Annotated in this window: 112 protein-coding genes and 1 other annotated feature (2 of these 113 running past the window's edge); of the genes, 17 read left to right on the top strand and 95 right to left on the bottom strand. The window is 38.5% G+C overall.

Features of this window, described 5'->3' with window-relative positions:
- The 14 genes from rpe to M2M59_RS04760 form a co-directional block, all read right to left on the bottom strand.
- On the bottom strand, positions 1-218 hold the beginning of the coding sequence (gene rpe, locus M2M59_RS04825) for a ribulose-phosphate 3-epimerase (protein ID WP_249775667.1). Its footprint begins 448 nt before the window's first position; 218 of the gene's 666 nt are visible here — the first part of the coding sequence; the start codon lies at positions 216-218; its stop codon lies off the left edge, out of view.
- Positions 219-220: 2 nt separating this feature from the next.
- A complete protein-coding gene (gene rsgA, locus M2M59_RS04820; RefSeq protein ID WP_066785311.1) occupies positions 221-1,102 on the bottom strand; it encodes a ribosome small subunit-dependent GTPase A in 882 nt (293 codons plus the stop codon).
- 39 nt (positions 1,103-1,141) lie between these two features.
- The gene (pknB, locus tag M2M59_RS04815) at positions 1,142-3,106 is read right to left on the bottom strand and encodes a Stk1 family PASTA domain-containing Ser/Thr kinase (protein WP_249775666.1); all 1,965 of its coding nucleotides are present in this window, start codon (positions 3,104-3,106) and stop codon (positions 1,142-1,144) included.
- Between the two features lie 2 nt (positions 3,107-3,108).
- Positions 3,109-3,858: a Stp1/IreP family PP2C-type Ser/Thr phosphatase gene (locus tag M2M59_RS04810; RefSeq protein ID WP_147194207.1), complete on the bottom strand. Its 750-nt coding sequence runs from the start codon at positions 3,856-3,858 to the stop codon at positions 3,109-3,111.
- Positions 3,859-3,872: 14 nt separating this feature from the next.
- A complete protein-coding gene (gene rlmN / locus M2M59_RS04805) occupies positions 3,873-4,970 on the bottom strand; it encodes a dual-specificity RNA methyltransferase RlmN (protein WP_066785305.1) in 1,098 nt (365 codons plus the stop codon).
- Complete coding sequence (rsmB, locus tag M2M59_RS04800; RefSeq protein ID WP_249775665.1) at positions 4,970-6,352, bottom strand: 16S rRNA (cytosine(967)-C(5))-methyltransferase RsmB; 1,383 nt, start codon at positions 6,350-6,352, stop codon at positions 4,970-4,972. Before rsmB ends, rlmN begins: the two co-directional genes overlap by 1 nt.
- Entirely contained in the window at positions 6,349-7,290 is a 942-nt protein-coding gene (gene fmt / locus M2M59_RS04795; protein ID WP_249775664.1) for a methionyl-tRNA formyltransferase, read from the bottom strand. Before fmt ends, rsmB begins: the two co-directional genes overlap by 4 nt.
- A complete protein-coding gene (def, locus tag M2M59_RS04790; protein ID WP_249775663.1) occupies positions 7,287-7,790 on the bottom strand; it encodes a peptide deformylase in 504 nt (167 codons plus the stop codon). Before def (M2M59_RS04790) ends, fmt begins: the two co-directional genes overlap by 4 nt.
- A gap of 22 nt (positions 7,791-7,812) precedes the next feature.
- On the bottom strand, positions 7,813-10,221 hold the full coding sequence (gene priA / locus M2M59_RS04785) for a primosomal protein N' (RefSeq protein ID WP_249775662.1): 2,409 nt from the start codon (positions 10,219-10,221) through the stop codon (positions 7,813-7,815).
- A gap of 88 nt (positions 10,222-10,309) precedes the next feature.
- Complete coding sequence (coaBC, locus tag M2M59_RS04780; RefSeq protein ID WP_249775661.1) at positions 10,310-11,515, bottom strand: bifunctional phosphopantothenoylcysteine decarboxylase/phosphopantothenate--cysteine ligase CoaBC; 1,206 nt, start codon at positions 11,513-11,515, stop codon at positions 10,310-10,312.
- A gap of 188 nt (positions 11,516-11,703) precedes the next feature.
- Complete coding sequence (gene rpoZ / locus M2M59_RS04775) at positions 11,704-11,928, bottom strand: DNA-directed RNA polymerase subunit omega (protein ID WP_066785285.1); 225 nt, start codon at positions 11,926-11,928, stop codon at positions 11,704-11,706.
- Positions 11,929-11,931: 3 nt separating this feature from the next.
- Entirely contained in the window at positions 11,932-12,549 is a 618-nt protein-coding gene (gmk, locus tag M2M59_RS04770) for a guanylate kinase (RefSeq protein ID WP_249775660.1), read from the bottom strand.
- A 48-nt stretch (positions 12,550-12,597) separates the two neighbouring features.
- Positions 12,598-13,473 (bottom strand): YicC/YloC family endoribonuclease, encoded by an 876-nt coding sequence (locus M2M59_RS04765; RefSeq protein ID WP_249775659.1) that lies wholly within the window; start codon positions 13,471-13,473, stop codon positions 12,598-12,600.
- 301 nt (positions 13,474-13,774) lie between these two features.
- The gene (locus M2M59_RS04760) at positions 13,775-14,557 is read right to left on the bottom strand and encodes a class I SAM-dependent methyltransferase (RefSeq protein WP_249775658.1); all 783 of its coding nucleotides are present in this window, start codon (positions 14,555-14,557) and stop codon (positions 13,775-13,777) included.
- 197 nt (positions 14,558-14,754) lie between these two features.
- Between M2M59_RS04760 and M2M59_RS04755 the strand changes: the two genes are divergently transcribed.
- Complete coding sequence (locus M2M59_RS04755; protein ID WP_249775657.1) at positions 14,755-16,449, top strand: Rqc2 family fibronectin-binding protein; 1,695 nt, start codon at positions 14,755-14,757, stop codon at positions 16,447-16,449.
- Between the two features lie 119 nt (positions 16,450-16,568).
- Here M2M59_RS04755 and M2M59_RS04750 read toward each other — a convergent pair whose 3' ends face one another.
- From M2M59_RS04750 to M2M59_RS04550, 41 genes are all read right to left on the bottom strand, one after another.
- Positions 16,569-17,150 (bottom strand): DUF6944 family repetitive protein, encoded by a 582-nt coding sequence (locus M2M59_RS04750; protein ID WP_249775656.1) that lies wholly within the window; start codon positions 17,148-17,150, stop codon positions 16,569-16,571.
- Positions 17,151-17,349: 199 nt separating this feature from the next.
- On the bottom strand, positions 17,350-17,979 hold the full coding sequence (gene pyrE / locus M2M59_RS04745) for an orotate phosphoribosyltransferase (protein ID WP_147195089.1): 630 nt from the start codon (positions 17,977-17,979) through the stop codon (positions 17,350-17,352).
- Positions 17,980-17,986: 7 nt separating this feature from the next.
- A complete protein-coding gene (pyrF, locus tag M2M59_RS04740) occupies positions 17,987-18,694 on the bottom strand; it encodes an orotidine-5'-phosphate decarboxylase (RefSeq protein WP_249775655.1) in 708 nt (235 codons plus the stop codon).
- Positions 18,695-19,606: a dihydroorotate dehydrogenase gene (locus M2M59_RS04735; protein ID WP_249775654.1), complete on the bottom strand. Its 912-nt coding sequence runs from the start codon at positions 19,604-19,606 to the stop codon at positions 18,695-18,697.
- A complete protein-coding gene (locus M2M59_RS04730) occupies positions 19,603-20,379 on the bottom strand; it encodes a dihydroorotate dehydrogenase electron transfer subunit (protein ID WP_249775653.1) in 777 nt (258 codons plus the stop codon). The genes M2M59_RS04735 and M2M59_RS04730 overlap by 4 nt, the downstream gene beginning before the upstream one ends.
- Positions 20,376-23,579 (bottom strand): carbamoyl-phosphate synthase large subunit, encoded by a 3,204-nt coding sequence (gene carB, locus M2M59_RS04725; RefSeq protein WP_249775652.1) that lies wholly within the window; start codon positions 23,577-23,579, stop codon positions 20,376-20,378. Before carB ends, M2M59_RS04730 begins: the two co-directional genes overlap by 4 nt.
- Positions 23,572-24,675 carry a glutamine-hydrolyzing carbamoyl-phosphate synthase small subunit gene (gene carA, locus M2M59_RS04720; protein WP_249775651.1) on the bottom strand — a complete coding sequence of 368 codons (1,104 nt, stop codon included), beginning with the start codon at positions 24,673-24,675 and terminating at the stop codon, positions 23,572-23,574. Before carA ends, carB begins: the two co-directional genes overlap by 8 nt.
- Positions 24,669-25,949: a dihydroorotase gene (locus tag M2M59_RS04715; RefSeq protein ID WP_249775650.1), complete on the bottom strand. Its 1,281-nt coding sequence runs from the start codon at positions 25,947-25,949 to the stop codon at positions 24,669-24,671. The genes carA and M2M59_RS04715 overlap by 7 nt, the downstream gene beginning before the upstream one ends.
- Complete coding sequence (locus tag M2M59_RS04710; protein WP_147194240.1) at positions 25,912-26,832, bottom strand: aspartate carbamoyltransferase catalytic subunit; 921 nt, start codon at positions 26,830-26,832, stop codon at positions 25,912-25,914. Before M2M59_RS04710 ends, M2M59_RS04715 begins: the two co-directional genes overlap by 38 nt.
- Before the next feature lie 163 nt (positions 26,833-26,995).
- Positions 26,996-28,336, bottom strand: coding sequence for a uracil-xanthine permease family protein (locus M2M59_RS04705; RefSeq protein ID WP_249775649.1), 1,341 nt, complete (start codon positions 28,334-28,336; stop codon positions 26,996-26,998).
- Positions 28,337-28,369: 33 nt separating this feature from the next.
- Positions 28,370-28,909 carry a bifunctional pyr operon transcriptional regulator/uracil phosphoribosyltransferase PyrR gene (gene pyrR, locus M2M59_RS04700; RefSeq protein WP_066785252.1) on the bottom strand — a complete coding sequence of 180 codons (540 nt, stop codon included), beginning with the start codon at positions 28,907-28,909 and terminating at the stop codon, positions 28,370-28,372.
- Between the two features lie 211 nt (positions 28,910-29,120).
- A complete protein-coding gene (locus M2M59_RS04695; RefSeq protein WP_147194244.1) occupies positions 29,121-30,032 on the bottom strand; it encodes an RluA family pseudouridine synthase in 912 nt (303 codons plus the stop codon).
- Positions 30,032-30,508, bottom strand: a complete 477-nt coding sequence (lspA, locus tag M2M59_RS04690; protein ID WP_066785246.1) for a signal peptidase II — start codon at positions 30,506-30,508, stop codon at positions 30,032-30,034. Before lspA ends, M2M59_RS04695 begins: the two co-directional genes overlap by 1 nt.
- A gap of 169 nt (positions 30,509-30,677) precedes the next feature.
- Positions 30,678-33,449, bottom strand: a complete 2,772-nt coding sequence (gene ileS, locus M2M59_RS04685; RefSeq protein ID WP_249775648.1) for an isoleucine--tRNA ligase — start codon at positions 33,447-33,449, stop codon at positions 30,678-30,680.
- Positions 33,450-33,508: 59 nt separating this feature from the next.
- Positions 33,509-33,726, bottom strand: a binding site (T-box leader).
- A 43-nt stretch (positions 33,727-33,769) separates the two neighbouring features.
- Positions 33,770-34,279, bottom strand: a complete 510-nt coding sequence (locus M2M59_RS04680) for a DivIVA domain-containing protein (RefSeq protein WP_066785239.1) — start codon at positions 34,277-34,279, stop codon at positions 33,770-33,772.
- Positions 34,280-34,368: 89 nt separating this feature from the next.
- Positions 34,369-35,157, bottom strand: a complete 789-nt coding sequence (locus M2M59_RS04675; protein ID WP_147194248.1) for a YlmH family RNA-binding protein — start codon at positions 35,155-35,157, stop codon at positions 34,369-34,371.
- A 95-nt stretch (positions 35,158-35,252) separates the two neighbouring features.
- Positions 35,253-35,516 (bottom strand): YggT family protein, encoded by a 264-nt coding sequence (locus M2M59_RS04670; RefSeq protein ID WP_066785234.1) that lies wholly within the window; start codon positions 35,514-35,516, stop codon positions 35,253-35,255.
- A gap of 16 nt (positions 35,517-35,532) precedes the next feature.
- The gene (locus M2M59_RS04665; protein WP_066785231.1) at positions 35,533-36,045 is read right to left on the bottom strand and encodes a cell division protein SepF; all 513 of its coding nucleotides are present in this window, start codon (positions 36,043-36,045) and stop codon (positions 35,533-35,535) included.
- Positions 36,029-36,733 carry a YggS family pyridoxal phosphate-dependent enzyme gene (locus tag M2M59_RS04660; protein ID WP_249775647.1) on the bottom strand — a complete coding sequence of 235 codons (705 nt, stop codon included), beginning with the start codon at positions 36,731-36,733 and terminating at the stop codon, positions 36,029-36,031. Before M2M59_RS04660 ends, M2M59_RS04665 begins: the two co-directional genes overlap by 17 nt.
- Positions 36,734-36,959: 226 nt before the next feature.
- A complete protein-coding gene (locus tag M2M59_RS04655) occupies positions 36,960-37,196 on the bottom strand; it encodes a PRC-barrel domain-containing protein (RefSeq protein WP_147194253.1) in 237 nt (78 codons plus the stop codon).
- Between the two features lie 298 nt (positions 37,197-37,494).
- Positions 37,495-38,277, bottom strand: coding sequence for an RNA polymerase sporulation sigma factor SigG (sigG, locus tag M2M59_RS04650; RefSeq protein ID WP_066785222.1), 783 nt, complete (start codon positions 38,275-38,277; stop codon positions 37,495-37,497).
- Between the two features lie 93 nt (positions 38,278-38,370).
- Positions 38,371-39,078, bottom strand: a complete 708-nt coding sequence (gene sigE / locus M2M59_RS04645; RefSeq protein ID WP_066785219.1) for an RNA polymerase sporulation sigma factor SigE — start codon at positions 39,076-39,078, stop codon at positions 38,371-38,373.
- 114 nt (positions 39,079-39,192) lie between these two features.
- Complete coding sequence (locus tag M2M59_RS04640; RefSeq protein WP_249775646.1) at positions 39,193-40,035, bottom strand: sigma-E processing peptidase SpoIIGA; 843 nt, start codon at positions 40,033-40,035, stop codon at positions 39,193-39,195.
- A gap of 170 nt (positions 40,036-40,205) precedes the next feature.
- The gene (gene ftsZ / locus M2M59_RS04635) at positions 40,206-41,387 is read right to left on the bottom strand and encodes a cell division protein FtsZ (protein ID WP_147194255.1); all 1,182 of its coding nucleotides are present in this window, start codon (positions 41,385-41,387) and stop codon (positions 40,206-40,208) included.
- Positions 41,388-41,438: 51 nt separating this feature from the next.
- The gene (gene ftsA / locus M2M59_RS04630) at positions 41,439-42,722 is read right to left on the bottom strand and encodes a cell division protein FtsA (protein ID WP_066785209.1); all 1,284 of its coding nucleotides are present in this window, start codon (positions 42,720-42,722) and stop codon (positions 41,439-41,441) included.
- Between the two features lie 387 nt (positions 42,723-43,109).
- Entirely contained in the window at positions 43,110-43,865 is a 756-nt protein-coding gene (locus M2M59_RS04625) for a cell division protein FtsQ/DivIB (RefSeq protein ID WP_249775645.1), read from the bottom strand.
- A gap of 22 nt (positions 43,866-43,887) precedes the next feature.
- A complete protein-coding gene (gene ftsW, locus M2M59_RS04620; RefSeq protein WP_066785205.1) occupies positions 43,888-44,973 on the bottom strand; it encodes a putative lipid II flippase FtsW in 1,086 nt (361 codons plus the stop codon).
- 11 nt (positions 44,974-44,984) lie between these two features.
- On the bottom strand, positions 44,985-46,349 hold the full coding sequence (murD, locus tag M2M59_RS04615) for a UDP-N-acetylmuramoyl-L-alanine--D-glutamate ligase (protein WP_147194259.1): 1,365 nt from the start codon (positions 46,347-46,349) through the stop codon (positions 44,985-44,987).
- On the bottom strand, positions 46,349-47,320 hold the full coding sequence (mraY, locus tag M2M59_RS04610) for a phospho-N-acetylmuramoyl-pentapeptide-transferase (protein ID WP_066785199.1): 972 nt from the start codon (positions 47,318-47,320) through the stop codon (positions 46,349-46,351). The genes murD and mraY overlap by 1 nt, the downstream gene beginning before the upstream one ends.
- A gap of 76 nt (positions 47,321-47,396) precedes the next feature.
- The gene (locus M2M59_RS04605) at positions 47,397-49,289 is read right to left on the bottom strand and encodes a stage V sporulation protein D (RefSeq protein ID WP_066791832.1); all 1,893 of its coding nucleotides are present in this window, start codon (positions 49,287-49,289) and stop codon (positions 47,397-47,399) included.
- A gap of 214 nt (positions 49,290-49,503) precedes the next feature.
- On the bottom strand, positions 49,504-51,627 hold the full coding sequence (locus tag M2M59_RS04600) for a penicillin-binding transpeptidase domain-containing protein (RefSeq protein WP_249775644.1): 2,124 nt from the start codon (positions 51,625-51,627) through the stop codon (positions 49,504-49,506).
- Between the two features lie 32 nt (positions 51,628-51,659).
- Complete coding sequence (ftsL, locus tag M2M59_RS04595; RefSeq protein WP_066785194.1) at positions 51,660-52,031, bottom strand: cell division protein FtsL; 372 nt, start codon at positions 52,029-52,031, stop codon at positions 51,660-51,662.
- A 13-nt stretch (positions 52,032-52,044) separates the two neighbouring features.
- The gene (gene rsmH, locus M2M59_RS04590; protein ID WP_249775643.1) at positions 52,045-52,983 is read right to left on the bottom strand and encodes a 16S rRNA (cytosine(1402)-N(4))-methyltransferase RsmH; all 939 of its coding nucleotides are present in this window, start codon (positions 52,981-52,983) and stop codon (positions 52,045-52,047) included.
- 21 nt (positions 52,984-53,004) lie between these two features.
- Positions 53,005-53,436: a division/cell wall cluster transcriptional repressor MraZ gene (gene mraZ / locus M2M59_RS04585; protein ID WP_066785184.1), complete on the bottom strand. Its 432-nt coding sequence runs from the start codon at positions 53,434-53,436 to the stop codon at positions 53,005-53,007.
- A 311-nt stretch (positions 53,437-53,747) separates the two neighbouring features.
- Entirely contained in the window at positions 53,748-55,364 is a 1,617-nt protein-coding gene (gene bshC / locus M2M59_RS04580) for a bacillithiol biosynthesis cysteine-adding enzyme BshC (RefSeq protein WP_147194267.1), read from the bottom strand.
- Positions 55,365-55,626: 262 nt separating this feature from the next.
- A complete protein-coding gene (locus tag M2M59_RS04575) occupies positions 55,627-56,010 on the bottom strand; it encodes a DUF3397 family protein (RefSeq protein WP_249775642.1) in 384 nt (127 codons plus the stop codon).
- 3 nt (positions 56,011-56,013) lie between these two features.
- A complete protein-coding gene (locus tag M2M59_RS04570; RefSeq protein WP_249775641.1) occupies positions 56,014-56,913 on the bottom strand; it encodes a ketopantoate reductase family protein in 900 nt (299 codons plus the stop codon).
- Positions 56,914-56,997: 84 nt separating this feature from the next.
- Positions 56,998-57,384: a transcriptional regulator gene (locus tag M2M59_RS04565; RefSeq protein ID WP_066785173.1), complete on the bottom strand. Its 387-nt coding sequence runs from the start codon at positions 57,382-57,384 to the stop codon at positions 56,998-57,000.
- Between the two features lie 53 nt (positions 57,385-57,437).
- On the bottom strand, positions 57,438-58,199 hold the full coding sequence (locus tag M2M59_RS04560) for an enoyl-CoA hydratase/isomerase family protein (RefSeq protein WP_249775640.1): 762 nt from the start codon (positions 58,197-58,199) through the stop codon (positions 57,438-57,440).
- Positions 58,200-58,377: 178 nt separating this feature from the next.
- Positions 58,378-58,551 (bottom strand): 50S ribosomal protein L32, encoded by a 174-nt coding sequence (rpmF, locus tag M2M59_RS04555; protein WP_066785166.1) that lies wholly within the window; start codon positions 58,549-58,551, stop codon positions 58,378-58,380.
- Between the two features lie 24 nt (positions 58,552-58,575).
- Positions 58,576-59,109 (bottom strand): YceD family protein, encoded by a 534-nt coding sequence (locus tag M2M59_RS04550; protein WP_249775639.1) that lies wholly within the window; start codon positions 59,107-59,109, stop codon positions 58,576-58,578.
- A 125-nt stretch (positions 59,110-59,234) separates the two neighbouring features.
- On the opposite strand from M2M59_RS04550, the gene M2M59_RS04545 reads away from it, so the two are divergent.
- Positions 59,235-60,434, top strand: a complete 1,200-nt coding sequence (locus M2M59_RS04545; RefSeq protein ID WP_249775638.1) for a nucleotidyltransferase — start codon at positions 59,235-59,237, stop codon at positions 60,432-60,434.
- Here the strand turns inward: M2M59_RS04545 and M2M59_RS04540 are convergent, their stop codons facing one another.
- Positions 60,435-61,484 carry a SepM family pheromone-processing serine protease gene (locus M2M59_RS04540; protein WP_244946637.1) on the bottom strand — a complete coding sequence of 350 codons (1,050 nt, stop codon included), beginning with the start codon at positions 61,482-61,484 and terminating at the stop codon, positions 60,435-60,437. It abuts the gene before it with no gap.
- A gap of 254 nt (positions 61,485-61,738) precedes the next feature.
- Here M2M59_RS04540 and M2M59_RS04535 point away from each other — a divergent pair, with 254 nt between their 5' ends.
- Positions 61,739-62,479, top strand: a complete 741-nt coding sequence (locus M2M59_RS04535) for a hypothetical protein (RefSeq protein ID WP_147194285.1) — start codon at positions 61,739-61,741, stop codon at positions 62,477-62,479.
- Between the two features lie 46 nt (positions 62,480-62,525).
- Here M2M59_RS04535 and coaD read toward each other — a convergent pair whose 3' ends face one another.
- Genes coaD through M2M59_RS04520 form a run of 3 tightly spaced genes read right to left on the bottom strand, consistent with a single transcriptional unit; the run spans position 62,526 to position 65,017 of the window.
- Positions 62,526-63,011 carry a pantetheine-phosphate adenylyltransferase gene (gene coaD, locus M2M59_RS04530; protein WP_184117509.1) on the bottom strand — a complete coding sequence of 162 codons (486 nt, stop codon included), beginning with the start codon at positions 63,009-63,011 and terminating at the stop codon, positions 62,526-62,528.
- Positions 63,004-63,579, bottom strand: a complete 576-nt coding sequence (gene rsmD / locus M2M59_RS04525; RefSeq protein ID WP_371923807.1) for a 16S rRNA (guanine(966)-N(2))-methyltransferase RsmD — start codon at positions 63,577-63,579, stop codon at positions 63,004-63,006. The genes coaD and rsmD overlap by 8 nt, the downstream gene beginning before the upstream one ends.
- A 25-nt stretch (positions 63,580-63,604) precedes the next feature.
- Positions 63,605-65,017: a hypothetical protein gene (locus M2M59_RS04520; RefSeq protein WP_249775636.1), complete on the bottom strand. Its 1,413-nt coding sequence runs from the start codon at positions 65,015-65,017 to the stop codon at positions 63,605-63,607.
- A gap of 51 nt (positions 65,018-65,068) precedes the next feature.
- Between M2M59_RS04520 and M2M59_RS04515 the strand changes: the two genes are divergently transcribed.
- Positions 65,069-65,458 (top strand): DUF7147 family protein, encoded by a 390-nt coding sequence (locus tag M2M59_RS04515; protein ID WP_066785143.1) that lies wholly within the window; start codon positions 65,069-65,071, stop codon positions 65,456-65,458.
- A 90-nt stretch (positions 65,459-65,548) separates the two neighbouring features.
- Here the strand turns inward: M2M59_RS04515 and M2M59_RS04510 are convergent, their stop codons facing one another.
- On the bottom strand, positions 65,549-65,821 hold the full coding sequence (locus M2M59_RS04510) for a YlbG family protein (protein ID WP_066785141.1): 273 nt from the start codon (positions 65,819-65,821) through the stop codon (positions 65,549-65,551).
- Positions 65,822-66,136: 315 nt separating this feature from the next.
- On the opposite strand from M2M59_RS04510, the gene M2M59_RS04505 reads away from it, so the two are divergent.
- On the top strand, positions 66,137-67,036 hold the full coding sequence (locus tag M2M59_RS04505) for a glycerophosphodiester phosphodiesterase family protein (RefSeq protein WP_066785138.1): 900 nt from the start codon (positions 66,137-66,139) through the stop codon (positions 67,034-67,036).
- Between the two features lie 55 nt (positions 67,037-67,091).
- On the opposite strand, the gene M2M59_RS04500 is transcribed toward M2M59_RS04505, so the two are convergent.
- A complete protein-coding gene (locus M2M59_RS04500; RefSeq protein ID WP_066785135.1) occupies positions 67,092-67,538 on the bottom strand; it encodes a YlbF/YmcA family competence regulator in 447 nt (148 codons plus the stop codon).
- A gap of 150 nt (positions 67,539-67,688) precedes the next feature.
- Positions 67,689-69,146 carry a UDP-N-acetylmuramoyl-L-alanyl-D-glutamate--2,6-diaminopimelate ligase gene (locus M2M59_RS04495; protein WP_249775635.1) on the bottom strand — a complete coding sequence of 486 codons (1,458 nt, stop codon included), beginning with the start codon at positions 69,144-69,146 and terminating at the stop codon, positions 67,689-67,691.
- Between the two features lie 122 nt (positions 69,147-69,268).
- Here M2M59_RS04495 and M2M59_RS04490 point away from each other — a divergent pair, with 122 nt between their 5' ends.
- A complete protein-coding gene (locus M2M59_RS04490) occupies positions 69,269-70,006 on the top strand; it encodes an amino acid kinase family protein (RefSeq protein WP_147194300.1) in 738 nt (245 codons plus the stop codon).
- An 18-nt stretch (positions 70,007-70,024) separates the two neighbouring features.
- Here M2M59_RS04490 and M2M59_RS04485 read toward each other — a convergent pair whose 3' ends face one another.
- The gene (locus M2M59_RS04485) at positions 70,025-71,080 is read right to left on the bottom strand and encodes a CAP domain-containing protein (RefSeq protein ID WP_249775634.1); all 1,056 of its coding nucleotides are present in this window, start codon (positions 71,078-71,080) and stop codon (positions 70,025-70,027) included.
- 142 nt (positions 71,081-71,222) lie between these two features.
- On the opposite strand from M2M59_RS04485, the gene M2M59_RS04480 reads away from it, so the two are divergent.
- Positions 71,223-71,576 carry a YugN family protein gene (locus tag M2M59_RS04480; protein ID WP_066785125.1) on the top strand — a complete coding sequence of 118 codons (354 nt, stop codon included), beginning with the start codon at positions 71,223-71,225 and terminating at the stop codon, positions 71,574-71,576.
- Positions 71,577-71,697: 121 nt separating this feature from the next.
- Positions 71,698-72,780, top strand: a complete 1,083-nt coding sequence (gene ytvI / locus M2M59_RS04475) for a sporulation integral membrane protein YtvI (protein ID WP_371923806.1) — start codon at positions 71,698-71,700, stop codon at positions 72,778-72,780.
- A 52-nt stretch (positions 72,781-72,832) separates the two neighbouring features.
- On the opposite strand, the gene M2M59_RS04470 is transcribed toward ytvI, so the two are convergent.
- The 6 genes from M2M59_RS04470 to coxB form a co-directional block, all read right to left on the bottom strand.
- Positions 72,833-73,297 (bottom strand): DUF420 domain-containing protein, encoded by a 465-nt coding sequence (locus tag M2M59_RS04470; protein ID WP_147194309.1) that lies wholly within the window; start codon positions 73,295-73,297, stop codon positions 72,833-72,835.
- A gap of 32 nt (positions 73,298-73,329) precedes the next feature.
- Complete coding sequence (gene ctaG, locus M2M59_RS04465) at positions 73,330-74,247, bottom strand: cytochrome c oxidase assembly factor CtaG (RefSeq protein WP_066785120.1); 918 nt, start codon at positions 74,245-74,247, stop codon at positions 73,330-73,332.
- 154 nt (positions 74,248-74,401) lie between these two features.
- Entirely contained in the window at positions 74,402-74,734 is a 333-nt protein-coding gene (locus M2M59_RS04460; protein ID WP_066785118.1) for a cytochrome C oxidase subunit IV family protein, read from the bottom strand.
- Positions 74,734-75,360: a cytochrome (ubi)quinol oxidase subunit III gene (locus tag M2M59_RS04455; RefSeq protein WP_066785116.1), complete on the bottom strand. Its 627-nt coding sequence runs from the start codon at positions 75,358-75,360 to the stop codon at positions 74,734-74,736. The genes M2M59_RS04460 and M2M59_RS04455 overlap by 1 nt, the downstream gene beginning before the upstream one ends.
- Positions 75,360-77,231 carry a cytochrome c oxidase subunit I gene (gene ctaD, locus M2M59_RS04450; protein ID WP_147194312.1) on the bottom strand — a complete coding sequence of 624 codons (1,872 nt, stop codon included), beginning with the start codon at positions 77,229-77,231 and terminating at the stop codon, positions 75,360-75,362. Before ctaD ends, M2M59_RS04455 begins: the two co-directional genes overlap by 1 nt.
- Positions 77,232-77,279: 48 nt before the next feature.
- Positions 77,280-78,365: a cytochrome c oxidase subunit II gene (gene coxB / locus M2M59_RS04445; RefSeq protein WP_147194315.1), complete on the bottom strand. Its 1,086-nt coding sequence runs from the start codon at positions 78,363-78,365 to the stop codon at positions 77,280-77,282.
- Positions 78,366-79,317: 952 nt separating this feature from the next.
- Here coxB and M2M59_RS04440 point away from each other — a divergent pair.
- A complete protein-coding gene (locus tag M2M59_RS04440; protein WP_147194319.1) occupies positions 79,318-80,235 on the top strand; it encodes a COX15/CtaA family protein in 918 nt (305 codons plus the stop codon).
- A gap of 133 nt (positions 80,236-80,368) precedes the next feature.
- Here the strand turns inward: M2M59_RS04440 and pyc are convergent, their stop codons facing one another.
- The 3 genes from pyc to M2M59_RS04425 all read right to left on the bottom strand — a co-directional run bounded on the left by pyc (position 80,369) and on the right by M2M59_RS04425 (position 85,541).
- The gene (gene pyc / locus M2M59_RS04435) at positions 80,369-83,803 is read right to left on the bottom strand and encodes a pyruvate carboxylase (RefSeq protein ID WP_249775632.1); all 3,435 of its coding nucleotides are present in this window, start codon (positions 83,801-83,803) and stop codon (positions 80,369-80,371) included.
- A 217-nt stretch (positions 83,804-84,020) separates the two neighbouring features.
- Positions 84,021-85,202 carry an FtsW/RodA/SpoVE family cell cycle protein gene (locus M2M59_RS04430; protein WP_147194325.1) on the bottom strand — a complete coding sequence of 394 codons (1,182 nt, stop codon included), beginning with the start codon at positions 85,200-85,202 and terminating at the stop codon, positions 84,021-84,023.
- 57 nt (positions 85,203-85,259) lie between these two features.
- Entirely contained in the window at positions 85,260-85,541 is a 282-nt protein-coding gene (locus M2M59_RS04425) for an Fpa/YlaN family protein (RefSeq protein WP_066785098.1), read from the bottom strand.
- A 175-nt stretch (positions 85,542-85,716) separates the two neighbouring features.
- Between M2M59_RS04425 and M2M59_RS04420 the strand changes: the two genes are divergently transcribed.
- Both M2M59_RS04420 and M2M59_RS04415 read left to right on the top strand, forming a co-directional pair.
- Positions 85,717-86,217 (top strand): peptidyl-prolyl cis-trans isomerase, encoded by a 501-nt coding sequence (locus M2M59_RS04420; protein WP_147194328.1) that lies wholly within the window; start codon positions 85,717-85,719, stop codon positions 86,215-86,217.
- Positions 86,218-86,228: 11 nt separating this feature from the next.
- Positions 86,229-86,432: a YlaI family protein gene (locus M2M59_RS04415; protein ID WP_066785092.1), complete on the top strand. Its 204-nt coding sequence runs from the start codon at positions 86,229-86,231 to the stop codon at positions 86,430-86,432.
- 123 nt (positions 86,433-86,555) lie between these two features.
- Here M2M59_RS04415 and M2M59_RS04410 read toward each other — a convergent pair whose 3' ends face one another.
- From M2M59_RS04410 to typA, 3 genes are all read right to left on the bottom strand, one after another.
- On the bottom strand, positions 86,556-86,927 hold the full coding sequence (locus M2M59_RS04410; protein ID WP_249775631.1) for a VOC family protein: 372 nt from the start codon (positions 86,925-86,927) through the stop codon (positions 86,556-86,558).
- Positions 86,928-87,076: 149 nt separating this feature from the next.
- Entirely contained in the window at positions 87,077-87,472 is a 396-nt protein-coding gene (locus M2M59_RS04405; protein WP_371859432.1) for a YlaH-like family protein, read from the bottom strand.
- 32 nt (positions 87,473-87,504) lie between these two features.
- Positions 87,505-89,346, bottom strand: coding sequence for a translational GTPase TypA (typA, locus tag M2M59_RS04400; RefSeq protein WP_147194336.1), 1,842 nt, complete (start codon positions 89,344-89,346; stop codon positions 87,505-87,507).
- A 167-nt stretch (positions 89,347-89,513) separates the two neighbouring features.
- Here typA and M2M59_RS04395 point away from each other — a divergent pair, with 167 nt between their 5' ends.
- Complete coding sequence (locus M2M59_RS04395) at positions 89,514-89,696, top strand: DUF5325 family protein (RefSeq protein ID WP_147194339.1); 183 nt, start codon at positions 89,514-89,516, stop codon at positions 89,694-89,696.
- A gap of 149 nt (positions 89,697-89,845) precedes the next feature.
- Here the strand turns inward: M2M59_RS04395 and M2M59_RS04390 are convergent, their stop codons facing one another.
- Positions 89,846-90,637, bottom strand: coding sequence for an inositol monophosphatase family protein (locus M2M59_RS04390; RefSeq protein WP_147194342.1), 792 nt, complete (start codon positions 90,635-90,637; stop codon positions 89,846-89,848).
- A 114-nt stretch (positions 90,638-90,751) separates the two neighbouring features.
- A complete protein-coding gene (locus M2M59_RS04385) occupies positions 90,752-90,949 on the bottom strand; it encodes a hypothetical protein (RefSeq protein WP_066785078.1) in 198 nt (65 codons plus the stop codon).
- Between the two features lie 141 nt (positions 90,950-91,090).
- On the opposite strand from M2M59_RS04385, the gene M2M59_RS04380 reads away from it, so the two are divergent.
- Positions 91,091-91,726 carry a YktB family protein gene (locus M2M59_RS04380; protein WP_249775630.1) on the top strand — a complete coding sequence of 212 codons (636 nt, stop codon included), beginning with the start codon at positions 91,091-91,093 and terminating at the stop codon, positions 91,724-91,726.
- Positions 91,727-91,810: 84 nt separating this feature from the next.
- Here M2M59_RS04380 and M2M59_RS04375 read toward each other — a convergent pair whose 3' ends face one another.
- Positions 91,811-92,095: a UPF0223 family protein gene (locus M2M59_RS04375; RefSeq protein ID WP_147194348.1), complete on the bottom strand. Its 285-nt coding sequence runs from the start codon at positions 92,093-92,095 to the stop codon at positions 91,811-91,813.
- 229 nt (positions 92,096-92,324) lie between these two features.
- The gene (locus M2M59_RS04370; RefSeq protein WP_249775629.1) at positions 92,325-95,480 is read right to left on the bottom strand and encodes an efflux RND transporter permease subunit; all 3,156 of its coding nucleotides are present in this window, start codon (positions 95,478-95,480) and stop codon (positions 92,325-92,327) included.
- A gap of 107 nt (positions 95,481-95,587) precedes the next feature.
- On the opposite strand from M2M59_RS04370, the gene M2M59_RS04365 reads away from it, so the two are divergent.
- The gene (locus M2M59_RS04365) at positions 95,588-96,445 is read left to right on the top strand and encodes a TetR/AcrR family transcriptional regulator (protein WP_147194354.1); all 858 of its coding nucleotides are present in this window, start codon (positions 95,588-95,590) and stop codon (positions 96,443-96,445) included.
- Positions 96,446-96,475: 30 nt separating this feature from the next.
- Here M2M59_RS04365 and qoxD read toward each other — a convergent pair whose 3' ends face one another.
- From qoxD to pdhA, 9 genes are all read right to left on the bottom strand, one after another.
- Positions 96,476-96,760: a cytochrome aa3 quinol oxidase subunit IV gene (qoxD, locus tag M2M59_RS04360; RefSeq protein WP_147194357.1), complete on the bottom strand. Its 285-nt coding sequence runs from the start codon at positions 96,758-96,760 to the stop codon at positions 96,476-96,478.
- A gap of 1 nt (position 96,761) precedes the next feature.
- Complete coding sequence (gene qoxC / locus M2M59_RS04355; RefSeq protein ID WP_066785060.1) at positions 96,762-97,361, bottom strand: cytochrome aa3 quinol oxidase subunit III; 600 nt, start codon at positions 97,359-97,361, stop codon at positions 96,762-96,764.
- Entirely contained in the window at positions 97,361-99,304 is a 1,944-nt protein-coding gene (gene qoxB, locus M2M59_RS04350) for a cytochrome aa3 quinol oxidase subunit I (protein ID WP_066785056.1), read from the bottom strand. Before qoxB ends, qoxC begins: the two co-directional genes overlap by 1 nt.
- A gap of 34 nt (positions 99,305-99,338) precedes the next feature.
- Positions 99,339-100,238: a cytochrome aa3 quinol oxidase subunit II gene (qoxA, locus tag M2M59_RS04345; RefSeq protein ID WP_147194359.1), complete on the bottom strand. Its 900-nt coding sequence runs from the start codon at positions 100,236-100,238 to the stop codon at positions 99,339-99,341.
- Between the two features lie 490 nt (positions 100,239-100,728).
- Entirely contained in the window at positions 100,729-101,511 is a 783-nt protein-coding gene (locus M2M59_RS04340; RefSeq protein ID WP_249775628.1) for an SDR family NAD(P)-dependent oxidoreductase, read from the bottom strand.
- A gap of 254 nt (positions 101,512-101,765) precedes the next feature.
- On the bottom strand, positions 101,766-103,181 hold the full coding sequence (gene lpdA, locus M2M59_RS04335) for a dihydrolipoyl dehydrogenase (protein ID WP_066785047.1): 1,416 nt from the start codon (positions 103,179-103,181) through the stop codon (positions 101,766-101,768).
- Between the two features lie 3 nt (positions 103,182-103,184).
- Positions 103,185-104,537, bottom strand: a complete 1,353-nt coding sequence (locus M2M59_RS04330) for a dihydrolipoamide acetyltransferase family protein (RefSeq protein WP_249775627.1) — start codon at positions 104,535-104,537, stop codon at positions 103,185-103,187.
- Positions 104,538-104,556: 19 nt separating this feature from the next.
- Positions 104,557-105,534: an alpha-ketoacid dehydrogenase subunit beta gene (locus tag M2M59_RS04325; RefSeq protein ID WP_066785040.1), complete on the bottom strand. Its 978-nt coding sequence runs from the start codon at positions 105,532-105,534 to the stop codon at positions 104,557-104,559.
- 3 nt (positions 105,535-105,537) lie between these two features.
- On the bottom strand, positions 105,538-106,650 hold the full coding sequence (pdhA, locus tag M2M59_RS04320; protein WP_147194368.1) for a pyruvate dehydrogenase (acetyl-transferring) E1 component subunit alpha: 1,113 nt from the start codon (positions 106,648-106,650) through the stop codon (positions 105,538-105,540).
- Positions 106,651-107,005: 355 nt separating this feature from the next.
- Here pdhA and def (M2M59_RS04315) point away from each other — a divergent pair, with 355 nt between their 5' ends.
- Entirely contained in the window at positions 107,006-107,560 is a 555-nt protein-coding gene (gene def, locus M2M59_RS04315) for a peptide deformylase (RefSeq protein ID WP_249775626.1), read from the top strand.
- Between the two features lie 42 nt (positions 107,561-107,602).
- On the opposite strand, the gene M2M59_RS04310 is transcribed toward def (M2M59_RS04315), so the two are convergent.
- Complete coding sequence (locus M2M59_RS04310; protein WP_249775625.1) at positions 107,603-108,376, bottom strand: Cof-type HAD-IIB family hydrolase; 774 nt, start codon at positions 108,374-108,376, stop codon at positions 107,603-107,605.
- Positions 108,377-108,645: 269 nt separating this feature from the next.
- Here M2M59_RS04310 and M2M59_RS04305 point away from each other — a divergent pair, with 269 nt between their 5' ends.
- Both M2M59_RS04305 and rnjA read left to right on the top strand, forming a co-directional pair.
- A complete protein-coding gene (locus M2M59_RS04305; RefSeq protein WP_066785028.1) occupies positions 108,646-108,855 on the top strand; it encodes a DNA-dependent RNA polymerase subunit epsilon in 210 nt (69 codons plus the stop codon).
- 3 nt (positions 108,856-108,858) lie between these two features.
- Positions 108,859-110,526, top strand: coding sequence for a ribonuclease J1 (rnjA, locus tag M2M59_RS04300; protein WP_147194377.1), 1,668 nt, complete (start codon positions 108,859-108,861; stop codon positions 110,524-110,526).
- 48 nt (positions 110,527-110,574) lie between these two features.
- Here rnjA and M2M59_RS04295 read toward each other — a convergent pair whose 3' ends face one another.
- The 6 genes from M2M59_RS04295 to aceA all read right to left on the bottom strand — a co-directional run.
- Positions 110,575-111,234: a potassium channel family protein gene (locus M2M59_RS04295; protein WP_066785017.1), complete on the bottom strand. Its 660-nt coding sequence runs from the start codon at positions 111,232-111,234 to the stop codon at positions 110,575-110,577.
- A 196-nt stretch (positions 111,235-111,430) separates the two neighbouring features.
- Positions 111,431-111,886 (bottom strand): TlpA disulfide reductase family protein, encoded by a 456-nt coding sequence (locus M2M59_RS04290; RefSeq protein WP_249775624.1) that lies wholly within the window; start codon positions 111,884-111,886, stop codon positions 111,431-111,433.
- Between the two features lie 78 nt (positions 111,887-111,964).
- On the bottom strand, positions 111,965-112,513 hold the full coding sequence (locus M2M59_RS04285; protein WP_066785011.1) for a peroxiredoxin: 549 nt from the start codon (positions 112,511-112,513) through the stop codon (positions 111,965-111,967).
- Between the two features lie 339 nt (positions 112,514-112,852).
- On the bottom strand, positions 112,853-112,975 hold the full coding sequence (locus M2M59_RS04280; RefSeq protein ID WP_249775623.1) for a YhfH family protein: 123 nt from the start codon (positions 112,973-112,975) through the stop codon (positions 112,853-112,855).
- A gap of 34 nt (positions 112,976-113,009) precedes the next feature.
- A complete protein-coding gene (gene aceB / locus M2M59_RS04275) occupies positions 113,010-114,611 on the bottom strand; it encodes a malate synthase A (protein ID WP_249775622.1) in 1,602 nt (533 codons plus the stop codon).
- Between the two features lie 192 nt (positions 114,612-114,803).
- A protein-coding gene (aceA, locus tag M2M59_RS04270; protein ID WP_147194383.1) for an isocitrate lyase crosses the window boundary here: on the bottom strand, positions 114,804-115,343 show its 3' portion. It continues 750 nt past the right edge of the window; 540 of the gene's 1,290 nt are visible here — the last part of the coding sequence; its start codon lies off the right edge, out of view — the gene reads right to left on this strand; it ends in the stop codon at positions 114,804-114,806.

Genomic DNA, 115,343 nt, shown 5'->3' with positions numbered 1-115,343 from the left:
TGATCAGGATTTTCAATCATTAAGTGAACATCTAATGGCAGATTTGTTACAGGGCGCAACGCGTCAACTACAATGGGACCCATCGTGATATTAGGAACAAAATGGCCATCCATAACATCGATATGAATTAATTTAGCTCCTGCTTCTTCTACGGCTTTTACTTCTTCAGCCAATTTTGAAAAATCAGCTGCTAAAATAGATGGTGCGATTTTAATCATTACTAGTACCTCGGCTTTCTGTCCATGATTTCTTGTAAAAATTGCAAATAGTGTTCATAGCGATAACTTTTAATACTGCCAGATTCATACGCCTCTTTCACAGCACATTTTGGCTCTTTTAAATGCAGGCACCCACGAAACTTGCATCGTTCTGATAGTTCATCCAATTCAGGAAAACAACGAGTTAATTCTTCCTTTTCAATCTCATCAAAATCAAAAGAGCTAAATCCCGGAGTATCTGCGATAAGGCCTCCCGCAATCTCAATTAATTCTACATGCCGCGTTGTATGTTTTCCTCGGCCAAGGGCTTCTGAAATGATGCCTGTCTTTAGACCAAGTGCTGGCATGATCGAATTAAGCAGGGTTGATTTTCCAACACCAGATTGTCCAGCTAAAACTGTGGTTTTTCCTTGCAGCAATGGAGCCATTTTACTTAGTAATTCTGGATCTTCTTTATAGGTTTCCAAGATGGTGTAACCTATATTTTTGTAATCCTGCTCATATGATGCTATGTTTTCTTTTTCTTCTATCGATAACAGATCCGTCTTAGTTAGACAGATGATAGGATGGATGTGGAACGATTCCAACACCACTAAAAAACGGTCGAGCAGAAGCGAATTAAATGCCGGTTCTGTCGTTGAGAAAACGAGAATAGCCTGATCTATATTCGCAATCGGCGGACGGACAAGTTCATTTTTCCGGGGATCAATTGCTGTAATTGTGCCATCATTGTTGCCCTCTACCTCATATTCAACGTGGTCACCCACAAGCGGCGTAATCCCTTTATTGCGGAAAACTCCTCGTCCGCGGCATTGAATTTGCTTCTCTCCATCCTTCACATAATAAAAACCACTTAATGCTTTTCGTATTTGGCCATTTGGCATACCATACCTCCTAATTCATCTCATTTATGCTATCCAATATTATGACAAATCATCATAAGAAACAGTTTCATCTATAATTACTTTATCATCTCGTATGATTCTGTATCGTGCTTGCTGGCCTTTTTCAACTTCAAATTGCAATCGTTTTTCCTGAGAGGAGAACAATTGAAATTCTTGGTAAACATCATTTATTTTATGCGTTTTATCTTGAATATAGATACGTACTTGTTGCGGCTCGCCTTCACTCTCTTTTTCATAAGGGATGTTCACTGTTTTTACGTATGTTTTTACAGGCTTTTCTTCAGGTCCCTTAGATAAAACTACTTCAATCGTACTACCGACAGCTAACGCTTCACCTGCTGATGGAGATTGTGAAATTACTTGACCCTTAGGAACATCATCTGAGTATTTTTCGCTGCCAATATGAATGTGGAATCCAGAGCTTTTAGCATAGGTATTAAGAGCCTCTTCATCATAGCCGACGAGATTTGAAACATGTTCTTGTTCCTGCCCTTTGCTGACAATCAGTTTAATGGACGTATCACCTGGCACCACTTTCTTGCCTTCATCAATCGATTGCTTGATAATGATACCTTCCGTTTCGTCTGAATAGTCCTCCTCAACCTCAACATCTTTAAAACCTTGTCTTTCCAGAAGGTCCTTCACTTGGTCAATGTCTTTTCCCGTATAGTTTGAGATCTCCACTTTTTTGGGCCCTTTACTAATGACAAGATCAATTTTCGTTTCTTTTGCTCTTTCATTGTCTGGACCTGGGGAGGTCATAATAATATGGTTTCGTTTCACATCGTCCGAATTTTGCTTTGTTTTTTCACCGATTTCAAAACCTGCATTTTTCAAATTGGTAATTGCCTCATCTGTCTGTTGTTTGGAAACGTCAGGAATTGGATATCTTTTTTCATTGAACAGATCTGGAAAGATAAACAATAATGACAGTAGAATAAGCACAAGTGCGATGAGCAATCCGCTGAGAATCAACCATTTTCTTTTCTTCTTTTTCTGCTTCTTTTTAATTGGTTGTGCTGGTTCTTCTATCGCCTTGTCTCTGATAGGCATTGCCATTGTTTTTTGCAAATCTTTTTCTTCAACAGGTTCTTTAATGATTGGGATAACTTTTGTCATATCATGATCAATTGGAGTCTGAAATTTCGCTTCATGGCTTCTTTCATCAGAAAGGACTGTTTCTAAATCTTCCGCCATCTCCCACACTGATTGGTAACGGTGCACAGGGTCTTTGGCAGTTGCTTTTAAAACCACGTTTTCTAAACTTTGAGGGATCCCCGGCACAATTGCCCGTACAGAAGGTGTTTCGGTTTGCAAATGTTTTAAAGCAATTGAGACCGCTGATTCTCCGGAAAATGGCAATTGACCTGTCAATAATTCATATAACAGGATTCCTAAAGAATAGATGTCCGATTTCTTAGTAGCTGTACCACCTCTTGCCTGCTCTGGTGATAAATAATGAACAGTTCCTAAAACTGAATTGGTACGTGTAAAAGAAGTATCTTCTAAAGCCATTGCAATACCAAAGTCTGTAATCTTCACATTACCTTCTTCATCCATCAAAATATTTTGTGGTTTGATATCTCGGTGGATAATTTGGTTTTGATGGGCATGAGCAATTGCTGAAGTTAATTGTTTCATGATTTGGACGCTTTTCGCTGCAGCTAACGGGGCATATTTTTGTATGTATTGTTTCAGTGTTTGCCCCTTCACATATTCCATTACCAGATAGTGCATATTGCCGTCCTCGCCAACATCATAAATGCTCACAATGTTCGGATGAGTAAGGCTAGTAGCAGAGAGCGCCTCTCTTTGAAACCGTCTTTGCATTTCCTGTTCATCATTAAAATTATAATGCAGTATTTTAATAGCAACATCTCGGTCAAGAATCATATCATGAGCCAAGTAGACATTCGACATGCCTCCGCCGCCTATTACTTCTAAGATTTTATAGCGGCCGCTAATTCTTTTTCCAGCTAGCATGCTTACACCTCCTCATGGCTTTGCGATAAAAGGATTAGTGTAATATTATCTTCTCCGCCCAAATCATTTGCTAATTGGACGAGCTCGTCACCTTTTTCTTCTATAGTTGATGTATTCATCACAATGGTTTGCATCTCTTCATTTGTTAGTTTATTGCTTAAGCCATCCGAACAAATCAGCATATAGGTATCATCCATCATCTCAACTTGATAACTATCAGGTTCAATAGTAGATTCTGTTCCTAATGATTTCAAAATATAGTTTTTCTTCGGATGACTCTTAGCTTCTTCTTCACTAATTTCCCCATTATCAACAAGTATGTTGACGTAAGAATGGTCCTTTGTGATTAAGCGAACTTCCTCAGATGATATTAAATACACACGGCTGTCTCCAACATGAGAAATAACAGCATTTGTGTCTTTGAAGACAACAGCAATTAATGTGGTCCCCATTCCCTGGCAGCCTTCGTGTGTTAAAGAGTACTTATAAAGTGAGCTATTGATGCTTTTAACTGTTTCTTTTAACCAAACTTCTGTTTTGGAAGTAGATTCAAAACTGGCACCATCTGCTTCTATAAAATACTCTTCTAATTGTTTAACAGCCATTTTGCTAGCAACATCCCCTGCATTATGCCCACCCATACCATCCGCTACAATAGCTAGCTGGTATGAGTCGGCGCGGGAGATGAATGCAGCACAATCTTCATTTAAAGCTCGTTTTCTTCCTATATCACTGACGATTGTATATCTCACTACAGATCACCTCATTAGTGGGTTGTTTCTTCTTTTCTCTCCTTCGCCCGCAATTGGCCACAAGCCGCATCAATATCCGACCCTTGTTCGCGACGGATTGTTGCGTTAATACCATGATTTTTTAATGTTTTTTCAAAATCAAAGATCTTATTGCGCGGTGTTCTAACATAATCGCGTTCTGGTACATAATTGACAGGGATTAAATTCACGTGGCATTTAATACCTTTGATCAGTTTTGCTAATTCTTCCGCATGTGCAACAGTATCGTTGACGCTACCAAAAAGCCCGTATTCAAAACTAATTCGACGACCCGTTTTTTCAGTATAATAACGTACTGCCTCCATTAATTCAGGCAATTTATATGCTTTTGCAATTGGCATTAATTGCTGACGCAGCTCTTGGTTAGGCGCATGCAATGAAAGTGCAAAGTTAATTTGCAATTGTTCGTCTGCAAATTTGTAGATTTTCGGAATAATGCCGCTTGTTGATACTGTGATATGTCTTGCGCCAATATTTAATGCTTTTTCATGGTTGATCACTTTTAAGAATTGCATCATAGCATCGTAGTTATCAAATGGTTCACCGATACCCATGATGACTACTGAGCTAACTCGCTGATCCTTTTCATCCAATGCTTGTTGTACCTTTACTACTTGTTCTACAATTTCACCAGGTAGTAAATGGCGTTTTAATCCTCCCAATGTGGAAGCACAGAAAGAGCAGCCAATTCTGCAGCCTACTTGGGTTGTTACACATACTGAATTCCCGTAATCATGCGCCATTAAAACAGTTTCGATGGAATAGCCATCTTGCAATTGGAAAAGGAATTTAATAGTGCCGTCTTTGGATTCTTGCTTGATTAGTGTATTTAACGTACTAAAAGCAAATGCTTGCTGCAATTTATCACGTAAGCCTTTTGAAAGATTAGTCATTTCATCAAAACTTTTTACGCGCTTCACATAGAGCCATTCAAAAATTTGGGCTGCTCTAAAAGGCTTTTCTCCGTTTTCTTTCAGCCAGTCTTGTAATTCGTCTGGTAATAGAGAATATATTGATTCGCGTAGCTGTGGTTTTTCTTTTTTTACTCTTGCTGTTTTTATTTCATGATCCATTAGTTTGTGGATCCTCCTTTTTTTCTAAAAGCCGCGACAAAAAAACCATCGCTGCCTAAATCTTGTGGAAAGACCTGTATCATGCCTTCCTCTTTCAATGGCGGAAACGCATCAGGTGCATTTTCAATTGGCGCTAGCTCCATATCTGGGTGCGCTTTTAAAAATGCAGCAACCGTCTCGTCGTTCTCCATTTTATCAATTGTACAAGTACTGTAAACCATTTTGCCTTGTTTTTTTAATAAAATATAGGCTGTATTTAATAATTCCAGCTGAATTTTTTGCAAAGACTCATGGTCGCTCTCATTTTTTGTATATTTTATATCCGGTTTCCGGCGTATGACACCAAGGCCACTGCATGGTGCATCTACTAAAATGCGATCGAATGACTCTTCACCAAATTGTTCTGCAGCTTTCCTGCCATCCAATACTGCTGGTTCAATAATGGATAAGCCTAAACGCGTTGCATTTTGATCGATCAAACGAATTTTATGTGCATGTAAATCTGTTGCTATAAGCTTGCCTTGATTGCTCATTTTTTCAGCTATATGTGTTGTTTTTCCACCTGGTGCCGCGCACATGTCTAATACTTTCATGCCTGGCGTAACATCAAGCGCATATGCAGGCAGCATGGAGCTTTCATCTTGAATCGTAATTAAGCCCTCTTTGAAGGCGTTCGAGCGAGCTGCTTGTCCTTCTAAAATATGAAGACATTCAGGTATTGCTTCACTCCGTTTGACTGAAAATCCATCATCCCACAAACTGCGAAGTGCTTCTTCTATAGTCGCTTTCGCCGTGTTTACACGAACCGTTTGGTGTGGTGGCATATTATTTTCAAACAGCATTTCACCTGCTTTTTCTAATCCATAATCTTGAATGTAACGGCGAACAAGCCATTCAGGATGGCTGGATTCAATCGACAATCGCAAAACATCATCCTCGATGAGTGTCGTATCACGGTATCCTTCTCTTAGTATAGAACGCAAAATGCCGTTTACTGTTGCGCTGACACCTCGATGTCGTGCACGCCTCTTGGCGATTTCAACTGCTTCGTTGACGGCTGCATGATCAGGTATTTTTGTTAAATATACAATTTGATAGAGAGATAAGCGCAATAGCCAACGTACCCAATTATCTAGCTTTCCTCTTACATATGGCTCTAAATAGTAATCAAGCGTCATCTTATGTTGGAGTGTGCCATACGTTATTTCCGTAAGGAGCCCGCGGTCTTTAGCATCAATTTTGTATTTTTCAATTGTTTGGTGTAACAGCAAGTTGCTATAGGCTTGCTGCTGGTCGACAGCCAACAAAATAGAAAGGGCGGCATCGCGGACATTACCGTCCCAAATAGCATTATTACTACTTTTTTTCTTACTCTTACTCATTCAAAAAGATCCCCAATCTGCAATTTTGAACCAACACCATTTAAGTAATTAACGGCTTCCATCTGCTTTTTACCCGCAGGCTGCAAGTCCAATATATCAATGGCTTGACCCTCTCCTGTAGCAACTGTAAAAGACTTTTTGCCAATCGCAATGACAGTGCCTGGTTTTTCAGTATGCGTAGCAGTCGATTTTTCAGCCCACCAAATTTTAACGTTTTGATTATCAAGGGTTGTATAGGCAATCGGCCAAGGATGCAGACCTCGGATTTGGTTATAAATCGCTGTACTGCTTTGTGACCAATCAATACGTTCTTGTTCACGGGAAATATTACGAGCAAACGACACTTTCGATTCGTCCTGTGGAATGCGCTCATTCGTCCCTTCGATGATAGAAGGCAATGTATCTTTTAATAAATCACGGCCGATAATGCTTAATTTATCAAAGAGTGTACCGGTTGTATCGTCTTCTTCTATTGGCATAGCTTGCTTTGCAATAATATCGCCAGCATCTAGTTTTTCTGCCATATACATAATTGTAACGCCTGTCTCTTTTTCGCCATCTATCACCGCTTGATGGATTGGTGCACCGCCGCGATACTTCGGCAATAGTGATGCATGGACATTAATGCAGCCGAGTCTTGGCGTCTCAAGCAATTCTTTAGGTAAAAGCTGCCCGAATGCTGCTGTGACAATCAAATCAGGCTGTAGGTCAATAATCTGCTTTAGTTCTTCTGAACCTTTTAAACGTTCAGGCTGGATGACTGGCAACCCAAGTTCCACAGCCGCTTTTTTTACAGGTGGAGGCGTTAGGACCCGTTTGCGTCCGACTGGGCGATCTGGCTGTGTTACGACAGCTTGGATATGATAGCCTTCTTCCTGAATCATACGCAAAATCGGAACAGAAAAGTCTGGCGTTCCCATAAATACAATCGATGTCACTCTTCTTCCTCCTCGTCTGCGTACATCTCTTCGATTTCTTCAAGTGTATACGTTTTAGTTATTTTTTGATCAAATAAAATGCCGTTTAAATGGTCTACCTCATGTTGGATGACGCGAGCATCATAATCATGTGCTTCTAGTTCATATAAGTCTCCATTTCGGTCTTGCGCCTCTACTTTTACGTATACTGGACGTTCCACATCGCCATATACATCAGGGAAACTTAAGCATCCTTCAATATCCGTATCCGTATCTTCTGATATTGCCACAATAACCGGATTAATTAATTCGAGAACATCCCGTTCTTCTCCAAGCTCGACAACAGCCGCTTGAATACTTTTGTTCACTTGAGGTGCTGCAATTCCAACTCCATCATTTTCTACCATTGTTTCATACATATCATCTAAAAGCTGCGCTAGGTTGTTATCAAATTGTGTAACTTCTGCTGCTTTTTTCTTTAAAATTTCTGCTGGGTTTTTAACAATCTCTAATAAGGCCATATTCTTTTCTCCGTTCTATCTATTAAATAACTGAAGGATCTAAATCAACTGTTAGCTGGATGCCTTTCTTAATCCAGTCCGTCCGATAAATCCGTATCAGTTGTTTTAACGTTTCGGTTAGGTTTGGTTCTATTTTATATTTTATCAAACATTGATAACGATATCGATTTTGGACGCGGCTTATAGACGCAGGTGTAGGCCCAATTAGCCCGACTTGGCTGGATAGTTTTAGCTTTAAAAAATCCATTGCCTTTCCTGCATATTCTGCTGCCATGAGTACATCTTCATGTGTAACTTGGATAAGCGCTACAAAATAATAAGGAGGATAAGCGAATTGATGACGCATCATCATTTCTTGGTCATAGAATGGTGCATACTGTTGCTCTTTCGACAGCTGGACTGCGTAATGTTCCGGACTGTATGTTTGGACAATGACTTCACCAGGCAAATCATGCCGTCCTGCTCGTCCGCTTACTTGTGTAAGCAATTGAAAAGTCCGCTCTGCCGCTCGAAAGTCCGGTAAATTCAATGAGGTATCAGCACTTAATACGCCGACGAGGGTGATTTTTGGAAAATCCAATCCTTTAGCAATCATTTGCGTACCAAGCAAAATGTCTGCTTTTAAGTTCCCAAAGTCTTCTAATATCTTCTCATGGGCACCCTTTTGCCTTGTTGTATCGACATCCATTCGAAGAACACGAGCTTCAGGAAATAGTTTATAAATTTCTGCTTCTATCTTTTGTGTGCCTGTGCCAAAGAATCGAATATGTTCGCTATGGCATTCTGGACATTCTGTTGGAACATGTTCTTCATAACCACAGTAATGACACTTAAGCTTTTCAGAAGAACGGTGATATGTCATGGATATATCGCAATTTTTACATTGGACGACTGTTCCACAATCTCGGCATAGCACAAAAGAAGAAAAACCTCTACGATTCAGAAACAATACCATTTGTTCTTTTTTCTTCAACCGATCTTCCATTGCTTCCATTAATGCACCTGAAAACATAGACCGGTTGCCATTATGGAGCTCTTCTCGCATATCAACGACTTCCACTTTCGGAAGAGATTGCTGTTTCGCTCTTTTTTCTAGCGTTAATAATGTATAGACATTTTTCTTTGCACGCGCAAACGATTCAAGGGAAGGGGTAGCACTTCCTAATATAACGGGGCAATGATGATACTCGCTGCGCCAAATTGCTATATCTCTTGCATGATAACGAGGCGTGTCTTCTTGTTTATACGTCGATTCATGTTCTTCATCTAGAATAATCAGGCCCAAATTTGTAAAAGGTGCGAAAACAGCTGACCTTGCTCCAACTGCTACTTTAACTTCTCCACGACCAATTTTTCGCCATTCATCATATTTTTCACCCTTTGACAATCCGCTGTGCATTACTGCAACCAAATCGCCAAAGCGAGCCCTGAAGCGTTCTGTCATCTGTGGTGTCAAGGATATTTCAGGTACCAATACAATGGCTTCTTGTCCCCTATTAATCGCTTCCTGGATCGCTTGCAGATATACTTCCGTCTTGCCGCTTCCTGTGATGCCATGCAATAAATAGGTTGTTGCTTGACGTGATTTTACAGAATGTAAAATTTCTTTCAAGGCTACTTCTTGTTCATCTGTTAAGGCTAGAGGAATTGAACCCTTCACTTCTTTTGAAAATGGATCACGATACACTTCCTCTTGGAAATATGTGGCCGCTCCTTTTTCAATAACCGCATTTACAACCTGCGGCGTCACACTCACGGTTTTACATATTTCATTAGGAGTAAATTCCTCTCCCACATGCAAAGCCATCCATTCTACGACTTGCCGCTGTTTTTTAGCTCGTGGAGGGATACTTTCAGCAATCTCTTGCAATCTCTCATAATCGCTTGCTATTTTGACTTTGCGGACTTCTTTCACATTGCCTTGTTGTTTGACAACTGTTTTTTGCTCTACATACCCATTCTTCATACAAGATTTAAGCACCCTTAATAGATTGGCACTTTCTACTTTTTTATAAGGAATGGCCGTTTTATTTCCGAATAGCTGCTGTAGTTCCTCTGGCAAATAAGTAGGATCTTCTTTTAGAAGGATTGTTTTTTCATATTTCGCACGCAATGCGGATGGGAGCATAACCTGCAGAGCATCAATTTCATAACACAGCGTATGGTCTGTCATCCATTTAGCCAGCTCTAGCATTTCATTCGTTAAAATGGGCTCGATATCTAACAGTTCGGCAATGGGTTTAAGCTTGTCCTTCGGTACATCACTTTCACTTTGTAAAGCTGTAATAAATCCCAGAACATTTCTTTTGCCAAATGGTACTTTTACACGGCAGCCAACCTCGACTAGCTCTTGTAATTCTTCAGGCACTTTGTAATCAAAAGGCCGATCGACAGGATATGCGGACACATCCACTATTACTTGCGCAATCATGTTAGGGTAATATCATTATTACCACTACCTTTCTATTGTTGAAATTAGCGGTTATGGTTATTTTACAGCTATCAAGCTTGAGTAATTTTTAATTCCACAATCCTTGCCTTTTTAATATAGTTTCAAACAATTTTAAAGCAAGCTCTTCTTTCGGAAGTTGTGAGAAGTTTACTTGATAGTCATTATTTCCGACAAGCGTAACTGTATTTAGATCTGTCCCAAATCCGCGGTCTGTTTTTGATACATCATTGGCTACAATATAATCGGCGTTCTTTTTTTCTAATTTACCTTTAGCATAATTGATGACATCATTCGTTTCAGCTGCAAAACCAATCAATAATTGGTGCTGTTTTCGTTCACCTAATGTCAAAAGAATATCGGTTGTCCGTTCTAATTCTATCGTTGAATCGCCTGGCTGCTTTTTCATCTTGCGGGAAAAAGTTTCTTTCGGTCGATAGTCTGCCACAGCTGCAGTTTTAACAACAATATCCGCTGTATCATACTCTTTTAGGATGGCTTGCAGCATTTCTTCAGCGCTTTCTACTGGTACTACTTGAACACCCTTTGGAGGATCTATTGAAACAGGACCAGAAACCAAGATCGTTTGTGCTCCCAATTTCGCTGCAGCCGCCGCCATTGCATATCCCATTTTCCCGCTTGAAAAATTCGTCAGAAAACGAACAGGGTCAATTCTTTCTCGTGTAGGGCCTGCAGACACTACCACTTTCTTTCCTTTTAAAGGCAAGTGTTTTGGCATGAAATAACTTTCTACCAGTGCAACAATTTTCTCTGGTTCTTCTAATCGTCCTTTTCCAACATAGCCACATGCAAGATAACCTTCATCCGGTTCAATCCATTGGTAACCATCCTGTGTAAGTGTTTCTACATTGCGCTTTACAGCTGGATGATCATACATATGTACATTCATAGCAGGGGCTATCCACACTTGCCCTGTTGCTGCAAGTAATGTTGTTGTCACCATATCATCCGCTATACCATTTGCCAGTTTACCAATAGTGTTGGCTGTAGCCGGCGCTACGATGATCAGATCTGCCCAATCTGCTAAATCAATATGGGCTATCACATTTGAATCCTTTTCATCAAACGTATCTGTATAAACATCATGTTTAGACATTACTTGAAAGCTGAGTGGCGTTACAAATCGTGTAGCAGATTCTGTCATGATGACTTTTACATGTGCACCCTTCTGGGTTAATTTACTAACAAGAGCAACAGCTTTATAAACGGCAATGCCGCCAGTAACACAAAGTAAGATTTTTTTATTTGAAAGCATTTTTCTCTTCCTTTCAAAACACAAGCCCCCAAAGAAAGTTTTCCCTGGGAGCTGCGGCTGTTAATAGATCGTATGAATTAAAGAAGCCATATTTTCAACCTATATCATTCGGTTGTCGGGAAAATGTTTCGGAATACAAATTTTATGTATCCAATCATCCTAATTACATAGGATGCCCGAATAGATGCTTATACTTCGTCTTCGTAAATTTTTGTTTCGTCTTGTTCCTCTTTTGTTAAGACGCCTGCAGCTACTTCTTCAAGCGCTTTCCCAACATTTTTGTGAGAAACATATCTCATTAGTAAATTTGGGCTTCCTTCCTGCATAGAGCGCGCTCTTTTAGCAGCAAGACTTACAAGTGAATATTTAGAATCAATTTTCGTTTTTAAAACGTCAACAGATGGGTATAACATCGTTTATTCTCCTCTCAACATAGCTAGGTATTGTTTTTCCACACGCTCGCGTCGGCAATGCTCTGCTAGTACAATCGCATTGATGCGGTCACAAGCTAATTGTACTTCATCATTTTCCACAACATAATCATACAAATTCATCATTTCTAATTCTTTATTTGCAGCGGCTATGCGTGTTGCAATCACTTCTTCCGTTTCTGTGCCACGGCCGACTAAGCGGTCCTGCAACTCTGAAAGGCTTGGTGGCGCAAGGAAAATAAATAAGCCATCCGGCGCTTTTTCGCGTATTTGCGCTGCTCCTTGTACTTCAATCTCAAGAAACACATCGCGGCCCGCATCAAGTGTAGCATTTACATAATCAATTGGCGTACCGTAATAATTCCCCACATAATTGGCGAATTCAAGCAGTCTGCCTTGTTCAATTAATGTTTCAAATTCTTCTTTGCTCTTAAAGAAATAATCCACACCATCGACTTCACCCTCGCGCGGTTTGCGCGTAGTCATAGAAATCGAGTATTCATAATTGGTATCCGGCTGTGAAAACAGTTCTTTACGAACAGTGCCTTTGCCTACGCCTGATGGACCTGATAAGACAATTAGTAATCCACGTTCTTTTCTCATAACTCTCCCTCATGTTTCAAAAAAATAATCATACAATAATCCAAGCCACTATTCAATATTTTGGACCTGCTCACGCATTTTCTCAAGAATTGACTTAGCTTCAACAACCGCGCTTGCTACTTCAGCTGATTGGTTTTTAGCACCAATCGTATTAATCTCCCGGTTCATCTCTTGCATTAAGAAGTCTAATTTTCGGCCAATTGCAGCTTCATCTCTTAAGGTTTCATCCACCTGTTTTAAATGGCTGCTCAAACGGTCAATTTCTTCAGCTATATCCGCTTTTTCTGCAAATACAGCTACTTCCATCAGAACACGCTCTTCAACATGGTCAGCTTGGCAAATTTCTTGAATACGAGCCAAGAGTTTAGAACGATACTTTTCCACAGCCATCGCAGATCCTTTCTGTATAATCGTAATCTGCGCTTCTAGCATTGCTTTTAAACGTCGAACTGCTTCTAATAATTCTAAACCTTCTCTTTGCCTCATTCCAACTAGAACAGAAGCAGCTTCTTCAGTTGCAAGCTCGATGGCTGCTAAGACCTCTTCTTTAGACAGTTCCTTTGTTTTTACCGTGACGACTTCTTCTAAGCCTAATATCTCAGCCATAGACCACTGCTTTGTAAGCGGAAGCTTACTGCTAAGCTCCTCTTGCGCCTCAATATATGCATTGACTAATGGCCAATTAATATGTATTGATTGACCAAGTGGTTCCATTTCTTTCACATTTACGGATACATCGAGTTTTCCTCTTGCTACTTTTGTAGAGAGTAGCTTCTTTGCAAATACTTCTGCTTCCGTCCACTCTTTTGGAAATCTCGTTGAAATTTCCAAGAAACGATGATTTACCGAGCGGATTTCTACGGTCAACTGCAATTGTTCCGTTGTTGTGACACCCCTGCCAAAACCAGTCATACTTCGAACCAAGGCCCGTCACATCCTTCTTTGCATTCTATCTAATAAGTATAGCACAAGAAATAAATCTTGCGTACATTGACTAGTAGAGAAGTTTTAAATAATATATCATTCTAAAAACCTCTAATGGCTGAAACTAATTGTTTTAACTCATAGAAAAACCGAACACTCTGTAAAGTAAAATCTCACATTTGTCCGGCTCTTCTTTTTATCATTATTCTATTGAAGCTCTAATAAATTGCTTGGTAGGACCTATCTACTCTTGTTTTATCCTTAATCTTTATTCAATAGATTTCCTAAATTGTTTTCTACATTACGACTTAATGCCTTTCCAAATAGTCCATCTATCCTTTTCAGTAATAGGATTATTAGTTGTACTATTGATTTGGTCTTTAATGTATACCGCAAGCTCATCTACTTGTTCGTCGTTCAGTTCATAGAGAATGGAACGACCTGTTCGATTCTTAATATCTTTCATTAAATCATCGAGGTATTGATAAACTTTTCTAGTTTCCCATAAACTATATTCTTCGATAGGATGGAAACCATTTTCTTTAAGGAATTGCATCACATCATGACTCGGGTATCTTCTAGAAATTTCTTTATCGATCAAACTTGGATACTTCTCAAAAAAGTATCCTCTTATATTAGTGGCGCTGCCTTTCAGAAGACAATCCTCTCGCGTTCTGTCTTGAATAAGGAAGACACCACCTGGTTTTAGCAATCGATATCCCTCTTGAAAACACGCATTTAAATCATCAATATGATGTATAACTGCTCTTTCTAAAATAATATCATATTGCTCATCAGCCAATTTTGTATCTAAAGCATTTCCTAATTTGAAATTTATATTATCATAGTCCCTGCAGTTTTCTTTTGCCGTATGTAATAGCTGTTCTGAAAAATCTAAACCTGTAACTTCTGCAGCCTCCATCTTGGCCAATGCTTTTGTATAAATTCCTCCGCCACACCCAATATCTAAAACCTTTTTACCTTTCACTTCACATATTTCATTCACTTTATCAATCCACGTATGATCCGCTTCTCTAGTAGAATATGTAAAGCGATTAGCCGGTTTATTAAAATCTATTGCCATAAAAAATACCCCCTTCATTCTCACACTTCTCTGATTCCAGAAAAGTACCCCTCAGTTTTATATTCTAGAAAAGCTTCAGCTATCCCTTTTTTGTATTTTCTTTTATGGTCTATTGAGCACATAATAGGCTCCATAAATTCATATTGCCTTTAAAAAATGTTAAGATAGAACAAAACGTGTTGAAAGAGGAATACCATATGGCATATGACGGTTTATTTACATTAGCGATGACCAAAGAATTACAAAAGCTGACGACAGGTCGCATCGCAAAAGTGCATCAACCGAATGCACAAGAAGTAATTCTAACAATCCGGGCAAATGGAAAAAACCATAAACTATTATTTTCAATCCATTCATCATACGCCCGCGTCCATTTAACGGACCAATCAGTAGAAAATCCATCTGAACCGCCAATGTTTTGCATGCTCTTACGCAAACATATTGAAGGCGGGATTATAGAATCTATTCGCCAAATTGACGGCGACCGAATCATCGTCTTTACAATTACCAGTAAAAATGAAATTGGCGATCGTATCACGAGAGAATTAATTGCAGAAATCATGGGAAGGCACAGTAATCTTATTTTAATAGAAAAAGAGTCGCACAAAATTGTAGATAGTTTAAAACACTTGCCGCCTTCCCTGAATAGTTACCGTACAGTGCTTCCTGGTCAAGCCTACATTGCACCACCGCCGCAAGATAAAGTAAATCCAACCGAGGCGGATGCAGTAGCATTACAATCATTCTTTGAAACGGAGAAAACGGCACAAGACATCGTTCAGCATTTCACAGGCTTTTCTCCACTTCATGCGAAGGAGTTCTTATATCGTATAGAGAAAAATCATGACGCTGCCGCCGATTACTTTAACTCCTATATTGAATCGTTCCAGCATGGTGGCGACCAGCCTACATACGTAGAGGTTAATGGTAAAATTCATTTTTCGCCAACGCCCTTAACACATCTAGATGGCAAGTCTACATCATTTGATACATTAAGCTCATTGTTAGATCGTGTTTTCTTTGCACGGGCTGAACGAGATCGCGTCAAACAACAGGCAGGCGATTTAGAACGTTGGCTGCAAAACGAAGTGAACAAGTTAAAGTTAAAACTAAAAAAACTGCAAAAAGATTTGCAGCAGGCAACACGGCTGGACCAGTATCAACTATATGGCGAGTTGCTGATGGCGAACATCTATAATTTTGATAAAGGCGCAAAAGAAATCACCGTTGAAAATTATTATGATGAAAATCAAGCAGCTGTCACTATACCTTTAAACGAACGAAAAACGCCTATTGAAAATGCGCAAAGCTACTATACAAGATATAACAAAGCAAAAAATGCGCTTATTATGATTCAAGAACAAATAGACAAGACAAATGATGACATTACGTATTTTGAAATGCTGTCCCAACAAGTGCAGCAAGCATCTCCTCACGACATTGAAGAAATCCGCGAAGAGTTAGCAGAGCAAGGATTTATGAAAATGCGTGCGAACAAACGAAGAAAAAAACCAACGAAACCAATGCCGGAAGATTTTATTTCATCCACAGGTATACGCATTTCAGTCGGCAAAAATAATAAACAAAATGACTACCTGACCTTTAAAGTCGCAAAAAAATCTGAAATATGGATGCATACAAAAGACATCCCAGGCTCTCACGTCGTTATACATGATGCCGACCCAGATGAAGAAACGATAAGAGAAGCGGCGACATTATCAGCTTATTTTAGTAAAGCTCGCGAATCTTCATCCGTTCCTGTTGATTATACGGAAGCTCGCCATGTTAAAAAGCCAAATGGTTCAAAACCTGGTTTTGTCATCTACTTTGAACAAAAAACTATTTTTGTTACACCAGATGAAGAGCTTGTTATGAAATTGAAAAAAGACTAAATAGTAAAGAACCGTCTAGCTCTTCAGCTGGCGGTTCTTTTTTCTACCTAATTCCCTTTTATTAATTATGCCAATGTAATAGCAGTATCATCATATAATAATTAATACCTACACAATCACTAGTCTGTCTCCAACCAACTTGCTTCAGGTTGCCCAGACTCATTGCGAATACCTTTTGCTACTCCTATAATGCCAATAACTGAGCCAATCACCTCAATCCACCAACCGATTGTATTGATTGTTTCGCTTTCTTCTCCTCTAAGTGTTTTAATTCCAGCAAGAGCTACCATGGAGTATCCAACTGTTTCTAAAAAGCTACCATATATTTCATATAAAGCAAGGGGAGTTGGTTCCTCTTCTAGTGCCGCCACAAAGGAAAGACCCCCACCAGTTGCTTCAGTAAGAGATTCTTGAATCTCCAACTTTATCCTATCTTCTTCATTTGCCGTTGCGACAATGGCAATTATTGTGATTAGATTACCAATTACTTTTAGCTGTATACCCAATTTCCCTAATGAATATTGTTTGATACTATCTGCTACTAAAGCTCCTCCCGTAGCTTGTAAAGTTCCTCCGACTAACTCAAGAGAGGTTGATGCCTCTTCACTTTTTATTATTGATGGCGTGTTTCCAATTGCTGCGATTGTTGTACCTATTGCATTTATTAAAGATCCGAATAACGCTTGTATTTGATTGTCCAATTCTCCCCTCCTTCTAAAGCATCTTACTTATATATAATGCAGAACAGTTGACTTACGGAAGGGTAATGGCCTTTACAATGTTAGATTTTTTGATTGAATACAATTATCACATATAAGTAATACAAAAAGACTGCAAACAAAATTTAAATTTGTCTACAGTCTGCATAAGCCTACTACAATATTTCTATTGCTAGTTCTATTAAAGCTTTCCTTCTTTTAAATCAGCATGCCATTGAAGCAGTCCTGGAATATCAGAGGGTTGGATTTCCTGGTTCTCTTTCGCTGTTTCGACTAATGTTTCAAAGTTAGTCAGGCTTTTGTACGGTACGCCTGCTTCTGTGAAATTCTCATCTGCTCGGTTCAACATGTATGAATACACAGACACAACCCCTATGACTTCTGCCCCTTCACGTCGAAGTGCTTCTACTGCATTAATGCTTGAACCACCAGTAGAAATAATATCTTCCACAACAACTACTTTTTGTCCTCTATGTAGTTTCCCTTCTGTTTGATTGCCTTGTCCGTGCCCTTTTGGCTTAGAACGAACATAGACCATCGGCAAATCTAGAAGATCACTTACCCATGCAGCGTGTGGAATGCCTGCTGTGGCGGTCCCCGCAACCACTTCTGCCACTGGGAAGTTTTCCTGAATTAACTGTGCCAGTCCCTTAGCAATGGTCTTTCGTACGTTTGGATAAGAGATGGTAAGACGCGTATCACAATAGATTGGTGATTTAATTCCAGATGCCCATGTAAAAAGGTTGGTTGGATTGATGGAAACAGCCCCTGCCTTCAACATACCTTGCGCTACTTCTTTTTGAATTGTCATTGTCATATTATTGTCCTCCCCATTGCTCTAAAACCGTATGATAGCTTTCTACTGAATCCACACTTTGCGTAATCGCTCTGCCTACGACAATATGTGTCGAGCCTTTTTCTCTTGCAACTACTGGTGTGGCAATCCGTTTCTGGTCATGCGCTTCGCCGCCTTCTAAACGAATACCAGGTGTGACTTTTAAAAATTCCTTGCCGCAAGCTTCTTCGATTGCCTTTGCTTCCAAAACAGAGCAAACAACACCATCAAGGCCTGCATCTTTTGTTAAAAGTGCATAATTCAACACTGATTCCTCAAGCGTTGTCATGATCTTTTGCTCTTTTTGCATTTCTTCTTCCGTTGTAGAAGTAAGTTGTGTAACAGCGATTAGTAGAGGTCTCTTTTTTCCCTCTGGAGTTCCTTCTTGCAACCCCTCAAGTGCTGCTTTCATCATCTCACTACCGCCTGCAGCATGTACATTTACCATATCAACACCTAATCTTGCTAACCCGCGCATAGCTGATTTAACTGTGTTTGGTATATCGTGCAATTTTAAATCTAGAAAAATTTCATGTCCTAAATCTTTTATTTTTTTTATGATTGAACTACCTTCTTGTAAAAAAAGTTCTAGACCTATTTTTACGTATAGAGGTTCATTATATTGTTCTAAAAAGGCAAAAACGTCTTCTTCCCCTGGGAAGTCTAAGGCAATAATAGGCTTATCTGTCATTTAACGATGGCTCCTTCCAATCAAATCTGTTAGTTTGCTGTATCCTATCTCATCTAGTTTTTGAGGAAGCTCTTCGATTATTTTTGGACAAACAAATGGGTCCACAAAGTTTGCTGTTCCTACTCCGACAGCACTCGCTCCGGCTGATAGAAAATCAATAACATCCTCAGCGTTTGTTACGCCACCCATGCCAATAATCGGAATCGAAATTTCTTTACTGACTTCATAAACCATTCGAATCGCCACAGGCTTCACGGCTGGGCCCGAAAGTCCACCTGTACCATTTGCAATAATAGGCTTGCCAGTTGAAGGGTGTAGGCGCATACCAACTAGTGTATTAATCATTGTAATTCCATCTGCCCCACTTGCCTCTACTTCTTTGGCAATCTCAACTATATTCGTGACATTAGGTGAAAGCTTAACATAAACAGGGACTTCAGAAACAGCCTTTACGGCTGCAGTCAACTCACCTGCTGTTTTGGCATCAGTGCCGAATTGAATACCTCCACATTTTACATTGGGGCAAGAGATATTTAGTTCAAGCGCCTTCACATTGTTGGCGGTTGATATTCTTTCTGCAACCGCTACATAATCGGTCATTTCTGTGCCAGCAACATTCGCAATAATGGGCACATCAAATTGTTCAAGCCATGGAAGTTCATGCTCCAGCACATGCTCTAACCCAGGGTTTTGAAGACCAATAGCATTCAGCATACCTGATGATGTTTCAGCTACACGCGGCGTAGGATTTCCTCTTCTAGTCTCCAGCGTCGTCGCTTTAATCATAATTGCACCTAATGTTGATAAATCGTATAAATTCGCAAACTCTTGGCCAAAGCCAAAGCACCCGGAAGCTGGAATGATCGGGTTTTTCAATGATAAACCTGGAAGTTCTATTTGAAGGCGGTTCATAGTGCTACAACTCCTCTCTTAAAAACGGGTCCATCGCTGCATACTTTTAAATAATCTTGCGACACAGCGTCAGTTGTTTCGCACACGCAGGCATAGCAAGCACCAATTCCACATCCCATACGCTCTTCGAAAGATAGAAATCCTAATTTATCAGGATACGTTTGTTCAATTGCTTTTAGCATTGGCGTAGGGCCGCAACTATAGAAAACGTCAAATTCAGGTTTCTCTTGCATTAATAAATCTGTTACAAACCCTTTTGAGCCGTAGCTTCCATCCGCTGTAACAATATGTGTTTCACCAAGAGCCTTAAATTGTTCTTCATAAAAAACATCACCGATTGACTGGAAACCAAGGACATGGATCGTGCGTACCCCTTTTTGCTGTAATCTAGATGCCAATTCATAGAGCGGTGGCACACCGATACCTCCCCCGATTAGTAATGCCGTTTCACCAGAGTTGCTGGCATCTAGTGGGAATCCATTTCCTAATGGTCCTAGCACGTCCACCATATCGCCTGGCTGCTTTAAAGAGAGCAGCTGCGTTCCTCTTCCTCCTGCACGATATAGCAATGTACATTCTAAGTTTTCTTGGTCAATTGAACAGATGCTAATTGGCCTTCTGAGCAGAGGTTCATAACTATCTGACACTCGAATATGCACAAATTGTCCAGGGTTTTTCATTTCATTTACAAGCTGGCCATGCAAGACCAGCTCATAAATATTTGTTGCTATAGATCGATGATGAATGACTTCCATTTTTTCTTGTTGAATCATAAGGACACCTCTAACTCTGCTTTTGGCATTGCTGTTGCTGTAAAAGTCATAGATTCTATGACTTGGAGAATAGCTGCTGCTGTATCTAGTGATGTGAAGCTAGGTATACCATTTTCTACTGCTTCACGGCGTATTCTAAAACCGTCTCGCTCAGGCTGTTTTCCTTTTGTCAGTGTATTAATGACTAACTGAGCCTCTCCATTTTGGATGACATGAAGCAACGTTTTCTCGCTTGATCCGATTTTATCCACAACGGTTGATTGAATCCCTGCACTTTCCAGCGTCTTTGCTGTCCCTGGTGTGGCAAGGATTGAGTAACCTACTTTCATAAATCGTTCAGCCAGTTCTACCGCCTCTGCTTTATCTTTATCCGCCACAGTCATCAAGACGGAACCATGATCGGCTATTTTCATTCCTGCTGCTACAAAGCCTTTATATAACGCTTTTTCTAATGTGCTGTCTTTCCCCATTACCTCGCCTGTAGATTTCATTTCAGGTCCTAATGTGGTATCGACACGACGAAGTTTTGCAAAGCTAAACACCGGCACTTTTACAAACACACCAATTTTAGAAGGTGCAAGCCCTGCTTTATAACCTTGCTCAATAATCGACTCTCCTAGGATTGCTTTTGTCGCAACATTGGCCATAGGGATATTTGTAATCTTGCTCAAGAAAGGAACTGTTCTTGATGCACGTGGGTTAACTTCAATTACATAGACCACATCTTTAGAAATGACATATTGGATATTCATTAAGCCTTTGATCCCCAAACCTTTTGCTAAACGTGTCGTGTAATCTACTAATGTATCAATATGCTTTTGGGCTAAGTTTTGCGGCGGATAAACGGCAATCGAATCTCCTGAATGCACTCCAGCACGTTCAATATGTTCCATGATGCCTGGAATGAGCACGTTTTCTCCGTCACAAATGGCGTCTACTTCAATCTCGCTTCCCGTCAGATATCTATCAATCAATACAGGATGTTCTGGTGAAGCTTCAACAGCATTTTCCATATAATGCTTTAGTTCTTTGCTGTTGTACACTATTTCCATCGCTCTACCACCAAGCACATAAGATGGACGCACAAGGACTGGGTACCCTATTTCCTCTGCAATGGCTACAGCCTCATGCGAATTTGTTGCTGTTTTCCCTTTTGGTTGAGGAATTCCTAATTCATGCAGTGCTTCCTCAAAACGGTCTCGTGATTCTGCTCTGTCAATCGAATCGAGTGTTGTACCTAGTATCTTCACGCCTCTCTCTTCTAATTGCTCTGCCAGATTAATTGCCGTTTGGCCCCCAAATTGGACTACCACCCCTAGTGGCTGTTCTAGATTAATAATGTGCATGACATCCTCAATCGTTAGCGGCTCAAAGTATAGTTTATCTGAGACCGAAAAGTCTGTTGATACGGTTTCCGGGTTTGAATTTATAATGATTGCTTCATATCCTGCTTCTTGTATTGCCCACACCGAGTGCACAGTTGCATAATCGAATTCCACACCCTGTCCAATGCGGATGGGTCCTGAACCGAGTACGATGACAGATTCACGGTTTGACCGTATTGATTCATTCTCAGAACCGTATGTCCCATAGAAGTAGGGTGTTTCTGATTCGAACTCTGCCGCGCATGTATCTACCATCTTATAGACCGGTAGAATACGGTTTTCTTTTCGGTAATCATATACTTCTCTCTCTGTCATGCCCCAGAGCCTTGCAATTATTTCATCTGCAAAACCTATTGTTTTAGCTTTTTTGAGCACTTCATCATTTTGTGGGTTATCTTTTATCACTTTTTCATAGTCAATGATATTTTTCAATTTATGAAGGAAGAAAAGATCGATCTTGCTCCAATCATGAATTTGCTCGATTGTTATGCCACGTCTTAAAGCTTCACCTATAAAGAATAACCGCTCGTCTCCTGCTTTTGTTATCCGCTTTTCGATCAGTTCACCCGTTAAATCATCTGCATTTTTTAACTCTATATGTTTTTGGCCTGTCTCCAATGAGCGCACAGCTTTTAAAATGGCTTCTTCAAAGGTGCGACCAATTGCCATAACTTCTCCAGTTGCTTTCATTTGAGTCCCTAAGTTTCGCTTAGCTGTTTCAAATTTATCGAAAGGAAAGCGCGGAATTTTTGCCACGATATAATCTAGTGCTGGCTCAAAGCACGCATATGTTCTACCTGTCACAGGATTAATCATCTCATCGAGAGTTAATCCAACTGCAATTTTTGCCGCCAGTTTTGCAATAGGATATCCTGTTGCTTTAGAAGCAAGAGCTGATGATCTAGAAACTCGAGGATTAACCTCAATAATGTAGTAATTGAAACTGTATGGATCTAGTGCTAACTGAACATTGCAACCACCTTCAATACCGAGTGCACGGATAATTTTCAGCGATACATTTCGGAGCATATGGTACTCACGGTCCGATAATGTTTGGGAAGGTGCTACAACGATTGAATCTCCTGTATGTATGCCGACAGGATCCACATTTTCCATGTTGCAAACAACGATGGCATTGTCCTTTGAATCACGCATCACTTCATATTCAATTTCTTTGTATCCTGCAATCGATTTTTCAAGCAGGCACTGTGTAACAGGTGAATATTTTAGGCCTGACGCTACAGTTTCTTTCAATTCCTGCTCATCATGGCAGATGCCGCCGCCTGTACCACCTAATGTAAAGGCGGGGCGAACAATAATGGGATAACCTATACGGCTGGCAAATGTGTTAGCTTCTTCTAATGTATGTACGATTTCTGATTCGGGCGTTGGAACACCAAGCTCTTGCATAAGACTGCGAAATAGATCGCGGTCTTCCGCTTGGTTGATTGCGTCTAACTTTGTCCCTAAAATTTCTATGCTAAGTTCATCTAATATTCCTGACTTATGCAATTCAATTGCCATATTCAAACCGGTCTGCCCACCGAGCGTCGGCAGAATTGCATCTGGACGTTCTTTACGCAGAATGCGTGATACGAACTCTAACGAAATAGGTTCGATGTAAACAGTGTCAGCAATCTCTGTGTCCGTCATTATTGTTGCCGGGTTGGAGTTGATGAGGATTACTTTATACCCCTCTTCTTTTAATGCCAAGCAAGCTTGTGTACCTGCATAGTCAAATTCTGCAGCTTGACCGATAATAATAGGACCTGAACCGATTACTAGGATGGATTGAATGTCATGGCGTTTAGGCATGTTGCAATTGCTCCTCTCTCGTACTGTTGTTCATTAGCTCGATAAATTCGTCAAACAGGTGGTTGGGATCTTCTGGACCAGGTGAAGCTTCTGGATGATATTGCACGGTGAATACTGGGTGTTTTTTGTGGCGCATCCCTTCGCATGTGCCGTCATTTAATGCGATATGCGTTACTTCTAAGTCTGTGCCTTGAAGTGAATCCATATCAATTGCGAATCCATGGTTTTGCGATGTAAGTTCTGTCCGTCCCGTCCTTAAATCTTTGACAGGATGATTTGCACCTCGATGACCAAATTTCAACTTAAATGACTTAGCTCCAGAGGCAAGTCCGAAAAGCTGATGGCCCAAGCAAATACCGAACATTGGTACCTTACCGATTAGTACTTTGATCGTCTCGATAGCTTCAGGAACATCCATTGGGTCTCCAGGACCATTAGACAGCATGATTCCATCTGGCTGATAGGTCATTATTTCTTCTGCACTTGAGTTATAAGGTACAACTATCACATCACAATCTCGCTTATTTAGCTCTCGCAGTATCCCGTGCTTCATTCCAAAATCGATTAACACGACACGTTTACCGCGACCAGGAGATGGATACGCCTTTTGTGTTGAAACTTGTGCAACTTGATTCGTTGGAAACTTTACAGCGTTAAGCCATTCTATTATTTCCTCTAGATTGATTTCTTCTCCAGCTTTTGAAAGATAGCCTTTGACAGCACCTTCCTTACGAATCAGGCGTGTCAGTTTTCTTGTATCAATCCCTTGGATACCTGGAATGCCTTTCATTTTTAGGTATTCATCCAATGTTCCTTCATTGCGAAAGTTTGAAGGTACTGTTGCCAATTCGTGGATAACAAAACCTTTGATTGCAGGCGAGATGGCTTCAAAGTCATCTCGATTAATCCCGTAGTTGCCAATTAAAGGGTAAGTCATGGTCACAATCTGTCCGCAAAAAGATGGATCTGAAATCGTTTCTTGGTAGCCGGTCATTCCTGTTGTAAACACGACTTCACCAGCTGATTCTGTTTCACTGCCGAAAGCAATGCCTTCAAAAACTTCGCCCGATTCTAAGATCAGTTTTCTTTTTAGCATGATCCATCCTCCCAAACAATTTTGCCTTCACACATTGTAAGCATTGGCCAGCCTGTTGCTTTCCAGCCGTTAAACGGGGTGTTTCTTCCTTTAGACAGAAACTCTTCTGCATCGATTGTTTTCTCATTTTCGATATCAATTAAGACTAGATCCGCGGACTCACCGATTCCAAGTGTGCCATATGGCAAGTTGAATAGTTGAGCTGGTTTTACGGTCATCCAGTCAATCAACTGGCGCAATGTCCATTTTGCTGTTTTCACAAATTGTGTGTATAAAAGAGGAAATGCTGTTTCGAAGCCCACAATTCCAAATGGAGCTCCTACCATGCCACAACATTTTTCTTCTTTTGTATGTGGCGCATGGTCCGTTGCTATACAATCGATGGTGCCGTCTAGTAGTCCTTCATGTAGAGCCAGCCAATCCTCGTTAGCACGAAGTGGCGGATTCATCTTCCAGTTAGCATCATCGCTTGGAATATCCATCTCTTCTAAAAGTAGGTGATGCGGGCAAACTTCCGCTGTTACGTGGATTCCTGCTGCTTTGGCATCCCGCACTACGCGTACAGATTCTTTTGTGGATACATGGCATACATGGTAATGCGCGCCTGCAGCCTCAGCAAGCAATACATCTCGTGCAATTTGGACAGACTCGCAAATAGAAGGAATACCAGGCAATCCTAATTCTAAATTGCGTTTACCTTCATGCATTACTCCATCATAAATTAATGAGTTATCTTCACAATGTGCAACTACAGTCATATTGAGAGCAGCTGCATCCTTCATTTGTTCATACATTGTTCTCGCTTCTTGTATGCCTACTCCATCATCTGAAAAAGCAACAGCTCCGTGTGCCTTCAGCGCCTTTAAATCTGTGCGAGCATCACCCGATTGATCAACAGTTAATGAACCATAAGGCAGAACACGCACGATCGCGCTCTGCTCAATTAATCCATTAATCAACGCTAAATTCTCAACTGAGTCCGGAACTGGCTTGGTATTTGGCATCGCACAAATGGTTGTAAAACCACCCTTTGCGGCTGAAAGAGAACCTGTTTCAATGGTTTCCTTATGTTCGAAGCCTGGTTCTCTCAAATGAACGTGGACATCCACAAAACCAGGTGATGCCATATATCCTTTCCCATCTATTATTTCATCTGCCTGCACATTTAATTTCTCGCCGACTGCTGCAATCTTCCCATCCTCAACGAATATTTCCCCTGCATAAAGATTTCCGTTCTTATCTACTAACTGCAAATTTTGAAGTAACACTGTCATTGTATTTTCTCTCCTTTAAGATAGTTTCTAAGATTGCCATTCGAATGTAAACTCCGTTATTTACCGCTTCGAAAATTCGTGAACGTTCACACTCTACTAGGTCGGAATCAATTTCTACTCCGCGGTTGAAAGGAGCAGGGTGCATAATAATCGCATTGTTTTTCATCATACTTTCTCTTTCTACTGTCAAGCCGTATTGTTGATGATAGTTTTCAGTGCTGTATCCTTCATATGTAACATTTCGTTCGTTTTGGACACGTAGCAGCATAATCACATCACTTGTTTTATGAAGATCGCCCCATTCATTATTCGCCTCTGGGAATTCTCCTTGCCATTGTTCTGGGCAAACTAATTGTACGTTTGCGCCTAATCTTTTAAGTGAAATCATATTGGATTTTGCTACGCGGCTATGTGAGATGTCTCCTACTATTGTGATATTTAAGCCCTTGAATCGGCCAAACTCTTTAAAGATAGTATAGAGATCGAGTAGAGATTGTGATGGATGTTGTCCGGTTCCGTCTCCACCATTGATGATTGGTATATTAATTCCCGGCAACAGGTCTTCATAATAAGCATCTTGGTTATGGCGAATGACAACTGCGTCGATTCCCATAGATTCTAATGTTTTCACTGTATCGTAAAGCGTTTCACCTTTCAGTGTGCTTGAGAAACCTGATTCAAAAGGTATCACTGTGGCACCTAGTTTGCGCTCGGCAATTTCAAAACTTACCTTTGTTCTTGTACTTGGTTCAAAGAAGAGGTTGGCAACCATTGCATTCTGTGCAAGCTGTGGTTTGGCTCCTGCCTCAAGCTCAGCTGCTCGTGTTAAAATATCCTCAATTTGTTGTATTGATACTTGCTCCATCGATAATAAGTTTTTCATCATTTTGCCTCCTAGTTTTGTATTAAACTAAAAGCCTCCTTGGAATTTCAAGGAGGCTTTTGAAGGATATGACAAAATAAGCTTGTATACTTTATGCATGCTTATCGTATCGAATCACCCTTCTGTGCCTCTCTGGACAACCCTTAAAAGGTACTGCTACAAATTATTCAATTGAATTTTCTTTCATTTCCATCTCTTCTCTTTCCATCTCAAGATCTGGCTGAGCTTTACCTGGTAGTATAAAGTTTAGAAGAACACCAATGATTGCTGCAAGAGCCATGCCTTCAATGGAAAACGTTTTGGTAAATGCTAGCTTTGCTCCGCCAATTCCTAAGATTAAGATGACAGATGCAATCACAAGATTACGCTTATCATCAAAATCAATCTTATTCTCGACAAGCATGCGTAAACCGCTTGAAGCAATAATCCCGAAGAGCAGGATTGATACACCACCAAGAACTGGAGTAGGAATCGTACCAACAAGTGCCATTAGTTTACCTGAGAATGAAAGGAGGATGGCGAATACTGCCGCACCACCAATCACCCATACGCTGAAAATACGTGTTAATACAAGGACACCGATATTTTCACCATAAGTCGTTTTAGGTGGACCACCAATCAATGAACTGATGAGTGTGCCTAGTCCATCACCAAGCAAGGACCGGTTTAAACCAGGGTCTTTAATAAAATTGCGGTGAACTACTTTTCCTAAAACAAGCTGATGCCCGATATGTTCGGAGATTGTCACAATGACAATCGGCACCATTGCCAGCAGCAATGTAGATGTGACATGGAATTCATAATCAACTCCAGGTATCAGGAAGTCTGGCGTTTTAAACCATTTTGCTTCTACTACCTTACTAAAGTTAATGAGGTGGGTATTAAACACCGCATCTGAGATCAGTGAAGCAATATAACCGCCAATCAATCCGATAAGTATCGGCATAGTGCTAATAACACCTTTAAAGAAGTTATTGCATAGGATTGAAATAGCTAGCGTGATCAAACCGATAACAAAGTAAGCTGCGCTATACACTTCTTTGTTGTCTCCCACTGTTTCGTACATCGTCATATGGACAGCAGTTCCTGCAAGCCCTAAACCAATGACCATGATGACAGGCGCTACTACGATAGGCGGCAATAATTTCATAATCCACTTGTATCCTGTTTTCCAAATTAATAAGGATACAATCCCATATACAAGCCCTACCGCCATTGCACCGATCATCGCACTACCCGGTCCGTCTCCTGTTGCTGATGCTACTTGGATCGGCGCTATAAAGGCAAATGATGATCCTAGATAAGCCGGTACTTTAAAGCGTGTTACAAGCAAGAATATAATTGTTGCTATTCCACTTGTTAATAAAGCGATGGCTGGTGACAAGCCTGTTAATGTTGGGACAAGGATAGTTGAACCAAACATTGCAAACATATGCTGCAAACTAAGTGTAACTAACTGTCCTCCCGAAGGTTTGTCGTTAATATCCAATACTGCATTTGACATCTCAATATTCCTCACATTCTAAGAAAACTACTGTTATTCGTAAATAGCTACTACGTCTGTTTGATCAGCTTCTACCATGTTGACTTCAATTCTTTCATTGCTAGCCGTAGGAATATTTTTACCTACGAAGTCTGCTCGTATCGGCAATTCTCTATGGCCGCGGTCTACTAAAACCGCCAATTGGATTTGTGATGGTCTGCCAATATCCATCACGGCATCCATTGCTGCTCGTACTGTACGCCCTGTATATAGAACATCATCTACTAAGATGACTTTTTGATTTGATACATCATACGTTATGTCAACGTCTTTCACTAAGGCTTCGCCATTGTCTGTTTTAACTGTTAGATCATCGCGATATAAGGAAATGTCTAATTCACCAGAACGAATTTCTTTTTTCTCAATTAAGTTAATTTTTTCAGCTAATCGTTTGGCCAAAAATGCGCCTCTCGTTTTAATTCCAACAAGGATACATTCATCGATCCCTTCATTGCGTTCAATAATTTCATGTGCAATACGGGTAATCGCCCTATTCATTGCAGCTTGATCTAATAGTTCTGCTTTTTTCTTCATTATGGTTCTCCTTTCGTTGAAATTCTTTGCATAAAAAAACTCTTGAGCGAATGGCCCAAGAGGTTATAGGTATACTGATAGATTGTCAAGTAAGCAGTTACTGCATACGAACTTCACATTCATCGCATCCCTTTTCAGCCTCTCTGGACTGTTCTTAAAGGTGAATATTAACTTTTCACTGCAATTAGTATATGCCCTCACATTGACGATGTCAATAGTTGCTTTTTAATTCTTTCAAGAGTTCTTGATAATCCTCAGGCAGAGGTGCTTGGAATTCCATATACTCTTTTGTTATGGGATGAATAAAACCTAAAATGCCTGCATGCAACGCTTGTCCGCCGAAATCAATCGTTTTCTTTGGTCCGTATTTTGGATCGCCTACTAACGGGTAACCAATATAATTCAAATGCACACGAATTTGATGTGTTCTTCCAGTTTCAAGTCGGCATTGGATTAACGTATAGTCAACACCAAATCGATCAGCTACTTGGAAGTGTGTAACTGCGTGTTTTCCTTGATCGACAACTGCCATCTTTTGGCGGTCTTTTTGATCTCGTCCAATTGGTGCGTCAATCGTACCTTTATCATGAGGAATATGTCCATGTACAAGCGCAGTATATCGGCGCGTTACTGTTTTATCAACCAATTGTTGAACAAGTGATTCATGCGCCTTATCATTTTTGGCCACCATCAATAAGCCAGACGTATCTTTATCAATTCGATGTACGATTCCTGGGCGCATCACACCATTTATGCCTGAAAGATCTTTGCAATGGTACATCAGACCATTCACCAAAGTCCCTGTCGTATGTCCTGGTGCAGGGTGGACGACCATACCTTTTGGTTTGTTAACTACTAGCACATCACTATCTTCATAAACAATGTCTAAATTAAGATCTTCTGCGATAATTTCTAAAGGTTCAGGTTCAGGCGGTGTTACTGTGATTTCGTCACCCTCTTGGACTTTATATTTGGCTTTGATGGGACTTCCGTTTACAACTACCAGGCCCTCTTGTACAAAACCTTGAATTTGAGTACGTGACCAATCTTGTTGAATTGATGCAAGGGCTTTATCAATACGTTCACCTTGCATTTCATTTGTTATCGTATATGTGACTGACATTACTTCACCTTTTTCTTTTCTATTTTTCCTTCGAAGATTATATATAGTATGAGCATAATAACACCAAATGTTAACGCTGCATCTGCAATATTAAATATAGGGAAATCATAATTAATCACTGGGATGATCACATGTACGAAATCGACTACTTCTCCTCGGAATACTCGGTCAATAAAATTGCCAATTGCTCCGCCCAGCAGCAACATCAAACTCACTTGGAACAGTGGTTTTCCCTTTCCTTCTTTGTGATAATAATAAATGATGCCCAAAATCACAATAATGGTGACTAATGCAAATAACCAAAATTGTCCTTGCAGCATTCCCCATGCTGCTCCGCGATTACGATGGGAGTATAGCCCAAAATAAGGATCTATTAGCGAGATGCTCTCTCCATATTTCATATTCTCCACAATGCTCCATTTTGACAACTGATCAAGTATAATGACCAAAATCGCTATACCATAATATTTGTACATGGCAAACCCTCCGTTTACTGCCGAATCTAACCTATTCTATCATATAATAGACGCAAGAGAAAAACACACCATACATTCAAGTCAAAAATCCTTATATTGCTTGATTCATGACAATGATTAAATGCAAAAAGCCGCTCACATTTCGTGAACGGCTTTTTGTTTACTGCTATTATTCAGCTTCGCTATAGTAATTCTCCACTACATCTGCACAATGTGCGCAAAGTGTTGGATGAGCAGGATTTTCACCGACTGTTTTTGAAATCGTCCAGCAGCGTTCGCATTTTTCACCTTCTGCTTTTTCGACTACAACAGCAACATTTTCAACTTTCAATGCATCTGCAGGTGCGTTATCAACAACTCCGCCTACAACAAATTCTGATACAATGTTCAACTGAGCAAAATTGATTTGTGGATCCTGTAAAAGAGTAACCGTTTGTTCATCACCGAAGACTGTTACTTTTGCTTCTAATGATTTCCCGATTGTTTTCGCATTACGAGCTTCTTCTAATGCTTTTAATACTGTGTTTCGAATCGCCATAATAGAAGTCCATTTTTCTGATAGTTGTTCGAAATTCTCTTTTTGAACAGCATCAGGCATATCTGTCAATTGGACGCTTTCAGCATCTGCATAGCTTAGATAAGACCACATCTCATCTGTTGTATGCGGAATGATTGGCGTTAATAATTTCAATAACGCATTTAATGTATCATACATCACGGATTGCATTGCACGGCGCGGCTGAGCATCTGCACCCTCGATATATACAACATCCTTTGCAATATCCAAATAGAATGAACTTAGCTCTGCTGCTACAAAGTTGTTGATTGCTTTATAAACAGTCGCAAATTCATAACGATCGTATGCATCACGTACTGTTTGAATCAGCTTTTGTAGCTCCATGTACATATATTGATCGACTTCACGTAAATTTTCATACGATACATAGTCTTGTTCTGGATTAAAGTCGTGTAAATTACCGTGTAAGAACTTTAATGTATTACGGATTTTACGATATACTTCTGACACTTGTTTCAGCATATCCATCGAAATACGCACGTCTGCTGTATAGTCAACAGAAGCTACCCATAGACGTAAAATATCTGCTCCGTATTGGTTCATCACTTTACTTGGCGCAATGATATTGCCAAGCGATTTACTCATTTTTCTTCCATCTCCATCAAGTACAAAGCCGTGTGAAAGCAATCCTTTGTACGGCGCATGGCCATTGATAGCTACAGAAGTGATAAGAGAAGAGTTAAACCAACCGCGATATTGGTCAGAGCCTTCTAAATACAAGTCTGCAGGATAACGTAATTCAGGTCGTTCAACTAATACACCTTGGTGAGATGAACCAGAGTCGAACCATACATCCATAATGTCTGTCTCTTTCGTGAATTCTCCATTTGGCGATCCCTCATGCGTGAATCCTACTGGTAGCAATTCTTTCGCTGTTTTTTGGAACCAAATATTTGAGCCATGCTCACGGAATAATTTTTGTACGTGTGAGATGGTTTCTTCAGTGATAATTTCTTCCCCGTTCTCTGCATAGAAGACTGGAATTGGCACGCCCCATGCACGCTGACGTGAAATACACCAGTCTCCGCGGTCGCGAATCATGTTGTACAGGCGAGTTTCACCCCATACCGGCGTAAAATTCGTGTCACGGATAGCTTGAAGCAACTCTGGACGGAATTTATCAATAGATGCAAACCATTGTGGTGTAGCACGGAAAATAACAGGTTTTTTTGTACGCCAATCGTGCGGATATGAGTGTTCAAAGAATGTAAGATTCAATAACGCGCCAGCCTCATCCAATTTTTCGCAGATCGGTTTGTTGGCTTTATCGTAAAACATACCAGCAAACTCGCCCGCATCTTCTGTTAAGCAGCCTTTATGATCTACAACTGATAAAGTTTCCAGTCCGTAACGCTTACCGACTTGATAGTCATCTTCACCATGGCCAGGTGCTGTATGAACACAACCAGTACCAGCATCAAGCGTTACATGGTCGCCCAGCATAACAAGTGATTCACGATCAAATAGAGGATGTTTCGCCGTTACATTTTCAAGGTCCGTCCCTTTGATTTCACGATCGATTTCAGGATTTTCCCAGCCTAGCTTCTCAGCTACCGCTTCAAGCAATCCTTTCGCAATAATGTATTTTTGACCATTCTCTTTTACAACTACATACGTATATTCAGGATTTACAGAAATACCAAGGTTCGCAGGAATCGTCCAAGGTGTTGTCGTCCAAATAATGAATTTTTCCCCTGCATTTACTACACCTTTTCCATCTAAAACATCAAAAGCAACATAAATAGAAGGAGATTTAATATCTTTATATTCGATTTCTGCTTCTGCTAAAGCAGATTCACTTGAAGGAGACCAATACACTGGTTTTAATCCTTTATAGATATAGCCTTTTTTAGCCATATCGCCAAACACGCCAATTTGACGCGCTTCGAATTCCGGTTTCAAAGTGATATATGGGTTTTCCCAATCACCGCGAACTCCAATGCGTTTAAATTGTTCACGTTGGCGTTCTACTTGTTCGTATGCATACTCTTTACAAAGTTCACGGAATTCCGCTACAGTCATTTTCTTGCGGTCAACGCCTTTATTTGTTAAAGCTTGCTCAATTGGAAGTCCGTGAGTATCCCAGCCCGGTACGTATGGTGAATAGTGCCCAGTCATAGAACGATGGCGATTTACCATGTCTTTTAATACTTTATTGAGCGCATGGCCCATATGAATATCACCATTTGCATAAGGAGGGCCGTCATGCAAGATGAATGCTGGGCGATCCTTCGTACGTTCTAGAACTTTTGTATAGATGTCCATATCCTTCCACTTATCTTGAATTTTCGGCTCATTGTTTGGTAGATTTCCGCGCATAGGGAAATCTGTTTTTGGCATTAACAGGGTATTTTTATAATCCATTTTTATTCCTCCTTGACTACTTGAAACTCATTTTTAAAATAAAAAAACTCCTCATCCCAAAAAGGGACGAGGAGGAGATTTCTCGCGGTACCACCCTAGTTGCGCTGTAAAAGCGCCGCTTAAGACACCTTAACGCGGTGTTGACGAGATTGCCTACTTCCCTTTCAACAATCTAGTTCAGGAGTGATTTTCTTTTATAAGCGTTTCGTTTAGGCTTCCACTATCCCTAAATCGCTAGACGGCACTTATAAAGTACTCTCTCCATCATTACTTTTATATATGATGACATTATAGTTAAAATGGACGCTTCCAGTCAAGTACTAATCCTGTGGCAGGTCCAGATGCTCTAATTCTGCGGTATCCACTTCATATTCCATTAAATGATCCCAATCATCTGATTGAATTAAATCCAATTGAGCTTCGACAATCATTTTGAAACGATTGCGGAAGACTTTTGATTGCTTTTTCAATTCTTCGATTTCCATTGCGATGCGGCGAGCTTTGGAAAGGGCTTCATTGACTATACGATCCGCGTTTTTTTCAGCTTCTTTGACAATTAGCTTTGCTTCTTTTTGAGAGTTTCGACGGACTTCTTCTGCTGCTTCCTGTGCAATGACAATTGACTTTTGCAACGTTTCTTCAATTGAGTTATAGTGCCCAATCTGTTCGTTACTTGAAAGAAGTTTATTCTCAAGCTCCTTTTTTTCTTTTAGCACTATTTCATAATCTTTAATAACTTGTTCTAGAAACTCATTTACTTCATCTTCATTATATCCTCTAAAGCCGCGACTAAATTCTTTATTATGTATATCAAGTGGCGATAATGGCATGATTTGCACCTCTCCTTAACTACATTTACTCATTATTATACATTTCTCTATTTGGAAGTTCACTCAAATTCTGCATTTTTATAAGAAAATTACGATTTTCGGTCCATTTTCCCTACTTTCATGCGGTATTTATCTTTTTTTGTCTTACCTTCGATTGATTGAATGATAAAGCGGCCGAGTCCTCTTATGGATATCAAATCGGATTCTTGCAATTCGAAAGAAACTTGTTCACATAGGGCAAAATTCACTTTTACTTTCCCACCATTGATGAACGCAGCTGCTTTCTGGCGCGATATTGGATAAACCGAAGCTATGACAGTATCTAAACGTAAAGAACTTGTTGTTGTTGACTGCTCTTTCCAATCGGCATCAGGAGGCAATAAAGTATCAGACGTAGGCAATTGCCCCACTTCTACTTTAGCTTGGCCAACGCTAATCAGATTGAGCCTCACATATTCAAACACTTCTTTGGCCACAACAAATTGAACAGTTTCTGAGCCCACACGTATGTCGCCAAACTTAGAGCGCTCAAGTCCAATCGATAATAAGGCGCCCAGTACATCTGGATGTTTTAAATGAACAAATTTCGAAGGATAGCTAAGTTGACAAATAACTAGGTTGAAATCTTCTTCTGACGGTAAAAAGTAATCTGGATAAATGAGAGCTCTTTGTCGCTCCGCTCCATCAAATAAACCAGCCATAGAAACTTGTATATCGCCATTCTTCCCAATAATATTGTGGACAATCTGACTCATGCGTGGATCTAAAAAATCGGTTAGCTTTGGCGCATACTGATCCTCCACTTCTTTTTTCCACCCGATTACTTGTTCGATAAAGGCTCTCTCCGATGGCCTGAAATGTTGAAATACATCTTCCATTGTAGTGTCTCCCTTTTAATTTCTTATCTAACAAAAAAGCCCCACACTCGGGTGGTGGCAACTTGTAAAAGAGAGCCCTTTTAAGGGGCTCTTTTTTAAAACACTATATAGCTAAGTACATAAAATATGCCTGTTTGAATTAAATTTAAAGCAATTAGCGCCACAATCGGTGATACATCAATCATGCCAATTGGTGGTATGAACTTTCTAAAGAAATCCAGATAAGGATCACATATTTTAGCTAAAAATCTTCCTACAGCTGACTCATACGCTGAAGGAATCCAAGACATCAAAATATAGATAATTAATGCAATGGAATAGAACTCAAAAAAAACCTTCACTATTGTAAATGGTAGCATGAACAATTATTCTCCTCTATTGATCGTCATATAAGTATTCTGATATATTTCCGTCCACTTCCATGTTATCAGGCGTACATAAAAATATATCTTTGCCGATCTTTTTAATATCTCCGCCAAGGGCAAAAATCGTTCCGCTGATAAAATCGATAATTCTCATACCCTGATCGCGTTCAATCCTTTGCAGGTTTACAACCACTGCCCGCTTATTCTTTAGATTGTCAGCTATATCTTGCGCCTCTGAGTAGACTCGCGGCTCTGATAACACGAGCTTAGAAGTCTTTTGTGTAATACTAACGAGGTTCGGGACATTTGACGGATAATCAACTTGTTTTTGACGTTCTTTCATAGACTGCTTCTTAACAGCAGCAGGTCTATTAACGATTGGTGGCTGTACTTGTTGCTGTCTTGCTTGTTGTTGCGGCACAGCTTGCTGGCGTATTGGTTCTTTGCGTACAGCCTGTTCTTCTACGTATTCTTCTTCCTCTTCTAAATAGAAAAAGTTTTTGATTTTATCCTTCACCTTCATTAAGAGTCCCTTCTTTCGTCCCAACTAGAGCTGTGCCAATACGGACAAATGTCGCTCCCTCTTCAATGGCAATCTCATAATCATTCGACATTCCCATTGAAAGTTCGGTGCATGGTGCATAGCTATATCCTTTACTAGCAATCTCTAACTGTAAATTTTTTAATGATTTGAATACACTGCGAATAATTGCTTGATTTTCAGTATTAGGTGCCATTGTCATTAAACCGACAACGCGAATATGAGGGAATATTGATAGTTGCTCTATAAAAGGCAAAACTTCCTCTGGCGTTAAACCATGTTTGGAATCCTCACCAGATACATTCACCTGCACAAAACAATTGACATTAGAAGATGCACGTTTATCTATTTCCTCAGCTAGGCTAATGCGGTCAAGGGAATGTAAGTAATCAATCTGATTGATTACTTTACGGACTTTTCTAGTTTGCAAAGAACCAATATAATGCCATGTTGCATTATTTTTAATCTCAACCTGCTTATCTAATAAACCCTCAGGACGATTTTCTCCTAAATGGGTCAGCCCTGCCTCTATTGCCTCTTTGGTCCGAGCTGTTGAAACTTGCTTTGTAACAGCAATTATCGTAATATCGCTAAGTTTTCTGCCAGCCTTTTTGCAAGCATCTTCCATTCTTTTTTGGATATCATGTAAATTATTTATTATTGAGTTCATGTTAGCCTCGACTTTTCAAAAAATCTTGTATCCCACTTAAGGGTTTTTATTTCACATCAAAATTTTAATATAAATAAAGAGTAAATTAGGATAGAAATATCGGTCTCAAATCCCAATATACTTCCACTTCCAAGCAGTTGGAGTTTTAAAGTAACTACCGCTTGAAATTTAACTTTACCCTATTGTATCAAGCCTTTTGGTAATTATCAATGAATAGCCGAATTCTTCAATCTAATCCTTTAACTAGGATGACATCCTTCCCTACCACTACTATATCCTTTATTGGTATTTTTAAAGCTTCTTTATGCCCTGAATTGAAAGAAATGAATTTTTTAGGTTCTGCCACGACAAACGCTTCAACATACCCTGTGTCTTTTTGGACAACTGCATCTTCAACATATCCTAAAAACCGTCCACTATTTGCCGCAATAATCTCTTTTCGTTGAATATCCGAAAAACGCATTCAGTTTCCCCCTTTTTATATTAAGAGCGGGTTCATGCATACTATTCAGAATGTCTGTTGAATCTGCATGAAAAGATTAACTCCTATATGTATATATATATGAAAAAGAAGCACCATTCTTGATATGGATGCTTCTTATAATTTTATCTTGTATGGGCACCTGTATTCCTCAACACAAAAAATGTAGTGGCAACAGTCCGCCTAGTTGCAAGATGAATCTTTATACATGAACAATAGGAACGCTCCATCAGCAAGGAACGTTTTCTAATTCACTGATGGAAGCATTGCATCTTAGCAATCAATTCTTTTCGCTTGCATGCTCTTGAATGGTTTTTAGCGCGCTTTTTTCTAGCCTAGAGATTTGGGCTTGAGAGATGCCTAGATCTTTAGCTATTTCTGTTTGAGTATGACCATAATAATATCGTTTTGAGAGAATATTTTGTTGTCTTTTATCCAATTTCTGAACTTCTTCTTTAATTGAAACATAAGTTAGCCAGCGATCTTCCGATACACTTTGATCCTTTAATTGATCCATCATATAAACTGGATCTCCTCCATCAGAATAAATCGGCTCATGAAGAGACATGGGTTCTTGGATAGCATCAAGTGCAAACAATATGTCTTCTTGGGGTAAACCTGTCATACGAGCTAAATCAGTTAAGGTAGGCTCCCGCAATTCTTCTGTTAGGAACTGTTCCTTTGCTTGCATTGCTTTATAAGCAATATCTCGTAAAGATCTGGATACGCGTACCGGATGGTGGTCTCTTAAGTGTCTTCTAATTTCACCGATAATCATAGGTACTGCATATGTTGAAAATCGTACATTATGTGAGAGGTCAAAGTGGTCGATTGACTTTAATAGCCCAATACAGCCTACTTGAAACAAATCATCAGCCTGTTCCCCTCGATATGCAAATCGGCCGACAATGCTTAACACTAACCGTAAATTCCCCATCACAAGTTGTTCTCTTACTTCTTCCTGACCACTTTGCAATGCGACAAATAACTCCCGCATTTCTTCATGCTTCAATACAGGTAAAGTGGATGTATCAACACCACAAATTTCAACTTTTGTTCGCATAATCTGCCTCCCGGATGCTTAATCACTGTTAGTAAATTAAGTGTGTCCGTCCGGGATAATTATATGCGTGATTTTTCTTACCAATTTCAACCGTTAAGACGTTAATTGATTTAAATGCGTACGCAATTCATGAATGATTTTTTTCTCTAAACGAGAAATGTAGGATTGAGAAATGCCTAAATGATCCGCTACTTCCTTTTGCGTCATCTCTTCTTTTCCTGCTAAGCCAAAACGACATTCCATAATATATCGTTCTCTTTCCTCTAATTTTTGAATGGCGTGAAACATATATTGACGTTCGATTTTCTTTTCTACGTCATCTGTAATTAGGTTTTCTTCTGTGCCTAAAATATCAGATAACAATAATTCATTTCCATCTCCATCTGAATTTAACGGTTCATCTAAAGACACTTCACCTTTCATACGGCTTGTTTTTCGCAAATGCATCAAGATTTCATTTTCTATACACCTTGAGGCATATGTAGCTAATTTAATTTTTTTATCAGCATTAAATGTTTCAATTGCTTTAATAAGGCCGATTGAACCAATGCTAATTAAATCCTCAATAGGGGTTTTCGCATTATCGAATCTTCTTGCAATATATACAACAAGTCTTAAATTATGCTCAATTAATACATCTCTTGCATGCATATCTCCATTTTTAAAAGCCAAAATCATTTCCTGTTCTTCTTCTTTCTTTAAGGGTGTCGGCAATGATTCATGACTGCCAATATAAAATGTCCCCGTCGCTCTAAACCTAGCAATTACTTCTGTTAGCCAACGCCATAATCGTAAAAACATTTAAATGCCCTCCCGTTCGTAAGATTGAAGTATATGGTGAAACTTTATTCAAGCTTCTTCTTTTTTTAGTACATTGAAATCTGCTATAGCTATGCTGAAGAGTTGTAGTTTGCATTAAATACTGCCAACTCTCGATAAGGCAGTGAAGTGTAAGATTGCATCTGTCTCTTGTGGAAAATGAGTATTTTGCAGAGTTATGATTAAAAAGCCCGGAGCGATGGAGTGATGCTTGCCTTTTAATATTTGCCACTGGTCGTATTTAAGCGCAAGACTATATGTTTTCTTCTCTTGAACAGTTGTAATCGGAATGACTGCAACTTTCTTTTTATATTCATTTGGAAACATATCTAAATTATATGGATCGTTAACATCCCAATTATGCAATGCAATTTTTAAGTGTTCAGGCATTGATTGTTCGATAGCTTGATAACGCACAAAATGAACAGGACGTCCTGATAATGGTTCAACAGTCGTATTGCCAGTGTCAATAAAACATTTTAAAGAAACATCTATCTCGCCTAATTGAACTTTACACCATTGGACAAGTTGCTGTTGAAGGCGATCTCCCGTAAAGGCAAATAACCGGCTTTTTAAAATAAATAAACTAAATGAGGCAACAACTCCTGCTATTAGCATCAGTATAATAACTGAACGTCCAATTAATAATGGTTCAAGGGCTGTAAAAAGACCTCCTGCAAATAATGCAGCAATGAAACACATCAGAGCAGTTTTCCAAAGTTGGCGAATACGAAATCCAAAGGCAAGAATCATCATGAGTAAAAATGCGACGACCATCATGAGAAACTGGTGACCAAATATAACAATCCATGCACCAGCAAATAATGCGCTTCCCATTAATCTTATTTTCTTTTTTCCCATATAACAGATTGAGTTGGTAAAAGAAAGAATAACGTAATTAAAAATGGCGTTTATTAATATTAATACCTCACCATACAATTCACCACCTCCCGCCTATTAACAACATACCATAGACAGATTTCAAAAATTGTCAAAGGGTGAAAGGTAAACAGGTGAAATTTCCGACATAAAGGGGCATTTTTTTAATTTCAGCATAAAAAAACTGTAGGCAAACACGAGGGATTTCATGTTTGCCTACAGTTTTTTATTTAACGGCGTCTATTGCGATTACGCAAGAACGTTGGAATATCTAGACCTTCTTCTTGATTATTTGATTGGTAAGAAGTGTTTTGTTGTTGTCTTGGCGCCTCTTTCATTGTGTTCGCCATTTCTTCCGAACGTACTTCACGATTTGGCATTTGCTGCATTGGTTGTTGTTGACGTGGTGCACTCATACCGCCTCGGTTTGTATTACGGCCTTCAAATTGTTGTACTTCATCTTCTGTAAACTCTGTTGCAATGACTGTCACAACGATTTCGTCTTTTAAGTTATCATTAATGACAGCACCGAAGATAATGTTTACATCTTCATCAGAAGCAGATGAAACGATATCTGCCGCTTCTTGTACTTCGTATAAGCTTAAATTAGATCCGCCTGTCATATTCATTAGGACACCCTTCGCCCCATGAATAGATGTTTCAAGCAATGGACTTGAAATTGCTTTTTTCGCAGCTTCTACAGCGCGCGTTTCGCCTGATGCGATACCAATACCCATTAAAGCAGAGCCTTTATTGGACATGATTGTTTTGACATCGGCAAAGTCTAAGTTGATTAAACCAGGGACAGCGATTAAATCTGAAATCCCTTGGACACCTTGACGAAGTACATTATCCGCTTCACGGAAAGCTTCAAGCATTGGCGTATTTTTATCAACAATTTCTAACAAGCGATCATTTGGAATAACAATTAACGTATCAACTGCTTCTTTCATCGAGGATGTACCGGAAACAGCTTGTTTTTGACGTTTTTTCCCTTCAAAAGAGAATGGACGTGTAACAACGCCAACTGTTAATGCGCCAATATCACGAGCGATTTGGGCAATAACAGGAGCTGCGCCTGTACCTGTACCGCCGCCCATGCCGGCAGTAACAAATACCATATCCGCACCGCTAAGTGCTTCTTCAATTTGTTCTTTGCTTTCCTCTGCTGCTTTTTTTCCTACTTCTGGGTTAGCACCTGCGCCAAGTCCGCGAGTAGATTTCGCACCAATTTGCAATTTAACTTCTGCATTTGATAGTTTTAATGCCTGTGCATCTGTATTCACGGCGATAAATTCTACCCCTTGCACTCCATGTTCAATCATTCGGTTGACTGCATTGTTACCGCCGCCGCCAACACCGATCACTTTAATTACAGCTAGTGAATCGTCATTTGTTTCAAATTCTAACATCCTAATTCCTCCTAGTTCAGCTATTAGTGTGTAGGGAAAATCGCCTATATATTATTCTAAGAATTTATTAAAGAACCCTTTTACTTTTGTAAGTACACCATCTCTATGTTCTTCCGTTTCATAGGATGCTTGTTTTTTGGGCTGTTCTACATGAGTGTCATATGGCACATTGCCTAGCGGATTATTATCGCTTACCTCATGGTTGAATTGCGATTCCTTATACGCATAGCGAATTAAATTTACAGCGGACGTATATTCAGGTTCTCTTACTCCTATATAATCAGGTGTATAAATCTTTACACTTGTCTGCAATACATGGCGTGCTAATTGAGGAAGGCCTTCTAATTTCGCAACACCGCCAGTCAAAACAACACCACCCGGCAAGTCTTGAATCCCCATCCGATACAATTCATCTATAATTAAATCGAAAAGTTCTTCTAGTCTTACACCTATAATTTCGGATATGTATCTTTGACTATACTGTTCTTTTGTATCTGCACCTATAACTGGTACTTCAAACAATTCATCATCAGAAGCATCATCATAATAAGCATGACCATATTCACGCTTAATCTTTTCTGCTTGTTCTGTTGGAGTTTTCAAAACGATTGATAAATCCTTCGTCAGATGATCGCCGCCAACAGGGATCATGGCTGTTCCAGTAAAATGTCCTTCTTCAAATACAGCAATAGTTGTAGAGCCGCCGCCGATATCAACAAAAGCGGTACCTCTGTTGCGCTCATCCTCAGTAAGTGCAAATTCACCAGATGCTAATGGCTGCAAATAAATTTGTTGAATCTCTAAACCAGCCTTTTCAACGCAACGCAATACATTGTGCAAGACTGTTTTAGATGTGGTAATCATTGTTCCGTCCATTTCCAAACGGATTCCGATCATACCTCTTGGATCCTTAATTCCATCTAAGCCATCAACAATATACTGAGTTGGTACAATGTTGATTAATTCTCGATCTGGCGGGATAGACATCAGTTGTGCTGATTCCATCACACGATCCAAATCTAAATCTGTGATTTCTCGGTTTTCGCTATTTACTGCCACAACGCCTTTAACAGCATGTAATTGTACTTGGTTTGCTGGAATACCTAAAATGACTTTATTGATAGTCATTCCTACCATTCTTTCAGCTTGATCTACTGCTTTTTTAATAGATTGGACTGTAGCATCTATATCTACAATGCTTCCTCTTCGGATACCTACCGATTTGACATTACCTACACCTATTACATGCACAGTCTCATCATTAACTTCTCCAATTAGCACTTTTACAGAAGAAGAACCAATATCTAGTGAAACATATAATTCTGAATGACTCAAACTGTGGCACCTCCTTCAATAACTCTTATGATTATTCTATTGTAAAATGTTAAACTTGTCTAAATAAATTCATGATTGACATACGAAAATCCTTCTATTCACCTGTTTTTTTTACTATATAAAACGGATTCATACATCATACACTTTAATTCCCCATTCACATAATAGGAAACTCTTCACCTATAAAGAGGTTTTCGGCAATAACAAATTTTATATAAATCTACTATTGCAATAAAATATAGGGAAGAAAAAAATAAAACTTTTTTCAATCAATTAATGCTTAAGCTAAGATTACTACATTTGTAAACTATTTAAAACTGATAATAATAGAAATAATGTAATTTTTAGATAAAAACACTGAATTAACCAAATGCTTGTACTGTTTTTCTATTTTTTGCTGTATTCATCACGATATGATCGATAAAATGTACCCACTTCTAAATCAATAACGCCTTTATCTTTATGTTTAATTTGAGAAATGATGGATGGATAAAATTTTAGCTTGGAAGCAAGAGATGAAATAGATCCCCTCACTTCAAAACCATCATTCATAAACATTTGAATAGCATAGGGATTTGAGTCGTTTGGTATTAGATTTACTTGTGATATCAATGCAGTTAATTCACTACTCAATTGTTTTAACTGACGAATCATCTTGACCCGGGTTTTTTTATTTTCAAAACCAACAAGTATTGGCATATCCAACCTTGTTGGTAGTTTACTTAAACGCAGGGTTTGTCCATTATCAAGAACTAAACTGTATTGATCATTTTCTTTTAAGAAAGCTACATCTTTATGCTCTTTAATGGAAAGTGTAACAGTGTTGAGCCAGCTTCTTTTGACCTCAACACTTTTTACTATTTGCTTACTTTTTATAAGCCCTTCAATTTTGCTACTTTTAAAATCCCATAAAGAATTACCCTTTTTTAAACCACTATGCTTTATGTAATAGTCTTTACTTTGTAAATGGTTACCTTCTACTTTTATTCTTCCAATATGGCTATATGGCGATTGAAAATATAGAAGAGTCAGTAAGGTAATTAAGAATATAACTATAAGTATGATAAATCGTCGGTTTGTTCTTTTTTTTCGGCGTTCTCTTAATGTTGGAATTCGTTCTTCAATATCAATTACTTTATCCATACTGACCACTCCCTTCTATAAATTAGTCTTCCCTCGAAAAGTTCCATATGATGCCAATCGCAATCCATGTTACCACAAGAGATGTTCCTCCATAACTGATAAATGGCAATGTGACACCAGTAACGGGCAATAAACCTGATACTACACCAATGTTTAGGAATGCTTGAAATCCAATCATTCCTATTAATGTAGCAATGCTATACAGCGAAACTTTGAGACTCGACTTGTAAGCTAATCTTAAGCCTGCATAAATCAGCAACCCAAAAGCACAAATAATTGTCGCTGCCCCCAGAAAACCCATTTCTTCTGTAATAATGGAGAATATAAAATCATTTTGGGGTTCAGGTAAGTATAAATACTTTTGGCGGCTATTGCCAAAACCAAAGCCATATAATCCTGCCGGTCCTATAGCCATTAATGACTGAATCGCTTGAAATCCGCTACCTAAAGGATCTGACCACGGATCCAAAAAAGCCTCGATTCTTTTTAACCGATACGGTGCTGATAGGATCAATCCAACTAGCCCTGCGACGCCTGCAATAATTAAGAAAACATAAAACCGGAATGGATATCCTGCGATAAAGAATAACAAGAAGACAGATACAATTAAAATAAATGCAGATCCAAAATCTGGCTGTACCATTATAAGTGCCACTGGCAAAAACAGATAAAGAAAATGTTTCCAATGAATTTTAGATGCAGTTGCCTTTTGTTTAGACAGGATAAAACTCAACTTAATGATTGTAGCAATCTTCGTTAATTCCGAAGGTTGAAGACTCAGTGGTCCAAGCGCAATCCAGCTCTGGGATCCATTCCGGACAACACCAATCCCTGGAATTAAAACTGCTACTAGTAACAGTAATGATAACCAATAAAATAGTGTCCATGTTTTTTCTAGCTGAAGTCCTTTATAACGACCGCAAGCATAGAAAACGGTTAAAGCGATCGCTAAATAGATGAGTTGCTTTACTAAGAACGGCGCTGTTTGGCCATAATGGATTTTACCCCAGTACGAACCTGCCGAATATACAAAAACAATGCCAGAGGCAGTTAGAAATAACGCGGCAATGATTAACCATAAACGTTCACGCTGTAACAGGCAAGGCATCCTTCCTATTGTTAGTCTTTATATTCGTCTAATTCCATGACAGATTGGATAAATAAATCTCCTCTAGTTTCAAAGTTTGGATACTGGTCCCAACTTGCACAAGCAGGTGATAGAAGAATCACATCCCCTTCATTAGACAACTGAGCTGCCTTAGGGACAGCCTTCTGGATATCCGTTGCATATACAATGCTTTCAACACCGCAACTTTTCGCAAAATCTGCAAAACGCTCTGCGGTTTGACCGAATACAACTGTAGCATGAACATTTGCCATGACAGGTCGAAGTTCTTCAAAGGAGTGACCACGGTCTAATCCGCCCGCAAGTAGAACAATCGGTTGGTTGAACGCAGCAAGAGCACTTCGGGTAGCTAAGGTATTCGTCGCCTTAGAATCATTATAAATTTTTCTCTTTCTCCATTCGCGGACAAACTGTGTACGATGTCTTACACCGGCAAATGAAGATAGGACAGATGCCATATTCTCTTTTGGACAATCCATCAAAATAGCTGCTGCTACTGCTGCGAGGACATTTTCTAAATTATGCGCACCAGGTAATGCAATTGTGTCACGTTTTAAAATTGGTGCACCCTCCCAATAAATCATATCTTCGTCAGCGCTAATGCCCTCTTTGCTTATTGCTTTTGTTGTAAAAGGAATCAATTTCGCATTAGATTTTTCTGCATAGGAAGCTACAATTTCTTGGTCGGCATTATAAATCAAATAATCGCTACTATCCTGATTTCGCGTAATGTTGAATTTCGCTTCACCATATTCTTTCATGGTGCCATGGTAGTCAATATGTGCTTCGTATAAATTAGTCCAAATCGCAATTTTGGGTTTAAAAGTTTCAATACCCATTAACTGAAATGATGAAAGCTCCGTGACTATAACTTGATCAGCTTCTGCACTTTCAGCTACTGTGCAAGCCACTGTACCTATATTGCCAGCAATTAATGGCTTTAAACCGCCTTGTTGTAAAATTTCATATAGCAAGGTGGTTGTAGTCGTTTTTCCGTTTGAACCGGTAATACCAATAAAGGGTGCTTCGCTGATTAAATAAGCAAGCTCAACCTCTGTCCAAACTGGAATACCACGTTTTATAGCATCCTCTACAATAATATTGTTATACGGAATACCTGGATTTTTAATCACATATTCAAAGCCTTCATCCAATAAATTTCCCGGGTGATGACCACAAATAACAGTAATTCCTTGTTGAAGGAGCTTTTGAGCTTCTATATTTTCTTCGAATGGTTTGGCATCGTTGACTGTTACAAAAGCGCCCATTTTATGAAGCAATTCTGCAGCAGCCACCCCACTTTTAGCCAAACCTAATACTAGAACTTTCTTATGTTCCATCATAGATAGTTGTTTCATTACAATACCTCCGGAACCACTGCGAGCAATGCCGCCACTAATGCTGTTAACCAAAACGTTAGGACAATACGCCATTCCGACCAGCCTGATAGCTCAAAATGGTGATGTAGTGGACTCATTTTAAAAATTCGTTTACCTGTTAATTTAAAGCTTGCTACCTGTAAGATAACAGACAATGTTTCTAAGACAAAAATAATCCCGATGATCAATAGAAGAAGCTCTTGGCCAACAAGGATGGAGAGCATAGCTAAAGCTCCACCCAGTGCCAGCGAGCCTGTATCTCCCATAAACACTTTTGCCGGATTTGCGTTGAATAGTAAGAAACCTAATAGAGCTCCTACTACAGCAAACGCGAAAATAGCAATATCTAATTGGTCATTCAAGAGCGCCAATACTCCGTAAGCAGCAAAAGCAATAGATGCTGTGCCAGATACTAAACCATCCAATCCGTCTGTCAGGTTCACTGCGTTTGAGAAACCAACAAGCCAGAAAATCAGGAATAATACATAGATTGCCCCTAAATGGATTGCATAGTCAGTAAACGGTATTTGAATTGTATTATGGAAGGTACCTAATCTCATCAAGAAATAAGCTGCTACAGAAATAACGATTTGGCCAATCAACTTCTGTAAAGAGGTTAATCCCAAATTACGTTTAAAGATGATTTTTAAGCCATCATCTAAAAATCCGATCACCCCAAAACCTATTAAAACAATAATTAATATAATGGATTGTGAGGTGAACTCGCCTTTTATAAGGCTAATGATAAGGGTAGTCGCAATAATAGATAATAGGAAAATGACGCCTCCCATCGTCGGCGTACCCGCCTTTTTCATATGTGATTTAGGGCCTTCTTCACGGATGCTTTGGCCAAATTTAAATCGTCTTAACATGGGAATAATAATAGGGCCTAATATGACCGAGATAACAAAAGAAATTGCTAAAATAATTAGCATTGTTGCGATTGACATGAAAAAATTCTCCTTCTAAACTTCTTTAGTACATGTACTATCATAGTAGTTTCAGTTTCATTTTTAAAGACTAAGATTATTCTTTTTCTAAATAAACGTGAATAGTCCCATCTTTTACGATTTGTGCATCTGCTTCAGGTAGTTGAGAAACAATCTTCTCTCCCTCCCCATGCCATTCTATACGGAATGGATAAAGCATACCTGTAATTTCTTTTTTGCTTTGGCCCACTAAGTCTGGAACGCGCACCTTTTCCACATCACCCCAACGATATGGCTTTTCAATCTGCTTTTTGCGATTTTTAATTCCAACAATTGGATGGATATCTTCAATAATTTGACCTACGATCGGCGCAGCAATGACGCCCCCAAACTGAGGTCCCTGCTTCGGATTATCAATCGCTACATAGACAACTACTTCCGGATCATCTGCTGGTGCAAACCCGACAAATGATACAATATACTCTCCATCTTTATAGCGTCCATTTTCAGCTTTCTGTGCAGTTCCTGTTTTCCCGCCGATTCGAAGCTGATCACGGTAAGCGCCTCTACCTGAACCGTTTGCAACCACAGATTCTAATGCAGCTCTAACCTTTGCGCTCGTTTCTTTTCGTATCACCTGGTTCTTTTTGGTCGGTTCGTATGTTTTAAGGACTTCTCCATTTTCTCCGTTCACAATTCTTTTTACGATATATGGGGTCATTAATTTCCCGCCGTTCACAGCTGCTGCGACTGCTTGCACTTGTTGAATTGGCGTTACCGAAATTCCTTGACCAAATGACGTGGTAGCATGCTCTACAGGACCATAATTTTTAGGTGAGAATAAAATGCCTGTCGACTCTCCAGCCATGTTAGAGCCTGTAACTTGGCCAAAACCAAAGTCACGGATATACTTTTGCAATTTAGTCGGGCCCACTCGTCTTCCCAATTCAATAAATCCTGGGTTACATGAATTTTCCACAACTTGCAAGAATGTTTCACTACCATGACCGGAGCGTTTCCAGCAACGTAGCTTTGCTCCTTCTACATTGGCGTAGCCTGGATCAAAGAAACTTTCATTTTCTAAGTTGACTGCATTTTCATTCAGTGCTGCACTTAATGTAATGATTTTGAATGTTGAACCCGGTTCATATGTCATCCATACAGGCAAATTACGATTGTAGATACTTTGATCCACTTTCAAATATTCTGCTGGGTTATACGTTGGGAATGAAGCTAATCCCAAAATTTCGCCTGTATTTGGATTCATTGCAACACCAATTGCTTGATCTGCATTATATTTCTTCATCGCCTGCGCTAGTTCTCTTTCAACCACTTTTTGGACACCAACATCAACCGTTAATTCTAATGTGGCACCGTCCTGTCCCTTTTTCCATCCATCCTCTACATGCGGTAGGTTTGCTCCCTTTGCATCAGTAAATAATCGAATGGCTGACTCTTTCCCTAACAACAAGTCATTATACTGATATTCAAGTCCTGCCAGCCCCTGCATATCGCTGCCTGTAAATCCTAATAACCTTGACAGCAATACACCATATGGATAGTCGCGCATATAATCAAGACCCGTATAGACGCCAGGGATTTGTAATTTTTGAATAGCTTCCGCTACCTCGTTGGAAATGTTCTTTCCTTCTGGCGCCAGTTTAACAATAAAGTCTTTCTTATTCAGCTTTTTCTCTAAAGCTTCTTTACTCGTACCTAGAATTGGAGCTAATTGCTCTGCTACTTTATCAGGTTCTTTATTTTGTGCAGGCATAAAGTATAATGTAGGCGCCAGCTTGTTCCCAACCAACAGCTTACCATTGCGGTCAGTGATATTGCCCCGCAGACTTTTCATCGGCACTTCCCTGTCCCAATTTTCTTCTGCTTTTTTGGTTAAAAAATCATGCTGGATAAACTGAACCACAATCAATTTTCCGATCAACATTGCACCTAAGCAGAAAAAAATCAATACGACAATTTTCAATCTCATGCTTGCTTGTTTAGTAACCCACATAGTTCGACAAATCACACCTTTTTACATGTAAGATATGATTGCAAAAAGGTGACTATGCTTATCTTTGTTCATTTCACATTGTTCCGTAAAGAAACGGTTGTGAAAGAATCGAAGTGTGTAAACCTCGACTCTTTAGCATAAACAAAAGCTGGCGAACCATTTCTCCCTTATTAAATGGGCTTTCTACGACTTAATTATATTCATCTTCTGGTTTTTTCAATGTTACAGTTAATTTTGCATTTCCCTCATAAATAGTTCCTGGCTTGATGCTTTGTTTTGCACCAAATCCATCTCCGCTTGTATGAATTTTAATTCCGGATATTGATTGATAAGCCAATATATCCCGCAATGACCAACCTTTGAAGTTTGGAATTTTAATGTTGTTGCCATCCGTTTTAAGGAATACATGATTTTTACCTAGTAAACTGCTTCCTTCCTGCGGGTATTGTTCCAATACTTCACCGTCTCCGCCAATTTGAACAGGCTCCATACCTTGAGATTTTAACTCTTTGGTTGCTGTTTTGCTGCTACCCCCTACATATTGGCCAACGATTACAGGTTTTTCAGTCTTCATTTTGGAAGGTTTTATATTTAAATATTTTAAGCTACTGCCCATGACTGTATTGAATACTTCTGAAGTTGGCTCAGAACCAACTTCTGTCATACCTAATTGCGGTTTTTTGATAGCAATATACATAATTAATTTCGGATTTTTCTTCGGAGCCATGCCTAAGAAAGAATAAAGGAAACTATTCTTCCCCCAGTAATAGCCGCCAGAGGGTCTTGGAATCTGAGCTGTCCCTGTTTTTCCTGAAACCTCATATTCTTTGCTTGCAAAATTCTGAGCAGTACCTTTTTTGGACGTAACAGTCGTCCCTAATGTATCTCTTACTTTTTTAGCGGTGGCAGCTGAAATCGGCTTACCCTTCACTACTGGCTCATGCTGTTGGATTACTTTCCCCGTGTTTGGATCGACGATTTTGTTAATCACATAAGGTTGCATCATTTTACCATTATTCGCAATAGCGGTAAGTCCTTGGATGAGCTGAATCGGTGTCACGGTAGAACCTTGTCCATAGGTTGTTGTTACTCGGTTAATCGGGTATTCATCCAATATTTTACCTGTTGCTTCATTTGGCAAATCTATTCCTGTTTTTTGCCCGAATCCAAATTTCCCTAGATAGTTGATAAAGGTCTTATCTCCAATCTTTTTGAGCAAGTTTGCCATTCCGACGTTGGAAGAACGCTGAATACCCTCTAGATATGTAATTGTTCCCCATCCAACTTGGTTGGCATCTCGAATTGTACGATCATATACCTTGTATTGGCCTGATTGGAATTTATCATTTGGATTCCATTTTCCTTCTTCTATAGCAGTAGCAAGAGTGAACGTCTTCATCGTTGAGCCTGGTTCCAAGGTTGTTTCAGTTAATGAGTTAATCCAACTATTATTTAGACCTGCCCCTGTCTGAGGATTAAAGGTAGGCCTCTGTGATACAGCCAGGATTTCTCCAGTTTTAGGATTGGCAACTACAGCCATCATAGATTCAGGTTTATATTTTTCATAAACCTTCGTCATTGAAGCTTCTAGAAAGTTTTGGATTGTCCGATCAATGGTTAAATAAACATTCTCACCATCTTTAGCTGGTTGGATCATTTTTTTACTATTCGGCAGTAAATAGCCAAATAAGTCACTCTTATATTGTACATTTCCATCAACACCAGAAAGCTCTTTATTATAAATGGATTCTAAACCCATTTTTCCAACAGGAGCTTTTTCGTTATCTTCTTTTCGCGCAAACCCTACTAAATTCGATGCGAATACACCATTTGGATAGAAGCGTTTTTTGTCTTCCATCAAAATAATACCCGGTAAATGTTCTTTTTGAATTTTTTGCATGGTAGCATGGTTAATATTACTACCTGCATTTCCAAACTCTACTTGCCATAAAGGTTTGTGCTTTGCAGTATACTTTTTGAGCAGTCTTTCGTATATTTCTTCTTCATCCATCTGTATATATTTTGCTAATACTGCAGCTGTTCTTCTTGGATCCACCACATGGATAGGTTTTTTTGAACCTTTTGATGCATCCGGGTTAACAGTAGCAGCAAGGCGATACGTCACCGCATCCTCTGCAATAATTTTACCGTTTCGGTCTAATATGTTTCCTCTGTCTGCTGTAATTGTTTTTTTCTTTTCATATCTGGCAGCTGCTTTTGCGGCTAATTGCTGCCCTTCTACTTGCCCAGTGACTTGGATATAGAATATTCTAAAAAACATTAAAAAAAATAGAAGCCCGTAGATGATAAGCATCGTGGAGGCTCCCCATTGAAATTTGTTCTTTTTCATTGTCCTGACGCTACTTTCATGTTTTTTTCGTTCAATTTTAGGCCTAAAGCGTTTGCTTTTTTCCAAATACGATCATATGTTGAAAGTTCACTTATTTCCATAGACAATTCTGAGTTTTGCTTTTTCACTTCTACTATATCAGCTTCTGTTTTTTGAATATCGACTGTTGTGCTGTTGATAGAAGACTGGACATTCAAATTCCCTACAGCAATAAAAGCAATTGTAGCAGTCATTACAAGCATTAGAATTTTTTCTAGCTTGGTGATTCTTGATTTACGCGGTTTAGTGACAGTCTTTGGAATATGCTGTTCGGGTGCTACTGGTTGTTTTATATACGTATGATGTTCTCTTTGTTGTGGCAATCCCATATAATCAACTCCTTTAGTCTTTTACTCTTTCAATTATCCGCAGTTTGGCTGAACGTGCGCGATTGTTTGCTTCTAGCTCTTCCGTTGAAGGCACAATCGGTTTTTTAGTAACAAGCTTGATGGCTGGCTCCATATGGGCGGGAACAACTGGCAAACCTGGAGGTAAATCTGGCAAAGAAGACACCTCTTTAAATATGGTTTTGCAAAGCCTGTCCTCGAGTGAGTGGAATGTAATCACGCTGACTCTTCCACCGACAGTAATAGTTTCAATCGCCTGTTGCAGGGAATCTTCCGCTGCACCAAGCTCATCATTCACTGCAATGCGAATGGCCTGGAAAATTCTCTTCGCAGGATGTCCACCTTTACGTCTTGCAGCTGCCGGTATCCCCTCTTTAATGAGATCAACCAATTCACCAGTTGTTTTGATTGGCTCATTTTTTCGTGCCTCTTCTATTTTGCGAGCAATTTGCTTAGAAAACTTTTCTTCTCCATAACGGTAAAAAATCCTAACTAAATCACTATAATCCCATTCATTCACCACTTCATATGCAGAAAGAGAAGCTGTTGTATCCATCCGCATGTCAAGTGGCGCATCTTGATGATAGCTGAAACCACGTTCAGCCTGATCAAGCTGAGGTGATGAAACACCTAAATCATATAGAATGCCATCGACTTTAGAGATCCCTAAATTAGCTAACTCCTCTTGCAAATAACGAAAATTTGCATGTATGAATGTCACTCTGTCTAAGTATGGTGCTAGACGAATCTTTGCATTTTCAATTGCAGCTAAATCTTGGTCAAAACAGATGAGGCGTCCTTTACCAGATAATTGGCTAACAAGGTACTCACTGTGTCCTGCTCCTCCTAAGGTGCAATCCACATAAATCCCGTCCGGACGGATGTTCAATCCATCAACGGTTTCTTTCAGTAATACGGTCGTATGATTGAACAACTGAAATCCTCCTCTTGGTTGTTATAAATCAAAATCAATCATATTCTCAGCAATTTCATTAAAGGAATCTTCAGACTCAGCAAAGTAATCTTGCCATGCCTGTTGCGCCCAAATCTCAATGCGATTGGACACGCCAAGAATAACACATTCTTTTTCAATGCGGGCATGCGATAGCAAGTTCATGGGTATGTTGATACGGCCTTGTTTATCAATATCCACTTCTGTCGCTCCAGAAAAGAAGAAGCGCGTAAACGCTCGAGCATCTTTTTTCGTTAGCGGCAATTTCTTTAATTTATCCTCTAGCTTTTCCCATTCATCCATTGGATAACCAAATAAACATTGGTCTAAGCCTCGAGTGATGACAAAACCGTCTTTAAAATACTCTCGAAACTTTGCTGGGATAATTAAGCGGCCTTTTGGATCAATGTTATGTTGGTATTCTCCCATGAACATGATACTCACCCCACTATATGAAAATAGAGTACCACATTCCCCCACTTTCCACCACTAATTCATAGACAAATTAATGGCAAACATAAAAAATATGAAAATTGTCCTTGCTATTATGTATGCCTCAACATTTTAAACGTAAATGAGCTAATGTATGCGCGTTATCGGGATTTTATGGTTGTTGCCCCTTCTTAAATAGACATCTTGGTCCATATTTAAACCAAAAGCTTTATATTTCTTGCAAATTAAAAAGACAAAAGGCATTGAGACGTATCTCCCCATGCCTTTTGTCGAATCTACCTGAGCATATTGTTCTATAAAAATACAGCTTTGTGTTTGCTGTTAAATGAAAATGGTAATCCCATCAGATCTTGAATAAAGCTTTCGCCATATTCATTCATAAATAAGAAGGGATTAAATGTTCTCTCCTGTAGGCCGCCTCCTGGTAATAGGCGATCTTCTACTAATCGATATCTTCTTAATTCTACATCATGTTGAAGTAGGATTTCTCGTTCAATCTTCTTATTTAAAAAGTCTAATTGTTGTTGATGTATAGACAGGTTTTTCTCTGCTAATTTTTCTAGCTGTATATCATTTTTGCGCATGTGTTCTAGCAGTCCATCATATTGTTCGCGTAATAAGTCCATTGTTTGGTCAATCATCTCTTTAGCGCTTACATCATATACATCCGCTTCATAGGCTCCTTTTAGCAAAGTTGCTTTACCTGCCAAGGCATCCGCAACAGACAAATCTAACTCTCCTAATACATGTTGTACCTGTCTATCTATAATTGAAACGTTTAAACGAGGCACAAAAACAGGCACTTTCATGTCTAACAATGCGAAAGCATCCTTTAATGTAGCCCAGTAGGCCAACTCACCAGGCCCTCCAATAAATGCAAGTACAGGAAATACCATATCCTGCATTAATGGTCTAGTCACTACATTATTGCTCAATTGTTCAGGGTGCTCATTAGCGATTTCTAGCATATCATTTTTACTAAATTGGACATTTGCTATATGGTTTATAAATTTGCCATTATGGTGTTCTAATAAGAATCGCTCGCCATCTCGCACATAAAATAAATTGGCTGCATCCTTTGTTGCACCAATCGGAGTCCCATAGCCAAGCTCTGCAAAATCCGCTTCCCGCTGAGTGACGACATCTGCAATTTGCTCTGTATGCTTAATCAATTTTTCAAAATAAGGAGACTCATAAGCACGCAATTTAGGATCCGCAGCATCAACAAACAAGAGCCCTTCTTCTTTAAACAGCCAGTTCATAAGAGCTGTAAAGAAATCCGTATACGTTTTGCTTTCTACCAAAAATTGGTCGATTTGCTTCAGAAGCTTTTCAGTATACGCTGTCTCGCCATATTGCTTGAATGTCTCTTGGATAAATGAACGTACTTCTTCTGTATCTAATACTGTTGTAGAAGCCATTAATTTCTTTTTTGAATTGCTTCTATAGATATGCTTTTCTAGTCTGCCATTAATCGCTGTAAAGGTATGATTAATTTCGTCAATGTCATGGTCCTCGCCAGCAATCCAAAATACAGGTACAACAGGCAATCCAAGCTTTCTTCTTTGTTCTTTTGCAAGCAGAATAACCGATAATGCTTTATGTACAGAATACATGGGCCCTGTGAGTAAGCCAGCCTGCTGGCCACCTATCACCACTACTGCTTGGTCTTCTAATTCTTTTAAATGTTCTTCTGCCTTCTCTGAAACGCCAAACGGTTTCATATAGTCACGAACAATTGCAGCCAATTGTTGTCTTCTTACAGGGTGGTTTTGTATATCCTCTAGTCGTTTCGAAAAGGAATCATCTCTATTTGCATAATGAAAAAAGGGAAGAATGGATGACTTTTCTTCGGTATAATCTTTTAGTAAAGGATTCGTTATAGGAATCTCAACTTGTTCCAATTTCATATTTTGTAAACTCCTCTATAATGGTTAGCTATATTGAAGTATATCATTTAAACACCTGTTAACAAAAAAATACGCTCACTCACAAACGTAAGAACGAAATAACAATTTTTTGTAATTGATTAGGCTTTAAAAATAAAAAAGAAGCACTTTATGTTCAGTTAACCATAAGGTGCTTTTCATCGTTTGTTTTAATTTTATACAGCTTATTCGTGCTAAACAAAGTCTATTCTTCGCATTTTAAAATCGTTAAAACGTGCTTGAGTTAATATAGCTCAATAACTTTTTGAATAATAGCGGCTAAACATATACCTATGTATGCAAAGGTTAAAATCAAAAACATTAACCGCCAGATTTTACGAAATAGCTTTATTAAATCAATTTCTTTGCTTTTTATCCATTCTACTATAGTTAGGATCATCGCAATAAAAATCCCGAGTATAATGACGATAAAGCCCAAATCAAAATGCCATATTAGTTTAGTAAGGGCAGGAATGGAGAAGAACAACAGTAAAGTTGTTGCGTCTGCTGCCTTACTAAAAGCATTCGACTTTTTGAAAAGTTTCTTAAAAAAGAAGTAGACAAACAAGAATAGGAAAAAAGGAAAAAGAATGAATGGATACGCAATCAAAGATAAAAGTGCTATCACATTTTATTCCTCCTTTCCTTCCAGAGCTAGCAACAAGAGATAGAGTGTTTTGAGCATAGGCAAATCATGCCCTCTTTCTTTTGCTAACACCATAACTCCTCCAACAATTGTGTCTATCTCCATTTTTCTGCCATGGCGATAATCTGCAAGCATAGATGAAGTATTCTGAGAGGTATTTTTGCAGATTTGTTCTATATTACTAAATGGCAACATGTTTTTTTGTTCTGGAAATGCTGAGACTATTTCAAAATACAGCTCTTTTAATATTCTATGATGAGATGATAGGCGAATCAGATCACCATTGGGAACTTCTAAAAGTGTTGTTAGCGTATTAATTAGGCAATTGACAATTGTTTTGCGCAACAACATTTCTAAATAATTTTCAGAAAAAGAAATAGGTAAGTCGATTGCTGTTAGACGCTGACACTTTTCGTTATTCCATGCTTCACCTTTAAAATTGGCAATATTAAAGATACCAATGCCACGATGAATCACTTTGTTGCTATTTACTTTCTCTGCTCCAAATTCAATGGTTCCCATTAATATATTCTTTTGTTTTAAATCACGAGCAAATTCTATATGTTTAATTCCATTTTGGATAAATAATAGGATTGTTTCTTCTGGTAGCTCATCAAAAAGCAGCTGCATGTCTTGTAAGTGATGATATTTAACAGCCAGAATCCAGATTGCTTTCTTATTTAAGTTCTGCGGGTTAGTGGTAACACTTATTGGAAGAGTCTTTTCTTCGCCAACATCGTTAATAAATGTTAAACCGCCGCCAGATTGGATTGCCTTACTCTGCTCTTTAGAATGTACCAGCACTTCTACATTGTGCCCATGTTCAAAAAGCTTACTTGCTAAGACTAGTCCTATGGCTCCTCCTCCCACTATTACGAAATCCATTTCGACACCTCTTCATTCTCCGCTCTAGATCGGTTACTATACCATTGCTATTATACTGTTACAAAGCAAAAAAGGAAACATCGCCTAGATGTTTCCTTTTTTTAAGAATTTAGACCCTGTTTCGAGCCACTGGAGCACTTCTACATGATCATGCTGCAATTGCTCATGCTTTTCTTTTAATTCATAGTAAGCTTCTGATAATTGATCAAAACTAGTTAAGGCTTGCTTTAAATGTGTTCTCATCATTTGTTTTGGCTGAGATTTTGCATTTTCTAGTTCTTTTTCATAAACCTTGCGTAGTGTTTTATTCCATCTAAACCCGCAGGCTTGTTTTGTTCGTCCTAATGCTTCTGCCGCTTCTTGAAATCCAGCTAATTGTGATCTTCCTTCACTCACAGCCTGTAATATAATGTTCGCTAACCTATCATCATCTTGCTGTAACCATTGATCTTTTCTTTTTTTCACTTCCATACGAATCACCTCGCATTTTTTATTACTATATGCGAGTTTTTGAAGTTTAGAAGTTATTTCGTTTTTGATAGAAATTGTTTAACAGCTTGATGATGTGCTTCGCTTTCCCATAGCTTCGCACATGTTCTTACTTCTTCCATAACTCTTTCCTTGAGATGCTGACTATTCCATTTGCGAATCAAAATTTCTTTATATGCTTTATGAACACTCGGATGAATCTTTTCCATATCTGCTATGAAATCTTTAATAGCCTCATTCTTTTCACCTTCAAAGATATATTGCGCAAAGCCCAATGCAAACAGTTGCTCTGCATTATATAGCCTAGCCTCTAATAGCATTTTTAATGCTTTCTCCTGCTGTAGGCCTCTCTCCAATAAATATGTACCACCACCCCATCCTGTGGTAATCCCTAATGTACCTTGAATAAAACCGCAGCGTGCTCCTTTCTTAACTAAGCGGAAGTCGCATGCAGCCGCTATCTCGCATCCTCCCCCAACCGCAACTCCATTGATTAATGCAATGGTTGGTATAGGTAATGTAGCTAAATCATATAGTATTTCCGCCATCTTACTGAGCATGCTATAAGCCTCTTCTTCTGTAATCAAGTGATGAAATTCTGCTAAATCCCCGCCTGAACAGAAGGCTTGATCACCAGTTCCCGTAATAACAAATGCTCGAACTGTTTCATGATTATGTATATACTCTATTGCTTCTTTCAAACCTTCCATTACCGCATAATTTATCGCATTTCGCCTCTCTGGCCGATTAATCGTAAATGTCACTATTCCCTCTTGCTCTGCAATGATAAAGTCCATCCTTCATATCCCCTTTATTCAGAATTGCTATCATCTTACCATAACTAGAATAAGAGACGAAAAAATATAAAAAAAGAAAACCCTTAAATAAGGGTTTTCCGTTGTGTTAAAACTGCATTTAAGTCTGACTAAAGAGCCATGGTCTCTCTAGAAAGTCTCCTTTAAAGCAAATACTGAATTATTTGCTTACTACTTCTTTACCTTTGTATGTTCCGCATGCTTTACATACATGGTGAGACAATTTAAGTTCACCGCAGCTTGGGCAAGCAACCATACCTGGTACAGCTAGTTTAAAGTGTGTGCGACGTTGACGTTTCGCAGTTTTAGAAGTTCTTCTAAATGGTACAGCCATTGATGGCACCTCCTTACAGATCGGTTATTCGTCTGTTTGATCAAAATACTTAGCTAAAGCAGCCAGTCTTGGATCCGTTTTTTGGGCGTCTTTTTCTTTTTGACTTAAAAACTCATCCTCTGTTAAATAAGACCAAGCGTCATTATTTTTGGATTTTGGGTTTTCGGCATCTTCTTTGAACACTTGTATAGGAATCTCTAATAAAATTAGTTCTTCTAATACTGGATCAACATCGATTATTTCCCCTTTTACAGGATGAACATTATCATGCTCATCTGTAGCGGCATAATCAGACCAGCTAAAGACTTCATCTGATTCAATGTCAAAAGGAAATTCGACATCTTCCCATGTGCGTGAACAAGGAAGTGTAAGCGTGCCTGTCAAATGAAAATGACAGTTCATTTGGCTCGCACCAAAAGTGCAAAAGCCTTCTACGTGGACAGGAGTTATATGGCGTATATCCGTATTGCGACGCATAATGCCTTCCAATTGTACAGTTTCGTCAATTGGCATCCCGCTTTGGCGATATTTAGATAGTTGTGGGATTGCCCATTTCATACATTATCACCTCTAAACAACAAAGTTGATTATATAATGCTCATTTATAGATGTCAAGATATTTTCTTGTCACTAGGCTAAACTACTCGTATAATCATAGTACTAAGTATAAACGGGGTGAAGACTTGATTGCAACTGGCGTAATTGTTGAATATAACCCATTTCATAACGGACATCTCTATCATATCAAACAATCGCGAGAACTTACAGACGCAGATATTATCATCGCTGTAATGAGTGGCCATTTTTTGCAGCGCGGAGAACCGGCTTTTGTCGATAAATGGACAAGAACGAGGATGGCGATTGCAAATGGGGCTGATCTCGTAATTGAACTGCCTTATGCATTTGCTACCGCCCAAGCAAGTGACTTTGCAAAGGGTGGCGTACTGCTTCTCGATGCTCTGCAATGCGATTACTTATGTTTTGGTAGCGAACAAGGAAGCATAGATCCTTTTTTTAACACGTATACGCTTTTAGAAGAGCAGAACGCGTCTTTCCAACAATTTATACAGGAATTTGTTAAAAGCGGCTTAAGCTATCCTTCTGCGCTAAATAAAGCCTATCAAACACTTATCCCTGATAGTAATGCGCAGTTTGTGGATTTGTCTCAACCAAATAACATACTCGGCTACCATTACATAGAAGCTGCACGGAAATTTCAAACAGCTTTAAAACCGACTACTATTCTTCGCAAGCAGGCAGGCTACCATGATCCCGTCCAAGAAGGTACCACCATTGCAAGTGCGACGGGGATTCGACAAGCGATTCATGAACATCAGGCTATTGAGCATGTATCTGGCTACTTGCCTTCTGCTTCATTTGATCTTTTGAGTGAATGGAGTCAGGGAAACCAGCCATTTGCAAGCTGGACGTACTTTTGGCCATATTTGCGCTTCACATTATTACGTTTAACACCTGGGGAACTAAAAGAATACGCAGAAGTGACAGAAGGAATTGAATTTTTGCTGCTGGAAGCTGCAAAAGAATGTACGGATTTTACAAGCTTTATGAAAAAAGTTAAATCGAAACGCTATACATGGACCAGAATTCAACGAATGCTCACACATATTTTTACGAATTTTACATGGTCGCAGTTGAAAAGCATGGACACACCTCGTTATATCCGTATCCTTGGTATGAACCAAAACGGTCAGAAATATTTATCCGAACGAAAAAAAAGCATGTCGTTACCTTTAATCAGCAGAGCCGCAAGTTCCAAAGAACCAATGCTACTTCAAGATATAAAGGCAACAGATCTATATATGCTTGGACTTGGCAAAAATAAAATGGGCTTGGATTATCGCATCCCGCCCATTCGTATTTAATCATTTTTTCTCCGGCAATTTTTCCAAGTAATCAAGAGCATCATTCACATTCTTTACAGGTACGATTTTCATTTTCGTACCTATTTTTTTGGCTTGTTTTAGTGCTTCCTGATAATTTGGCAGAATATCGGGATATTTCTTCTTCACAACCTCTGGCAATGTATCATTTGGCGCAAAGAAGATTTCAACGCCTGCATCATCTGCAGCAATCACCTTCTTCTCAATGCCGCCAATCCGACCAACATCGCCAGTCGCTAGCATTTCACCTGTTCCTGCAATATTATAGCCCTTTGTTAAATCGCCTTTTGTCAATTGATCGATGATTTCGAGGGTAAACATTAAACCAGCTGATGGCCCGCCAATATCCTCTGCTTGAATTTTCACTTCAGGGTCTGTCTTGATAGAAGTATTATCTGCAAATGTGATACCAAGACCTACTTTTCCTTTCGTACCTGGAATAGCCTTCAATACCACCTTTTTCTTCATGTTCTTTCCATCACGCTTGATCTTAATAGTTACAGTATCGCCTGATTTCTTTGTTGTTAAGTAATCAACCAGCTGCTGATGTTTATGAATTTTCAAACGGTCAATGCCAGTTACCTCATCCGCTGTCTCTAATATCCCATCGGCCGCTCCGTTCTTCACAACATAATAGACATAGACGCCATTATAGACAATTTTATAATCTAATCCTGTTTTTTTAAACGCAATATACTTTGCATTAAACTGAGAATCTGTCATAAGTTTAATTTGACGATTATTATAATCCTTATCACTCTCGTTTGGACTTCTGACCTCATCTTCTTTTAAAATATCCTTTTCATCGTCTGCATACGCAGCAGCATATGTAAAAGGCGTAGCAACAGCCATAGATACTGTCATCATATTTAATTTCCCTTTGCCTTTTTGATCTGCATTGTCTACTTTTACATACTGATCTAAATCATATGCTCCTCCCGGCTGCATAATATAATAAGGCAGCGGATATACAAATCCCACTATGATGATTGCTGCTAATGCAATGACAATCAAAAATTTTTTCACACTCATTGAGGAACCTCCTAGATAATGTCCAATTGATAAAAGGACGAGAACTTCTGTGCAGTTTTATAAAAAATATATTACATGATTGGATGATGTAAATCTTACTACACTACAGCAATATCGCAATATGCTGGCTTTTTATTTTTTTATTGCTCTTGCAACCCGAACTAGCCCATGAAGGTGCTGATTTAGGGATAAAAATTTTTGTAGATAACTTATTCCCTTATCTACTCCCTTATTTGATTTTGACGCAATGGCTTTTGCGTTTAACGAATATTTCTAGTATACCACAGGGATCTAAATGGCGTTTTTACGTACAATTATATTGTTTGGGTGCTTTAGGCGGTTTCCCAACAGGCGCGGCGACGACTGGCTTTTTATATCAGCAACAACAGCTGACACAAAAAGAGGCTCGTTATCTATTAGCCATTTGCCATGCACCAAGCCCTCTTTTTGTCGTCGGTTTTGTCGGCATGGAAATATTAAGAAACCCCATAAGCGGATGGCAAATGCTTGGACTGTTCCATTTTGTTAATATAATCATGCTAGTCATTTTTATTCTTGTTTTCCGAAAAACGGTTCCACCTACGAACCTTCCGCCAAAACCAAAAGATACTGGCAATCCTTTAATTGAGAGTATTAAGAGTAGCTTGCCTACGGTTCTACTCGTTGCTGCGACCGTTATATTTTTCACGACCCTCAGCTATGTTTTCACACAAACTTTAGAAAACTTTGTTGATTCTTTGCCAAAGGGCGTCATGTTATCACTTTATAGCATTCTTGAAATGACATCTGGTTTAGCAGCATCGGAAGATTTCTATGGCCATTCAAGCTGGCTTCCATTAATCGTCATAACGATACTAACAATGCAAGGACTTAGCATCCATATGCAAGTTGCTGTTTTAGCAAGAGAAGCCAAAATATCGTTGAAACCTTATATTTCCGCACGTGTACTTCAAACATTGGTAGTACCGCTCTTATATTGGATTATTTTTATGTAAGAAAAGACAAGGCCTCCACCATTCATAATGGCAGTAGCCTTGTCTTTTATCTTTCTTCAAACTTTCCCTTTAAAGCTTCTTCAACAATCGGTGGGACAAGTTCATGGATATTGCCTCCATATTTGCTGACTTCCTTTACAATGCTTGAGCTTAAGAAGGAATATTTGTTTTGGGTCATGATAAAGAATGTTTCAATATGTTCATCCAAAAAACGGTTCATCGAAGTAATTTGCATTTCATATTCAAAATCTGAAATGGCGCGAAGCCCACGTACAATTGCATCTGCTTTGACTGATTTTGCATAATCTATTAATAAGCCTGAGGACGAATCAATCCGAACATTGGGAATATCTTTTGTGACTTCCCTAATTAAATCCATTCTTTCATAAACATTAAATAATGGATTTTTGCTTGAATTATTCATCACCGCTACATACACAATATCAAAAATATCCGCAGCACGCTTAACAATATCTAAATGTCCATTTGTGATTGGATCAAAGCTTCCTGGTACTACAGCAATTTTACCCAATATAATCCCCTTCTTCCTCTACGAAACGATAAATTGAAATGATAGTACTGCCATATTCCTCTTCTCGTACTTTGTGAAAGTCTAAAAATACCGTTGGCAAATCGACTTCCCTATCGTGTTCGCACACGATGGTCCCATCCTCGTGTATCATTTGATTTGCAACGATGTCTTCAACCATATTGTAATACTGCTGCTTTTTGTAAGGAGGATCTAAAAAAATCAAATCTGCCTGTACTTTATTTTTAATGAGCAATTTTATTGCTCGCAAAGCGTCATTCCGGTAAACTTCTGTACAATTTTCATAACGGCACTTAGAAATATTCTCTTTCAAATTTTGGAATGCGCGACTGTCCTTTTCAATAAAGATTCCGTGTTCCATTCCCCGGCTTAAAGCTTCAAGACCTAGACCTCCGCTTCCTGCAAACAGATCCAAAACAGTACCACCACTAAAATAAGGGCCAATAATGTTAAATAACGATTCTTTTACTTTGTCTGTTGTCGGACGGGTTGTCATGCCATTAACAGCTTTAAGAGCCATCCCTTTTCGCTCACCTGAAATTATTCTCACTTTGCACCAAACCTTTTACCACCGTTTACTGGCGTTTAATATTTATTTGTTTCTCCGATTTTTCAATATCCACTATAAATAGCCTTACAAGCCAAGCTTCTTCAATATAATAGTCACTGCCGTACTTTACAATCGGCTGTGAAAGTAGATCATAGCGATGTTCATTATATACATAGAACGGCTCATCCATAGGGAACCTAAAATTGCGCTCCTTACTCTGTGCGTAAAAACCATGTACACCTATTTTAGTCGAATAGCCCAGTTTATTTAATAGTGGTTTTACCGAATAAAGGATACGTCCATCTTTTAATATAACTTGCATATTTTTTTGTTGCAAACCATTTAAATAGATTGGCCGTTTGTCTTCAAATAAGAGCGGCGCTACCTTATTTCCATTTTGTGCATTCATTTTGAAAAAGGATGTTTTCAATTCTAGTGATGAGGACAGCTTATCATCAAGCAATCCAGCCGTTATCTTTTTCCCCTGTAGATCCTCTAAGCTTGCCTTCCAGTCTTTGAGCTGCTGTTCATTCATATAATCTTTTAATGTAGCGACCATTTTAGAAGCTTTTGGAGAGCCTACCCGACGTTCGGTCAGGAAAGAAGCTACAACTGCCGGCCCCCAATTAGGAAGCATATCAAAGTTATATTTTTGATTCATTTGCGATAAGATATATTTTTCCGTCAGCGTTTTTTTATTTAATTCAGAGGTAAAGAGGATTCGATCCCCTGATTTTTTATACTTCTTGCTTTCTATGATTGCCACATGCTCGAACCCCTCTATATCCAACCCCTTGAGGGCTTGTGCCAGGTTGTCAGAAGCATGTCCATTGCCATAAAGTGTAACTTGATCATTTGTAAATAACTCTTTCATTTTAGCCTTTTGCCAATATAGCGATGTAACAGGTCCATTCCCACTAAACATACTATATTGAATAAGCTTTAAATTTTTACTCTTCACTTCAGGCAATCCAGTAATCCACTGTCCGCCAGAATGCTTTTTATCTGTAATATGGATCGTTGTATGTACTGGTTTTCCTAAATTTAATGACAAGAAAATGTTTTTGATCACTCTACCAGACAATTTTCCCTCGCTTGGTGCAGGAATCGTATATACAAAGGTTTGTTCCTTCGTTTTACCTTTATTTAGGCTGGTCTTTGTCTTATTTAAACGGTTGCACTTCTCCGTCTGTTCATCCCCACATTCTTTTTTAATGCTTTTAGCAGGCCAGTTCAATCTCACCTGGCTTTCCGGTAAGGAATTTAAATGATGACGAATAGTAAATTTATTTTTATAATAGACAACTTCAATATCCTGATCGTAATAAAACGTCTTATCTTCTTCCGTTAATTGATTGGAATAAACATGGTATTGAAAAGTCAACATTATTCCATTTATAAATAGCAGTATGGAAAATAAACCAGCTGCTAATTTCATATGCGAATCCCCCAAATCGTGATACTATGTGATAGAAAGGAAGTGTATAGTATGATTCAACAATTTATAGAGCTAGGAGAAGGTTACGGCGATGTATACGAGCTATGCGAATTAATGAAAACAAATAAACATCGCATCAGCCGTACTATTATATTCACTGCAACAGAAGGAGAAAAAAAGGTAGCTTCTATTGCGGCCGTATTTAACCCTGTCGGAGAAAGCAAATTTACTCCGATATATATCTGCCGGGAAGGAATCCCATATTCAGCAGAAAAACCTTCAAAGCGTCTAGAAATCTTCAAGGAGACAGTAAATAGCTTAGATCAGCTACTTATTACATTAGATGTAAAACATTCTTCTATCTATGCTGAGAAAGATCTTTACTACCAATACTTAATTGGCATATTGCGTCTTTATCACTATATCCCATCATTACACTAGTCATTCTACTTTCTTTTCTTTATATCGTCAGAGGAACACAAAGGTTTATTTAGAAACAGTTTTTTTCACTAATTGTACTTATTCTAGCAATCATAGGCCTATTTTATAATCGTATTCTTTTGCTTTATCTGGTTTCGCATTTTCATATTCTGTCGAAACAAAAGGACGATAAGAAGGCAGGACTTCCTTCACATAAGGGAGCCGTTTTAGTTTCATTATAAGGCTATCGACTTCGTCTTGGTCGCAATACAAAACAACATATTTAAGCCTTCTAGAAATATAATGAACATGGCCGTATCGACGCATTGTTTTCGCTTGTTTTAAATGATGTACATAGACGATTAAGCCTTGTCGGTCTTTCATACGCATTCCCTCATTTCTTACCTTAAAGAATACCATATCTTTGAAAATGGAAGCAACCAAGGATACTGACAGATTAGAAGGCATCCGTTATAATAAAGGAAAACTTCACTCAGAATATTTTATTTAGCGCTCTGAGTGTTAAACCCTTCCTACTGTCTATAATTAAGACTTATTACCTTGGCTATAAACAGTATGAACCCGACTGTCTCAACTAGAAAAAAGCATAATTAACTGAAATGGCCAATCGGGCTATTACTTGCAAGCAATAGGGGTAAAGTAATTTACTTAACCGGCAATTCAGATAGGAGGATTATAATGGGAAAGAAAACAAAAGTGGCGGTTGCAATTGCTGCTGCAAGTGCTGCAGCATGGGCAGGCTCTAAGGCTTTATCCAAACCAGGAAAACGAGCTAGTAAACACGCATTGGAGTATAATCGCCCTGTTATCTTAGCACATCGTGGAGGATCACATTTAGCTCCTGAACATACAATGGCTGCATTTCGCAATGCTAACAATTTAGGTGTAGACGGCTTTGAGATTGATATTCGTCTTACAAAGGACGAAGAGATTGTTGTGACACATGATGAAACGATTGACCGTACCAGCAATGGATCTGGACGAGTTGCCTCTTTTACATTAGAAGAATTGCGCAAATTTAATTTTGGGTATCATTTCGTAAATTTAGACGGCTATTTGTCTTACCGGGAAGACTTCGAACCGATTGTCACATTGCGTGAGCTATTGACAGAGTTTCCACATATGTATATTAATATTGATATGAAAGATGCGCCGGATACATATGAAGGCGGTCTAATGCCTTCAAAACTATGGCGCTTGCTTGAAGAACTAGACGCCACCGACCGCGTTGTTGTTACGAGCTTCCATGACGAGCAAATTGACCGCTTCAACCTGTATGCTCAAAACAAAGTAGCATTAGGAGCTGGCCAAACTGAAGTACGGAGAGCCTTCACTTCTTTCACTAGCCAATTTGGACATCTCTATCATCCAAAGGTAGATGTCTTCCAAATTCCTGTAAAACATGGCATCATTAATCTTGATTCAGCACACTTTATTCATTTTTTAGATGAATTGAATATACCTGTCCATTATTGGACAATCAACAATGCTGCTGCTATGCAGGAGTTAATCGCTAGCGGAGCTCGAGGAATAGTAACAGATCGTCCCGACATCGCTTTAAAAACAATAAATAAATAACACAAAAAAGGATTCTACAAGATGTAGAATCCTTTTTAAATAATCAGGCTCTTTATTACGCTGAACAAGAGCAACTACCGCCAGAGCCACAACCTCCGCTTGAACAAGATGACTTTTCGAAAAACGGATTGCTGACAGATACTTTTACTGCTTCTGATACCGTTTTTCCAACTAGCAAGCTAATCTCATCCAGCAGATCCTGGTATTCATTTTCTGCTATACGGAGTGCAGAGATTTTATCGTTTATGTCAAGTTCACGTTTTTTCACGCGAATCGACTTCATAATTATTTTGTAATCCGGATGGTATTTTCCAAATCGTTGGACATCCTCATACTGATCCTTCATCCTGTTGAAATCATCTACTTGGCGCACAAGCTCGGCGTCTGTATAGACAGCTTGGTGGGCCATTTTTAGATTTTCAAATTGTTCGGAGGAACGGATCATTTTATTCAATTCTTCTACTTCTTCAAGAATCATTACCCAATCGGAAGTTATCATCATTGTTTTTTCCCCCCATACACCTATGATAACAGATTTTCCCCAACTTGTTTAATATGCTTGCAAATCTATCCAGTAGAATTTAGTATAGGTGGTTCATCTGGTCTTCTATTTAGTGTATAGGGAGAGCTTCTCTATCATGTAAACAGGAGGTTATTCATTGGCACTTTTAGTCTTTTCCAGATATTCATTAACTACATGCTCATCAGAGAAAGGTAGTATATCAGAACCTATTATTTGGCCTTCCTCATGTCCCTTCCCTGCTATAATCACTAGATCTCCCTTTCCTGACATGGCTAGCGCTTGTTGTATAGCTTTCTTTCGATTTGGTTGAATGCTATAGTCTGTCGTCTCAATCCCTTGCGCAATACTGTTTAATATAATGCTAGACGATTCAGTACGAGGATTGTCATCAGTTAGAATGATAAAATCAGCATATTGATCAGCAACAGCTCCCATTTCTGCTCTTTTCCCTTTATCTCTGTCACCACCGCAACCAAATACAACAATTAACCTTTCGGAAGTCTGTGTTCGCAATGCGCCTAATAACGCATTCAGTGCGCTAGGTGTATGGGCGTAATCAATAAAAATCCTATACCCCAAGTCATTATTTAATTCTTGCATCCTACCTTTTGGCAATGTCAGTCGTTCGGTATGCGGCGCAATTTCTTGTAAGGAAAAACCCAACTCCGAAATGGTTGCAACAGCTGCTAGAACATTATATTGTAAATATTCTCCTTTAAACGGCAAGTTAATATCTACGGGGATATCGTAGTCCTGTATTAATAACCGCATTCCTTTACTGGTGGTTTCTTCATGTATGATGCTACAGTCAGCTAAAATTCCCTTGCCAAAACTTTTAACAACAGGATGCTCCATTCGCAATTGATTGCAAAACTCATCATCTATATTCACCACAATTTGCTCCGAGAATAAGCACAATCTCTTTTTAGCTGCTAAATAATACTTTTCGCCACCATGTTCTTCATAATGGTCGCGACTTACGTTGAGATACACACCGATATCGATTTTACAGTCATCTAATCTATGCTCCGACAAAGCTAAAGACGAAGCTTCCATAACTAAATGGGTCACGCCTTGACTTACACAATAAGCAAATATTCTATATAGTTCTGTTGCCAATGGAGTAGTTAAAGGTTCAAGGCTAACAGTTTGCTTTTTTCCATTTATAAATAGACCGACAGTTCCTACAACAGCCACTTTATTGCCAAGTGATTGTAACAGCTGGCCAATAAAATGGGTCACTGTGGTTTTTCCATTTGTACCGGTAACCGCAATAATTGTCAGCTCTTCATCATATGGGCCGTATAGCTTCTTGCTAGCATAGGACAAAAACGTGGAACAGTTAGGGACCCATATAACGGGTAAAGGAAATTCCACACTGCTCTCATATCTGTTATGAATAATAGCTGCTGCCCCATTTTGTATCGCAAGGTCTATATAATCCCATCCATCATACTTCTTCCCTTTACGGGCAACGAACACATCGCCTGGCAATACATCACTTGCTCGATCTGTAATGCCTTTTACCTCAGTCCGAATGGATCCACATTCCAATTCACAAGGCCATTCTTTTAATAGCTCTGCCAAGATCAACTATGTTCCCCCTGCACCTTTTAGTAAGAAATGAATACATTACTATAACCACCCACTACTACTTTTATCGTATGAAAAACATGTTGAATATGTCACGAGGAGATAGGAGTTACAAAATGATTATTCAAAAATTTGGCGGAATTGCTATGCAATCGAAAGAATCGCGTGTGCATTGCCTCCACCATATTAATAGGGCGATACAAGAACATGGAAAAACAGTAGTAATTGTATCGGCAATTGGCAGAAAAGGAGACCCTTATGCTACCGATACGCTGCTGAATATTACCGAGGCATTGCAAGAAACTGCAAAGGCAAAGGATCTAGTTGCGGCGTGCGGGGAGTTAATGGCTGCTGCCGTCCTTTCCTCAGAATTAAAGGAATTCGGAATTGACAATTTACTAGTTTACGGGCCGAAACTTGGCATTACTACAACAGAGCACTTTGGAGATGCTGAAATTATAGATATAAACTGCGAAAATCTTTTATATGACTTAAAAGATTTTGATTGTATTGTAGTTCCCGGCTTTCAAGGAACTACCCTTCAAGGAGAAATTGCGACACTTGGCAGAGGAGGTAGTGATCTAACAGCTGCTGTTCTGGGAGCACATTTGCCAAGCTCAATCGTTGAATATTATAAGGATGTACCCGGGGTTATGACTGGAGATCCACACATAGAGAAAGATGTAAAACTGATTGAGTCTCTTTCTTATAGTGAATTTTTAAAGCTATTAAATAATACACATCCCATCGTCCAAATAAAAGCAGCGGAATTGGCTAGAAAACACCAACTCACGCTGCATATACGAAACGTATTTTCAAATGAACGTGGAACAATAGTTTATCCAAATGTTTGAAAGATGCAGTAAGTTGGTTTACTGAACCCTTTCAATAAATACCTGTGTAAAATGTTTATCAAAGACACCCGTGCCTATCTCATTAAATTGTTCATTTAATAATGTATCACGATGCTTTTCGGAATTTAGCAATCCATTGACAGCTTCTGGTGCATCTAAATAATCCTCTGTCACATTCTCGCCCGCAGATTCAAATTGAATGTCGGCATTTTTCAAGCGATCTTTAAACGCATCATTTTTTTGTTCTTCTTGCGAAATTTTATTTTTAGCAAGCTTTTCGCTATGCTCCATTGCAAGTTGGTTTAAATCATCTTTCGATGATAATGTCTCTAAACCTTTTTGAGTTCTATATACATTCGTCAACTCAAACAATTGTAGTTGATTTTCTCGATCTATTTCCTGTTGTTTAAACGAGGAAGGAACAGAAGGTGTTATCATATCTCCCATATAAGTCATGTCGTATGGGTGTTGTTTAACTAATGTTTCTCCATCAATAAAACGAACAGCCTCTAACGATTTATCTATTTTGTCGAAGTATAATTGGACATATAAACCTTCATACATGACTAAAATGCGCGTTTGTAAATCCTCTTCGTTTAATACAAATGTATAGATATTATCATTAATCTTTACCGTCACTTCTGAATCTGTGATTGTATTGCGATAAAGTTCATCAATTCCCTGGCCTATTTTAAAAGGCAGGGCCTCAGCTTCCTTACCGGCAATATATAGTTGCTTCACTTTTCCATGCTCTACGCCAGCTAAAACATAATTCGCATCGGATAGCGGATACACCCACCAATCAAAATCGTAACCAGAAGGACTCTTGCGTGTTGGTTCTCCTAGTGTCTTCTGTAACTCTTTGGTTGATTGGCCGACTAATGTGGATAAACCACTGGTTGGCCGTTCAACCGTATTTTGATTAAGATTGCTGGGTGCTTTATTTTGCGGAATTACCTTTCCATTCGAATTTGGTGCTTTTAAAGGCTCATTTTCTTTGACTGGTTGATTTAAGTAAAAAAATACAATTAGTAGTACTGCTAATATAATTAAAACTCTCCATAATACTTTCAAGTTAACCTCTCCAATTTGTTGTTATACTTATTATACCTATACCTTCGGCTGATTAACAATGTTGCCATTGCAACAAACGTTATTTTGCTCTATTATAAAATGGAACCTATATTGTACGAAAGAGTCGAAGGAGGATTTTGCAATGTATTTTGAAAATACGGGACTTGAAAACAAAAGCGCACATATTACTTTACTTGATGATTTAATGGAGAAACACGGATTAATCCGTGCTACAGGCTGGGACTATGAACGTATCACATGGGATCGTAAATTCGTAGTCACTGAAGGCACTTATTATCTACGCGTGTTTGGGATTTCAAAAGAAGGTGACAATGGATCTAACGATTCTATTATCACACTTTCTAAACCAGTTCTAGGCAAGCACTATTTCCCACATGGCGTAGAATATGGAGACAATGAAATTTATCCTGCACAAGTTGTGAAAACTTGTCAACAAGAATTAGCAGCATTAGCAAATGAATTAGAGCAATTTTAATATTTTCATACTTTTATAGACATATCACTAGTTGATATGTCTATTTTATTTGTCCTATCGAGCGGCTGTAGATTCTATTTGCATAATTTGGAGAAAACTTCACACACTATGTCAAATAGTTATGGGTGATGATAAGATGATACAACCGATTCAACAATTTTTTATAAAGTACTGGCCTTTAATTCTCATTGTTATAGTCGCAGTTTTCTCCTTTTTATACGCACGCCCCATCCTCTTAGCTTTTTTAACGGCACTATTACTAAATCCCCTTGTAAAGAAAGTTGAAAAAAATTGGAGGAAAAGCAGACGCTTTATCGTATTTATCTTTTTTATTATTTTCAGTATATGTATCCTTATTTGCTGTTATTTGCTCTACACGGTTATTCTCATAAAAATCAATGAACTCTCCATATGGGTGCCCCATTTAATAGCTACGCTAAATGAGAATTGGATAATGCTACAATCTAAAATCTCAACGATGACCCATGATCTGCCACGCCCTATTATCTTATCCATTCAATCTTGGATTGGAGACATGTTAATTAGCTTACAAGAATTGGCAACTAACTATGTTGAGGCAGATCGTATGCTCAGTCTATTTCAGCATATCCCCTCTCAAATCTTCAAGCTATTTATTTATTTTTTAGCTCTTTACTATCTAATGCTTGAATATCCCCAAATCATCGCTTCATTTCGAAAGTGGACTCGTCTTGAACATAGCACCTTTATTGCCCTCTTCTATCAACATTTTAAAAAAGGGGCTTTTGATTTTGTGAAAGCGCAATTGATTGTAAGTTCTGCCATTTTCTTTGTCACTCTCTGTGTTTTACTATTCATTATACCTAAATACGCATTGTTCATGGCACTCCTAATATGGTTTGTCGATTTGTTGCCTCTTTTAGGTGGTATGATGGTACTCCTGCCATGGGCTGGTTTTAATCTGTTAAACGGTGATACCTTGACTGGCACTATTCTGCTTATATTAACGATTGTCATCATTGCGCTAAGACAGATACTCGAAACAAAAGTAACAAGTAGTCATCTAGGGCTTCCTCCGCTTACAACGCTGATTTGTATGTATGTTGGTTTTGAGATTTTCGGTGTTATCGGTTTCTTTATCGGACCCATTTTTGCCATTCTGATTGTTGTAGTGAAACAATTCAGGCAAAGCTGGATATTTATTAATGAAAAACAAAAAGGCTAACTTCTTCGCAGAAAGTAGCCTTTTTGTTCTTGCTTATAGTTTGTCCATAGGTTTAGTGATTATTTAATATAGCTTTAATAACAGAAGTTGTAGGACCCCCACTAAAGAAAACATAGAGCAGTAGGTATACAGCGACGCCAGTAATTGCTACGAAAAACCAAATAATACTAGTTATTGGAGCGATTTTTCGATGACGCTCTAATTTATTCGTAAACCCAGCAATTAGCGTAATAATCCCAAACACTGCTCCCACAGTTGCTAATGTAATGTGGAAAACAAGGAATATTGTATAATAAATTTTTAAATGCTCCGGTCCACCAAAAGCTGTATTTCCAATAAACACTGTTCTTGATACATATATCAGGAAGAACAATAATGCAGAAATGGCAGCAGCAATCATAGTTTTTTTGTGCGCTTCAATTTTTCTTTGTTTTATTAAAACCCAACCGATCGCAATAAGTATTGCACTTAATACAATAAAAGAGGTACTAATTGTCGGTAACAGAGGCAAACTCATACTTCTTCTCCTCACAAATAATATTATTTAGTTTAAAATTGATTTCCATAAAGTCGTTGTCTTTCTTTTAATGCATCTTGTGTAATTTGGTCCGCATTTTCTTGCTCATCTCTATACCAAGTAATAAATACGCGACCTAACACTACTGCGAAAATAATTTCTTGAATTATTTTCATAAGTACCCCGCCTAATTGTTGATCTTCTAGGGATGACATGCTTGTAAACAATTCAGGACCAGACAATGTTAGACCTTGTAAAGTAGAGGCCGGGACACAAAGCGCCATCGCTTTCATCCACATAGCACCATCTGTATATGTTGCATAGAAAGGCGTGTTAGAAAAAATAATCAATGCGCATGCTGGTGTTATTAAAACGGCATTTGCAATAATATAAAACAACTTATTCAAATTCTTCATTTTAGGCTCATCCTCCACCGTATTAAGCAAAGGCCAATACATAAACAAAGCAGAGAGGAAAAGAATAAATGTATAAAGCGAATGTAATGTTTCATGTAGCTTAATATAGTCGAAGAGAATCGGTAAATGATACACGGAAAACATTAATACAAAAAAGATAATAGCAAAAATTGGTTTAGTCATGAAGTGAAATATTGGTTTAATATAAGGTAAATTGATTACCGTTTTCCATAACCAATTTGGAATACCCATGATAATAAATATAGGGATTAAAAGCAGCAATAAAGCCATTTGCACCATATGCATAGTAAACATAATGTGCGACATTAAATCTATTGGAGAGCCAATGACGGTATAGACTAATAACATGGCAATAAGGAATGATATAGCTTCACCCTTTTTTAAAGGTAGACTATTTTTAAAATCCTTCCTCCACTTCATTGTTATCAAAAAGTAAAGAATGGTTAGGAATACTAATACAATTATTAGGCCCGGACTCCACATTGCTCGGAAACCGAAAATACTTAGAGGCATTAATCTTCGCTCCTTTTTATTCACTACCTACATTATATAGTCGTTCAGATGAAACTACAATGAACGATTCATGACATTTCCACTAAGCGTACTGTATCTTATTTTACTTTAGTGCAAAAAAAGAACCAAGCTAAAGAGCTTGGTTCTTTCTTAATTACCACCAAATAATTGTTACAAAAGCTAGAATCATTGTAAATGCAACGATCATGCCAGAATACATGAAGAACTGCATAATGCCTGTTCCCTTTTCGCTTAAGTGCATAAAGTAATACAGTTGAAGTGCAACTTGAACTCCTGCAAACAATAAGATCAAAGGGACTACTAGGAATGCTGAGAATCCAGCTTGAACAGTGGCGAAAGCGACAAATGTCAAGAATATCATAATCGCAAAAACAGTAACTTGGTTACGCATCGCTTGGCTAGCTTTGCGACGATTATATTTATACTCTTCCTCGCTTCGTGCTTCTACATGGACATCATGTGACATTATTTAATCACTCCCATCAAGTAAACTACTGTGAAGATGAATACCCAAACAACATCAATAAAGTGCCAATACAATGAAGCAATAAAATACTTAGGTGCATTGTAAAGGTTTAAACCACGTCCTGCATTTCGAACCATTAACAATACAATCCAAGCTAAACCAATCACAACGTGCAATCCATGAGTTCCAACTAATGTATAGAAAGAAGATCCAAATGCACTTTGTGAGAAAGTAAATCCTTCATGCACATAGTGAGTGAACTCGTAAATTTCTAAGCCTAAGAAGCCAAGGCCAAGCAATACAGTGATCGCCAACCAAGCTTGCATACCTTTAAAATTGTAGTTCTTCATATGGTACATTGCATAAACACTTGTTAATGAAGATGTTAAAAGCAACATCGTCATGATAAATGCAAGAGGTAATTCAAATAAATTTTGAGTAGTGAATTCCATTCCACTTGGCCCTTTGTTTTTAAGTGCCAAGAATGTTGCAAACAAAGTAGCAAATAACACTGTTTCTCCACCAAGGAAGATCCAGAAGCCCACTACCTTATTTTTACCTTCTGCAGTAGAAAGTTCTGGATGTTCAGGCCAAGATTGTGGGGTGAATTTAGATTTTAAATTCATTATTCATTACCCCCTTTGTCATTCAATAAATCTTCTTTGTGAATATGATATCCAAGATCATCTTTAAGAGAACGTACAATCATAGCACCTAATGTGATAGCTAATCCAACAATCAACGCTACAAGTGACCAAGGTTTATCTGCATCTTGATTATAAAGAGCACCGAAACCAGCTACGAATAGACCGATTACCATTACGAATGGAATGAAAGAATTGTTTGGCATATGGATATCTGAAATTGGTTCAGCATATGACATACCTTCTTTGTTTCCTTCCATTTTTTCAATCCAGAAAGTATCTAGCCCACGTACAAGTGGTGTTTGTTTAAAGTTATAAAAAGGTATTGGTTGTGGGATAGCCCATTCAAGCGTACGTCCGTCGCCCCAAGGGTCGCGTCCACAAGGTTGCCCTTTAATTGATGTAATAATTACATTTATAACTAATAGGATAACCCCAATTGCCATGAAGAATGCACCGACAGTTGAAATTAAGTTAAATGTATCTAATCCTTGATTTGGAAGGTATGTGAATACACGACGAGGCATACCCATTAAACCTAAGAAATGTTGGATGAAGAATGTTAGATGGAAACCAATAAAGAAGAACACAAACGTAATCTTTCCTAATGTTTCATTTAACATTCTATTAAACATAATCGGCCAGTAGAAATGAGTAGCAGCCAATAATGCTAGGACAATCCCACCAACGATTACATAGTGGAAGTGAGCTACGATAAAGTAAGAATCATGCAATTGGTAATCGACAGGAGCTGCAGCTTGCATTACCCCAGTCACACCACCAGCAACAAACGATGGAATGAAACCAAGTGCATAAAGCATAGGCGTGGTAACTTTGATAGAACCGCCCCACATTGTACATAGCCAGTTGAACACTTTCATACCAGTTGGTACTGCGATAGCCATAGTCGCAATAGCAAAGATAGCATTAGCAGTAGCACCAAGACCTACAGTGAACATGTGGTGAGCCCAAACCATAAAGCCTAGGAAACCGATTAAAATTGTTGCAAATACCATTGATGAATAACCAAATAGGCGTTTACGTGCGAATACAGGAATAATCTCTGAATAAATACCAAACGCAGGAAGTACTAAGATATATACTTCAGGGTGTCCAAAGATCCAGAATAAATGTTCCCAAATAATTGTATTACCACCCATTGTATGGTCAAAGAAATTCGAACCAAACATACGGTCGAAAATCAAGAAGAATAGACCAATTGTTAATGGTGGGAATGCGAATAAGATTAATGCGCTGGCAATGAATGTTGTCCATGTCATTAAAGGCATACGCATAAATGTCATACCTGGTGCGCGCATATTTACAATTGTTACGATAAAGTTGATCCCTGATATTAACGTACCAGCACCGGCGATTTGCAAACCGACTGCATAGAAGTCAATACCATGACCAGCAGATGCTAGTGATAATGATGCGTATGAAGTCCAACCAGCATCAGGAGCTCCGCCTAAGAACCAAGAAAGATTTAAGAAAATACCACCCCAGAAAAATAACCAGAAGCCTAGTGAGTTTAGGAATGGAAACGCTACGTCTCGTGCACCAATTTGTAGTGGTACAACAGCGTTCATGAATGCAAATAACAACGGCATGGCAGCAAGGAAAATCATTGTTGTCCCGTGCATTGTTATAATTTCATTAAAGAGACCCGCACTTACAAAATCATTATCTGGTTTTGCAAGTTGGATACGAATGAGCATTGCTTCGATACCGCCGATGACGAAGAAAAGTGTACCGGCAAGTAGGTAAAGAATGGCGATTTTTTTATGGTCGACTGTTGTTAAATAGTCCCATATAGTTGCGCCAAAGCCCTTTTTCTTTGCAGTTGAGCTCACAACCTTAACCTCCTTCAAAATAATTCAATTAAATTTTTACATTAAGTATTATTTTTCTACAGATAAGCCCATTAAATATGCAGCCAATGCATCTAGCTCTTGATCTGAGAATTTCTTGCCATTATTAATTTTTTCAGGTTGAGGCATTGTATTGCCCGGTTTTACAGATTGTGGATCGTTAATCCACTTTTTAATTTCTTTTTTATTATGGTCAAGCACACCTGCAACGCGGTTACGGTCACCAAATGTTGCTAAGTTAGGTGCAATCCCTGTACCTTTACCATCGCCAGATACAGCATGGCAAGTAATACAGCTTGTTTTAAAGATATCTTCACCTTGTTTTTCCAAGTCTCCTGAAGCTACATGGTTTTTAGATGCTTTCATTTCAGAAACCCAGTTATTAAAGTCTGCTTTGCTCAATGTTTTTACTTTAAAGTCCATTAATGCATGGGAAGGACCGCAAAGCTCAGCACATTTACCGTAGAAGACTCCTGTTTCAAGATCTTTTGATTCTTTGTCAAATTCTAAGTAAAATTTGTTGATGTTTTCAACGTTTGTATCCATTTTACCACCGATAGTCGGGATCCAGAATGAATGTTTTACGTCTCCTGATTTAAGGTTAAAGTAAACTTTTTCACCTGTAGGAACAACTAATTCTTGTGAAGTAACGATTCCTTCGTTTGGATACTCAAATTGCCACCAATATAATTTTGCAGTAACATTTACAGTTACAGCTTTTGCTTTACCATCAGCGTCTTTTGCATCCATAGCTTTCGTATCAGCAAATTTGTAAGTAAGTGCAACTGTTGGAACAGCTAAGATTAGAAGTAAAATGATTGGAATTACTGTCCAAAGCACTTCTAAAGTAGTACTGCCTTCTACTTGCTTAGGAATAACATTTTCTCCAACTTTTTTGCGTCGGAATTTGATGATTGCAAGTACATAGATTACTACTACTACCAAAATAACAAGCGTCATGATAGCCGTTGCTAAAAGCAGTAAGTTGTGTTGTTCTCTACCAACTTCACCAGCGGGTGTTAAAGTTGATAAATAGTTTTTGCCACAACCCGAAAGGAAAACAATAAGTGCTGTTAGCAATGCAAATAGACGCCACTTTTTAAGCCCTTTCATCATAGCTTAATTAAACCCCTCTTTCTTTGTTGTATTTCATGTGTAACCAGGACTGTGGTTGTTTTATATGAATTCTTTAAAAAGAAAGAACTCCGTAGTTATAAAGGCTTTGAATATATTCAATGGAACTTTTGCCACTGCCATACAGTCTAATGAGTAAATAAACTCTTTATTCGCCCAAGAGAAATCGTTTCTCAGCCTAAAAAACTTCAATGCAAGTACAAACCAACTTAATCGTAGTATTAAATAAAATCAAACTAGTTTGGACGGTAAAACGGAAACGGATATAAGAGCTATGCCTACACTGGTAAAATCAATCATTCATCTTTGCAATCACAAAGTAAAGAAGGAGGTTACCAAGCTAAAAGGATGCAAATATACATCTACAAAAAATATCTACTACTTCATAATCATCCAACGGCAGTCAAGCCAAAATTTCAGTACATCCTTGAAATATCAGCTGTAATTTGCTCCCACGCTTTCGCTTTAGACCACATTGAATATAAAACGACAGTTATAATCCTGCTAGTCTCCACACGCCGGCAGCATTCTATGCCTAAATAACAAAACTTCGCTCCAAAAAGAAAATAAGTTTAAATGCCTGTTTAGACATAGTTCGCCTAATAGACATTTTACCCTTCAATTCAATTTGATAAGCACATTCCGTTAAACATACTATAACCAAAAAATGCGATTATTTCTAGACGAAAAGCAAAATTTCGTGTCGACGCGCTGGAATAATTGGTAACCATAACACAACATATCTATAGTAAATCATTTTAACCACTAATAATGTGAAGGATGTGAAACGAATTTATGAACATTTTGTGAAATAAATAGACCGATAGATTACCAATTTTTTTTACAAGTTGTTTTTTGGTAATATTTTCGATATTATCGAGATTGAAAGTATCACACGTTACGTGATTACTATAGATAAAGTAGGTGTCAAAATATGCAACAAAGTAAATACATGAAGTGGTTTGCTGTTGCTGCAACAATTGGAATGGCGCTCATATTACTGGGTGGAGCTTTGGTCACCAAAACTGACAGTGGAATGGGTTGCGGCAGAAACTGGCCTGATTGCAACGGTTCCTTAATACCAACACATATTACTCCAGAAATTTTAATTGAATTTTCTCATCGTGTTGTGACAGGTTCGGTATCTATCTTAATCTTTATATTATCTTTTTGGTCTTGGCGAAAACTTGGACATGTTAGGGAAGTTAAATTCCTTTCTTTTCTTGCGCTCTTCTTTTTGATCGCGCAAGCATTAATTGGTGCAGCCCAAGTGCTTTGGGGACAAGGAGATTTTATTTTAGCTCTGCATTTTGGTATTTCTCTCATTTCTTTTGCAGCTGTTTTCTTACTCACATTAATTATTTTTGAAGTAGACCAGAAATTTAATGCGAACAACGTTCACATTGGGGGCGTATTAAAATGGAACACGATCGGCGTTACTATTTATTCCTATCTTGTTGTATATACTGGAGCCCTTGTTCGCCATACAAATTCTAGTTTAATCTGTCCTGATTGGCCATTATGTCGTAATGATCAAATGGTTCTACCAGGTAACTTTTATGAATGGGTGCAAATGGGCCACCGTTTAGCAGCAGGCTTAATTTTTATTTGGGTTCTTATTATCGCTATACATGTTATCAAGCATTATAAAAAACAGCCGGTGCTTTATTGGAGTTGGATTATCGCACTTATAATTGTCTGTTGCCAAGTCATTGCCGGCATGGGCGTTGTATTAACTAGGCTAAATATCGTTGTTGCGCTTTTACATACGTTATTTATTTCTTTATTATTCGGCTTACTATGCTACATGATAATGCTGATATCTAGAAGCAGCCACCAGGCTAAAAAATAATATTTTGTTATTGCAAAAGCATTAAACACAAAATGAAAAGAAGAGGCGTTCTGTTAAACTTAACAGGATAGCCTCTTCTTCTTTCTTCTCAGTTTGACCTTAAAGCAATTGATTAGAAAGCTAACATCTCTGCTTAAGACTCAATTTCAATAAGCAAGTCTCCGGTTGAGATGGCATCGCCTTCTTTAACGTGTACTTCTTTAATCACGCCATCTTTTGGCGCCTGAACAGTAGTTTCCATTTTCATCGCCTCAGTAATTAAAATATGCTCGCCCCGTTTTACTTCACTTCCTGGCGAAACAACTACCTTCAAGACAGTACCAGGCATAGTTGCGCCAATTTGGTTGGCGTTAGATGGGTTGGCTTTTGGCTTACGCTCTCCAGCTACTTCGACTGTCATATCTTGAATCACAATTTCACGGGATTGTCCATTTAACTCAAAATAAAGCACACGCGTTCCGTCATGCTGCGGCTCTCCAATTGAGACCAATTTAACAATAAGAGTTTTTCCTTTTTCTATTTCCACTTCTATTTCTTCGCCTAATTTCATGCCGTATAAGAATGTTAATGTATCTAATACAGATACATTGCCAAACTTCGAAACAGTTTCCATATATTCTTCAAATACTTTCGGATACAATGCGGAAGCTAATACTTCATGACTGTTTATAGGGCGATTATATTTGTTAAAGAGATTATCTCGTATTTGTGTGAAATCAATTGGAGCAAGCAATTTTCCAGGTCTATCAGTAATGGGTACTCGATCCTTTAACACAGCTTTTTGCAGCTCTTTCGGAAAACCACCATAAGGTTGGCCAATATAGCCCTCAAAAAATTCAATGACTGAATCCGGGAAATCGATCGCATGGCCTCTTTCTATAACTGATTTTTCATCTAAGCCATTTTGCACCATGAATAATGCCATATCTCCTACCACTTTAGAAGATGGGGTGACTTTAACAATATCCCCAAACAATAAGTTCACGCGTGCATACATCTTTTTCACTTCTTCAAAACGATCGCCAAGGCCTACTCCCTTTGCTTGTTGTTGGAGATTGCTGTACTGGCCTCCTGGCATTTCATGCACATAAATTTCAGAATGAGGACTAATCATGCCACTCTCAAAATCCTTATAATACTTTCTAACATCTTCCCAATAGGTTGAGAGTCTTTCTAAGCCTTCGATATTAGCCCGTACATGCCGTTTATTGCCTTTCATTGCATAATACAAGCTGTTTGCACTTGGTTGTGATGTTAAGCCAGCCATAGCCCCTAAAGCTGTATCTATAATGTCTACACCTGCTTCAGCTGCTTTGGCATATAAATAAATGCCATTCCCGCTTGTATCATGTGTATGCAAATGTATAGGCAACTCCGTTGATTCTTTCAATTCAGAAATTAGTCGATAGGCTGCCTCTGGTTTTAAAAGACCGGCCATATCCTTTATCGCTAATATATGAGCACCAGCGGCCTCCAATTCCTTCGCCATATCTTTATAGTACTGTACTGTATACTTTGCTCTTGAGTCATCTAAGATGTCTCCTGTATAGCAAATGGCCGCTTCGGCAACTTTTCCCGCATCTCTAGCTGCATCAATGGCCACTTCCATTCCTTTGATCCAGTTAAGGCTATCAAAAATACGGAATACGTCAATACCTGCTTGTGCAGACTTTTGAATAAATTCTTTAATTAAATTGTCTGGATAGTTTTTGTAACCTACTGCATTGGCTCCTCGCATTAGCATTTGGAATAATACGTTTGGTATTTTTTCACGTAGTGTGATTAATCGCTCCCAAGGATCTTCCTTTAAGAATCGGTATGCTACATCGAATGTTGCCCCTCCCCACATTTCCAGTGAGAAAAAATTGTCCATGATTCTGGAGGTCTCTTCTGCAATTTCATACATATCATATGAACGCACACGTGTAGCAAGAAGCGATTGGTGGGCGTCTCTCATCGTTGTATCTGTCAATAACAGATCATCTTGCTCGCGAATCCACTTTACTAATCCGTCAGCGCCTCTCTCATCTAAGATTTGCTTAGTACCGCCTGGTATAACAATTTTGCGGTCAATTGGCGGCTTATGTGCTTTTGTAAAAAGAGGCTTTGATTTTTTCTCAATGCCTGGGAACCCATTTACCGTCACATTGCCGATGTAGCTAAGTAATTTAGTACCGCGGTCTCTTGCAAGCTTGAATAAAAATAATTCCGGCGTCGTATCAATAAAGCTCGTATCAAATGCTCCATTAATAAAATTAGGATGCTTAACGACATTTTCTAGAAACGGGATATTTGTTTTGATACCACGAATACGAAACTCTTGTAGATTTCGATCCATTTTAGCTGCAGCTTCTTTAAATGTATTTCCCCAAGTTGATACTTTTACTAATAAAGAGTCATAGTGAGGTGATATAACAGCTCCTTGGAAGCCGTTCCCTGCATCTAGTCTTACACCGAACCCACCGCTTGAACGATATACCATTAACTTGCCTGTGTCAGGCATAAAGTTGTTTTGTGGATCCTCTGTTGTTACCCTTGATTGTATTGCAAAGCCAAAGAGCGGTATTTTAGATTGATTTGGTATATTAATCTCGCTACCATGCAAATCATAGCCATTGGCAATGTTAATTTGTGCATGGACAATATCAATTCCTGTCACCATTTCCGTAATTGTATGCTCAACTTGAATACGTGGATTGACCTCAATGAAATAAAACGCATCTTCTGCCACTAAAAATTCCACCGTACCCGCATTAACATAATCTACATTTTTCATTAGTTTGACTGCCGCTTCGCAAATTCTTTCTCGTAAGCTTTGTGATATCGAATTAGACGGAGCAATTTCTACTACTTTTTGATGACGTCGTTGGATTGAACAGTCGCGTTCGTATAAGTGAACAATATTCCCCTGATCATCACCTAATATTTGTACTTCAATATGTTTTGGTCGTAGTATACATTTTTCAACGTACACTTCATCAGAACCAAAAGCTGCCTTTGCTTCTGATTTCGCCCGATTATAAGCTTCTTGTGCTTCTTCTGCTTTATGTACAACGCGCATGCCTCGTCCACCGCCGCCAAGAGCCGCTTTAATCATAATAGGATAGCCATATTCATCTGCAAATGCCCTGACCTCTTCAATGGTTTCGACCGGACCGTTAGAGCCAGGAATGACTGGTATTCCTGCAGTAATAGCCTGTTCACGTGCTTTGACCTTATCTCCAAACATATCTAAGTGCTTGGACTTAGGGCCAATAAAGAGAATGCCTTCTTCTTCACAACGTTTCGCAAAGTCTAAATTTTCAGATAAAAAACCGTAGCCTGGGTGAATGGCATCTGCTCCCGACTCCTTGGCAATCGTTAAAATCCCCTCGATATCTAAATATGCCTCGATCGGTTTCTTGCCGCTTCCTACAAGATAAGCCTCGTCAGCCTTATAACGATGGAAAGACCCGCTGTCTTCTCTTGAATAAATAGCAACTGTTTTAATGTTCATTTCTGTGCAAGCTCTAAAAACTCGAATGGCAATTTCACCGCGATTAGCAACTAAAATTTTACTAATTGGCATAGTAAATCCTCCTTAAAGTATAATAGCTAGTCTAAAAAAAAACAGAAATATATAATAAAAATTTGATGTGTTTTACAGAAATAAAATACAAGAATTTCTCATTGTAGTGACCGACAAGCCTCCTAATAAATAAATTGAGGCTTATCATCACTCGAGAGATTCATAGCTACATATTCTTTACACATCAAATTAATATCCCAAAACTGAGAAGAAACGTTTATTCTAATCTTTCATTTTTATATTGTTCTCTTTTAACCATCATAGAAACATTTGCTAATATCCCCATAGCTAAAGATAACAAAATTACTGAGGTACCGCCATAACTTATAAATGGAAGCGGAACACCTGTTAGTGGAATAATACCGCTCAATCCACCAACATTGACAAATGTTTGAATGCCAATCCAACTACCGACTCCAGCAGCGATCATTCGAGCTAATGGATCTTTTGCTTTGATGGCAATACGCATTGATCGATAGACAATAAAACCTAAGCCAAACAGAACAACTGCAATCCCGAAAGTCCCCAACTCCTCTGAAATAATCGCTAGGATAAAGTCAGTCTGCGGCTCTGGAAGGTAGCCCATTTTTTGAACAGACTGGCCTAAACCAAGTCCCTTCACTCCACCTGAGCCAATAGCATAATATCCATTTACCATTTGATATCCAAAGGCATCCGCGTCCTTAAAAGGATCCAGATATGCTTTTAAACGCCCCATTCTACGTTCTGTAAAAAATGAATCTTTGAAAATAAACAAAAGTAAAAATACAGCGAGCATACCACCTATTAGCGTGCCGATAATTTTTCCGAATGTCTTAAATTTCATGCCACTTGCCGCCATTACGGAAAGGACAATGATCGTTAACAAGCCGATTGCCCCCATATCAGGTTCCAGAGCAATAAAGAATAATACAACCATAAACACACCAATAGGCGGCACGATTGATTCATTAATTATATCTATTTTACCTGTCTCACGTTTTTTAGTGAAAAAGGCTGCAAAGTAAAGGATCATACCTAGCTTAGCCAATTCGGAGGGCTGTAAGTTAAATAGACCAAGATTCAGCCAACTCTTTGCGCCAGAATTACCAGGGCTATACCCTACAAAAAAGACTGCGATTAATAAAAATAACATGGCGCCGATTATAAATAGCATCATCCTGCGGTCTTTATAGCGCTTGTATGGAATAATAAATCCTATTAAAAATGTAACCATTGCGAGTATAAGATTGACTAATTGTCTTTTATAGAAATAATCCGGTGCTTGTCCTAATGTATTGACAGCCCAAAACATACTGGAACTATAAATCATGACCAAACCGAACAAACATAGTAGTACAAAAGTAAAGAATAAAGGATAGTCAAAATACTTCGCATATTTTTTGAAATATGTTTTCATTTTATTACCTCTTCGTTTAGCAAAAAAACCCAAACAACGTTGTGTTTGAGTTTTCTTTTATTTCTCTGTGAATGCATCGTGCAAAGCAGATAATTCTTTCTCAAGTGAATCGAGAATCTCTCTGCCTTTATCACGTTCAAGCAATCCAAGTTTAACTGCAAAGTCAATTTCACGCGATAAACCAAACATTTGCGTGTCTAAAACTTCTTCATACAACGGACATTGAGGCATTGTCAAATGCTCCATTTGTACTCTTATTAATTTTGCTATTTTATCCGCATCGGCAATTAGGAGTTCCAATGCTTTCTCCTGATACGAATTTTGAGATTTTGTATCCATGAGGACGCCCCCATTACCTGATATTTCTTCAATTCTATCTTAATAAAGTTTATCTTTTATAAAAGGAAATTGCAAGCATCTATATAGTAAATTAAGAATCACCATATAATTTCTTTCTATCTTGTTCTTAAAAGCGTTATACTAAAAAAGAGTTTTGATTAGAGGAGGAAGATTTATGGAATCCATCATCCAAGTAAAAGGCGAAGTTAATTTTCAGATCACATTAGATCCAACAGTATGGATTTTTGATGACCGCAAACTTGATTTAGACCAATATTTCACTGAAAAACACGTTGAAATAGATGCTGATGAAGAGTATATCGAAAAAGCCGGAAAGTTTTGGTCTCGCGAAATTATGGAAGGCGCTACTTTCCCGCCAACTTTAAAAACAGAACGGAAATTCGACCGACAAAAAATGATGTCAGGCACATTTGGCATTAAAATCGAACCATTTATTCAAAATGCTGAACCTAAAACAGATGCAACGACTGTTATTTTTGGTACACAGAGCGGTGAACAGCATAGCTTCCCTATCGAAGAAGCCAAAACTTTCATTTTCCAATTTAGCCAAGAAGGAAAAATGTTATCACAGGATGGCCCTGTTTATTTATTATTTAATGATGGATCTAATCTTGAAAATCCTATTAAAGGAATCACATCATTAGAGGTGAAATAGGGGGGAACACAATGAGAGTTAAATGTGTGATTTGCGATGAATTTAGCGAAATCCCTGATTTTTCACCCCTTGCAAAGAAATTGCGAAATCGGCCAATTCATACGTTTATGTGTGAAACATGCCACGATCGTATATCGGAAAAAACGCATGAACGTTTAAAGACAGGCAAGTTCCGCTTTATTCGGCATACCAGCTTGCAGCAAGATAATTTCTAACTTCATAAAAAAAGCTTTTATAAATAGGGTTGTTGCATCTCATGAAACAACTAATGGGAACGTCTAATTTGTGGACGTTCCTTTCTTATTTCGCCAGTTATTAAAGTAATTTATATTGTAATCCTACCAATGTACTTGAAGTTTATTACCAGTAGGGTCGTAAAAGTAGAAATAGGCATGCCCATCATCATCTTTTAGTATATCTTCGACCTTAACTTGATTATCCATTAAGTGTTGAAGAAATGTTGATAATTTTGGACTTGTGAAGCCAATACTAAATGCTTCCTCATTATCGATTGTAAAATGCGCATATGTTTCATCTCCAGTCGAAACTAAGATAAGTAAAAATGAACCTTCATTTACTTTGATAACTGCTCGTTCCTCAGTAATATTTAATAACTGGAGTCCTAGTACATCTCTATACCATTGTGCAGAGAGTTCTAAATCTTTGACAGGTAATCTAATATAATGAACTTGTTCAATAAATGACTTCATCGTAGACTATTCTCCTTTATTAATACTTTTACTTACTATTAAATAGTTCCCTTACTATATACCTTTTTCCTTCCCCCTATTGAATTAATCTTCTCTTCAAAAGAACAATCCTTACATAAAAAAAACGATGCCATAAAGGCATCGTTTTTTTATGATGTAGCTTCTTTCTTTTTATCCCGGCGCAATCGCATTCTATAGACAATAAGAACGAGAGCCGCAACAATCAATCCTTCTACCATTGGTAGGAAGAAAGCTAGGAATGTAAGGATAATACATCCAACAAATAAAAATACATAAATTACACCTGTTTGCCAAGGCTTTAGCCCTTCTCTGGCAAAACCAAGATGGTATACAATCGCTGTTAGCACAAAGATAACAGCAAATAATATATAACCAGCTACAGTGAAATTAGGGGCACCCTCGTAAATATAGCGAGCAACGCCGGACAGGCGCTCAAATACAAAATCGTGTCCATCTGACGTTGCAGTTGTAGATGTAGCAGCCTGTATAAAATTCAGTTTTAATAATAAAGCTGACTTAAACAAGTTCAACATCCTCCTAACTGGCGAATAATAGCTTACTCAGCGTTGCGTAGCTTTTTCGCTGCTTTTTCACGTTCATTTTTATTTAAAATCTGTTTGCGAAGACGAATAGATTCTGGTGTAATTTCTAGATATTCATCGTCATCCAAGAATTCTAATGCTTCTTCAAGCGTTAAGATTCGAGGAGTTTTGATTACGTTTGTTTGGTCTTTTGTTGCAGACCGCACGTTTGTTTTTTGTTTCATTTTTGTTATATTTACTGTGATGTCATTATCACGTGTATTTTGGCCAACGATCATGCCTTCATAGATTTCAGTACCTGGTTCAACGAATAAAATACCACGATCTTCTACTTGCATCATACCATAAGTAGTTGCTTTACCTGTTTCCATTGATACAAGTGCACCATTACGGCGACCACCAACACGACCTGAAGCTACTGGTTGATAAGAATCAAAAGTATGGTTGATAATACCAAAACCTTTTGTTAATGACATAAATTCAGTTGTATAACCAATCAAACCGCGTGCTGGTACCATGAAGATCAAACGAACTTGTCCGTTGCCTTCATTGACCATATCTTGCATTTCACCTTTACGATCGCCTAATGATTCAATTATAGCACCTACTGAGTCTTCAGGCACGTCAATTTGAACACGTTCTACTGGTTCACATTTAACACCATCAATTTCACGAATAATAACTTTTGGCTTAGATACTTGCAGTTCATAACCTTCACGACGCATGTTTTCTACAAGAATAGATAAGTGAAGTTCACCACGTCCTGAAACAGTCCATGCATCAGGTGAATCTGTTGGTTCAACACGTAAAGAAACGTCAGTTTGTAATTGAGAATTTAAGCGTTCTTCAATTTTACGAGATGTGATCCATTTACCTTCACGTCCTGCAAATGGTGAATTGTTAACTAAGAACGTCATTTGTAATGTTGGTTCATCAATACGCATTGGAGGAAGCGGTTCTAAGTGGTCTTGAGGACACACTGTTTCACCTACATTGATTTCTTCCATACCGGATACAGCAATCAAATCGCCAGAATATGCTTCTTGGATTTCTTCACGTTTTAAACCGAAGAAACCAAACATTTTTGTTACACGGAAGTTTTTAACTGTGCCGTCCAGTTTTGCAAGTGATACTTGTTGACCAACATGAATAGTACCACGGAATACACGACCAATACCGATACGTCCAACGAAGTCATTATAATCAAGCAATGCTACTTGGAATTGCAATGGTTCATCGCGAGTATCCATTGGTGCTGGGATATGGCGAATAATTTCTTCAAATAAGCATTTCATGTTTTCTTCTTGTTTGCTTGGATCTGGATCTAGTGATGCAGTACCGTTAACACCAGAAGCAAATACTACTGGGAATTCAAGCTGATCTTCATCTGCTCCTAATTCGATCAAAAGATCAATTACTTCGTCCACAACTTCTTCAGGGCGTGCAGAATCTTTATCCACTTTGTTGACTACAACGATTGGCGTTAATTTTTGTTCTAACGCTTTTTTCAATACAAAACGTGTTTGAGGCATACAGCCTTCATATGCATCAACTACTAGTAATACTCCATCAACCATTTTAAGGATACGTTCAACTTCTCCACCGAAGTCAGCGTGTCCTGGTGTGTCAAGGATGTTAATTTTAGTATTCTCGTAGTTTACTGCTGTATTTTTCGCTAAAATTGTAATCCCGCGTTCGCGTTCGATATCATTAGAGTCCATTGCACGTTCTTCCACATGCTCATTTGAACGGAATGTACCTGATTGTTTTAATAATTGGTCGACTAATGTAGTTTTACCATGGTCGACGTGGGCAATAATTGCTATATTTCTGAGATCTTCTCTTAATTTTGTCATTATTCCACTCCACATTCTTTTTTCGAGTCCATAACTGTGCTATTATAGCACAAAAAATTCATTTTGTCTTATTAGCTTTTCCTTTTTATTTTTTTGTGTGAAAGGCTTGCTTAACTCTGTATTTCGTTCGACAATAGACTTATTAAGTTTTTCTTGGAGGTTTAAACATGAAAGCAAAAATTGTGATGGCTATCTTTGCTCTAGCGGGCATTTTAGCGATGTGCTCTATTGGGTATGCGATTGCTGCTGGAAGCACTTTCGGTGCGATCGGTGGAATTGTAGCTGTAATCGTAGTATTTGGCTTAGCGTTCAAAACTAAACGCCAATTTCGTGATCAAGGGCTGTTATAATACTGTAAACTTTCCTTAGAAGGTTTTCCTACCCAGCAATGTGTGGGAAGAAGAGTCTGTAGAGTACCATCCCTTTTTCTATAGTAAAAGAAAAGAAGGATTGTCTGATAAAGTTGTTTAAAACCCAACTTCATTAGACAATCCTTTTCTTATTTTAATTCTATATAGTTTTCCACAATCTCTTTGTGGATGAAGGGATTGGCTATAATAAATGTATCCCGCTCCAGTAAATTTATCGGCTGGTTTTCTAAATTACTTGCAATAGCTCCTACTTCATTTGCGATCATAACGCCACCTGCTATATCCCATGGCGATAACCGCATTGAAAGATAAGCATCCATTCTTCCACTCGCAACAGAGACAATTTCTAAAGCTGCTGAACCATATGATCTTGTCCCTCTTACCTTATGTACAAGCTCAATCATTGGTTCATGCTTGATGCGTTTATTAGGCGTCGCCCATACAGCATTCAAACCAATAATCGCTTTGTCCAATGAAATTTCCTCTAATGCTTTTAATGGCTGATCATTCATGTATGCACCTTGTCCCTCAATCGCATGATATAGGTGATCTCTCATGACATCATATATGTAGCCTAACTTTCCAATTCCATCAACATAAATACCAACCGAAATGGCAAAATTCCGATGCTGACGTACGAAATTCATTGTTCCATCAATAGGATCGATAATCCATACAACTCCATCGAGTGATTGAATTTTCTCGCCCATCCCTTCTTCCCCAATAATTTTATGAGAGGAATTAAAGGTGCGAATTTTTTCGATGAAAAACAATTCAATTTCACGGTCTATATTTGTGACTAAATCATTTGCATCGGCTTTTGTCTCGATTGTCCACTTTTCAGAAAAGGATTGTCTGATTCGATCTCCGGCTTGGAGTATAATTGATTTCGCATACACATCTATCTTAGATAATTCCATAAATCCCCCACCCTACTTTTTAGAAACCTTTTGATTTTTTTATTATAACAAAAAAAACACCTGCTTCTCATATTGATTAGCAAGTGTCACTATGAAGTGAAAGCGGTTATTTCTTTAGGCGAATGCATGGAAAGCCTCCAGTTCCATATGAATTTCCGCTAATCTCGCCTTACTTTCTGACATTTGTTTTGCGTCATTTTTTTGGATGGCGTCATATAATGTAGCCAATTCATAATCCACTTCTAATTGAAGACCTTTAATATATTGCTTCTCAAAATCCACTTTACGTATAATATGCACGACCTGTTTCATGATATCAGCTCCTTTGTACTTTTTATCAATTCACTCTTTTTATGCTAATGACTATAGCAAGATTGGTAAGTGCTTCTACAAGATTTTTTCCCATATTTCGCATAAAATAAACATAAATCTTTACAAAAGGAGAGGAAATAAGTGGCTGTAAAATGGACAACCGATGATTTTGATGTTTTTACTATACCCGGCCTAGAGCAGCGTATGGAAGCTCTAACAGAGCATGTGCGTCCTAAATTTGAAGAGCTCGCAAAAACGTACACTACATACTTTACATCTAAGACAGGTATTGAATTTTATCCGCATATCGCAAGACACGCTAGAAGGAAAGTGAATCCTCCGATTGATAGCTGGGTTGCATTTGCGCCAAATAAACGAGGTTATAAAGCGTTGCCTCACTTTGAGATTGGTCTTTTTGAATCGCACGTTTTTATTATTCTTTGTGCTATTTATGAAGCGCCTACTAAAAAAGCTATTGCAGATAACCTATTAAACAATCTTGAAACTGTTAAGGCACTGCCCCAATCGTTTTTTGTAACCGGCGATCATTTTGATCCTAAAGGGACCTCCCTTAACGAGGCGATTGCAGATGGGACGCTAGAAAAACTGCTTATTCGTTTAAAGGAAGTTAAAAAAGGCGAGTTTTTGATTGGTTTGCAAATATCAAGGGAAGAAGCAATACAACTTTCAGGAGAAGAATTTGAAGAGAAAACAGAAGAAACATTAGAAGAGCTTATGCCAATTTATAGGCTAATGGCTTCCGCCGATTTAACCTAGGTATCAAAGAAGCAATCGATACACTGCAAATTGCAGAAGTTTTCGATTGCTTTTTTTTGCTTAAGTGCGTATTTATATTTGTATCTAGCGACTTTTTTTCTCACCTTTGATGATTGTGCCATTTTCTTTTGTTTTTGTCTGCTTCACAATATCATAACTAACATATCCGCTTTCTTCTTCAAACTCGCGAAAAATAGTTTTTTCTTCTGCCATTGATGGGACTATTTCTTTAAATCTACGGTATTTAGATAAAACTTCTTCTCTTTGTACACCTTTTTCATAAGCTTTCTCTACTGTTTGAAAAAAGGCAATGACGTCTACAATTTCGTTTGTTGACCATTCAATTGAAAATGGGTATGAATATTCCATGCTATTACCTGCCTAACTTTATATAGTGTGTTTTGTTCATTGTAAACGCTGAATAAAGAAAACTGCAACCGTTGTTGTTTATTAGCATATTCCCCGGGAAATGAAATTATTCATGCTTATTGTGTCGATGTGTATCCTGAATTCTTATCAAGGGCAATTATTAAAACAACATAAAAAAAGATTGCACCAGGAAATCATATACTTTGATTTCCTGGGCAATCCATTCATGTTAGTCTACTTTATTCTCGTGTGCCCGGTCTTTTTTCAGGATTCTAGAGAGTAATTCGTATACTAATGGCACAATTAATAGTGTTAAAATAGTCGAACTGATTAATCCACCGATTACCGTTACACCAACGCCTTTTGAAATCAAGCCGCCGCCTTCTGCTCCGATAGCAAGAGGTATTAAAGCACCAATTGTTGCAATAGCTGTCATGAGGATTGGTCGCAAACGGGTTGCTCCTGCTTCAAGTATGGCTTCACGCATGCTTTTGCCTGCATGTTCCATATGAATGATCCGATCGACAAGCACGATGGCATTCGTCACCACTATACCAATCAGCATTAATAAACCGATAAGAGAAGATACACTAATGGTTTCACCAGAAATGTATAGAGCGACTAATGCACCGATCACTGTAAATGGTAATGAGAATAGGATAGCGAATGGGGCTAAACCTTCTCCGAACGTTACCACTAATGTAAAGTAAACGATAGCAATGGCTGCAACAATAGCTAAGCCTAATTGTCCGAAGGCTTCATTCATATCCTCTGCTACCCCACCAGTATCTACTTCTACACTATTTGGCAAATCAAGTTTCTTAATTTCTTTTTCTACCGCTGAAGATGCTTTTGTAACATCTTTGGATGTCACTGTTGCCGTTACATCCGCATAGACTTTACCTTTACTGCGGTTTATTTGATTAGAAGTCGTGCCTTCTTTCACATCAGCTACATCTGAAATTTTCACTTTTTTCCCTAATGGAGAGTCAACAGTCTCATTTAAGACATCCTTGAATTCATCAGGAGATGCTGCTTCCTTATGAACATTCACATCGAGTTCTTTACCTTCTCTTGTAACTGTAGTCAATACTTCAGTTTGCGTATTAGGGTTGATCGCCATGGCGATTTGGCCAGTTGTCAGCCCCAATGCTTTCGCTTTATCTTGATCGATTACCAATGTTTTTTCTTCATAGTTTTCAGCAAGCGAAGACTTCGCATCTTTTAGATGATCTTGCTTTTTCATAATGTTCTTAATTTTATTTACTACTGGTTTAATATCTTCCACTGTATTGCCGTAAACTGAGTAAGAAATTTCATTGCTTGAACCTGTTGATGAAAAGTCTTGGCTCTTCCATTTACCTTCATGGCCGATATTTTCTACTTCTTTAATTAACGATTCTTTTTTATCACCAAAGTTTTGCGTGTCTTTGTCATAAATAACATAGACAAGAGCGCCATTGCTGTTACCTGGACTCATTGGATTTGCTCCGCCAACAGAAGATTGTACTGTGTCTACATTTTTCTTCTTCATAGCGACTTTTTCAATCTCTTCCACTTTCTCTAGAACTTGGTCACGTGTTTCACCAGGCTTCGGTGTATATGTTAGATATACCATTTTTTGTTCATCATCTGGAAGGAAACTAAACCCTACTAAAGGTGCTAAGAATAAGCTTGCAACTAAAATCACGACTGAAAGAATAGAAGTAATCCATTTATGGTTTAATACCCATTCTAGAATTCGCTTATATCCATTTGCCAACTTGCCGTGCTCTTCTTTTTTCGTCTTTTTCTGACCATACAACTCTTTTTTAAACAATGAGTGTGCCATAACAGGTACAATCGTTACGGCCACAATGAGAGATGCGATTAACGCAAACGCCATAGTTAATCCAAATGGCAAGAATAATTCTCCGACCATGCCGCCCACTAAACCCAACGGCAAGAATACTGCAATTGTTACGATTGTTGAAGACAAGATTGGTTTGAACATTTCCATTGTCGCTTCACGAATCAATGCTCGGCCATGCAGTTTTTCGCCTTCAAGATAAATTCTGCGATAAATATTTTCAATTACAACAATCGAGTCATCAATAACACGCCCAATTGCAACAGTCATCGCGCCTAATGTCATCATATTCAGTGAAATATCCATCTGTTTCAAGACACCTACTGCAATCAATAATGACATCGGGATAGAGATAACTGAGATAATAGTAGAACGAATATTGCGTAGGAACAACATAATGATAATGACAGCGAAAATGGCACCGAATAATGCTTTATCAAGCATTGTTTGGACTGACTCTTCAATTGGCTGTCCTTGGTCAAGTGTAACCTCAATATCCATTCCTTTGTTTTCTTTTTCAAACTTGTTAGAAGCTTTTTTTACATCATTTACTACATTGACTGTATTCGCTTCTTGCGATTTAACAACCTGAACAGCGATTGCATTTTGGCCATTTGTACGTGATACTGACTCTACTTCACCGATCACTTTAATTTTAGCTAATTCGCCTAAATTTACGAATGGCTTTGCAGGAGGTGCTTGTTGCATACCTTGGGCGCCTTGTGCACCATTGGCTTGCGAAGCATCACCTTGTGCAGCATCTGCTGGTTGTTGATCTTGAGATGAATTTCCCATCGATACAGGAATACTTAATTTTTTCAAATCTTTAATAGTTGTCATTTTACCATCGACAACTACAGATTGCTCTTCATCCTTAAATTGGAACATACCTAGCGGAACTTTCGTATCCATTGCTTTCACATATTGCTTAATTGAATCTTCTGTTAAGCCATATTGAGCTAATTTCTTTTGGTCATATGTAAGCTCGACCTTTTCCACTTGTTGCCCGGAAACTGATACTGAGGATACACCGTCAATACCTTCTAGTTTCGGTACAAAGTAATTTTCGGTGGTTTTTGTTAGGTCTGCGATTGACTGATCTTTATTAGCTACACTTAACGCTACGATTGGAAATGCATTAATATTAATGCGATCAACGGTAGGTTTTTGAGCTGTTTCTGGAAGTTCTACTTTCTCAATCGCTTCCTTAATATTACCCACAGCTTCTTTCATATCTGTTCCATACTTGAATTCAATTTGCAGACTAGAAGCATTTTGATAAGAGTTGGAGTAAACAGAAGAAACTCCCTTTAAATGATTGACTGCCTTTTCATAAGGAATAGATATGTCATCAGCTACTTGTTGCGGAGTGGCACCTGGATAAACAGTTGTTACAGTAGCAACAGGCACTGAAATATCCGGTATTGTTTCTAGCTTCATCTTAAGCCCCGAATAAAGGCCTGCAGCTGCTACAATTATGGTCAATAGCCAAACTGCTAGTTTATTTTTCAGCACAAATTTAATAAGCGAATTCATTCATACACCGTCCTTTTTTGACTTACTGGTCACAATTCAATATAATAAATGACTAGCTGGTCAAAAGTCAAATTATAGAAAGAAAGTATCATAGAAAGAGTGAAACAATGTCAAAACGAGACCTAATTATCGAAAAGTCTATGGAAATCTTATCCGAGCGTACCATTTCATCTACATCTATACAAGATATTACAGCAGCATGCGGAATATCTAAAGGCGCGTTTTATCTTTCTTTTAAATCTAAGGAAGAACTCTTAATTGCAATATTTGAATATATTATTCGAGATATCACAGCAAAGTATCAGGTTCTCTTAAATTTACAAGCGGAACCTAGGGAGAAACTAATACAGTATTTTGTTATTTCTTTTCAATTTGTCGAAAAGAATTATCCTTTTTTAATGGCACACGGTCGTGAGCTGATTAATATTATAGACCCTAATGCCCTGGAAGAAATCATTCAACAGTTCAAGAGAGCGGATTATGTCGCCTTGTTTCTTTTAGATGAGGTATATGGTAATCAAATATCTCAAAACAAATATGACCTTGTCGTATGTATTCAAGGGCTAGTAAAAAGCTATACAGAGATCATTATGAACCCTAAACAACGCGTCGACTATTATGAGATGAGCAAGATACTTGCACACCATATTGATGTATTGGCCACAGCTCCAATTGAGCCGTTAATTACAAAAGAAATGTTTGAATTAAATCATAAAAAAAGCCGCCATTTGGAAAAAGAAGAGTTACTATCAGAAATTGAAAAGTGCAAAAAGGATATTCTAGATGATGCAGTATTACAAGACACATTCGATTTGCTAACGGAAGAATTGCAGAAGGAATCTCCACGTAAAGCCTTGTTGCTCGGCATGTCATCAAATTTAACTGCAAGCAATGAACTTCGTTGGCTTGCTACATTAATCAAACAATATAGCCATCATATGTATGAAAAAAGCAGGACAAATTAAATTGTCCTGCTTTTTATTATTAGTCTGCGATTAGTAGCCCCATACCATTGCAAGAAGCGTACCAAACACCGTAATTAAACCTACAACTACTGCATAAATAATAGTGACGTAGAGAGATTTTTTGTCATCAGTTTCACCGATATGCATGAATAGTATCAGTTGGACTAGCGCTTGAGCAGCAGCTGTAATCAGCAAGATGGTCATAGCCAATCCATTAGACATACCTTTGAACATAATAACAGTTAACGCAGCGAGTGTTAAAAGAAGAGAACCTACGAACCCTAATACGTGCTCTTTAGGAAAAAGTTCTTTCATATTACAACACTCCTTTCAAGTACACAAAACTGAAGATGAAGATCCATACAACATCAAGGAAGTGCCAATACAGTGAAAAGATAAATGCTTTATTAGCTGTTTTCGCATTCAAGCCATGTCTCTTAATTTGAATAAGGATGGCTGATCCCCATAGGAAACCAAATGTTACGTGGGCACCATGCGTGCCTAATAAAGTCATTAAAGCTGACATAAACGCACTTGTTGTAATTGTTGCACCATCATGAATATATGTTAAGAACTCGTTAATTTCTACGCCAAGGAATACTAAGCCAAGAAGTAACGTAATGATGTAGAATACCATCATCGCTTTCTTACGACCAATACGCATTGCATGAACGCCTAAACCGATTAAGAAACTACTTGTTAACAACACAAATGTTTCTATTAATACTGGTGGCATTTCAAATATTTCTTTACCTGTTGGGCCAGTACCTGTGCGATCTGCTAATGCAAAATAAACACTAAATAATGTCGCGAAAAGAACAATTTCTGCTCCTAAGAATACCCAGAAACCAAAGATTTTCATCTCGTTCTCATGTGTGCGGTATTCAAGTGGGGCTGATGTATTTTCTTTAGACATTATTGTTCACCTCCCAAACGTCTTTCTGTTTCAACAATTTCAGCCACTTCGATGTAATGGCCATCATCTTTTTCAAATGAACGATATGCCAAGAATCCGAGAGTTGCTAGACCAAAGACAATTACTCCAGCCCATACACTAAATACGAAGAAGAAAGCAAACAAGAACATAACACCGGCCATCCACATTGGCGCACTACTATTATTCGGCATATGAATTCGTTCATACTCGCCAGCAGTAATGTCTCTACCTTCTTTTTTCGCAAACCAATATTCATCCAACTGGTTGATTTTTGGTACTACTGCAAAGTTGTACTCTGGAACTGGACTGTGTGTTGCCCATTCAAGTGAACGTGCATCCCAAGGATCTCCAGTTGTTTCGCGTGGACTGTGACGGAAGCTGTAGTAGATGTTGTAGCATAGTAAGATAAAGCCTACACCCATCATTAAAGCTCCAAGGAACGATACCATATTCAATGGACCATAGCCTGTGTCAGCTGAATATGTGTACATACGACGCGCATAACCATCTAAACCTAAAATGAATAGTGGGAAGAACGCAATGTTAAATCCTAAAATGATAAACCAGAAAGCAGATTTACCTAATTTTTCATTCAAACGGAAACCAAAGATTTTTGGCCACCAGTAGTGGTAACCTGCTAGTACACCAAATACTACCCCAGGAATCAATACATAGTGGAAGTGAGCTACCAAGAACATTGTATTATGGTATTGATAGTCAGCACTTGCCATAGCAAGCATAACCCCTGTTACCCCACCAATTGTAAAGATTGGGATAAACGCTAATGCATAAAGCATTGGAGTCGTAAATTGGATTTTCCCGTGCCTCATCGTCAGAAGCCAGTTAAATATTTTTACACCTGTCGGCACTGCAATCAACATAGTTGTAGTTGAGAAGACGCCGTTAACCATTACACCGTGTCCCATAGTATAGAAGTGATGAGCCCATACCATGAAGGATAGTAACGAGATAATGACCATACTCATAACCATTGATTTATAGCCGTAAAGGTTTTTACGTGCAAATGTCGCGATAATTTCACTGTAAATACCGAATGCAGGAAGTATAACAATATATACTTCTGGATGTCCCCATACCCAGAATAGGTTAGCCCACATCATGTCCATACCGCCATCTTGCATTGCGAAGAATTTTGTACCGAACTGGCGGTCCAAAGTCATTAATGCTAGCGCTACAGTTAATACAGGGAATGCAAATGTAATAATAACGTTTGTAATCAATGCGGACCAAGTAAACATTGGCATTTTCATTAATTTCATGCCAGGTGCACGCATTTTAAATATAGTTGTAATAAAGTTGATACCTGTCATTAAAGTACCAATACCTGAAATTTGAAGAGCCCAAGCGTAATAGTTATTCCCTACACCTGGATTGAATTCAGTACCTGCCAACGGGAAGTAAGCTGTCCAGCCGGCATTTGGTGAACCCCCGATAACAAATGATACATTCAACAAACCGGCACCTGCTGCAAATAGCCAGAAGCTAAGAGCATTCAGACGTGGAAATGCAACGTCTCGCGCACCAATTTGTAGCGGTACTACAATATTCATCAAACCAATGATGAATGGCATTGCCATGAATAAAATCATGATCAAACCATGTGTAGTAAAGATTTCATTATAGTGTTCGGAGTTTAATAATCCGTTTTCTGGTATAGCTGTTTGAGCACGCATTAATAAAGCATCAATACCGCCTCTAAACAACATGATAAGCGCTACAAAGACATACATAACGCCAATTTTTTTATGGTCAACAGTAGTTAGCCAGTTTTTATATAACCAGCCCCACTTTTTGAAATAAGTCAAACCTGCAACAACAGCAATAGCTCCTACGATGATACTGATACCAGCCGCTAAAATCATCGGCTCTTTCATCGGAGCGAATAACTCATCAAAACTCATGTGTGTAACTCCTTTCATTCTTTAGAATGATAAATTAATGAGACATATCCATGCCTTCCATATCCTTATCCTTCATATTCTCCATATCGTGTTTCCCATGTTTTCCATGTTCCATTGGAGCTGGTCTAAAGGTTAGGTGAGTAGATGAATAACTTTTACGTCCTACAAAAGAAGTTTTTAATAGCTTATCGAACTCTTTTTCAGTCAATTTAGGTTCTTTCGCTTTTACATCTTTTATCCATTCATCAAAATCTTTTTGTGACATTGCTTGAGCCTCAAACTCCATTTGAGCAAAGCCTTCACCGCTAAAGTTTGAATTTCGACCCATATAAGAACCTTCTTGGTCAGCAGCTAGGTGAATTTTTGTAAGCATATCACTCATTGCATATTTTTGACCTGCTAATTGCGGAATCCAAAAACTTGTAATCGGACCGAATGAATATAACCTAAATTCAATTGGTCGGTCTGTCGGGATGTTCACATAATTTACAGTTTCAACACCTTGTTCTGGATAGCTAAAGTGCCATTTCCAGTTTGAAGAAGATGCATATATAACGAGCGGTTCTTTATTACCATAACCCTCTGGTTTCTTTTCAACTTTTGATGTTGTAAACACTGTTACAATTGCAAGTGCTGTAACAATAAGGATTGGTATTACTGTCCAAACAACTTCCAGTACTTTGCTGCCCTCTTCGTGCGGCGGCTCATAATCTGGCGCTTGTTTTGACGCACGATATTTTGAAAGCATGTTAATCAAAAGAACATATACGACTAATAGAATGACAAGCATTACGATAATCGACATTATGATTGTGTTTGACAACGTTCTTGCATTAGGACCTTTTGGATCAAAGATCATCAAAGGCTGACATCCGGATAAAACAAGTGTCAAGAATGCCATAACAAAAGGTAAGATTAACACTTTTTTCTTCATAATTTTACTCCCTTCTCAAGAAAACAAATAAAAACATTATAAAGTGTTTTAATGAATTGTTGGTCCCTTCTAGAAACTAATTTCTACAAGCTTTCCTTTTATAATTGAAAAAACATAAAAGTAAAAGTATAAAACTACTTGTTGAGACTTTTTTACATTTCCACTTTATATATAGTAGAAAATAACAACAGCAATTTTAATTCACCTTACTTCCCTATAAATTCAATCATTCTTTTCTTGATTCATATGAATTATACTCCAACCGATTTTTATTAAAAGAAAAAAGCACTCATTATCACAATTCATTCAAGGATTTTTGAACGTTGTGTGTATTAACTTTGAACAAAATGTGTACGAAGAAAAAAACTAAAATATAGTTCTAAAAAAGGAAAGTTTTTGATGCTTTTTTGCTTTAAATTGAATGCAAAAATTAAAATTTTACAAAAAATAAAACCCACCAAAGGATGGAATCTTTGATGAGTTTTTACTTTTAAAGAGCAGGTGCAGCTCCACCATCTATATTAACGGCAGTACCGCTTACATATGACGCTGCATCTGAAGCTAAGAATGTAATCACATTTGCTGCCTCAACAGTGTCCCCAATCCTGCCAAGCGGAATGGATTTCCCCACTTCTTTTGAGTATTCTTCCCAAGATAGCTGTGGTGATTCATGTTTCCACTTTTCTTCTATTTGCGCACTGCGAATTAATCCAATGCAGACAGTATTGACCCTTATGTTTAATGAGCCTACATCTTTGCTCATCGCATTTGTAAGTGCCATTCCAGCGGCACGGCTTACAGTAGTTGGCAGTGAAGATGCTGGAGGAGTTTTCCCTAAAACGGCAGTAACATTTACAATTGATCCTCCACCTGCCGCTTCCATATGTGGAATCGCTGCCTTTGCCGTATGAATTGCGCCAAATAACTTTAAATTCAAATCGCTTTTCCAAAAGTCTGTATCTACATCTAAAAATGAATGAGCAGCTGAAGTACCCGCATTATTAACTAAAATATTAATTTTTCCATATTTCTGCATGGTTTGCTCGATCAGGTTTTGGCAATCTTTTTCATTCGTCACATCTGCGACAACAGCAAATGCCTCTTTTCCTGTCGATTCTTTTATTTCTTTTATCGCTTCATCGAGAGAAGTTGCAGTACGCGCACATATTACTACTTCTGCTCCCTCTTCAACTAATTTTTTTGCTGTAGCGAGTCCAATACCTTTGCTGCCTCCCGTTACAATCGCTACTTTATCTCTTAATTTTAAATCCATTAACAGCACTCCCTTTTTATAATTCATGCACTCTTTAACTTTACCTTCTCCTACGTCTTTCAAACATTTTTATGCAGTGAATGCAGGATTTATTAAAGCATCATTAAGAAGTATAGGATAGGAGACTAACAAGCAACTACATTCGATTTATGTCCAATTAGAAATAAAAAGGGCTGTAGGCAAACTCAAAAGTTTGAGTTTGATTACAGCCCATTCTCTTAATTAATCTATTAAGAGATTTAGATAAGGATAGATTATTTTTTTGCAATAATATGGATTGGGTTACCAAGCGCAACTTCAGCTGTTTCCATAGTAATTTCGCCTAAAGTTGGGTGTGCGTGAATAGTCATCGCCACATCCTCAAGCGTCATACCTGCTTCAATCGCTAAACCAATTTCAGCAATCATATCAGAAGCGCCAGAACCAACGATTTGGCCACCTAATAGCAGGCCATCTTCTTTGCGTGCAACTAATTTCACAAAGCCTTCTGTTTCATTTAATGCTAATGCACGACCGTTTGCAGCGAATGGGAATTTGCCAGTTGAAACTTCAAATCCTTCTTCTTTTGCTTGGTCTTCAGATAAACCAACAGTAGCCATTTCTGGATCTGTAAAGCATACAGCAGGAATTGCTAAATAATCGACAACAGATTTTTCGCCAGCGATTGCTTCTGCAGCCACTTTACCTTCATAAGATGCTTTATGAGCAAGTTGTGGTCCAGCAACGATATCACCAATTGCATAGATATTTGGAACGTTTGTGCGGCATTGTTTGTCAACTTTAATTAAACCGCGTTCGCCAAATTCAATTCCCACTTCTTCTAAGCCCATTTCATCCGTATTCGGACGACGACCAACAGTTACAAGTACGTAATCTGCTTCTACTGATTTAGCTTCACCATTTACTTCATATTTAACAGTTACGCCTGTTTCAGTTTCTTCAACACCTTGTGCTAAAGCATTTGTTTCGATTGTAACGCCTTTTTTCTTAAGACCTTTTTTCACAATAGTAGTCATTTGCTTTTCGAAGCCAGCAAGAATATCTTTACCACCTTCAAGAATTGTTACTTCAGCACCTAGGTTTGCATAAGCAGAACCTAATTCTGTACCAATGTAACCGCCGCCAATAACAACTAGTTTGCTAGGAACTTCTTCTAGGTTAAGCGCGCCTGTCGAATTTAAGACGCGTTTTGAGAATTTAAAAGTTGGAATTTCAACTGGACGAGAGCCAGTTGCAATAATTACGTTTTTAAAGTTGTATGTTTGTGCAGAGTTTTCTGTGATAACGCGTAATGAGTTAGCATCATGTAAATATGCTTCGCCTTTTACCACTTCAATATTGTTGCCTTTAAGCAAACCAGAGACGCCGCCAGTTAATTTTTTAACTACAGAATCTTTAAATTCTTGCGCTTTTTTGAAGTCTAATTTCACTTCTGAAGCAACGATTCCCATATCATCGGAATGTTTAGCTTTTTCGAAGCGGTGACCTACAGAGATTAATGCTTTAGATGGGATACAACCTACGTTTAAGCATACACCACCAACATTTTCACGTTCAATTACTGTCACTTTTTGTCCAGTTTGTGCTGCACGGATTGCTGCAACATATCCACCAGGGCCTGCGCCAATGACAATTGTGTCTGTTTCGATTGGAAAATCTCCTACTACCATTTTTTACGCCTCCATTAATAATAATTCTGGTTCGCTTAACAAGCGTTTAATATGATTTAACGCATGTTGAGCAGTCGCACCATCAATCATACGATGATCAAAGCTCAATGATAATGCTAACACAGGTGCAGCTACAATTTCACCATTTTTTATTACAGGTTTTTCTGCAATTCGCCCAATTCCTAGAATTGCGACTTCTGGGTGATTAATCACAGGAGTGAACCATTGTCCGCCAGCTGAACCGATATTTGTAATAGAGCATGATGCGCCTTTCATTTCGTTTGGCGCTAGTTTTCCTTCACGAGCTTTTGTTGCTAACTCGTTAATTTCATTTGACACAGCAAATACAGATTTGCGATCAGCATGTTTAATAACCGGAACAAGCAAGCCTTTTTCTGTATCGGCTGCAATTCCTATATTGTAATAATGTTTCTGGATAATTTCTTGTGTTGCATCATCTAATGAACGGTTGAAATCAGGGAACTCACGCAATGTGCTGACTAAAGCTTTTACCACATAAGGAAGGTATGTTAATTTAATACCTTTTTCAGCTGCAGCTTCTTTGAATTTCTTGCGATGTGCCACTAATTCAGTCACATCTACTTCATCCATCAGCGTTACATGTGGAGCTGTTTGTTTAGAATGCACCATTGCTTTTGCAATTGCACGACGGATACCTGACATTTTTTCACGTGTTTCTGGGAAATCACCTTCAGGAATTGCCGGTGTTTTGCTTGTTTCTTGTACTGATTCTTGGCTTGCTGTTGCTTCAACAGTTTCAGCTTTTTCTGTTGCTGGTGCAGCTTTACCGTTTTTAAATGCTTCGATGTCTTCTTTTAATACACGGCCATTTTTACCAGAACCTGAAACTTGTTTAATGTCTACGCCGTTTTCACGTGCAAATTTACGGACAGATGGCATTGCGATAACACGTGCATTGCCTACTGTTTCTTCTGGCTCTTCTCCTGCTGGAGGAGTTGCTGTTTTTGGCTCTTCTTCTTTAACAGCTGGCTCTTTTTCGACTTCTTTGCCTGATTCAGCAGTTGCTTGGACTTGTGCTTCTGTTTCTTCTTCTGCGTCTTCATCTTTATGGCCATGAAGTTCTAATTCTTCATATCCAGGTGCGTCAATTTCAAGCAATACAGTACCAACAGTTGTCAATGTACCCTCTTCAACTAGCACTTTTTCAATTGTTCCTTCTACCGGAGATGGAATTTCAACAACAGCTTTGTCGTTTTGCACTTCTGCCAATATTGTATCTTCTTCGATCTTATCGCCTGGTTTTACAAACCATTTGACGATTTCTCCTTCATGGATACCTTCACCAATATCTGGTAATCGGAATTTATATGCCATTTTAAGTCACCACTCCTTTTTAGAATTCTAAAACTTTTTTAGCTGTAGCTATAATGTCTTTTGAATTTGGCAACCACACAGCTTCAGCTTGTGGGAACGGATATACAGTGTCAGGTGCTGTAACGCGAAGTACGGGTGCTTCAAGACTTAAAATAGCGCGTTCCGTAATTTCACTTACTACATTCGCTGCAATACCTGCTTGTTTTTGTGCCTCTTGGACAACGATTGCACGGCCTGTTTTTTCTACAGATGCAATGATTGTTTCGATATCCAATGGTTGAATTGTTCGTAAATCAACTACTTCAACAGAATAGTTTTCTTTTTCTAACGCTTCTGCTGCTTTTAAAGATTCATGAACCATAGCGCCATAAGCAAAAATAGAAAGATCTTTACCTTCGCGTTTTACATCTGCTTTACCTAGAGGAATAGTGTATGACTCCTCTGGTACTTCTTCACGGAATGAGCGGTATAGTTTTAAATGTTCTAAGAAAACAACGGGATCATTGTCGCGAATAGACGAAATTAAAAGCCCTTTAGCATCATATGGAGTAGAAGGAACAACCACTTTAAGACCTGGTTGAGAAGCTACTAATCCTTCTAAGCTGTCTGAGTGCATTTCTGGAGTATGAACACCGCCACCAAATGGAGAACGGATTGTAACAGGTGCATTTAGGCTGCCACCAGAACGATAGCGCATACGTGCTAATTGACCGCTGATTGAATCCATTACTTCATAGACGAAACCGAAGAATTGAATTTCAGGAACAGGGCGATACCCTTGTAAAGCTAGACCGATTGAAAGACCGCCAATACCTGATTCTGCTAGTGGTGTATCAAAAACTCGATCCTCGCCAAACTCTTTTTGAAGACCTTCTGTTGCACGGAAAACCCCTCCGTTGACACCAACGTCTTCACCGAATACTAGCACGTTTTCGTCATCTTTTAGTTCACAACGAAGTGCATCTGTAATTGCTTGAATCATTGTCATTTGTGCCATCGGTTACTTCGACTCCTTTTGCGCGTAGATTTCATATTGTTCTTTAAGATTTGCTGGCATTTCTTCATTCATAATATTGATTAAGTCTGTTACTTTTTGTTTTGGTGCTTCATCCGCTTTTTTGATTGCTGCTTTGATTTCTTCTTTTGCTTTTTCGATTACTTCAGCTTCTTTTTCTTCGCTCCATAAACCTTTTTCAGTCAAGTACTTACGGAAACGAACGATTGGGTCTTTCTTTTCCCATTTTGAATCTGTATCTGATGTACGGTAACGAGTAGGGTCATCGCCTGCCATTGTATGCGGGCCATATCGATAACAAATTGTTTCAATAAGTGATGGACCTTCTCCTGCTACAGCACGTTTACGCGCATCGCGAGTCGCCACGTATACAGCTAGTGGATCCATACCATCTACTTGGATGCTTGGAAGTCCTGCTGCAATCCCTTTTTGAGCAATTGTAGAAGCAGCTGTTTGTAGTTCACGTGGTGTAGAAATAGCATATTGGTTGTTTTGTACGATAAATATAGCAGGTGATTTAAATGCCCCTGCAAAGTTAATACCTTCGTAGAAATCACCTTGTGAAGAACCACCGTCACCTGTGTAAGTTACAGCTACTGCTTTTTTACCTCGTTTTTGCATGCCAAGCGCAACACCTGCAGTTTGCACGTATTGAGCACCAATGATGATTTGTGGAGCTAAAATGTTTACACCTTCAGGAACTTGGCCGCCAACGAAATGTCCGCGTGACCATAAGAATGCTTTCCATAAAGGAAGGCCATGCCAAACGATTTGCGGCACATCGCGATATCCAGGCAAGATATAGTCTTCTTTTTCAAGTGCATAGTGGGAAGCAATTTGAGAAGCTTCTTGACCAGCAGTTGGTGCGTAGAAGCCCAAACGTCCTTGACGATTTAATGAAATAGAACGTTGGTCAAGTATACGTGTAAAGACCATTCTGCTCATTAATTCAACTAGTTCTTCATCAGAAAGATTAGGATTAGCGCTTTCGTTAACGATTTCCCCTTCTTCATTCAAAATCTGGAACATTTCAAACTTTTCTTCAATTTCGTGCAAATTTGCTACAGGATCAAATTGTTGTCCTTTTTTTGAAGCCATGTTCTCACATCTCCTTTATACATCTGTATTACAAAATCTAATGAAAATTATAATACAACTATTATTTAAGTCCAGTATACTGTTTTATAATTTATCGGTCAATGCAAGTAGCAGAGTTAAAAATTCATTCTCATATAGTTTATTGCAAGGAACCTGTATTATAAAATGCGAATAACCTGTATTATACTACAGTGTTTTTTTCACTACCTTTACTAGCACAGTTCATTCCAATATATTTATTACCTTTTTAATATGTATTAAAACAATGTTTTCATCCTTCCGAGGTTCTTTTCTATTGTGGGATTTTGGGTGTGCGTTATAATAGAAAAGAACTTTTTTTGAAAGGAAGAGCAAAATGATTTTAATGCACGATATTATACGAGAAGGAAATCCAACTTTGCGTGCTGTCGCGAAAAACTTGTCCTTCCCCCTTACAGAAGAGGAAAAAAAATTAGGTGAAGACCTACTTCAATTTTTGATAAATAGCCAAGATGTAGAATTAGCCGATAAACATGGTTTACGGTCAGGAATTGGAATTGCTGCACCTCAAGTAGATGTTTCAAAAAGAATGTTCGCTCTGCATTTACCAGACAGTGCGGGCAAGCAAATCAGCCTAATTGCCGTCAACCCCAAGATAGTAAGCCATTCTGTAGAAGAAGCATACGTTCCTTCTGGGGAAGGATGCCTTTCAGTAGACCGTGATGTGCCCGGCTATGTACCTCGTCCAGCACGCATTACGGTCAAATTTTTCACTCTTGATGGTGAAGAAAAGAAAATGCGGTTAAAAGGATTGCCAGCTATTGCTTTCCAACATGAGTTGGATCACTTAAATGGTGTAATGTTTTATGATCACATTAATAAAGAGAATCCATTTGAAAAGAAACCAAATGCCAATCCGCTGGAAGATTAAAAAAAACGGACTTGATGAACCTTCATCAAGTCCGTTTTTCATTTACCATAATCCCAGTTTTTTCATGGCTTTAGATAAACCATCGTCATCCACATGATCTGTAACAAACGTCGCTGCTTCTTTAGCTTTCGGATGCCCATTTCCCATCGCTACGCTTGTCCCTGCTGCTTGCAGCATTTCCACGTCATTTAATCCATCTCCAAATGCAATGGCATCTTCTATTTCAAATGCAGTATGCTTTAAAAATTGCTGAATGCCATATGCTTTTGAAACATCTTTATTTATTACATCAACTGAAAACTCATGCCAACGAATCAATTTCAGCTCAGGAAATAGGTTTGCATATCGTTCCTCCCCATGCTCGTCAACATACAATAATATTTGATACGTATTGGATTGTTTATAATATTCAGCGTCCACTTCCGGCATAGGATAGAATAAGGAATCCATGCTTGTACGTACTTTGACATCGTCCTTAGCTGCTGATGTCATCCTCGCATCATCCAAAAATACAACAGGATTATTCTCTTCCTCTGCTTGGACCACCAGTTTCTCCACTATCTCCATGGGAATCGGTCTTTCAGATATCACTTTTCCTTTATAAACGACATACTGCCCGTTAAAGCTTATAAATGAATTTAGGCCAAGCTCCTCTAATACAGGTTTTAGGAAGAACGGAGAGCGACCTGTCGCAATGACGGCTTCATGTCCGTTTTCCTCAGCTTTTTTGATTGCCTCAAATGTTGCAGGGGGCAATTTTTTCTCCGAATTGTATAACGTACCATCAATATCAAAAAATAAAATTTTCTTATCCACTTGTTAATCCCAACCTTTCTGTCTGTTAAGTGAATTTTCTTTACATTTTCTTTTTAAATGAATATAATAGGGGCAAGGAGTGATCTGCCATGTTCAAACGTCTTAAAAAACAATTGTTGAAAAGGCTTCGTGGCTTGCTCGAGAAAAAAACGATCGCTTAAAGTTATGTTGCCCTTCATATTTTGAAGGGCTTTTCTTTATTTTAGTTTACCTACGTGCTAATATAAAGGAAATGAATTTATTTTGAACGTGTTAAAGGAGAGCAAACAATGATTTATAAAGTATATTATCAAGAAAATATCCTTGAAGTGCCTGTTCGCGAAAACACTAAAAGCTTGTATATTGAAGCTGATGAAGTGCGCGAAGTCCGCGAGAAGCTTCAAGGCCGCGGTTATAACATCGAGTATATCCAATCGCTTGAAGGAAACTACTTGGAATATGAAAAAGCAAGCGAAGATTTCAAATTGGAGAATATCTAATTAATGAAATTCGTCAAAAATGACCAAACTGCAGTTTTCGCACTCGGCGGACTGGGCGAAATCGGCAAAAATACGTATGCTGTTCAATTTCAAGACGAAATAATCTTGATTGATGCCGGCATTAAATTTCCAGAAGACGATTTACTAGGGATTGATTATGTAATTCCCGATTATACCTATCTTGTTCGAAATGTCGATAAAATTAAAGGGTTATTTATTACCCATGGTCATGAAGACCATATCGGCGGCGTTCCATATTTACTTCGCCAAATTAATGTCCCTGTATATGGAGGCAAATTGGCGCTTGGGTTGTTGCGCAATAAGTTGGACGAGCATGGATTGCTTCGCCAAACAAAGCTAATTGAAATCCAGGAAGATGATGTCATCAAATTCCGCAAAACTTCAGTAAGCTTCTTTAGAACAACGCATAGTATCCCAGATGCATACGGGATTGTAGTCAAGACACCACCTGGCAATATCGTGCATACGGGTGACTTTAAATTTGATTTCACGCCAGTTGGCGAACCAGCAAACTTGACAAAAATGGCTGAAATCGGGCGCGATGGCGTTTTATGTTTACTGTCCGACAGTACTAATGCCGAACGTCCTGAATTTACTATGTCGGAACGCAAAGTTGGCGAAAGCATCGATGAAATTTTACGCAAAGTAGAATCTCGCATTATTTTCGCAACATTTGCTTCTAATATCCACCGTTTAAAGCAAGTGACAGATGCTGCTGCTAAACATGGCCGCAAAGTCGCTGTATTTGGACGTAGTATGGACAATGCCATTAACATTGGCCGTGAGCTTGGTTATATTACTGCACCAAAAGAAACCTTTGTAGATGCACAAACATTAAATCGCCTTCCTGCCAATGAAGTGATGATTTTATGTACCGGAAGCCAAGGTGAACCAATGGCTGCATTATCACGAATTGCTAACGGTACGCACCGTCAAATTCAAATACAGCCTGGAGACACTGTTGTGTTCTCTTCTTCACCGATTCCTGGTAATACAACCAGTGTAAATAAGATTATCAACTTATTGTACCGCGCTGGAGCTGAAGTTATTCATGGATCATTGAATAACATCCATACTTCTGGTCATGGCTCACAGCAAGAACAAAAGTTAATGCTGCGTTTAATTAAGCCAAAATTCTTTATGCCAATTCATGGTGAATACCGCATGTTGCGTATGCATGGAGACTTGGCAGAAGACTGCGATGTACCAGCAGATAATATCTTTATCATGGAAAATGGTGAGGTATTGGCATTAAGTGCTAATGAAGCTCATGTTGCAGGACGGATACCATCAGGAGCAGTTTATATTGATGGAAATGGTATTGGAGATATCGGCAATATTGTTTTGCGCGATAGACGAATTTTATCAGAAGAAGGTCTTGTTATTGTGGTCGTTAGCGTAGACATGCAGCTACAAAAAATGGTAGCAGGCCCTGATATTATTTCACGCGGTTTCGTTTATATGAGAGAGTCTGGTTCGATGATTAATGAAGCACAGCAAATGTTAAGCAAACACTTGCAACAGCTCTTAATTGAAAAAACACCTCAATGGACGGAATTAAAGAATGAAATTACTGATCTTCTAGAGCCATACCTATTTGAAAAAACAAAACGGCGCCCAATGATTTTGCCGATTATTATGGAAGTATAATAGATTATAACAAGGCCTCCAATACTTAATTGGAGGCCTTGTTTTCGCTTAATTCAGCATTTTCTTCTCAAAGCGGCTTATATCATCGTCTTCTCCGATGACAATTAATATATCACCTTCATGTATAACATCCTCTGCTTGAGGTGATACGATAATTTCTTTTTCCCTTTTAATAGCTACAATGTTGATGCCGTACCGTGCACGAATATCTAATCCTATAATGGTATGGCCTTCAAGTAGATGATTTGCCTTTATCTCCATAATCGAGTGTTCATCGGACAACTCTAAGTAATCCAAGACATTATTAGACATCATATTGTTAGCAATCCGAATGCCCATATCACGTTCTGGGTGTACCACGTGATCAGCGCCAATCTTCCGTAGCACTTTTTCATGATAGTCATTCTGCGCTTTTACTGTAATTTTTTGCACACCAATTTCTTTTAAAATTAATGTCGTTAGGATACTCGATTGAATATCATCGCCAATGGCTACAATAACATGTTCAAAATTACGTATACCTAATGATTTAAGTACAGATTCGTCTGTTGTATCTGCTACAACTGCTTGAGTAGCAATTGACGCAAACTCATCTACACGCTCTTGTTGCTTATCGATGGCCATTACATCTGCATCTTGCTGAACAAGCTCTTGAACAATACTACCTCCAAAACGGCCTAATCCAATCACAACAAATTCTTTCTTCATGCCAAATACCTCCGATTTCCCAGCACTTCCTACAAGGTTCTGTATCCATTTTAACAAACAACGTAAAAACATGCTCAGGAAATTTTCATTCTCTCCAATACTACCTACTCTACATTTTGAGCTGTATCCTTGTTCTCATTTACAGAAAAAGGCAGCTGTCTGTACATTAGCTGTACAAACAACTGCCTCCGAATGCTTATTCAGCATTTCTTACTTCATCAAGTACACGATTGACACGTTTTTCAAGCATTTTCATGCCGCTACCACCAGCTTGGAAGTGGCGTAGCTTACCGTCTTTATCGAATACATAGTAAGCTGGAACGTATTGATTTTCAAAAGCATCTGTTAATTTCATATCACTGTCTACAAAAATAGGTTGAGTGATACCATGTTCGTTAGCTACCTCTTTGATTTCTCCTAAATCTAGGTCTTTCTCAGAGCGTGGCATATGAACTGCAATAACATTTAGCTCATCTTTATATTGATCACGGAAGTTGTTTACATCCGGCATAGCTTCCTTGCATAAATGACAGCTAATAGACCAGAAATGAATAAGTGTTGGTTTATCACCCACTAGCTCACTTTTTGTCACTTGGCCATTTAACCAAGCTGTTTCGCCTTGTAATTCAGGCATATGTGCTCGTAATTTCATGCTATTCACCTCTTCATTTAGTTAACATCTGTTTAAAAAAGGGACCTAACATTTGTTAGTCCCTTCGCTTTGCAATGCTTAGCCTTTCAACGTAGCATCGCCAGGACGCCAGTTTGCTGGGCAAAGACCGCCAGTTTGCAATGCTTGAAGCACACGCAATGTTTCGTCTACATCACGGCCAATGTTGTTGTGGTTTACAACTTGGTATTGTAGTTCGCCTTCTGGGTTAATAATGTATAGGCCGCGCAATGCAACACCTTCATCTTCAATAAGCACGCCATAGTCACGTGATACACGTTGGTTGTGGTCTGCAGCTAATGGGAATTTCAACTCGCCGATACCATTTTGGCTGCGGTCAGTGTTGATCCATGCTAAGTGTGTATGAACTGTATCAGTTGAAACGCCGATTACTTCAGCATCTAAATCTTCAAATTCGTCGTAACGGTCTGACATTGAAGTGATTTCAGTAGGACATACGAATGTAAAGTCCATTGGATAGAAGAATAGAACTGTCCATTTGTCATTTTTCATGTTTTCTTCTAAGCTTACTGTGCCAAATTCTTTATTAGGCATTACTGCTTGCATTTCGAATACTGGTGCTTGTTTTGCTACCATACGTTCTGCCATGATAAATCCCTCCAAAAGTTAATATAAATGTAAGTAGCTTATTGCTACGATCCACATTCTACAATAACAAATAATACTATTAAACGCAAAGGTTTCATGGTATATTTTGAATATTTGATTATTCCTTTTCCCATATTACGAGCTGAAACAAGTTTTCTTAAAGTCATCGGGAAATACCAATTTATGCTATTCCCTTATTATAAGTTGTACTGCTTCTCTGCCACTTCTATGCGAGGCATAAAAAATGTCCCCATCATTATATGAGGACACGGAAATATTGTTATTCGATTGAATGCCAAAATTCATAATCCATCCTTTGTCTCAAGCATTTCTCTATCTTTATTCCTCTTTCGCTCCTAAACACCGTTCACACTCATATAATGTGGATTCTACTTGTTCCACTATTTCACAACCACATTCTAAGCAAAGCTTCGGATACTTTTGAGTGTTTTTGTTTTTCATTAGATCTCCTCCTTAAAAAGTTTTATTCCCTTTATCAAATAGACTGATAGCTTGGAATCGTTAGAAATTCTTCAAATGTATCTTGGAGAATTAAACTCTTGAAAATGTCTGTAGCCTTGTCTAATCGGCTTTGCACATAATTCTCTTCACCGAGTTGATTTTTTAAAATCGAAACTTCTTCTTCTAAAATTTTTTGTACATAATGCGCTTCTATTTTTTGTCCATCGATTGTATTTCCTTTTTCATGTCGTATCCATTGCCATATTTGCGTACGCGAGATTTCAGCAGTTGCTGCATCTTCCATCATATTATAAATCGGCACAGCGCCATTCCCCCGAAGCCAAGATGCAATATACTGAACGCCAACACTACAGTTGAGCCGTACTCCTTCTTCTGTAATGGAACCTATTGGCACTTCTAATAAGTCCGCTGCTGTTACGTGCACATCATTTCGTTTACGATGAATTTGATTAGGTGTCTTCATATAGTAATCAAATTGCTCCATTGCCACTTGCACTAAGCCTGGATGCGCCACCCATGTTCCATCATGACCATCCTTTGCTTCTCTTATCTTATCCTCTCGTACTTTTTCGAACGCTAATTCATTCGCTTGTGGATTGTCTTTAATAGGGATTTGGGCAGCCATGCCACCCATGGCTGGCGCATTGCGCTTATGACATGTGTGAATACATAATTGCGTATAAGCTCTCATAAATGGCGAATTCATGGTTACTTGGCTTCTATCTGGCAAAATGACTTCATGATGGTTACGTAATCGCTTAATATAACTAAAAATATAATCCCATCTGCCGCAATTTAAGCCGGCAGAATGCTCTTTTAATTCATATAATATCTCATCCATTTCAAAGGCTGCTGTAATGGTTTCAATCAGGACTGTTGCTTTTATTGTCCCTTTTGCTAGCTCCATGTACTTCTCTGAGTAATTAAAGATATCATTCCATAACCTTGCTTCCAAATGGCTTTCAAGTTTCGGCAAATAGAAATATGGACCTGTGCCTTGAGCAATTAACTCTTTTGCATTATGGAAGAAGTATAATCCGAAATCAAAGAAGCTCCCTGCCACAGGCTCACCATCGATCTCTATATGCCTTTCTTCCATATGCAATCCTCTTGGTCTTACGATTAATGTAGCCACCTTGTCATTTAATCGATAAACTTTCCCGTTTGAAGGTTGTGAATAAGAAATAGTTTTTCGTATGGCATCAAACAGATTCACTTGGCCGTCAATCATATTTTCCCATGTGGGTGAAGTAGCATCTTCAAAACATGCCATAAATAATTTAGCTCCTGAATTTAGCGCATTAATGACCATTTTCCGTGATACTGGGCCTGTAATTTCCACACGACGATCCTGTAAATCTTCAGGTAATGGTGCAATTTCCCATGTGCTTTCACGAATTGATTTTGTTTCCTCTAAAAAATCTAGTGTGCCTCCGGCATCTAATTGACGTTGCCGCTCTAGCCGAAAATGTAATAATTCTAAGCGGCGCTGATTGAACTGACGATGCAAAGACGAAATAAACCGAAGTGCTTCTGCTGACAGAATTTGTTTTGTAGAATCGTTTACTAGTCCAGTAATGTTGATGGATGAAGTGACTGTTTGTTGGATACTCATTTGCAACAACCCTTTCTTATTTTCATTTAAATGCTTGCCATCATTGCGCGATAAAGTGAAACTCCATTCAGTGGGGGGTTTTTATCCCCTACTGAGTGTTAGTTGAACCAATCGGGCTTTTACGGGCAGTTAACCCCCACGTAAACTTCTCCGTTACATACTTACGTTTTGAAGTGGGGGTCTTACTGCCCGTTAATGCGGGATAAATTGAGCTGTTTCAGTAGAACCCTCCATCGCTGTTGTAGATGATGTCCCTCCTGAAATAACCTGAGATACTTCATCAAAGTAGCCCGTACCCACTTCACGTTGATGTTTAGTTGCTGTATATCCATCACGTTCGCTTGAAAATTCTTCTTGTTGAAGTTTTGAATAGGCAGCCATTCCGTTGTTTTTATAATCAACCGCTAGTTTAAACATGCTGTGATTCAACGAATGGAACCCTGCTAATGTAACAAATTGGAATTTATATCCCATTTTCGCCAACTCTTTTTGATACTTAGCAATCGTCTCCTCATCTAAATTTGCTTTCCAATTAAAGGATGGTGAACAATTGTATGCAAGCATTTTCCCTGGATATTGTGCATGGATGGCCTCTGCAAATTGTCTTGCTTCCTCTAAATCCGGCTTAGATGTTTCACACCATATTAAATCGGCATAAGGAGCATAAGCTAGGCCTCGCTCAATCGCCTGATCGATTCCAGCATATGTGCGGAAAAATCCCTCTGGTGTTCG

The organism is Rummeliibacillus sp. G93 (assembly GCF_023515935.1).
GTDB lineage: Bacteria > Bacillota > Bacilli > Bacillales_A > Planococcaceae > Rummeliibacillus > Rummeliibacillus stabekisii.
Note: the sequence above shows the minus strand (reverse complement) of the source record. Positions and strands in the feature narration are given on the sequence as shown.

Coding starts and splice junctions, on each gene's coding strand:
- rsgA (WP_066785311.1), bottom strand. CDS start 1,102: ATGCCAAATGGCCAAATACGAAAAGCATTAAGTGGTTTTTATTATGTG.
- pknB (WP_249775666.1), bottom strand. CDS start 3,106: ATGCTAGCTGGAAAAAGAATTAGCGGCCGCTATAAAATCTTAGAAGTA.
- rlmN (WP_066785305.1), bottom strand. CDS start 4,970: ATGGATCATGAAATAAAAACAGCAAGAGTAAAAAAAGAAAAACCACAG.
- rsmB (WP_249775665.1), bottom strand. CDS start 6,352: ATGAGTAAGAGTAAGAAAAAAAGTAGTAATAATGCTATTTGGGACGGT.
- def (WP_249775663.1), bottom strand. CDS start 7,790: ATGGCCTTATTAGAGATTGTTAAAAACCCAGCAGAAATTTTAAAGAAA.
- priA (WP_249775662.1), bottom strand. CDS start 10,221: ATGATTGCGCAAGTAATAGTGGATGTGTCCGCATATCCTGTCGATCGG.
- coaBC (WP_249775661.1), bottom strand. CDS start 11,515: ATGCTTTCAAATAAAAAAATCTTACTTTGTGTTACTGGCGGCATTGCC.
- rpoZ (WP_066785285.1), bottom strand. CDS start 11,928: ATGTTATACCCATCTGTTGACGTTTTAAAAACGAAAATTGATTCTAAA.
- gmk (WP_249775660.1), bottom strand. CDS start 12,549: ATGAGAAAAGAACGTGGATTACTAATTGTCTTATCAGGTCCATCAGGC.
- M2M59_RS04760 (WP_249775658.1), bottom strand. CDS start 14,557: ATGGCAATAGATTTTAATAAACCGGCTAATCGCTTTACATATTCTACT.
- M2M59_RS04755 (WP_249775657.1), top strand. CDS start 14,755: ATGGCATATGACGGTTTATTTACATTAGCGATGACCAAAGAATTACAA.
- pyrE (WP_147195089.1), bottom strand. CDS start 17,979: ATGACAATTCAAAAAGAAGTAGCGCAAGGTATGTTGAAGGCAGGGGCT.
- pyrF (WP_249775655.1), bottom strand. CDS start 18,694: ATGACAGATAAGCCTATTATTGCCTTAGACTTCCCAGGGGAAGAAGAC.
- M2M59_RS04735 (WP_249775654.1), bottom strand. CDS start 19,606: ATGAACCGCCTTCAAATAGAACTTCCAGGTTTATCATTGAAAAACCCG.
- M2M59_RS04730 (WP_249775653.1), bottom strand. CDS start 20,379: ATGATTCAACAAGAAAAAATGGAAGTCATTCATCATCGATCTATAGCA.
- carB (WP_249775652.1), bottom strand. CDS start 23,579: ATGCCTAAACGCCATGACATTCAATCCATCCTAGTAATCGGTTCAGGT.
- carA (WP_249775651.1), bottom strand. CDS start 24,675: ATGCTAAAAAGAAAACTGATCTTAGAATCGGGCGAAGTTTTTGAAGGC.
- M2M59_RS04715 (WP_249775650.1), bottom strand. CDS start 25,949: ATGACAGTGTTACTTCAAAATTTGCAGTTAGTAGATAAGAACGGAAAT.
- M2M59_RS04710 (WP_147194240.1), bottom strand. CDS start 26,832: ATGAAAAACTTATTATCGATGGAGCAAGTATCAATACAACAAATTGAG.
- M2M59_RS04705 (WP_249775649.1), bottom strand. CDS start 28,336: ATGTCAAATGCAGTATTGGATATTAACGACAAACCTTCGGGAGGACAG.
- pyrR (WP_066785252.1), bottom strand. CDS start 28,909: ATGAAGAAAAAAGCAGAACTATTAGATCAAGCTGCAATGAATAGGGCG.
- M2M59_RS04695 (WP_147194244.1), bottom strand. CDS start 30,032: ATGTCAGTCACATATACGATAACAAATGAAATGCAAGGTGAACGTATT.
- lspA (WP_066785246.1), bottom strand. CDS start 30,508: ATGTACAAATATTATGGTATAGCGATTTTGGTCATTATACTTGATCAG.
- ileS (WP_249775648.1), bottom strand. CDS start 33,449: ATGGATTATAAAAATACCCTGTTAATGCCAAAAACAGATTTCCCTATG.
- M2M59_RS04680 (WP_066785239.1), bottom strand. CDS start 34,279: ATGCCATTATCGCCACTTGATATACATAATAAAGAATTTAGTCGCGGC.
- M2M59_RS04675 (WP_147194248.1), bottom strand. CDS start 35,157: ATGGAAGATGTATTTCAACATTTCAGGCCATCGGAGAGAGCCTTTATC.
- M2M59_RS04670 (WP_066785234.1), bottom strand. CDS start 35,516: ATGCTACCATTTACAATAGTGAAGGTTTTTTTTGAGTTCTATTCCATT.
- M2M59_RS04665 (WP_066785231.1), bottom strand. CDS start 36,045: ATGAAGGTGAAGGATAAAATCAAAAACTTTTTCTATTTAGAAGAGGAA.
- M2M59_RS04660 (WP_249775647.1), bottom strand. CDS start 36,733: ATGAACTCAATAATAAATAATTTACATGATATCCAAAAAAGAATGGAA.
- M2M59_RS04655 (WP_147194253.1), bottom strand. CDS start 37,196: ATGCGTTTTTCGGATATTCAACGAAAAGAGATTATTGCGGCAAATAGT.
- sigG (WP_066785222.1), bottom strand. CDS start 38,277: ATGCGAACAAAAGTTGAAATTTGTGGTGTTGATACATCCACTTTACCT.
- sigE (WP_066785219.1), bottom strand. CDS start 39,078: ATGTTTTTACGATTATGGCGTTGGCTAACAGAAGTAATTGCTAGGTTT.
- ftsZ (WP_147194255.1), bottom strand. CDS start 41,387: ATGTTAGAATTTGAAACAAATGACGATTCACTAGCTGTAATTAAAGTG.
- M2M59_RS04625 (WP_249775645.1), bottom strand. CDS start 43,865: ATGGATAAAGTAATTGATATTGAAGAACGAATTCCAACATTAAGAGAA.
- ftsW (WP_066785205.1), bottom strand. CDS start 44,973: ATGCCTTGCCTGTTACAGCGTGAACGTTTATGGTTAATCATTGCCGCG.
- murD (WP_147194259.1), bottom strand. CDS start 46,349: ATGAAACAACTATCTATGATGGAACATAAGAAAGTTCTAGTATTAGGT.
- mraY (WP_066785199.1), bottom strand. CDS start 47,320: ATGTCAATCGCAACAATGCTAATTATTTTAGCAATTTCTTTTGTTATC.
- M2M59_RS04605 (WP_066791832.1), bottom strand. CDS start 49,289: ATGAGATTGAAAATTGTCGTATTGATTTTTTTCTGCTTAGGTGCAATG.
- M2M59_RS04600 (WP_249775644.1), bottom strand. CDS start 51,627: ATGCTTATCATCTACGGGCTTCTATTTTTTTTAATGTTTTTTAGAATA.
- ftsL (WP_066785194.1), bottom strand. CDS start 52,031: ATGGGATTGCCACAACAAAGAGAACATCATACGTATATAAAACAACCA.
- mraZ (WP_066785184.1), bottom strand. CDS start 53,436: ATGTTCATGGGAGAATACCAACATAACATTGATCCAAAAGGCCGCTTA.
- bshC (WP_147194267.1), bottom strand. CDS start 55,364: ATGAAATTGGAACAAGTTGAGATTCCTATAACGAATCCTTTACTAAAA.
- M2M59_RS04570 (WP_249775641.1), bottom strand. CDS start 56,913: ATGGATTTCGTAATAGTGGGAGGAGGAGCCATAGGACTAGTCTTAGCA.
- M2M59_RS04565 (WP_066785173.1), bottom strand. CDS start 57,384: ATGGAAGTGAAAAAAAGAAAAGATCAATGGTTACAGCAAGATGATGAT.
- M2M59_RS04560 (WP_249775640.1), bottom strand. CDS start 58,199: ATGGACTTTATCATTGCAGAGCAAGAGGGAATAGTGACATTTACGATT.
- rpmF (WP_066785166.1), bottom strand. CDS start 58,551: ATGGCTGTACCATTTAGAAGAACTTCTAAAACTGCGAAACGTCAACGT.
- M2M59_RS04550 (WP_249775639.1), bottom strand. CDS start 59,109: ATGAAATGGGCAATCCCACAACTATCTAAATATCGCCAAAGCGGGATG.
- M2M59_RS04540 (WP_244946637.1), bottom strand. CDS start 61,484: ATGAGTGTGAAAAAATTTTTGATTGTCATTGCATTAGCAGCAATCATC.
- M2M59_RS04520 (WP_249775636.1), bottom strand. CDS start 65,017: ATGAAATTAGCAGCTGGTTTATTTTCCATACTGCTATTTATAAATGGA.
- M2M59_RS04515 (WP_066785143.1), top strand. CDS start 65,069: ATGATTCAACAATTTATAGAGCTAGGAGAAGGTTACGGCGATGTATAC.
- M2M59_RS04510 (WP_066785141.1), bottom strand. CDS start 65,821: ATGAAAGACCGACAAGGCTTAATCGTCTATGTACATCATTTAAAACAA.
- M2M59_RS04505 (WP_066785138.1), top strand. CDS start 66,137: ATGGGAAAGAAAACAAAAGTGGCGGTTGCAATTGCTGCTGCAAGTGCT.
- M2M59_RS04500 (WP_066785135.1), bottom strand. CDS start 67,538: ATGATGATAACTTCCGATTGGGTAATGATTCTTGAAGAAGTAGAAGAA.
- M2M59_RS04490 (WP_147194300.1), top strand. CDS start 69,269: ATGATTATTCAAAAATTTGGCGGAATTGCTATGCAATCGAAAGAATCG.
- M2M59_RS04480 (WP_066785125.1), top strand. CDS start 71,223: ATGTATTTTGAAAATACGGGACTTGAAAACAAAAGCGCACATATTACT.
- ytvI (WP_371923806.1), top strand. CDS start 71,698: ATGGGTGATGATAAGATGATACAACCGATTCAACAATTTTTTATAAAG.
- M2M59_RS04470 (WP_147194309.1), bottom strand. CDS start 73,297: ATGAGTTTGCCTCTGTTACCGACAATTAGTACCTCTTTTATTGTATTA.
- ctaG (WP_066785120.1), bottom strand. CDS start 74,247: ATGCCTCTAAGTATTTTCGGTTTCCGAGCAATGTGGAGTCCGGGCCTA.
- M2M59_RS04460 (WP_066785118.1), bottom strand. CDS start 74,734: ATGTCACATGATGTCCATGTAGAAGCACGAAGCGAGGAAGAGTATAAA.
- M2M59_RS04455 (WP_066785116.1), bottom strand. CDS start 75,360: ATGAATTTAAAATCTAAATTCACCCCACAATCTTGGCCTGAACATCCA.
- coxB (WP_147194315.1), bottom strand. CDS start 78,365: ATGATGAAAGGGCTTAAAAAGTGGCGTCTATTTGCATTGCTAACAGCA.
- M2M59_RS04440 (WP_147194319.1), top strand. CDS start 79,318: ATGCAACAAAGTAAATACATGAAGTGGTTTGCTGTTGCTGCAACAATT.
- pyc (WP_249775632.1), bottom strand. CDS start 83,803: ATGCCAATTAGTAAAATTTTAGTTGCTAATCGCGGTGAAATTGCCATT.
- M2M59_RS04430 (WP_147194325.1), bottom strand. CDS start 85,202: ATGAAAACATATTTCAAAAAATATGCGAAGTATTTTGACTATCCTTTA.
- M2M59_RS04425 (WP_066785098.1), bottom strand. CDS start 85,541: ATGGATACAAAATCTCAAAATTCGTATCAGGAGAAAGCATTGGAACTC.
- M2M59_RS04420 (WP_147194328.1), top strand. CDS start 85,717: ATGGAATCCATCATCCAAGTAAAAGGCGAAGTTAATTTTCAGATCACA.
- M2M59_RS04415 (WP_066785092.1), top strand. CDS start 86,229: ATGAGAGTTAAATGTGTGATTTGCGATGAATTTAGCGAAATCCCTGAT.
- M2M59_RS04410 (WP_249775631.1), bottom strand. CDS start 86,927: ATGAAGTCATTTATTGAACAAGTTCATTATATTAGATTACCTGTCAAA.
- typA (WP_147194336.1), bottom strand. CDS start 89,346: ATGACAAAATTAAGAGAAGATCTCAGAAATATAGCAATTATTGCCCAC.
- M2M59_RS04395 (WP_147194339.1), top strand. CDS start 89,514: ATGAAAGCAAAAATTGTGATGGCTATCTTTGCTCTAGCGGGCATTTTA.
- M2M59_RS04390 (WP_147194342.1), bottom strand. CDS start 90,637: ATGGAATTATCTAAGATAGATGTGTATGCGAAATCAATTATACTCCAA.
- M2M59_RS04385 (WP_066785078.1), bottom strand. CDS start 90,949: ATGAAACAGGTCGTGCATATTATACGTAAAGTGGATTTTGAGAAGCAA.
- M2M59_RS04375 (WP_147194348.1), bottom strand. CDS start 92,095: ATGGAATATTCATACCCATTTTCAATTGAATGGTCAACAAACGAAATT.
- M2M59_RS04370 (WP_249775629.1), bottom strand. CDS start 95,480: ATGAATTCGCTTATTAAATTTGTGCTGAAAAATAAACTAGCAGTTTGG.
- M2M59_RS04365 (WP_147194354.1), top strand. CDS start 95,588: ATGTCAAAACGAGACCTAATTATCGAAAAGTCTATGGAAATCTTATCC.
- qoxD (WP_147194357.1), bottom strand. CDS start 96,760: ATGAAAGAACTTTTTCCTAAAGAGCACGTATTAGGGTTCGTAGGTTCT.
- qoxC (WP_066785060.1), bottom strand. CDS start 97,361: ATGTCTAAAGAAAATACATCAGCCCCACTTGAATACCGCACACATGAG.
- qoxB (WP_066785056.1), bottom strand. CDS start 99,304: ATGAGTTTTGATGAGTTATTCGCTCCGATGAAAGAGCCGATGATTTTA.
- qoxA (WP_147194359.1), bottom strand. CDS start 100,238: ATGAAGAAAAAAGTGTTAATCTTACCTTTTGTTATGGCATTCTTGACA.
- M2M59_RS04340 (WP_249775628.1), bottom strand. CDS start 101,511: ATGGATTTAAAATTAAGAGATAAAGTAGCGATTGTAACGGGAGGCAGC.
- lpdA (WP_066785047.1), bottom strand. CDS start 103,181: ATGGTAGTAGGAGATTTTCCAATCGAAACAGACACAATTGTCATTGGC.
- M2M59_RS04330 (WP_249775627.1), bottom strand. CDS start 104,537: ATGGCATATAAATTCCGATTACCAGATATTGGTGAAGGTATCCATGAA.
- M2M59_RS04325 (WP_066785040.1), bottom strand. CDS start 105,534: ATGGCACAAATGACAATGATTCAAGCAATTACAGATGCACTTCGTTGT.
- pdhA (WP_147194368.1), bottom strand. CDS start 106,650: ATGGCTTCAAAAAAAGGACAACAATTTGATCCTGTAGCAAATTTGCAC.
- def (WP_249775626.1), top strand. CDS start 107,006: ATGATTTTAATGCACGATATTATACGAGAAGGAAATCCAACTTTGCGT.
- M2M59_RS04305 (WP_066785028.1), top strand. CDS start 108,646: ATGATTTATAAAGTATATTATCAAGAAAATATCCTTGAAGTGCCTGTT.
- rnjA (WP_147194377.1), top strand. CDS start 108,859: ATGAAATTCGTCAAAAATGACCAAACTGCAGTTTTCGCACTCGGCGGA.
- M2M59_RS04295 (WP_066785017.1), bottom strand. CDS start 111,234: ATGAAGAAAGAATTTGTTGTGATTGGATTAGGCCGTTTTGGAGGTAGT.
- M2M59_RS04290 (WP_249775624.1), bottom strand. CDS start 111,886: ATGAAATTACGAGCACATATGCCTGAATTACAAGGCGAAACAGCTTGG.
- M2M59_RS04285 (WP_066785011.1), bottom strand. CDS start 112,513: ATGGCAGAACGTATGGTAGCAAAACAAGCACCAGTATTCGAAATGCAA.
- M2M59_RS04280 (WP_249775623.1), bottom strand. CDS start 112,975: ATGAAAAACAAAAACACTCAAAAGTATCCGAAGCTTTGCTTAGAATGT.
- aceB (WP_249775622.1), bottom strand. CDS start 114,611: ATGAGTATCCAACAAACAGTCACTTCATCCATCAACATTACTGGACTA.